Annotated in this window: 55 protein-coding genes and 1 pseudogene (1 of these 56 running past the window's edge); 22 read left to right on the forward strand and 34 right to left on the reverse strand. The window is 48.2% G+C overall.

Features of this window, described 5'->3' with window-relative positions; all coding sequences use genetic code 11:
• On the forward strand, positions 1-1537 hold the end of the coding sequence (locus NG796_RS12290) for an NACHT and WD repeat domain-containing protein (RefSeq protein ID WP_261207064.1). The gene continues 2366 nt to the left of window position 1, outside the view; the window shows 1537 of its 3903 coding nt (coding positions 2367-3903); the start codon falls outside the window, past its left edge; the stop codon is at positions 1535-1537.
• A gap of 191 nt (positions 1538-1728) precedes the next feature.
• Here the strand turns inward: NG796_RS12290 and lnt are convergent, their stop codons facing one another.
• Entirely contained in the window at positions 1729-3255 is a 1527-nt protein-coding gene (gene lnt / locus NG796_RS12295) for an apolipoprotein N-acyltransferase (protein WP_261207066.1), read from the reverse strand.
• Positions 3256-3494: 239 nt separating this feature from the next.
• Positions 3495-6218 (reverse strand): DNA gyrase subunit A, encoded by a 2724-nt coding sequence (gyrA, locus tag NG796_RS12300; RefSeq protein ID WP_261207068.1) that lies wholly within the window; start codon positions 6216-6218, stop codon positions 3495-3497.
• Positions 6219-6566: 348 nt separating this feature from the next.
• On the opposite strand from gyrA, the gene NG796_RS12305 reads away from it, so the two are divergent.
• Entirely contained in the window at positions 6567-7490 is a 924-nt protein-coding gene (locus NG796_RS12305; protein ID WP_261207150.1) for a histone deacetylase, read from the forward strand.
• Between the two features lie 57 nt (positions 7491-7547).
• Here NG796_RS12305 and NG796_RS12310 read toward each other — a convergent pair whose 3' ends face one another.
• The 3 genes from NG796_RS12310 to NG796_RS12320 form a co-directional block, all read right to left on the reverse strand.
• Positions 7548-8705, reverse strand: a complete 1158-nt coding sequence (locus NG796_RS12310; RefSeq protein WP_261207070.1) for a DUF262 domain-containing protein — start codon at positions 8703-8705, stop codon at positions 7548-7550.
• Between the two features lie 462 nt (positions 8706-9167).
• On the reverse strand, positions 9168-11243 hold the full coding sequence (locus NG796_RS12315; protein WP_261207072.1) for a cation:proton antiporter: 2076 nt from the start codon (positions 11241-11243) through the stop codon (positions 9168-9170).
• A gap of 300 nt (positions 11244-11543) precedes the next feature.
• Complete coding sequence (locus NG796_RS12320) at positions 11544-12137, reverse strand: HD domain-containing protein (protein WP_261207074.1); 594 nt, start codon at positions 12135-12137, stop codon at positions 11544-11546.
• 531 nt (positions 12138-12668) lie between these two features.
• Here NG796_RS12320 and NG796_RS12325 point away from each other — a divergent pair.
• Positions 12669-15356, forward strand: coding sequence for a hypothetical protein (locus NG796_RS12325; RefSeq protein ID WP_261207076.1), 2688 nt, complete (start codon positions 12669-12671; stop codon positions 15354-15356).
• Positions 15357-15472: 116 nt separating this feature from the next.
• On the opposite strand, the gene NG796_RS12330 is transcribed toward NG796_RS12325, so the two are convergent.
• The 5 genes from NG796_RS12330 to NG796_RS12350 all read right to left on the reverse strand — a co-directional run bounded on the left by NG796_RS12330 (position 15473) and on the right by NG796_RS12350 (position 20677).
• Positions 15473-16975, reverse strand: coding sequence for an NB-ARC domain-containing protein (locus NG796_RS12330; RefSeq protein ID WP_261207077.1), 1503 nt, complete (start codon positions 16973-16975; stop codon positions 15473-15475).
• A gap of 124 nt (positions 16976-17099) precedes the next feature.
• On the reverse strand, positions 17100-18062 hold the full coding sequence (locus NG796_RS12335; RefSeq protein ID WP_261207078.1) for a protochlorophyllide reductase: 963 nt from the start codon (positions 18060-18062) through the stop codon (positions 17100-17102).
• Positions 18063-18248: 186 nt separating this feature from the next.
• Entirely contained in the window at positions 18249-18857 is a 609-nt protein-coding gene (locus NG796_RS12340) for a Uma2 family endonuclease (RefSeq protein WP_261207080.1), read from the reverse strand.
• 22 nt (positions 18858-18879) lie between these two features.
• Positions 18880-19629: a HEPN domain-containing protein gene (locus NG796_RS12345; protein ID WP_261207082.1), complete on the reverse strand. Its 750-nt coding sequence runs from the start codon at positions 19627-19629 to the stop codon at positions 18880-18882.
• Positions 19613-20677, reverse strand: coding sequence for a ParA family protein (locus tag NG796_RS12350; protein WP_261207083.1), 1065 nt, complete (start codon positions 20675-20677; stop codon positions 19613-19615). The genes NG796_RS12345 and NG796_RS12350 overlap by 17 nt, the downstream gene beginning before the upstream one ends.
• A 345-nt stretch (positions 20678-21022) precedes the next feature.
• Here NG796_RS12350 and NG796_RS12355 point away from each other — a divergent pair, with 345 nt between their 5' ends.
• Positions 21023-23608 (forward strand): VIT domain-containing protein, encoded by a 2586-nt coding sequence (locus NG796_RS12355; RefSeq protein WP_261207084.1) that lies wholly within the window; start codon positions 21023-21025, stop codon positions 23606-23608.
• 831 nt (positions 23609-24439) lie between these two features.
• On the forward strand, positions 24440-24655 hold the full coding sequence (locus NG796_RS12360; protein ID WP_261207085.1) for a DUF2949 domain-containing protein: 216 nt from the start codon (positions 24440-24442) through the stop codon (positions 24653-24655).
• 347 nt (positions 24656-25002) lie between these two features.
• Here NG796_RS12360 and NG796_RS12365 read toward each other — a convergent pair whose 3' ends face one another.
• The gene (locus NG796_RS12365; protein ID WP_261207087.1) at positions 25003-25206 is read right to left on the reverse strand and encodes a hypothetical protein; all 204 of its coding nucleotides are present in this window, start codon (positions 25204-25206) and stop codon (positions 25003-25005) included.
• Between the two features lie 393 nt (positions 25207-25599).
• Between NG796_RS12365 and NG796_RS12370 the strand changes: the two genes are divergently transcribed.
• The 3 genes and pseudogenes from NG796_RS12370 to NG796_RS12380 all read left to right on the forward strand — a co-directional run bounded on the left by NG796_RS12370 (position 25600) and on the right by NG796_RS12380 (position 29395).
• Positions 25600-28437: an ATP-binding protein gene (locus NG796_RS12370; RefSeq protein ID WP_261207088.1), complete on the forward strand. Its 2838-nt coding sequence runs from the start codon at positions 25600-25602 to the stop codon at positions 28435-28437.
• A gap of 180 nt (positions 28438-28617) precedes the next feature.
• Positions 28618-28893: pseudogene (locus tag NG796_RS12375) on the forward strand (nucleotidyltransferase family protein).
• 343 nt (positions 28894-29236) lie between these two features.
• On the forward strand, positions 29237-29395 hold the full coding sequence (locus tag NG796_RS12380; protein WP_261207089.1) for a hypothetical protein: 159 nt from the start codon (positions 29237-29239) through the stop codon (positions 29393-29395).
• Between the two features lie 177 nt (positions 29396-29572).
• Here NG796_RS12380 and NG796_RS12385 read toward each other — a convergent pair whose 3' ends face one another.
• Entirely contained in the window at positions 29573-30118 is a 546-nt protein-coding gene (locus tag NG796_RS12385; RefSeq protein ID WP_261207090.1) for a pentapeptide repeat-containing protein, read from the reverse strand.
• A gap of 989 nt (positions 30119-31107) precedes the next feature.
• The gene (locus NG796_RS12390) at positions 31108-31593 is read right to left on the reverse strand and encodes a CRR6 family NdhI maturation factor (RefSeq protein ID WP_261207091.1); all 486 of its coding nucleotides are present in this window, start codon (positions 31591-31593) and stop codon (positions 31108-31110) included.
• 408 nt (positions 31594-32001) lie between these two features.
• Here NG796_RS12390 and NG796_RS12395 point away from each other — a divergent pair, with 408 nt between their 5' ends.
• From NG796_RS12395 to NG796_RS12405, 3 genes are all read left to right on the forward strand, one after another.
• A complete protein-coding gene (locus NG796_RS12395) occupies positions 32002-32487 on the forward strand; it encodes a Fur family transcriptional regulator (protein ID WP_261207093.1) in 486 nt (161 codons plus the stop codon).
• Between the two features lie 1011 nt (positions 32488-33498).
• Entirely contained in the window at positions 33499-35880 is a 2382-nt protein-coding gene (locus NG796_RS12400) for a hypothetical protein (RefSeq protein WP_261207095.1), read from the forward strand.
• Positions 35881-36123: 243 nt separating this feature from the next.
• Positions 36124-37944, forward strand: a complete 1821-nt coding sequence (locus tag NG796_RS12405; RefSeq protein ID WP_261207096.1) for a DUF3685 domain-containing protein — start codon at positions 36124-36126, stop codon at positions 37942-37944.
• A 71-nt stretch (positions 37945-38015) separates the two neighbouring features.
• Here the strand turns inward: NG796_RS12405 and NG796_RS12410 are convergent, their stop codons facing one another.
• Positions 38016-38147 (reverse strand): hypothetical protein, encoded by a 132-nt coding sequence (locus NG796_RS12410; protein ID WP_261207098.1) that lies wholly within the window; start codon positions 38145-38147, stop codon positions 38016-38018.
• A 252-nt stretch (positions 38148-38399) separates the two neighbouring features.
• On the opposite strand from NG796_RS12410, the gene NG796_RS12415 reads away from it, so the two are divergent.
• Positions 38400-39515, forward strand: coding sequence for a tetratricopeptide repeat protein (locus tag NG796_RS12415; RefSeq protein WP_261207100.1), 1116 nt, complete (start codon positions 38400-38402; stop codon positions 39513-39515).
• A gap of 98 nt (positions 39516-39613) precedes the next feature.
• Here NG796_RS12415 and NG796_RS12420 read toward each other — a convergent pair whose 3' ends face one another.
• The 3 genes from NG796_RS12420 to NG796_RS12430 form a co-directional block, all read right to left on the reverse strand.
• Positions 39614-40474 carry a DUF928 domain-containing protein gene (locus NG796_RS12420; RefSeq protein ID WP_261207102.1) on the reverse strand — a complete coding sequence of 287 codons (861 nt, stop codon included), beginning with the start codon at positions 40472-40474 and terminating at the stop codon, positions 39614-39616.
• Positions 40475-41276: 802 nt separating this feature from the next.
• Positions 41277-43190: an adenylate/guanylate cyclase domain-containing protein gene (locus NG796_RS12425; RefSeq protein ID WP_317619301.1), complete on the reverse strand. Its 1914-nt coding sequence runs from the start codon at positions 43188-43190 to the stop codon at positions 41277-41279.
• A gap of 482 nt (positions 43191-43672) precedes the next feature.
• Entirely contained in the window at positions 43673-44452 is a 780-nt protein-coding gene (locus tag NG796_RS12430) for a photosystem II S4 domain protein (RefSeq protein WP_261207105.1), read from the reverse strand.
• Positions 44453-44736: 284 nt separating this feature from the next.
• Between NG796_RS12430 and NG796_RS12435 the strand changes: the two genes are divergently transcribed.
• Entirely contained in the window at positions 44737-45327 is a 591-nt protein-coding gene (locus tag NG796_RS12435) for a YkgJ family cysteine cluster protein (protein ID WP_261207107.1), read from the forward strand.
• A 145-nt stretch (positions 45328-45472) separates the two neighbouring features.
• Here NG796_RS12435 and NG796_RS12440 read toward each other — a convergent pair whose 3' ends face one another.
• Positions 45473-45979, reverse strand: coding sequence for a hypothetical protein (locus tag NG796_RS12440; RefSeq protein WP_261207109.1), 507 nt, complete (start codon positions 45977-45979; stop codon positions 45473-45475).
• Between the two features lie 628 nt (positions 45980-46607).
• On the opposite strand from NG796_RS12440, the gene serA reads away from it, so the two are divergent.
• Both serA and prmA read left to right on the forward strand, forming a co-directional pair.
• Entirely contained in the window at positions 46608-48191 is a 1584-nt protein-coding gene (gene serA / locus NG796_RS12445; RefSeq protein ID WP_261207111.1) for a phosphoglycerate dehydrogenase, read from the forward strand.
• 253 nt (positions 48192-48444) lie between these two features.
• On the forward strand, positions 48445-49332 hold the full coding sequence (gene prmA, locus NG796_RS12450) for a 50S ribosomal protein L11 methyltransferase (RefSeq protein WP_261207113.1): 888 nt from the start codon (positions 48445-48447) through the stop codon (positions 49330-49332).
• Here prmA and NG796_RS12455 read toward each other — a convergent pair.
• Together NG796_RS12455 and trxA are read right to left on the reverse strand one after the other, a co-directional pair.
• Entirely contained in the window at positions 49329-49922 is a 594-nt protein-coding gene (locus NG796_RS12455) for a hypothetical protein (RefSeq protein ID WP_261207115.1), read from the reverse strand. The genes prmA and NG796_RS12455 overlap by 4 nt on opposite strands.
• A 143-nt stretch (positions 49923-50065) precedes the next feature.
• Entirely contained in the window at positions 50066-50383 is a 318-nt protein-coding gene (trxA, locus tag NG796_RS12460; RefSeq protein ID WP_261207117.1) for a thioredoxin, read from the reverse strand.
• A gap of 223 nt (positions 50384-50606) precedes the next feature.
• Here trxA and NG796_RS12465 point away from each other — a divergent pair, with 223 nt between their 5' ends.
• On the forward strand, positions 50607-51434 hold the full coding sequence (locus NG796_RS12465) for an SDR family oxidoreductase (RefSeq protein WP_261207119.1): 828 nt from the start codon (positions 50607-50609) through the stop codon (positions 51432-51434).
• A 188-nt stretch (positions 51435-51622) separates the two neighbouring features.
• On the opposite strand, the gene NG796_RS12470 is transcribed toward NG796_RS12465, so the two are convergent.
• From NG796_RS12470 to dacB, 6 genes are all read right to left on the reverse strand, one after another.
• Entirely contained in the window at positions 51623-51844 is a 222-nt protein-coding gene (locus tag NG796_RS12470; RefSeq protein ID WP_261207120.1) for a hypothetical protein, read from the reverse strand.
• A gap of 114 nt (positions 51845-51958) precedes the next feature.
• The gene (locus NG796_RS12475; RefSeq protein ID WP_261207122.1) at positions 51959-52186 is read right to left on the reverse strand and encodes a hypothetical protein; all 228 of its coding nucleotides are present in this window, start codon (positions 52184-52186) and stop codon (positions 51959-51961) included.
• Between the two features lie 999 nt (positions 52187-53185).
• Positions 53186-53437 (reverse strand): DUF1816 domain-containing protein, encoded by a 252-nt coding sequence (locus tag NG796_RS12480; protein ID WP_261207124.1) that lies wholly within the window; start codon positions 53435-53437, stop codon positions 53186-53188.
• Between the two features lie 135 nt (positions 53438-53572).
• Positions 53573-53953, reverse strand: coding sequence for a response regulator (locus NG796_RS12485; RefSeq protein WP_261207126.1), 381 nt, complete (start codon positions 53951-53953; stop codon positions 53573-53575).
• A gap of 374 nt (positions 53954-54327) precedes the next feature.
• Positions 54328-59496: a PAS domain S-box protein gene (locus tag NG796_RS12490; protein WP_261207127.1), complete on the reverse strand. Its 5169-nt coding sequence runs from the start codon at positions 59494-59496 to the stop codon at positions 54328-54330.
• Positions 59497-60263: 767 nt separating this feature from the next.
• Positions 60264-61781, reverse strand: a complete 1518-nt coding sequence (dacB, locus tag NG796_RS12495; RefSeq protein WP_261207128.1) for a D-alanyl-D-alanine carboxypeptidase/D-alanyl-D-alanine-endopeptidase — start codon at positions 61779-61781, stop codon at positions 60264-60266.
• A gap of 411 nt (positions 61782-62192) precedes the next feature.
• Here dacB and NG796_RS12500 point away from each other — a divergent pair, with 411 nt between their 5' ends.
• Together NG796_RS12500 and NG796_RS12505 are read left to right on the forward strand one after the other, a co-directional pair.
• Entirely contained in the window at positions 62193-62633 is a 441-nt protein-coding gene (locus tag NG796_RS12500; RefSeq protein ID WP_261207129.1) for an Hsp20/alpha crystallin family protein, read from the forward strand.
• Between the two features lie 507 nt (positions 62634-63140).
• Complete coding sequence (locus NG796_RS12505) at positions 63141-64355, forward strand: HhoA/HhoB/HtrA family serine endopeptidase (protein WP_261207131.1); 1215 nt, start codon at positions 63141-63143, stop codon at positions 64353-64355.
• Positions 64356-64509: 154 nt separating this feature from the next.
• Here NG796_RS12505 and NG796_RS12510 read toward each other — a convergent pair whose 3' ends face one another.
• The 5 genes from NG796_RS12510 to acnB form a co-directional block, all read right to left on the reverse strand.
• Positions 64510-64938 (reverse strand): type II toxin-antitoxin system VapC family toxin, encoded by a 429-nt coding sequence (locus tag NG796_RS12510; RefSeq protein ID WP_261207133.1) that lies wholly within the window; start codon positions 64936-64938, stop codon positions 64510-64512.
• The gene (locus NG796_RS12515; protein ID WP_261207134.1) at positions 64938-65204 is read right to left on the reverse strand and encodes a hypothetical protein; all 267 of its coding nucleotides are present in this window, start codon (positions 65202-65204) and stop codon (positions 64938-64940) included. The genes NG796_RS12510 and NG796_RS12515 overlap by 1 nt, the downstream gene beginning before the upstream one ends.
• Positions 65205-65289: 85 nt before the next feature.
• Positions 65290-65613, reverse strand: a complete 324-nt coding sequence (locus NG796_RS12520; protein WP_261207135.1) for a hypothetical protein — start codon at positions 65611-65613, stop codon at positions 65290-65292.
• A gap of 114 nt (positions 65614-65727) precedes the next feature.
• Positions 65728-66597, reverse strand: a complete 870-nt coding sequence (gene blaOXA, locus NG796_RS12525; protein ID WP_261207136.1) for a class D beta-lactamase — start codon at positions 66595-66597, stop codon at positions 65728-65730.
• Positions 66598-66779: 182 nt separating this feature from the next.
• Positions 66780-69389, reverse strand: a complete 2610-nt coding sequence (gene acnB, locus NG796_RS12530) for a bifunctional aconitate hydratase 2/2-methylisocitrate dehydratase (RefSeq protein ID WP_261207138.1) — start codon at positions 69387-69389, stop codon at positions 66780-66782.
• Positions 69390-70171: 782 nt separating this feature from the next.
• On the opposite strand from acnB, the gene NG796_RS12535 reads away from it, so the two are divergent.
• Complete coding sequence (locus NG796_RS12535; RefSeq protein ID WP_261207139.1) at positions 70172-74035, forward strand: PAS domain S-box protein; 3864 nt, start codon at positions 70172-70174, stop codon at positions 74033-74035.
• Between the two features lie 112 nt (positions 74036-74147).
• Here NG796_RS12535 and NG796_RS12540 read toward each other — a convergent pair whose 3' ends face one another.
• On the reverse strand, positions 74148-75026 hold the full coding sequence (locus NG796_RS12540) for an MBL fold metallo-hydrolase (protein ID WP_261207140.1): 879 nt from the start codon (positions 75024-75026) through the stop codon (positions 74148-74150).
• A gap of 381 nt (positions 75027-75407) precedes the next feature.
• Here NG796_RS12540 and NG796_RS12545 point away from each other — a divergent pair, with 381 nt between their 5' ends.
• The 3 genes from NG796_RS12545 (at position 75408) to NG796_RS12555 (ending at position 79309) form a co-directional block, all read left to right on the forward strand.
• Positions 75408-76442 carry a tetratricopeptide repeat protein gene (locus tag NG796_RS12545; protein WP_261207142.1) on the forward strand — a complete coding sequence of 345 codons (1035 nt, stop codon included), beginning with the start codon at positions 75408-75410 and terminating at the stop codon, positions 76440-76442.
• 453 nt (positions 76443-76895) lie between these two features.
• On the forward strand, positions 76896-78593 hold the full coding sequence (locus tag NG796_RS12550; protein WP_261207144.1) for a potassium channel family protein: 1698 nt from the start codon (positions 76896-76898) through the stop codon (positions 78591-78593).
• A gap of 164 nt (positions 78594-78757) precedes the next feature.
• Entirely contained in the window at positions 78758-79309 is a 552-nt protein-coding gene (locus NG796_RS12555) for a Uma2 family endonuclease (RefSeq protein WP_261207146.1), read from the forward strand.
• 90 nt (positions 79310-79399) lie between these two features.
• Here the strand turns inward: NG796_RS12555 and NG796_RS12560 are convergent, their stop codons facing one another.
• Both NG796_RS12560 and NG796_RS12565 read right to left on the reverse strand, forming a co-directional pair.
• Complete coding sequence (locus NG796_RS12560; protein WP_261207147.1) at positions 79400-80056, reverse strand: Uma2 family endonuclease; 657 nt, start codon at positions 80054-80056, stop codon at positions 79400-79402.
• 82 nt (positions 80057-80138) lie between these two features.
• Positions 80139-80909, reverse strand: a complete 771-nt coding sequence (locus NG796_RS12565; RefSeq protein WP_261207152.1) for a serine/threonine-protein kinase — start codon at positions 80907-80909, stop codon at positions 80139-80141.
• Positions 80910-81115 lie beyond the last annotated feature (206 nt).

Consider the following 81115-nt stretch of genomic DNA (forward strand, 5'->3'; position numbering starts at 1 on the left):
TGGGAGTATGGATAACATGATCAAACTGTGGAATGTAGAGACTGGTAAAAATTTTTATACCTTGACTGGACATCAGCATTTGATTTGGAGTCTCGCCTTCCATCCAGATGGTAAAACTCTCGCTTCTGGGAGTGGGGATAAGACTATCAAACTGTGGAATGTAGAGACCGGAAAAGAAATTTATACCTTAACTGGACATGACGAAGAGGTGAAGAGTATTGCCTTCAGTCCTGATGGCAACACTTTAGCTTCTGGGAGTGTGGATAATAGTATCAAACTCTGGAATGTAGAGACTGGGGAAGAAATTCATACCTTGACTGGACATCAAGCGAGGGTTTTGCTCCTCGCTTTCACTCCCGATGGTAAAACCCTCGCTTCTATGAGTGATGATAACAGTATCAAACTTTGGACTGTGGAGATTAGAGAAGAAATTCATACCTTGATGGGGCATCAAAGTTGGGTGAATAGCATCGCCTTCAGTCCTGATGGCAACACTTTAGCTTCTGGGAGTGTGGATAATAGTATCAAACTCTGGAATGTGGAGGCTGGGGAAGAAATTCATACCTTGACTGGACATCAGGAACAGGTTAGTAGTATTGCCTTCAGTCCCGATGGCAACACTTTAGCTTCTGGAAGTGGGGATAACAGTATCAAACTCTGGAATGTGGAGACTGGGGAAGAAATTCATACCTTGACTGGACATCAGGAATGGGTTTATAGCATTGCCTTCAGTCCCGATGGCAACACTTTAGCTTCTGGAAGTGGGGATAACAGTATCAAACTCTGGAATGTGGAGACTGGGGAAGAAATTCATACCTTGACTGGACATCAGGAATGGGTTTATAGCATTGCCTTCAGTCCTGATGGCAACACTTTAGCTTCTGGGAGTGTGGATAATAGTATCAAACTCTGGAATGTGGAGACTGGGGAAAAAATTCATACCTTGACTGGACATCAGGAACAGGTTAGTAGTATTGCCTTCAGTCCCGATGGCAACACTTTAGCTTCTGGAAGTGGGGATAACAGTATCAAACTCTGGAATGTGGAGACTGGGGAAGAAATTCATACCTTGACTGGACATCAGGAATCGGTTTATAGCATTGCCTTCAGTCCCGATGGCCACACTTTAGCTTCTGGGAGTAGGGATAAAAGTATCAAACTCTGGAATGTGGAGACTGGGGAAGAAATTCAGACTTTGAGTAGACATCAAGATAGGGTTGAAAGTATCAGCTTCAGTCCCGATGGCAAAACCCTTGCTTCTGGGAGTGGGGATAAGACTATCAAACTGTGGGATGTGGAGACGGGGAAAGAAATTCCTACCTTGAGTAGACATCAGGGTGGGGTTGATAACATCGCCTTCCGTCCCCAGGATAATACCTTAGCTTTTTCCGCTGGCAATACAATCCATATCTGGAATATCAATTTTGAGGAACTCTTAAAACGGGGTTGTAAGCAGGTTTATCACTATTTAAAAACTAGCCCGAATGTGAGTAAAAGCGATCGCAAAATGTGTAATGGTATTGTTACAAACCAATGAGCGACAACTTTAAACGAATCCAAGAGGTTTTACCTCGCTTTCAAAGCTCTGATTGTGCTGCTGCCTCTGGCAAGGGAAGCAGAAAATTTACGGCAAGGGAACCAGAAACCGGGTTTCTGCGATACATCAGGTCTTTTTCTTTTTAAGCCTGTTCTACCGGACATGATATAATTTTTCATGTTTGGTGGGGTCTAATCCAGCAGAAGACCGATCGCAGCTAGTCCCCAGAAGCCGAACAATAACCAATCGCCCCATCGCACATAAAGGGTCTGAGTTTGGCGTCGGTAAATGGTATCGGTATGAATTTGATAGGTATTCTGTTCGGAAATCCAGAGGGTTTTGCCTTGGGGATTGACGATCGCCGAATAACCTGTATTGGTGGCACGAACCGCCCAGCGATCGGTCTCGATCGCCCGCATCACGTCTTGAGCATGATGTTGTTCCATCATGGTTGCGGTATAATGAGCATCATTAGACGCACTCAGGATAAACTCCCCTCCGGCTGCTGCTTGGCGTCGAAACAGTTCAGAAAAGGCAGAATCATAACAAATCCCGGCGATCGCTCGTCCGAAGGGTGTATCAAATACTTGATCCGGTTTCCCTGCCACTAATCGCGCCTCTAATGGTGATAACCTGGAGACGATTTTACCAAAAATTTCCTCAAATGGAATATATTCTCCCAAGGGAACCAGCTTGGTTTTATCGTACCGGCTAAAGGTTTCTCCATCGGGAGTTACGGTGATTAAACTATTGGTAAAGTTGCCCTCTCGACTGCCAAAGGTTCCCACCCAAGCTGTTGCATTATAATCCAGAATGGTTTGATAAAAGGAACTGTAACGGGTATTTTCATCGGTCCATAAATAGGGAAATGCAGTTTCGGGAATCAAGATGCCATCGACTCCCGCCTCGGCTAATTCTTGATAGCCTGTGGTATATCCTTCCAAGGCGCGACGCCATCCCTGGGAATCAAACTTAATTTCATTGGGAATATTCCCTTGAATGATGCCAACGGTTAAGGCAGTTTCTGGAGATTGGGTCAGGGGGCGATTGTAGAGAGCAAATCCAATTCCATGTAAAATCAGGAATAAAATAATGGGTGAAGCTAATAATAACCCTCGGGTTCGGGTGGGAGAGTTTCGGTTAGAATTGAAGGACAGGATGGCTTCAGCAATTAATCCATTGACGATGACGATCGCCCCGGTAATTGTGGTCGGTCCCGATAGTTGTCCCAGGTGCAAAATCACTAAGTTTTGGTGACTTTGGGTATAAGCGAGGGCGGTCCACCAGAGGTTTCCTGCACTCCATAAGGCTTCTAAACTACACCAGATAGCAGTTGCGATCGCTACCCGAACCCAGGGAGAGGGAGGATGTCCAGAAACTTTTGTAAATCGCCGAGTAATTGCGGTTAGAGTGATGGCCCAAACGGTGACTAATGCCGCACCCAAGAGGGTGATAAAAGTCCAACAAAAGGAGGCGATCGCCAAACTTGCCAGCCAAGGAACCCCCAACCAAGTCATCGGATGAATTCCGGTAATCCAAAACAAGGCGATGCCGTGATATCCGATTCCCCATAATAAAGGCAATCCTAAAAATTTCCACTGCCAGATTCGCTGAGTTTCTGAGGGGTTGCCTCCAGTTTTGACCAGGAGAATCCACAGGGGAACCAAGGCAATCCAAGCCAAGGGCCAAGCGTTGAAAGGGGCGGGGGTTAATCCCATTAAAATACCCCCGAATAAAGCGGCGGATAATCTCCAGAAATTGTTAGATTTTAAAGCAATTTTGATAGTATTTACCACGGCTATTTGTTTTAAATTATGGTTTTTGGATAATACAAATTAGTTATAAAGAAAGCGAGCCAGATGCTCGCTTTTTCTATTATAAACTAATTGTAAATTGCTACAACGGACAGGGTGAAAAACCTGCCGGTTGTGGCAATTATTAACGGTTCAGAGGGGTTTTAATTTTCCTCGTCGCTTCCGTTGTCCGGGGTGAGGTCATCCTCTTCACCAGATGCGGTGACTACATCAACTCCAGCTTCGATATCCAGGTCGATCGCGCTGTCGGTAGTGAGGTCATCTTCTTCACCAGATGCGGGAACTAAGGCCACTCCGGCGATCGCATCCGAAGAATCGAGACGCTGAACTCGCACTCCTCGGGCCGATCGCGACTGGGAGGAAATCGCCTTACTCGCCTGCCGAATGATAATCCCGCGATTGGTCACAATCATCAATTCATCATCTTCATTGACGATTCGCAAGGCCGCCAAACGGTCTTTTTCATTGCGGAATTTAATTGCACAAACGCCTTTTCCGGCCCGTCGTTGGAGGCGGAATTGCGTCACCGGAACCCGTTTCCCAAACCCGCCAGTGGTAATCACCAAGGCCCAAGGTCCTGGATAGGAAGAGGTTTCGGCAATGTTCTCTTCTTCCCCTTCTATCTCCTCAGTTTGGAGTTCCATTTCTTCCTGTTCGAGTTCTGCATCGAGTTCTACATCGAGTTCCAGATTTTCATCCTCGATCGCCTCCTCCATTGCAGCAGTCACTTGGGAGGGAAGCACATCCATGCTAATAATATTATCACCCTTGCGCAGGTTCATAGATTTCACCCCGCGCGTGGCCCGACCCAGAGGACGCAGTTGCTTATGATCCGCTTTGAAATGAATCGCCATTCCTTTAGCAGAACCGATGATAATAGTATCTTCCGGTCGCGCTTTCCGGACCCAGCGCAATTCGTCCCCTTCGGATAACGAGATAGCAATTAATCCATTGGCGCGGATATTGGAAAAGGCAGAAAGGGCAGTTTTTTTAATGTAACCGCCTTTAGTAAGCATCACCAAATATTCTTCATCGGAGAATTCTTCCACCGAAACAATGGAGGTGATTTTTTCATTAAAGGGAATCGGCAACATTTGAGTAATTGCCATGCCTCGGGCGGTGCGAGACCCGGTGGGAATTTGATAGGCATTCAGGGAGTACACAACCCCGCGATCGCTGAAGAACAAAATGGCATCATGGTCGCGACAGGTTAAGAAATGGGCAATCCCATCATCCTCTTTAATCTTCGCCCCAGATTTGCCTCGGGTGGCCCGACTTTGCGCCTCGAAGGTGTTAACCGGCATCCGCTTGATATACCCTTGTTCCGTAATCATCACCAGGGCTTTTTCATTGGCGATTAAGTCGGTAACATCGATTTCACCTTCGGCGTGTTCGATGACAGTGCGACGGGGGGTAGAAAACTTGGTTTTGAGTTCTACCGCTTCGTTTTCAATAATTTCTAAAACCCGTTCCCGCCTTGCCAAAATATCCCGCAAATCGGTGATAGTTAGTTGCAAGTCCTCATGTTCTTGTTGAATTTTATCGGCTTCTAAGGCGGTTAACCGGCGCAATTGCATTTGCAAAATGGCGTCCGCTTGAACTTCCGAAAATTCATAAGTAGCGATTAATTCTTGTTTGGCAGTGGGGGTATCCGCTGCCCGTCGAATTAGCGCAATAATGCTATCTAAATTTTCTAAGGCAATTAACAATCCCTGTAAGAGGTGGTCCCGTTCTTCCGCTTTTCGCAGTTCATAGCGTGTCCGGCGTTCGATGGTTTCGATACGGAATTCTAGGAAGACAGTGAGGAATTGTCTGAGGGTGAGTAACTGCGGTTCGCTGTTGACCAGCGCCAGCATATTTGCCCCGAAATTGGCCTGTAATGGAGTTTGTTTGTACAGGTTGTTGAGGACGACGCGGGGGTAAGCATCGCGCTTGAGTTCGATGACGATTCGCATCCCGTCGCGATCGCTCTCATCCCGGATATCCGAGATGCCTTCAAGACGCTTCTCGTTGACCATTTCGGCGATGCGCTCAATCATCGATGCCTTATTGGTTTGGTAAGGCAACTCGGTAATCACGATCGCGTCTCTGTCGGGACGTCCGCGATGTTCGATGGTTTCAATGGTTGCCACACCGCGCATGGTGATCGAACCCCGTCCGGTGGTATAGGCTTCTCGAATGCTGCCAACTCCCAGAATTTGGCCCCCGGTGGGAAAATCTGGACCGGGTATATATTGCATCAACTCAATATCTGTAATCTCGGGATTGTTAATCAGTGCGACTAACCCATCGAGAAGTTCTCCCAAGTTGTGGGGAGGAATATTGGTTGCCATCCCCACGGCGATGCCAGAGGACCCGTTGAGTAAGAGTTGGGGGACGCGGGTGGGTAGAACAATCGGTTCTTGCTGCGATCCATCAAAGTTATCAATGAAATCGACGGTTTCTTGGTCGATATCCCGTAACATCGCATCCATGCTCAGGGACTGTAGACGACATTCCGTATAACGCATGGCTGCCGGAGGGTCGTTATCAATGGAGCCAAAGTTGCCGTGACCATTGATCAGGGGCGATCGCATGGAAAAATCCTGGGCCATCCGTACCAAGGCATCGTAAACAGCGGTATCCCCGTGTGGATGGTACTTCCCGAGGACTTCCCCGACCACACGAGCGCATTTACGAAAGGGGCGGTCTGGGGTCAAGCCCAACTCGTGCATAGCATAGAGAATCCGCCTGTGTACAGGCTTCAGACCATCCCTAGCATCTGGGAGCGCCCGACCCACGATCACGCTCATGGCGTATTCGAGGTAGGACTGTTGCATTTCATTCCGCAGATCCGTCGGGATTATCCGCTCCGGGGAGGTGGTCATAAGATGAAAAACTCCAAAAATGTGAGACTAAATAACAATGAGCTACAGAACCGATTTGATGCTACCTCGCATCGAAATATTGCTAAATTCTGATAAATATTTTAACATAGATTGACCTAACTCGACCCAAAGCTGACGGCTTAAAATACCCTGATTTGTGGAGTGTTATTTGAGGGGGGATAATTATCAGTGGAGGGTGGTCAGTAGAGGGGGTTCAGTGAATAGTTGGCTGGGGGGAGTGGACAGTTCTCAGTGGTCAATGGACAATGGAGAATAGATCCTGAAGAAATTGCCTCAGACCAAGGACAAATGACCAAGGACAAATGACCCATGACAAATGACCAAGGATTGTTTTCTGTAATTTACTCGGAAGAATTTTTAGAGCATGATACGGGGCGATCGCATCCGGAACGTCCTGCTCGGTTAACCGCCATTGTTGAAGCGTTAAAAGCCTTACCCTGGGCCAGTCGCCTGTCCTGGCATCTGCCGACCCCGGGACATCAACCTTCGGTGCTCTCGGCGATCCAGCGGGTTCATACGCCGCGCCACATTCACGAAATCGAAGTCTTGGCAGAATCTGGGGGGGGGCGGTTAGAGCTAGATACCCCGGTTTCTCGCTACAGTTACGAGGTGGCGCTGCTGGCGGTGAGTGCCTGGTTGGATGGCATCGATCGCGTTGTGGAGACGGGGGAACCGGCATTCATATTAGCGCGACCTCCGGGACATCATGCTGAGAGCGATCGCGGCATGGGATTTTGTTTGTTTTCCAATGCGGCGATCGCCGCGACTCATGCCTTAGACAAGCATAAACTGCGCCGGGTTGCCATCCTGGATTGGGACGTGCATCATGGCAATGGCACCCAGGAAATTGTCGAAAAAAATCCCCAAATCGCTTACTGTTCTCTCCATCAATACCCCTGCTATCCCGGGACCGGCGCAGCCCATGAAACCGGCCCTTATGATAACATCCTCAATCTCCCTGTCCCCGCAGGCAGTACCCTCGCCGAATATCAGGTCTTGTTTGAGTCCAAGGTCATACCCTTTTTGCGCCGATTTCAACCGGATTTGTTAATCGTAAGCGCTGGATATGATGCCAATGCAGCAGATCCCTTAGCCCGAATCGACTTGCAACCGGAAGATTACGGCATCCTCACGGATTATTGTTTGCAACTGACTCGCCGGATCGTCTTCGGATTGGAGGGAGGATATCACCTAGATGCCCTGAGTCAGTCCGTAATCGCCACCATTGCACCCTGTCTGAAATTATCTTAAAACTATCGTGGCTCTTGGTTGAAGAGGGTGATCCTATCTTCCCTCTTTTCCCTTGAATTAAGAATCTTTGCCGATTTTAATTTTCGGCACCTCCAACCCGATTTCTGCCATTGCCTCTCGCCATTTGTCGATCCGAGTTTGAATCCGGTCTCTATTTTTGGTAGAGGAGGTAATTGATTCACTAAACTCGGGGTCTTGACACACTTTTTTAAGTGCCGCAATAATCTGGGGTTTGTTGCTGCGAATGTCCTCAGAACTGACATAAGCAAACGACAGCATAATTACATCATAAATAGCGCGGTTGATGGATTTTTCCCATCCCGTATCGGGAGTATAGCGCCGGAAAGCTCCGTAATCAAAAACCGCGAACACATCATCAATCGCTTTTCTAAAGATTTCGCGATGATGCTCGATGGTTTCATCGTCAAAATGAATTCCCTGTTCGAGGTATTGATCCAGGAATTTCGATAACGTGCCACGATAGGCGATCGGGTCGAAAAAGAACGCAAAAAAGCGCAAAATCATTTCACAATCTTGCATCCGTTTGTCGATACTCAGAACCCGACGAGTTTTTTGGAAAACTTCATCCTCGGAAAGTTCTAAAATTAAATCATTCAACTTGCCCCGATAGACGCTGTTGCGGATTTCCTGAGCATTCAGGGGGACAAAGCCGGTATTTAATCGCTCAAAGACATCAAATTTAATATCCGGGTGAGATTCTTTGAGAATGACAATACAACGAATGGTCCGAGAGAGGAGCAATCGTTGGTAAGAAACCTCAAGGTCTTGAAATTTTTTGCGGTTAATGTCCGGTAAGATTCTTAACGCCCGTAGGGAAAATTCATCATTGAGAAACCGATAAATCGCGGTCAATCGTTGTTGACCGTCAATGACACTATAGGACCCATCATCTAATTCGGCAAAATAACAGACGGGAATGGGAACATTGAGCAGGAGAGATTCAATCAACCGACTGCATTTGGTTTGGTCCCAAACTTGACGCCGCTGAAATTTATCGGCCAAAACCAGAGTCTGGTCATCAATCTGAGCTTTGAGCGATCGGATCACAAAGTCATAAGGATGCGTGACGAGCTTTCTATCCTTCACCGGGATATTGAGTTCCTCCTCTAACTCTTCTTCGTCTTCCTCTTCAAATTGATCCTCAAGTAGTTCCTGGCTATCTTCAACTTGAGTGCCAAGACCGTCTTCTAGCATTGCCTCCCTCCTTATTCTCTGCATCGCTTGCTTTCTACTGCCCTACAAGTATCTTTACTTTGAGACTGTTTGGCTCTCCGGGGATTGAACCGGCAAGACCCACGGTTTACTGTGGCAAGCTTATTGTTACAGTGTAACAGTTAGGTGAACTCCAAGGGTTAGTTGGGTCTTGGTTTGGCCCGGATGGGGTGAATGGATGACCCATTCCCTGGGCAAGAGGGAGTACAGATATAGGGTAGGGATTGCCTACCCTACTCTACATTTAGGCTCTAGCTTGACTGGCGTCGGTAGACTTCTTCCAGAATTCCCAAAAGCCTCCCTTTTTTAAAAGCCCCCCTTTTTAAGGGGGGTTGGGGGGATAGATTCAGAATGAAAGCAACAGGGTGTAGTTTTCTCCCGGAACGCTGGGGATTGAACGGCAAAAATGGCGCTTTGGAAATCCAGTTTTTAGGGTGGGGTGGGTTAGTCCAGGTAGCTGGATCCCAACATCACGAGAGAACAAGAAAGCTCTTGGATGACACTTGTGGTGACATCATCCATCTCTAATCCGGACATGGTGCGGCGTCTGGTGGCTTGGAGAATCACCAAATCATAGCCGATCGCCTCGTTGAGAATCGCCCCCGGGATATCATCATTCGGCGCAATCACAATCTGAATTTGCGTCGGATCACTCGGGGCTAATTCCGTGATTAAGGCAGAAAGTTCACCCTGGATCCGAGCATTGACCTCTTCCGGTGTCCGGCGATCGCAAACATGGAATAAGGTCACCTGTCCCCCATTCATCTGGGCTAAATTATAGGCAAACCGCACGGAAAATACCGCCCGCGCAACCAGATTATCCACTAAGACTAGAATTCGTTTCATTTGCAGGGGGGAACCGATCAAGCGCGTCACCGCTACGGGACAATGCGCTGTCCATAAGAGGCGATCGATCACGTTCCCAAATAATCTCGCCCGCAGGGTTGTGGTTTCCCCCCATCCCATGACAATTAAACTGGCTTTTTGCTCTCGACTTGCATGAGCAATTCCTTGGGCGATATCATCATCAATGCGAACTGCGGGTTCTGCTTTGACCCCAAATTCTTGAGACAGTTGCACGGCTGCGGCGACTAAATTTTCACTCCGGATGAGGGCAGCATCCACCGCTGAGGCTTCCATTTGTGCCATCACCCGGGCGATCGACAGGGGAACGATTCGGCCTTCTTCCTGGCGCACCAGCAAGGCTGCCATTTCTACTAAATTCTTTTCGGTTTCTGGGTTATAAACCGGCACAATCACCGTAAATGGACCATTGGGCTGATTTCCTTCATCAAAAGGCGTTTTCACCGTATCCAAATTAGTCGTCGGTGGGGTCAAACTGGCTGCCGCCCGCGCTGTTAAAAATGGCCCTAATGTGGCGGTGACTAACATCATCACAATCACCGTATTCAGGACCTCTTCACTCAACAAGCGCTCTCCTAAAGGGTTCAAGCTGTTATATCCCACAATGGTGGCGGCGAGGGTTGCCGCCACTTGGGGAATGGACAGGGACCAAATTGCCAGGGTCTCGGCGCGAGTGTATCGATACAGCAGTTGAGTGATCAATGCCGCCAGCAATTTACTGACTAATAACCCTAAAATAATCGCTAGGGTCAACCAAAATGAAGTCAGGGTTGCGATAAAAGCAGGAAGGTCAATTAATAGCCCTAAATTCACCATAAAAATGGGAATAAAGAGGACACTACCCACAAACACAACCTTTTCTTTCACTGGACCGGAACCCATTGCGCCATTAACGGCCATTCCGGCTAAAAATGCACCTACAATTTTTTCAACCCCAATGATTTGAGCGCCAACGGCTGCTAAGAAAACAGCCAGTAAGACAAACAAAAATTGATTGCCTTCTTCATCTCCAGACCGCTTAAAAAATTCCCGTCCTGCCCAGTCAAACCCAAATAGCACAATGCCCGTATATAGGGTTAAGAGGACGAGCATGATTGCCAAATTTCCGAGACTAAAACTCCCGGCATGAACGCTGACGCAGACGGCTAAGACCAACAAAGCCGGAATATTGGTAAAAATGGTTCCGCCAATGGTCACCATTACCGCTTCATTGCCCATCAAACCCAATCGACTGAGAATGGGATAACCGAGGGGAGTATGAGAGGAGAGCAACGATCCAATTAACAGGGAAGCATTCCAACTAAATCCAAAGAATCGGGCGATGATGGCTCCCATAATAAATGGGAAAATAAAGGTTAAACTGCCAAATCCAATGGAGCGATTTTTTACTTTTTGAAACTCGGTCATATCCATTTCCAGACCGGCCACAAACATCAGGTAAACTACCCCAATGTCGGACAGAAGTTTCATGGTTTCAGATTGGGGCTGTAAGAGCTGCAATCCATTGGGGCCAAAGGCTACTCCAGCCGCCAATAGGCCAATTAATCCGGGCAGTTGTAGTCGTTCAAAGAAAATTGGGACGACTAAAATAACCGCCAGTAGAACGGCAAAGGCAAAGATGGGTTCGTTCTTTAAAAAGTCGAGGGCGAGTTCCATGCAGGTAGGAGGCTGAATTTTTTTTATTCTATCTCAGGGTTTCCAAATTTTACCGGAGGCGATCGCCTAAATTTAGGGATAATTTTTACGGCTTACCACGCCTCTCTACGGGTAATTTGTAGAAACAATTTAGGAAGGTTTGTAGTCGTTCTGATTTTTTTAGTGATAGTAAAGAGCCAAAAATTTGTGATATAGATAACACTTTTAGGCGACAAGAGATGCTAGGAGTTGGGGAGAAAATGCGCAAGGCGATCGCCGACTGGATGATGAAAGGGTGATCAGAGGCTTAGGTTGAAACCTTCACCCTTCATCCAATGATTGACCTAGGGAAGAGGCTAATTGCTCGATCGCCGTTACAGTCCGCTCTAATTCGGCAAATAAATCGGGATTAACCGCTGTTAAACGAAAAGCTTCCACCAAGGCGCGATAATACCAGAGTGTCCCGGTTTTACCCCCTTTAAAACGGTCCCAGACAGCCTCTCCAATTGCGCGATAATCTTGAAGAATTGACCGGGAATTGTGCAATTTATCCGAGGCACTCACCAACAGGACCGAGGGGGAAGCCGTGGGAAGATGAGACAGATAGAGTTCTTTGCGCGATCGCCAGGGGGGTTTGGGGATAGAATCGGCATCGGTGCAAGCTTCGACAATTGTCGCTACCGTATCTCCAAAGCGACGGCGAATTTCTGCCCCGGTAGCAGCCCCCCCTTGATCCTCGATCGCATCATGGAGTAACGCTGCGATCGCCTCATCTTCATTGGCCCCATATTCCAAGGCAATACTCGTGACCCCCAGTAAATGCGCCACATAAGGTACCCCCGAACCCTTGCGCTGTTGTTGCGCGTGGAGTTCCGCCGCAAAGGTTAAAGCCTGATTAAAGCGGTTTGATAGCATTGATCTGCCTTCCGAATGACCGACTTAGGATACGCTGAATTTTAACAGGTTCAGGACCAACTCACCCTCACCCCGTTTCTGAATTTTGGGGTGAGACTGCTCAAAAATCCCGGATTAGATGCCCGCAACTAGAGTTACTAAAACAATCCCCCCAAATTTTTAGGCCCCGGTTAAATTATCATGGAAAGATGTCAGGCAAAATGCTCTGGATAAATCTAGGGGGTTTTTCCCAGATCCAGGTCAAAATCAGGTTCAGTTTAAGCTAAACTCAACCCATTCCCGTTCTCACCGGACTTGCGCCGAAATCCCGGGAGGAATCATCCTTTTTCTCAAAAAAAAGGACCGGATGCTCAAGAATAGACCTCTTGCAAAATTCCGGATTGCTCCCGCCACCCCCCTTAAATTAAATCCCCCTCCCGTCCTCCTTTCCAAGGGGGAAGTCAGAGGAATAACTATTTAATTCTAGGGGTGCTTAACAGATGTAGGCAAGAGGTCTAATCAATCGCCGCTTTCGACTCAATTGCAGTGATCATGGAACAACAACAGCCCGAAGATGTAGCGGCTTACAACGAACGCTCCCTCAATACCCTATCGAGGGCGATCGCTTTGTCTGCCGAACAATTTGCCATCATTTTGGTGCGGTGCAATTATCGACATTTACAAACAGAAATGCTGCAACGACTGCGGGAACGATGTCCGGTTTCTGTGGCAGAAATCCATTTACCCCCCTTAAGTACGACCTTATTGGGTAAAATGATTGAGGAATTTGGGGAATTGCCCTCACTCCCCGGGGTCATGGTTCTGGGATTAGAATCGGCTGTGGCGATCGATGAATTATTAATTTCCATTGATTTAGTTCGGGACGAATTTCGCAAGCAGTTTCCCTTCCCTTTAGTGTTCTGGGTCACCGATGATTTGCTTCATCGTATCACCCAATTTGCTCCCAATTTCAAAAGTTGGGCGGGACCTTCCATTAAATTTGAAATTCCCACCCCTCAACTCATCCAACGCTTACGCGAAACCGCTGAAAATTTATTTAACTGTATCCTAGAAGCGGGCGCAGACCAACTACAAGTCGGCGCTGCTATGGAACTTTTAACCCACACCCATCGCCAGGAAATTGCCTGTGCTATTAAAGATATTGAACGGGCAGGGGAGAGCCTAGACCCCTACTTACAAGCTTGTTTAGATTTTGTGCGGGGTTGGAATGCCTACAGTCATGATGAATTGGCAACCGCCCGCGAATTTTACCAGCGTAGTCTCGCCTTTTGGGAAAAAGCCGTTCCCCCAGTCCCTGCTTCAGGGAATCTAACCGAAGAAGGCTCTAACCTCCATTTAGAACGCTATGGCTGCTTGCTGTTTTATCTGGGGGCCTGTTGGCATCGGGAAGCCCTGTTACATCGCGGCGTCGCCCAAGCTGCCTACGGACAAGCGCGAGACTATTTTCGGCACTGTGTCGCCATCTACCAACAAGCCCACCGCCCGGATTTGATGGCAAAATTTATCAATGCCCTGGGGGAAGTGCTGCAAAGACTCCGGGACCGCGATGGATTGGAAGAGGTGGCATTGATTGCCACCCAACTGCATCAAGAATATCCCGACCCGATCGCTGAGGCGCAGGATTGTGGCTATTGGGGGGAAGTGGCCCTGTGGAACTCCCAATGGGCGATCGCCAAGCAGTCCGCTTTAAATGCCCTCCAGATTCTGGAATCGTACCGCGCCACGACTCTCACACCGGCAAAACGCAGTTTCCTAGAATGGTCCGCCCAGTATCATCGAGGATGGTATTTATTATTATTAGGCCGATCGCTCTCGGCACTCAGTGAGAGTCAAAACGCCATTGCTACCCTAGAAAAAGCCAAATCCCACACCCAACCGGAATGTAATCCTCAATTATACAGCGAAATTCTCCAAGAATTGCGATCGCTCTACTTCAACCGGGGCGATCGCCTCACCGCTTTTGCCCTCAAACAAGAACTCTACGCCCTGGAACATCAGTATGGATTTCGCGCCTTTATCGGTGCACAACCCCTGCAACCCCAACTCCATCCTCTGAATCCTACCCAACTCCTGCATTTGGGCATGGGCGATCGGCCCTTTCCCCAGAAGCGCTATGCCGGGTCCAGTCTCACGGGACGAGAAGCGGAAATCGAATGTGCGATTACTCGGATTGGCCGTCCCGACTATAAACTCACCTTAATTCATGGTCCCGCAGGCGTCGGGAAATCCTCCCTCTTATCCGCCCAATTAGCCCCTGCCTTACATCAAAAACAAATCGGACTTCATCTGGCATTACCCCTGGTTATCCCCATTCAAGGGGATTGGTTTCCCGACGCACTTGAAGTATTTAATCGCACCTTTGGTCAGATGGGATTACCCCGGGTGGAAATATCAGGTGAGCAGAATCGTATCCCCATTCTGCACAGCCTCTGCGATCGCCTCGGAGAAAATGGCGATCGCAATATCTTAACCGCCCTACTGTTTGATGTGGATGCCGACTTATTTGATCCCGCCCATGAGTCACACCGCCACCTGTTTTATGAATTTTTGCACGATTGCTTAAACCTTCCTTTTGTCAAAGCGATCGTCTGTTTGCGGACTGAACATTTGGCTGATTTATTAGACAACGAATCCTTGCGATCGCTAGAATTTATCAACCGAGAGACGCGAGAAACCTTGTGCTATCACTTGCAAGACTTATCTCTGGACGCGGCTCACCGGGCAATCATGGCCTTAACAGAACAGGCTGAGATTCCCCTAGAACCCGAACTAGGCGAGCAATTAGTCCGAGATTTAGCCCGAGGTACTAGCGCCGAAGTGCGGGGGTTCATGTTACAGTTAGCGGGCACCCAACTGGAAGCCGAACAGATTACCACCCTAGCGGAATATCAACAATATGGCGGCAAAGCCGCCTTACTCCGACGAGGCATCCGTGAAGCGATTTCTGATTGTGGCATAGAAAACACCCAAATTGCCCGATTTGCCCTCCAATCCCTCGCCAAACCGACCCCAGACTGTGAACAGTCCCCCACCATGCCTTATCCCTGCTGCAAAACCCTAGAAGAACTCCGAACTGAAATCGGAGGCAGTCCGAAACGATTACACATAGTCCTAGAAATCTTAGTCCAGTCCGGCTTACTGTTTCGTCGATACGATACCCCAGTCCCCCGCTATCAACTGGTTGATCAGGAGATTTGCCGGATGGTATGGCAGGGGTGATACAAAATATAATTTGCATTAAAAACCGTCACCTTCGGCCTGGGTTAAGAGAAAATGAGCTTTTAAAAACCCGTTTAGTATAAAAACGGGGTAAATTTGATGAGTTGCGATCGCCCTTACAAATCTAACGGTTGCAGCAGGGCGATCGTATTACAGCCAATATAACCCACGGCCAAGGGGGATTTATCCGCCAATAAGGCTAGAACATTGTGTAAGGCTTGGGGCAGAGTCGCGCCATAGACTTGCCAGAGGTTCTCACGCAGTTGAGTGATAATCCGATCGCCTGCTATATCATCAGTTCCAGGTCTAACGAACATCAGCGATCGCCAGACTTTAAAATATCTAATATCATGACTCTGCACCACCCGTTTCATTTCCGCTGTCGCACGTTCCACTAATTCATCCCGGACTGCTTTCATCACGATGGGTTGCAACGTGAAGGCAGATGACTCTTCCCCAAACCAGGATTCTAACAGCGATCGCCGCTCTAAACTGGCAATTCCTTCTAATAACGCTGCCGGATCGACTAACACTACAAAATGGGTTTGCAGTCGGCAAAATGAAACGGGTTCTTGCCAAATTGCTAACCAGTAGAGAATTTCTTGTTCTAAATCAGACAGGCGTTCCAATTGTTGGTGCAACAGGGTTCTTAATCTATCGCCGACAATTAGGGTATTTTGATTCAAAAAGGCAGCGACATTTCCTCCAAATACGCTCTGAATCAAGGGAGTAACAATTTTGAGTGCGAACGGATTCCCCCGATACAGGTGAATTAAGGGTGATAGTCCTAATTCTTTCCCAGTCAATCCTCGGGATTTCAACAAGTCTAAAGCCGCTGTATTTCGTAATCCCAAAAGCGTTAAACCCCGGATGGTTTTGCCTTCTAGGGGGACCGTCGGGGGTTGTTCACGACTGGTAATTAGAATGCAGCTTTGATGGCGATCTCGACTTAAGGTTTGGAGGAAATGACTATATTCTTTCTCTAATTCCGGTGATTGCAAGACGGTTTCTAATCCATCTAAAATCAGCAGATAGCGGCGGTGTTTGAGATGGTGGAGTAATTGGGTTATGCCTTTGGCAAGATTGGTGACGGCGGTTCCTTCTAAGGTGGAGAGGAGACCGTCGAGAAGTGCTTCCACAGAGGGGGAATGGTGTAGCGATCGCCAGATTACTCCTTGAAATTGCAGTTGAATTGAGTCAGCAAAAGCGAGAGCAAGAGCAGTTTTTCCGATGCCACCAATGCCGGAAATCAGGATGAGTTTAGCCGTGGAAATCCACTGTTCCAGTTGCACCAATTCGCGATCGCGTCCGAAAAATGAGTCTAAATCGGGTGCTTCCTGCCAGTCTCGGATTGGGGGAGACTCGGGAATCGCGGGATCAAAATCCGCTTCACATTGTTCGGCGATCGCCTGCCAGTCGCTAATCCCTACAGCGGCACAAATGGCGATAAAAATTTCCCGTTGGATGCGATCGCCATGCCAAAATCGGCGTAATGTAGCGCGGGAAGTATGAGCATCTTGCCACCACCGCGCGGTACTTGTTTTTGTCCAACCCAAACGCTTTCTAGCGCGATCGGCGATCGCCAATCCTTCCATCGATGCCTTCAGCGACTTTGACATACTTCAGACCTATCGAGGAATAACATGAACCTGTGAACTGTGAGGGACAATTAATGATAAAATTCTACGGAGGTAAAAACCCCCGTAGAATTTAGTATTAATCGCAATTGTCTGATCCAGTTTTTTATGCCAGTCCGACTAACTTAGCACTGAGATCCCACATCCGCTTACCATTATCATTATCCCGCGCTTGAGGAGAAACCCGTTGAACGAAAGATTTTCTATCTTTTTTCTGACGATTTCCCCAACTCCAATAAGCGCCGGATTGTTTGTATTCCGGCTCGGCAACCACGTCCGCTACTCGTTCTCCCGCTAAATCCTGAGATACATATCCTTTAGTAATGTATTTTTGGAAAAGGGGAAAGATTTTTTGAAAGAGGGGATAATGGTTCCGGAATAAGGGCGTTTCCGCAACACATCCAGGATAGAGAGAAGTGAAGGTAATTCCGGTTGATTCATGATAGCGTTCATGAAGTTCCCGCATAGTTAAAACGTTGCAGACTTTGCTATCTTTATACGCTTTAACGGGTTCAAATTTCTTGCCATCAATCATCGAGTAAGGTTCTTTGAATCCTTCGGCAAACCCTTTGAAATCGCCTAAATCGGGACGCGGTGGAATTTTGCCCCCCAGTTCATCGGGGTTGTGGGTGACGGTTCCCAGGATGATCATGCGCTTATCCGGCGCAGGCGATCGCTTCATATCCTCCAACATGATATTACAAAGGAGGAAATGACCCAGGTGATTTGTCGCGACACTGAGTTCATACCCTTCAGGACTGCGCAAGGGTTCCTTGATTAACGGCATATAAATCGCCGCATTGCACACCAAAGCATCCAGGGTCCTCCCGGTAGCGCGGAAGTCATTGATAAACTGACGCACGCTTTGTAAGGAGCCTAAATCGATATGGAGTATCGTGTAGCTGTCCGGAGACATTCCCACAGACTGGGCCGCTTTTTCAGCTTTGGCTAAATCCCGACAGGCCATGATCACGTGCCATCCTCGTTTCGCCAGGGCTTTCGCGCCGTACAAACCGACCCCGGAGGATGCGCCCGTGATGACGACCGTTGACTTTCGATCTTGTTCCATCGGTAGAGAAATGAGTTGACCGTTGTTGACTAGATCTAGGATCTCATAATGCGATCGCGATGGTAAACTAAATTTTTTTGGGGTCCTGGGGTCCCGTAGCCGGGGTCCCTATTGAAAATTCCCCAAGGGGTCATGTCGGGAGATCCTGACTTGAACTGGGCGATCGCAACCCAAAAATCAACCCCCTCAACTCCAAACGCGTTGCAAATTCAACACAAACCCCGGTAACACCCTTTCCCCGGATAATTGACTCGGATTCACCACTATTTCTACCCCTTGTCCCGCCCGATAAATTTCTACTTGTCGCTGTTGCGGGTCAATTAACCATCCCAATTCTGTGCCATTGTCAATATACTCCTGTAACTTGCTTTGGAGTTTTACCAAACTGTCCGACTCCGACCGCAATTCAATCACAAAATCAGGAGATAAAGGAACAAACCCTTTCCGTTGCGCTGGGGTCAATGCTTGCCAACGTTCTATACTCACCCAAGCCGCATCGGGAGAACGATTCGCACCATTGGGGAGAGTAAATCCAGTGGAGGAATCAAACGCAATCCCATTTCCTCCTTCTTCCTCAATCCATTTGACCAAAAAATAGGAGATTCTGATATTACGATATCCCGTTTCGCCGCCAGTGCGGGGAGTCACAATCAAGTCTCCGGTTGCAGTCCGTTCTAGTTTTAAATCAGGGTTGACAGCGGCGATCGCAGCAAATTGCGCTGGGGTCACTTGAAGGTTTAGGTCCCAGGGTAATTGCAAGGTGACAGTTTCCGATTTTATAGGGGTTGCGATCATGGTTTATCATCCTTGCGTTTATTTACAGAATTTGATGAATCGTCTCGATAATCTCCTCGATAAAATCAACTGCTTCGGCGACTGAAACTGAATCAATATTGCGGCGACTGCCAATCCCATAAGTCGGATCAATGTCAGCTTCATGGGCGATTTGGTTCCGGCGATCGACTATTGCCCTGAGTTCTTGTTTAATGTCCTTTTGCAGTTTACCCATTTGATTCGCCACCTCTTCCCACAGTTTTTTATCAGAAATTAATCGAATAGCATCTGCTATTTTGTCCGGGTGTTGAAAACTCTGATATCCTAAGCGTTCACGAATTTCATCTTCTAGCCAAGCTGTATTATTTAGCTGATTTTGGATACTCGTGGCGATCGCAGGTAACAACGCTGACACAGTATAAGACTGTTGTAAAAATGCTGGTCCTTGTATTTGAGCAATGTCCTTTTCTAGCCAGGAGACAATATCTAATGCTTTCAATCGGTCCTGTCTGGCACCCCCTAATGAAACTTGAAAGCGAGAAAATGATGATTGAGCATTGTTTGGGGGAGGGGTGGGTTCCAACCGTTGACCTCGTTGAATCTCCAGCATTCCCAACGTTACAACTTCATGAATATAGTAATCCAAAGCGCTCACCCCTAATACAAGGGCCGAGCGCAACATATCCGATAAATCTAAAGCAGTCGTCGATTGAGCATTAAGCGAGTTATGAAGAGCAATCAAGTCTCTCACCCGACTGATGCTAATCCGAAATTTGTCAAGCGCTGACTGCATAAGCCGTAGAAGTTAGTCCGATAATTTTATCAGCTAAATCCGAAAATGTATTTTTAAAATACTCCTGCTTTTTCTGATTATTTGTAAGTGCCTTTCCTTGGTATCCTAATTGCTGAGGGGTTAAGTCATAAATTGGCACTTGATGTTCCTGAGATTTTGCGATCAAGCTATTAAAATTTGAAATTTTAGTTAAGCAAAAGTTGTCATTAATTTTTTGATTAAAATACTGTTGTTCTGGCAACATCATATTATGTTTTTTTAAAATTGGAACTAATTTAGAGCTAACATCATACTCTATTTTTTGGATCCAAGTTTCAAATGCTCTTGTTTCTCTCCCATTAATGATCCGGAAATTTTGCACAATAATACCTAAAAATTTAAGGTTAACATCGGGGAATGGATAGGTCGCATCTTTTAAGATTTGAAGCGAATTCGCTCTAGTAGCCCAAGCGTACCATTTCGGTAAGACTTTTGTCAAAGAGTCAATTGCCATGACTGAAAAAAAATCAGCGGTAGTTGGAACTATGAAAAAGTCGCTCGTCATCAGTATATTTTGATTGATTGCACCCAAGCTAGGACTCATATCAATTAAAATATAATCAGCTTCAAATTTTTCCGCTGTTTTATCCAGCAAATCGCTGATAGAACCGGGTAAATTTCTGAGGGCATGAATCGATCCACTGAGTTCCTGAGCAATCCCTAGAGTCGCTTCATATTCAGCAAATCCTACATGACCCGGGAGTAAAAATAACCCCTCTTGGCGCTTATTGGGAATACAGTCTACAGCTTCAATAGCTTTAGGCTGGGATTCAAAAGCCGGGGCCAACCCTTTTTTGATATTAGAATAGGTATGATAAATTCCTTCTATTCTCGCTTCATCATCTTCCGTTTCTTCCCCTAATGTCATCCCCGTCAGATTACACTGTGGATCTGCATCCACCATAATGACTCTCTTACCCTTTGAGGCCAGCATCCAACCCAGGTTAAAGGTGGTGGTTGTCTTGCTTACTCCGCCTTTGTGATTAAATAAGGCAATTTTTTGAACCATTGAATCAACCTCCAATTAATTGGTTAATTTTTTTATTGAAATGTTTGCTATCTCAAGGCAATCAGCATTTGAATTCTGTAATCTTGTTTTGATTTGAATGGTCATTATAGCATTTTCGCTCATTGCTGTATCACCCTGGCTGACAAGTTTTGGCATTTCAACTGAAATAGGGTAAAATTTAATACTTTTGAGTTTACCATACTGGTGAACCCACAGCAACTCTGGTCTCGACCCACCCTCCACCCCTAAACCAGGGACTGAGCACAAAACTGAGCACAAGACTGAGCAGATTTCTCCCGGGAACGGGATTAGAGTGAAGACAGCACAGAAATGGAGGTCAATCTTATGTCTCAGATGCTCGATCGCCAACCGGCTGGTTTATATGTTCAAACCCCTGACTTCCAGCAAATTGAGTTTCCTCTCAAACATACGGAAGTTAGCGCTCAAGTTGCCGGAAATCTCTCCCGGGTGGAAGTGACCCAAACCTTTGAAAATCCCTTTACGACGACTTTAGAAGCGGTCTATATTTTCCCGTTGCCCGATGAGGCGGCGGTGGATGAAATGTTAATTAAAATTGCCGATCGCACCATCAAAGGTCACATCAAACAACGAGAAGAAGCGCAACAGATTTACCAGCAAGCAAAACAACAGGGCCGCACTGCCGGACTCTTAGAACAAGAACGAGATAATATCTTCACTCAATCCCTGGCTAACATCCAACCCGGTGAGCAAATTGATGTGATTATTCGCTATTCGGCCAGTCTGAAATTTGACGGGGGAAATTATGAGTTTGTTTTTCCAATGGTGGTCGGTCCCCGCTATATTCCCGGTACTCCCATTGGGGAAAATGCGGTGGGTTCAGGGTCGGCACCGGGGCCGATGTCTCAAAATCAAAATACCGATTTAGTTCCCGATGCTGCTCGATTAAATGCGCCTATTTTACCGGCGGGAACTCGTTCCGGTCATGATATCAATATGACGGTAGAAATTGATGCCGGAGTGAACATCCAAGGGGTACGATCGCCCTCTCATCAATTGCATATTTCTCAGGATGGACAACGGGTACTTGTGGGTTTAGTTGGCAGTGATACGATTCCCAATAAAGACTTTATTCTCCGCTATCAAGTAGCCGGAGAAACCACCCAATCTACCGTTTTAACTCAACAGAATGACCAAGGGGGACATTTTGCTCTGTATCTCATCCCGGCCCTGGACTATGCCCCAGAAAAAATTGTCCCCAAAGATGTAGTCTTTTTAATTGATACGTCGGGTTCTCAAATGGGTCCTCCGTTGCGCCAATGTCAAGCCTTAATGTGCCGCTTTATTCAAGGGCTAAACCCCAATGATACTTTTAGTATTATCAATTTTGCTAATACAACCCAGCAACTCTCTCCGGTTCCCCTTCCGAATACCGGCCCAAATCAATCTCGGGCGATTTCCTATATTAATCAATTGAGTGCGGGCGGCGGAACGGAAATGTTGCAGGGAATTCAAGCGGTGCTAAATTTCCCGGTGACCGATCCAGGAAGGTTACGGACGATTGTCCTATTAACCGATGGATATATCGGGAATGAAAATCAAATTCTATCGGAAGTGCAGCGCCATTTAAAACCAGGAAATCGTCTGTATAGTTTTGGTGCGGGAAGTTCGGTGAATCGGTTTTTGCTGAATCGGATTGCAGAAATTGGACGGGGGATTTCTTATGTAATTCGCTATGATGAAGCACCGGATGCAACAGTAGAACGGTTCTTCCGACAGATTAATAATCCAGTTTTGGCTAATATTCAGGTGACTTGGGAAGGTGAGGGCGAGTCTCCGGTGATTTATCCAGCGATCGCACCGGATTTGTTTGCAGAACAACCCCTGGTTTTATTTGGACGCAAAGCAGATGCTGTGCCGGGAACTTTGCAGGTGTCGGGAATGACGGCTGGGGGAATCCGCTATCAGCAACAGTTTGAGATGAATTTTCAGCCCAAAGGGAATCCGGCAGTGGCTCAATTGTGGGGACGGTCCCGGATTAAAGCCTTGATGAATCAGATGGTGAGTGGAGAAACCAAGTCCGGAGTTGAAGCAGTCACCCAGACGGCGATCGCCTATCAATTACTATGCCAATATACAGCCTTTGTTGCCGTTAGCGAGGAGGTGCGCACGGATCATCCCGAGGCATTGGTTTCGGTGCAAGTGCCGGTGGAAATGCCTGAAGGAATTACCCATGAGGGGGTTTTTGGTTTCATGGGCACTGTAGGCGCAACCGATCCGGCGACAACAGTACAGAAGAGTGCGATCTCTCCTCAGCGCGCGATGGCACCGAGTCCTTCCCTAGAGATCAATTTTCTTCCAGAACGGTCAGAGTACATCCCTCCCACTGGGCGATCGGTTCAATCCCTGGCAAAGTCCAAGTCTTTCACACCCTCGATGCCACAACGCTTGGTGGAAAAGGTGCGATCGCTGTTTTCCGGAGAATCCTCCGACAGTGGGGATGCTGATGTTGCCGATATGGATATGGAGGGACAATTCCCCCTTGGTAGTCTTGGTGAGGCGGAAGATGAATCGTTATCAGTTCCCAAATTTGAGGCCCCTCCTCAATTGGCAGCCCCTTCAGAATCGGGTAAACTCACTTTTCAAGCGCCACAACCGCCAATCCCGCGATTGCGGTTAGAGATTGTGAGTGTGACAGGATTAGAAGCTGAGGCGATCGCCTTGCTGACTCAACATCTACAATCGATACCGCTTCCTCCGGGGATGAGTGGGGAACTGGTTTGGGAGTTGCGGATTACTCAAGGACAAGTTAAACAGGTGATGCTGGATGATGAGCAGTCTTCTGGGGATGATCCAGAACTGATTGAGGTGATCCGGCGATCGCTGTTTACCTGGCGATCGGGACTCTCCCTCTCCACTACCGTACTACTGCGGGTGAGGATTTCTGCTTAGAGTATTACCGCGATAACCGGAAGATTGCCACAACCGACATTGCACCCGGGACCCAAGGCGGGGGGTAACGACAAATACCATCGGCAAACGAGCCTTTAACCCCCCGCCTTGTTCTTTTTCTCTGGGCGATAGAAATCTTTACAATTAATTTAGTTTTTTCTGTCCTCAGAGGCTAGTCAAAACCAAAGCACCGTGCTATCTTTATTAAACCGCTTTTCCAAATGAAGTCAAAAGCGGTTGAACGACGATGCTATTGCCCAAGCTTCAAACCGTCCCCAGTGGAGTTAGCTGAAGTCAATCGATAGCCCGTCCTAAAGTCCGAGTGGGGAGTGAGAAAAGTTCGCCTGTGCTCAGGTTACAGCGCCGATCGCTGTTCTGAAAGCAGAGCGGTTCAGTCTTAAGGCAAACCATTGGCTACAATCTCGGGTAAACATCCAGCGCCGTTAGGGTCGGTGGAAATGGATACATCGATTGATTGATCTCAGAGACAGAAAACCCCGAGTCATCCTCAGCGTAACCCGTTGAATTGAACCTCGCCGTTAACCGCATCAACGAGTATTTACCAATCCGGTTCCCGTCCATTTGTACTGGGCTGATCAAAGCTTAAGGGGGTTTTGGATCTTGCACCGGAAGTCAGATCTCCCAACCCAGATGCCAAAACAAACGCCCCAGGCACGAGTTTAGAAACGGAAGTCTAGGGCGACGCAAAATTCGGATTTAGAAATCTACCTTAGATTCTGCTATCTTCCCTGCCTGGAGGTAGAGGTAGTTGAGTGATTTACGCCGAATAATTTTAATCAATAACAAAACAAAAGGTTGAAAAAAAAAATTGTGAAATTCTCTAACAATTACGGACATTTGGTCAAATTTTTACAAGAGGAGTTGGCGCTGTCGCCTTCTTCCATCGATATGGCCCTACGTCATGGAGAACAAAATCTCGGTCCTTTACCGATGATCCTGTGGCAGTATGGGTTAGTTTCCCTAGAACAGCTTGAGCGAATCTTCGACTGGTTGGAGAACCGAACAGTGATCGACGGAAATTTCTAAATCGGAGGATCAACCCGGATGAGACTTGATAGAACTGAGGATGCAGTCAATCGTGAGCATTAAGGTTTTACCTGGAAACAGTAAGTGGGCGATCGCATTCTTGTCTAAATTCAATAGAAAAATTTAAGATTTCCGATTCTGACCTAGAAACGGAAATCTTTTTAAGTATTGAATGAATCCGTTCGCTATCCAGGCGGGAATAGGCCATGTGATAGAGTCAGTTGATAGAGAAAGGGCGATCGCCTTGGCACCGCACCCTCCCCTACAACCATCTGATCATTCCAGCCTCAATTCTTAAAAAATACTAAAATTTTAAAAACAAATCCGTGACGAGCCTGGGATTGAAGCTAGAGAGGTTGTCGCGAAACGTGCTTTTCAAAGTAAGCTTGGGTTTGTTGTAATAACTGTTCTCGACTATCGCCAGCGGCTTGAGTCAGCGTCGGGACTAAATTCCGCGCTTGTAACGTCATGTGAAGCTGTAGGTGTGCCACATACTCACTGATATCTTCACGAACGATAGCAGAGTGGTGTTGATTCAGATTGTTAGCCAAAGTGTTCTCCTTACCTCAACTCGCGTCAAGTCCAATATCAATAAAAGTTACCATTAGTTGTACAAAACGTCTAGCTTTGCAACAAAGCTTAACGTTAGGGACTCCTTCTGTCGCGTTCTGTAACGTTTTGATTGCCACCGCTATTACAAATCGGGTCTGTGCAGGGGCCAAGTGGCTCCCTCCCCCCATTGACCGAGGGACCCCTAAAGACCAGAAAGATGTAAAAATCCCCAGAACTTGCTAAAACAAAAATAGGTGCAGCTTTCCTCAGACTCAGAAGCTTAGAAAAACTGCCCGAATTTCCAGGTGCTGAAGAATGTAGCTAACAATCAAGCTATTGCCTGTACCTCATCGCTCCTTTAACCCTATAGCCGACTTGTTGGAGCTGAACTCATGTTGTACTCCCCAGAGAATTTCGACCTGCTCAAGATATTTTTGGAACAGACCCCCCAGGCAATAGCGATGGTCGATCGCCAGATGCGATATTTGTTTGCCAGTCGCCAATGGTTGCGAGACTGCGGTTTCGACGATCGCGATGGCATCCCCCACTCCCCAGACTCTTCGCCAATGGAGACTCCGACTCTACCCGTGGAGTCGATTCTGGGTCGTTCTCATTATGAAATTCTGCCTCGGTTTAGCTCTTTCCAACCGACAACCGACAACCCCGAGGAATCAGGCGATAGAGACTCAGCGCTTTCCCTCGACTCCTGGAAAGAGGTACAAGCGGTTTGTTTGGCAGGGGGGGTACAATCCTGGGAGGAAGAGTTGGGCTTCGATGGCGATCGCCCATTTCGAGTCAAGTGGGAGGTGCATCCCTGGAAAACCGAGACGGGTGAAATCGGTGGATTGCTGCTGTTGCGAGAAACGACAGAGAGGACCCCAGGAAATGGAGACCCTTTCAATCAATTCTCTGCCAAAGCATCTAGCAATTCCCACCGGCGATCGCGATCGGATGAAAGCGATTTGCGCCGCCAAAGTCAGATTCTCGTGGAACTGGCACGAAGCAAAACCCAGAATGAGGGGAATTTAGAAGCGGCGATCGCGGAAATTACCGAAGCTGCCGCCAATACCCTAGCCATAGAACGAGTAGGAGTCTGGTTGTACGATCATCACCAGACTGAGATTACCTGTATCAATCTCTATGAACGCACCGAGCGCCTGCATTCCTCCGGCAGTCTGCTCCTCACCGCTCCCTATCCTCAATACTTCCAAGCGTTAGAAACCGAACGTGCCATCTCCATCAATCATGCCATCACCGATCCCCGAACCCGCGATTTAGCCGATACCTACCTCATCCCCCTCGGCATTACCTCCAAATTAGATGCACCCATTCGTATTGGCGGCAAAATCGTGGGGATTGTTTGCTGCGAACATCGCGGCATCCCTCGCCGGTGGAAATTAGGAGAACGGAACTTTGCGGCTTCCATTGCCGATTATACTGCCCTGGCCTTAGAAACCCACGATCGCATCAAAACTCAAACTGAACTTGAAACCGCCAACGACCAACTCCAGGCGGTTTTAGATGCCGTTCCCGGCAGTATTTCTTGGTTTAGTTCTGATTTAGTTTATCTTGGAGTCAATGGCTACTTAGCGAAAACTTTTAACGCCAATCCCGAGACTTTCCTGGGGAAAAAAATCGGCTTTTTACAAGGTTCACCGAAATTTAACCATTTGGTCCCGGAGTTTTTTGACAATCCGGCAAAAGAAGCACAGCATGAAATTGAGATGTTGGTTCGCGGGGTGAATCGGCACTTTTTGGTAGTGTCTCACAAATATCAACAGGGACAGGCAGCCGTCTTTATCGGATTTGATATTACCGCGCGCAAAGCCGCTGAAGCTGCACTTCAAAAAGCCAATGAGGAACTGGAAACCCGCGTTGCCGAACGCACTAAAGATTTAACCGAGGCGATCGACCAATTGCAATCGGAAATTCGCAATCGCAGTCTCCTGGAAGAAACCCGCGACGTTTTGGAATTTTCCATCAACAATGCAGCGGATTCCGTATTTTGGCTGACTCCCGATGGCCGCTTTTTCTACGTTAACGATGCCGCTTGCATCACGTTGAACTACTCCCGCAAAGAACTGCTTTCCCTGAGTGTTCATGACATCAACCCCGATTTACCCGCCGAAGTTTGGCCGGAATACTGGGAGGAAATCAAAGAATTTGGGTCCGTCCGTTTGGAATGTCATCACCGCACTAAAGATAATCAGAGTTTTCCCGTAGAAATTACCATTAATTATTTCCAAATTAAGGGGAAAGAATACAACTGCATTTTTGCTCGGGATATTACGGAAGCCAAACGAGTTGAAACGGAATTGCAAAGAGCAAAAGCCACGGCAGAAGCTGCAAATTTGGCAAAAAGTGCGTTTTTTGCCAATATGAGCCATGAATTGCGGACGCCTTTGACAACAATTATCAGCTATAGCGATTTATTGCAGGAAGACGCGAAAGAGTTAGGGGTCAGCAATCGGGCTTTCTTTGGAGATTTGCAACAGATTAATAAAGCGGGGAAAGATTTGTTAGTCGCGATCGATGATATTTTGGATTATTCTAAGATTGAGTTGGGTCGGATGCAACTGGAAGTCGAATGCTTTGAAGTAGGTGAGGCGATCGCCATCATTCTGGCGGAGATTGAACATAAACTGATTACCAATAATAATACCTTGACAATGGGAGGGGATGCGGAGTGGGGGACAATATGCACCGATCGCCATAAACTACAGCAGGTGTTGTGGCACTTACTCGATAATGCCACCAAGTTTACCGAAAATGGGGCGATCGCCTTAGAAATTACCCGAGAAGACACCCCAGATTTCCGGGTCTTAAGTGCCGCCTCCAAATTCAGTAAACCGGAACTAGAAGCCGCCGAAGAATGGGTTGTATTTCGAGTCCGCGACAACGGCATTGGCATCAACGCAGAACAACTGCAAGAGCTATTTGAACCCTTTAGCCAAATCCACACCACTAATACCCATCATCCTGCGGGGACCGGATTAGGATTAGCCGTCGCCCGGAGTTTATGCCAATTAATGGGAGGGGATTTATTTGTAGAAAGTTACCCCGGAGTGGGTTCTACGTTCACCGTTTACCTCCCAGCAAATCTGCCCGTGAGTTCCTTAAATGCAGAGGTAATCAAGCCAAAACTTACCGAAAAAATTTCCGAACTCCTTCCCCAGGAAGATGAAACCCAGTGGACGGAAGAAGAAGGATGGGTATTTGATGATGAGTAATCTCAAATCTAGTTAATTGCTACATCGGGTGCGTCAGATTATTAACTGAATTTCAAGGACAGAAGACTCTGACGCACCGGATTATTAACCCTTTTAAAAAACCAGATTAACCCTTAACCTGGTGACTTCCCTATTTTAAAGGTGGAAATTTAAACCCATTGTCTCAACTCTTCAACAACTATGAATTTGAAACAAAATTTACAACAAAACCGAGCAGAAATATTAGCCATTGCTAACAGATAGGGTGCATTTAATGTCCGAATATTTGAATCGGTTGGCCGAGGAGAAGAAACCGAGAATAGCGATATAGATTTTTTAAATGATTACGATTTATATAAGATTTCTCCTTGGTTTCCGGTGGGATTAATCGATGATTTAGAAAAGCTATTAAATCGGAAAGTTGATGTAGTAACAGCCCAATCATTTCATTATTTTATTAAAAAAATTTTAAATTAGGCAATAGAGCTATGAAAGAAAGCAGAATCTATTTAATATCAAGTCTGGTAGGTTAATCTAAAAAATCCTTTCTTACTCTTCTCCCCCTTCTCTCCAAAGGATGGAGGTTGGAGGGTTAGGTGAATGTAGCTGATCGAGCCAATATGATCCAATTCATATTGGAGATTGCTTAAAGCGAATAAAATCCTATACAGTTACGGAAGAGATAGCTTTTATAAAAAACAGAGAAAAGCGAAACATTCTCTCAATCTTATGTGAGATAAATAAGATAAATTCAAAAAAATTTTAAACGAACTCTGAGGGAAGTGAGCCGATCGCCTAACCAACCTGGGCAACTCTTCTCGTGACTCGTTCCGATTACACCTGGGCTGAGGAAGCGACTACCTCGGGACTCTACCCCACGGGCTGGATGCTGGTCAAGTTGGTAAATTGTATAAAATTTAACAGCGAAAAAGCTATTGTTACGATCGCTCTCCTGCTGCTGAGACTGGAGAGCAAATAGAGCAGCCCGGTGATCGAACCTGGATTGGGTCCTCCAGAAAAAAATTCTGATTGTCATCAAGCGATCGCAACGGGTCATCAGGCGATCGATACTGCTATCTCCCGATCACCTTGATTCTGATTCCCACCTCTGAGCAATCCCGTCTGATTTGAGCCAGACTCTTAGAAAGTGACCCAATTAGGGCCTCAGACCTCTCGCTCCTTCTACATCCGCACCAAATAGATTCACCTCATTAAGATTCGCACCTTGAAAATTCGCCCGCCTCAAATCCGCACCATAAAAATTGGCTTTACTCAGATCCGCCGCGTTCAGGTTGGCGTCTGAAAGTACACTCCCCAGCAGATTAGCGGTACTTAAATTGGCGGCATTGAGATTCGCTGCCGACAGATTAGCCAGTTGAAAATTAGCACCTGTCATATCCGCACCTTTCAAGTCTGCTGTACTCAAGTTTGAACCACTGAGGTTTGCACCAATCAAGTTAGCATCAGTTAACACCGCACCTTGTAAGTCGATACCACTCAAGTCAGCACCATTGAGATTACACCTGGGACAGACTTTGGTCATTCGTAACTGTTGGAGGTCGGTGGCATTTGGTTCGGCTGCTACTGGAATGGCTACAGAGAGGGAAGTTAACAGCATGACAGTCACGGCAATTACTTCTTTCATAGCACTCCCGCTATTCAGCATAGTTTGGCACTCGATCACCCGTTCATTATTTAGCATACACAACCTGGTTAGTTTGAGTTAAAAAAAGATCGATTCATAAAAACAATGGCACTCAATTATCCATGATTCTTGATAGTTCAGGTCATTATGTATCCTCTCAACTCCAATTTTAATTCGGGGTTGTTGACGGAAAAGGCTGACCATTGTTCAAGAATTCGACGGGAATCATCTAATCCTAGAAGGGACAGGGGATCGTTGTCCTCCCCTTCAGGATCACGGTTTTGAGAAGGCGATCGCCGGTGGGAGAGATACCCCTAGCTGGGCGATCGCACCGAAGTGGTATCGAATGTTGCCGGGGAATTCCTTCCGGGAGGCAGAGGGGGTGAGAGATGCTAGTCACGCACTTGAGTGATGGAGTAGACTGCCTTGAAAAGAGGGATTCCACAGGAATGGTCTCGGGATCTGAATCTCAAGAGTGTTCTCTCTAGTTACCCAACTCGCGAGAGATCCCCAACTTTCCGGAAATCATATCACCGGGACTCTTCTGCATTCCCTACATTTAGTCGTAAGTTTAATCAGATTGCCCTATGCCTTTAGACGGAAAAAATTAAAAAATTGTCCCTGAGTTTGTGTCGAGGATTTGCCAATTCCGAAGCTGGGAGAGCCAGCCTGCAACGCTCTAAACCCGGTTTATTTTTGGCTCATCCTGATTATAGTTTATAGAAGAGAGAATATCGAAAAATTTATCCCAATGGGTTGAGGAGCGAATATCACAGATGAACGGCTAATAGTTGGGGTAAATCCGTTGAGTTCTCAAGTTGGGGTCATAATTTTGGGGGTTAGATTTAGCTGCGGGTGAGCAGGATTCTAACCTTTAGCAATGGGCAACTATAGTGAATCTCAATGACTGGGACAAGTCCTCTCCTTGAAGGGAGCATTTTGCTCCCTCTGCGGAATTCTATTGTTCTCATCCTTTAGACTCACCTATCTAGTGCTGGTCTAAATTCAATTAAGGGTACAGGGAACCGATTGGAGGGATAAAACGGTCAAGCGTGAATCCCCAGCAACTCAAAAAAGCCATCATCAAGTTCGTAACCGAGCATTTGAGAAAGAGAAATTAGCTTAGACTTACTGGGTACGCCATGTTCCTGCAACAGGTTAGCGAGGGTAAAAATTTTGTTCATCAAAAAAATTTCCAACGCTTCAGGGTTGTATTGAATGCCCTCGGTGCGATGAAACTCGTGAGGGACCAACATGGCGACATAGCGGGCGAATTCGCCGGATTTGCGATCAAGGATCAACGGTAACCAGGGATAGGTTGCATCTAGGCGGATAAACCACAGACGGATCTCGGGAATTTCTGAGAGTTCGCGGGGGTCCGATGGATCCCGAGGATAATCGATTTCAAATTGCCAGGATAGATCCGGGTCAGTGAAGGGTTGATCCGGCGATAAGTTAGCGATCGCCCCTCGGACGGGGGATAGGTCCAAATTGAGCAAACACTCGGAATTGAGGGCGATGGTAATTGTCATGAAACCAGGGGCAGGAGGTAGAACTAAAAGCAGAAAATTTGAATGCAGGCGTTAAATCGGTAACCTATTCTACAGTATCAGGATAGGGTTGAGGGTTGCAGAGGGCGGATTCACCGAGGGGAGGATTTACCCGGGTCTACAACCGCAGAAAACGGCAGGGAGAGGGGGGTAGACCCCACTCATCTTCCCAGCGATCGCCCACGGACCAACGAAGCCTACGATAGAATTATCTCAATCCTGTCAATGGGATGAGTCTGCTTCCCCTTGCTAAGTGACGAAATCCTAGCCGACCTTCATCGCCCCAATCGCTAATTTCCGGGTTCGGTGAAACCCGCTATAACGATATAAAGGGGATAGGATACATCCTTAATTAATTGTGCCATTAAATGAATGCCTCAACACAAAACTATGAAAAAACAGGTAGTATCCGTTAAACCCATTCGCTCCTTAGAAGATGCCCTCAACCGTTGCCAAATTTTGGGAATGCGACTCTCGCGACAGCGCCGCTTTATTTTAGAGTTGCTCTGGACTGAGCAAGAGCATCTTTCCGCTAGAGAAATTTACGATCGCCTCAATCGGGCGGGGAAGGCGATCGGACATACATCCGTCTACCAAAACCTGGAAGCGCTTTCAAACCAAGGGATTATCGAATGCATCGAACGCTCAGATGGCCGGTTGTATGGGAATATCAGCGATGCTCACAGTCACGTTAACTGCATCGATACCAATCAACTACTCGACGTTCAGATCGAATTACCCGAGGAATTAATCCGCCAAGTCGAAGCTCAAACTGGGGTCCGGATTGTGGAATATCAAATTAATTTTTTCGGATATCGGTATCAGGAATCCCAGGCTCAAGCGCAGAGTGCGACAGACCCCGGGGCGATCGCTTAGAGCGTTTGGGTAGGTCGGCCATCAAGAGGGTCAGAAACCCGGTTTTTTGGGGCTAGGATTGAATGGGGTATCCTGTTTTAGAGGGGGGGTATAGTAGGGGAAAAACAACCGGGTTTCTTGACCGACCTGCGGAGAATTAGCCCCAAACTAAGAACAGAAACCCAGATTTTTTCCCATCTATCTAATCTCGTCCTCCCCACTCAGGGTCGTGGCTAACCCTCTCCTGGACCTGCTGTAATTTAGGGGAGGCTGAACCTCCCGTTGAATGGAGTCGCCCTGAACCGGGAAATGCTCCGTAGAGAGGTTTATTCGGGATACCGCGTACTCAGAAGGGTCAAAGTTTCCGGTAAAATGCCCCCGGGGTATGAGTTTTGGATACCCGTTCCGAAAACCGTAAGATAAACGGCTTGAGAAGTGGAACAAAATCGCTATAGACTTTAGACTTTTAGAAGCGCTTTGAAATCGGGGTTAAATCTTGAGCCGAGTTCAAGGGTCTCCATCGATAGACCTCCAGGGCGATCGCCTACCGGGTCAGCAACGAGAAAACTCTAGCCCCCTACACCGGAAAATCACCCTTGGGACGTGATGCATCAACCAACACGACAATCTATCCCCTAAATTGATCCTTTATCTTATAAATTTTCTAGGATGAGCAATCAAGGATATATCCAAAAAGAGGCTTGTCATAGAGACAAACAGATGCTCCCGGTTTCAATCGGGAACCGAAGCATCAGGCATGAGGTAAAAGCATTTGATACGGATGTATTTAAAAGACTCGGTTTTTAGCATGAATCTAAGCCATCAGGTAGAATCTAGGGTGATCCCCAAAGGAGTAACCACGGTTTATATCCTCGGGGGTGGGTATCGCTTGCAAGTGTGACCCTCAAGGGTAGACTGACTCGAAAAATAACAACACTGGAGAGACCCTATATTTTCCCGTCTCTACCCGGTAATCAAGAAGTAGCAAAGATGTGCCAATACAAGTCGGCATTGTAGGGACAGGCTGAACCAATGGTGAGAAAAGAATTTGACCAATCCAGTACACAGCCAAACCACCGCATTCGGAGACGGCGGGATGGACGCATTAAACCAACGATCGCCGCTCGGTTATGGGGTGGGCGATCGCAACGCAATCACTCAGAAACTGGCGATACCTTAACCCAAGGCACAGAATTGGCCCAACACCCCCCGAAACCCGTCAAGCGGTGGGGTTGGAAATTCCGCCTTCCCGTCCTGAAAAAAATGACAAATCAGGGTGCAAATCAGACGAGCGAGATGGTCCCCACAGAAGCTACACCTCGAACCGACAAGGGTCGAAGTCTGTTATGGGGATGGCATTTACTCTGGCTGAGTCTGCTGGTAGCTTGTACGAGCATGGGAGCCGTATCCCTGCGGTGGTTACTCACCATGCCCCCACCGATTGATTGTGACGCCCTGGGAGTCGGTTCTACCGATCGCGATCGCCTCTACTGCGCCCAAAAGGCTGCCCAAACCGGGGACCTAGACCGCCTCGTCGCCGGAATCGCGCTCGTGGAAAGCTGGCCCACAGACCATCCTCTGCGAGGTCAAGGAGATAAATTAGTCGGGGAATGGTCAGCCCTGATTCTGGACTTGGCGCGGCAGAAATTTATGGCCGGGGATTTAAACGGTGCCCATGCCATTGCGGACAAAATTCCTAAAACCAGCCCAGCTTATGCCCAAGTGGAACAAGAATTACAACTGTGGGAGGCAGATTGGGACGAAGGAAAAGCGATCTACGATAAAGCTGAAGCTGCACTGAAAGCTCGCAACTGGACCGGAGTTGAGGATCAGATGCGAGAGTTGGTCAAATTGAATAACGTCCACTGGCGTTCCACCCGCTATGGAGAATTACAGCAGCGAATTGTCGCGGAAAAGGAAGCCTGGAAACAGTTAGAAGATGCCCGCTATTTGGTCTACAACCGGACAGCAGAGGAGTTAGTCCGGGCCATTGACCTAGCTAGACAAATTAATCCTCAACGATATGTTCGAGAGCAGGCGAATCAGGAGATTAATCGTTGGAGTGCAGAATTGCTGGCGATCGCCAAAACTCGCTTCCAAAGTGGCAATTTTAATGGGGCCATCTCTGCGGCTAAATGGATTCCCTCCGATACCACCGTTTATGGGGAAAGTCAGGACTTGATTAACCTGAGTTCAGCCCGAGCCCTCGTCCAAAATGACAAACCCGCCGGACCCATTGCCGATCGCCTCTTTACCTTCCTAGAAGCGTCAGCCATCGCGGGTCAGATTCAATCGGACAGTCCCCTATACAGCCAAGCTCAAGAAAACTTGGTCCGATGGAATCAGCACAAACAGGACCTGGTTCAGGTTCAGATGGCCCAAGCCGTGGCGAGTTTCCGTCACCCCCTGCTCATGCAGTTGGCGATCGCCCAAGCGGAAATGGTGGGGAGGGATCGCCCCGGACGTCTCGATGCTCAAACCCCGATCGCCCAATGGCGGAAGGAAATTGAACAAATTGAAGACCGAGGCTATGTTGTCGCCGCCAAGGCGATCGCCGACTCCAATAATATTGTCGCTTTAAAAAATGCGATCGCCTCGGCCCAACAGGTCGCCCAAGGACGCCCCCTGCGCATTGAAGCCCAGACCCTGATTGCCCAATGGAACAAACAGGTTGAAACCCTTGAAGATCAACCCATCCTCGCCAGCGCCCAGGCACTCGCCCAAGCCGGTCAACTCCAAGAAGCCATCAACGAAGCCAAAAAAATTGCCGTAGGACGAGCCTTACATAAAGAAGCCTCCGATAATATCGGAAAATGGGTCAGCGAGATTCAAATTGCGGAAGACCAACCGATTCTGGACCAAGCGGCAACCTTGGCGGCCCAGGGGAGTCTCACCAAGGCGATCGATACCGCCTCTAAAATTCGCTCGGGTCGTGCTTTGTATTCTGAAGCCCGAACAGCGATCGCGCGTTGGAATGCCCAACTCGATGCCATCTATGCCGCCCGGGAAGCGGAAGCAGCCCGCTCTTCCTATCAAGCCCCCGCTCCGGCTCCGGTCTATCAAGCCCCAGCTCCGGTTTATCAAGAACCCGCTCCGGTTTATCAAGAACCCGCTCCGGTTTATCAAGAACCCGCTCCGGTTTATCAAGAACCCGCTCAGGTCTATCAAGAGCCGGAACCCTACTATGAGCCGGAACCCTATCAAGAGCCAGCGCCCGCCTATGAGCCGGAGCCCTACTATGAGCCGGAACCCGCCTATGAGCCACCGGCTCAAGCCTATCAAGAGCCAGAACCCTACTATGAAGAACAACCCAGTTCTTATTACGAGGAGCCAGAACCCTACTATGAAGACCCAGTTCCAGCCTCCAACTCTGAAGACTCCTATGCTCCCTTACCCATTGATGGGATTGAATAAAATCGCCTTCCTGGGGTCACCTGCGATGGAAATTGAGGGTTTGTGCGTCACAATGGAATCTGGACACCAACCACCGCACTCGGGGGGTCGGCAAAACGGCTGAGCCTTTCCCGGCTTTTCCCGACTTGCGCTATTCTGGCTCCCCTGTCTTACGCCCTTTAACTCATTTTTGCCGTGAGTCACCCCCCTTTTCAACTGCTATTGATTGATCAGGACCCAATTTTCTTATTGGGTCTGTCTAGCTTGTGTCAGCAATCAACGGATCTGCAAGTGGTGGGTCAAACCACTGACGGGATTTGTGCTTTAGAGATACTCTTGACTCTGGCTACTCCCACAGAGCCGACACAGAGCGACTCCCCTCCTGCCGATCGCCCGGTGGATGTGGTGCTGTTGGACTGGGACTTAGGCGACAGGGAACCCGCCGGGGTCACGAGTGCCACGGTCATGGCAGAACTTTGGGAACGATACCCTCGGGTGTCTCTGTTGTTGTTGGGCCGATCGCCCGACCCTAACCCCGGAGGGATGGAGTATCTTGGGAATGTCCAGGGATACTGCCCGAAAGGGATAGCGGGCTCGGAACTGCTTCAGGCAATCCGGACTGTGGCATCGGGGGAAACTTATTGGGGTAGCGGGGGAAATCTTGGGGTCTCAACGGGGCCAAGTCCGAGTCTTTCGAGGCGGGGTGGACTCATTAGCTTTCTGGTCGAAGACCTACGGCTCTCGGGTTTGCGTCAAATTGATACCGAAATTCGCCAGGTTGATCAGTATCTGCAAGGCGATCGCTTATCGGATTTTGACCGCTTGTTTTGGCAGGGCCGCCGCCGGGAACTCCTCACCGCTCGTTGGATGGTGAATAAGTTGTTGGCTCCCCCTGTGAATCAACCGCCACCCCCTCAGTCTGCGAACCCTGGCGATCGCCGTCCTCCTGTCAATTCTCCCCGGTCCCCTCAGCGCATTTCTGCACCTCCAGAACGCCCCAATCGCCCCCGACCATCAAGCGATCGCTCTAGCCTCGTCAGAGCGGCTGGGGCTGAATTATTACCTCCCACGGGTTCAGAACTGAGCCCGATTCCCCTGCCTCGCCCATTACTGGAGGCAGTCGCCGAGAAAATAGAGACGCCCTTGGCAAACCTCACCGATAGCGTTATAGAACTTGATATCTTGCACCTTGACAAAAAGCAAGAATTGCTCTCTACAGTTCTGCACCAATTTGAGGAAATTTTGGCGCAACTTCAGTATGCTCAAGTTCAGGCGATGGAACTCCCCTCAAAACGCGATCGCATCATCCGCGACTTATGGGAAATGTCCGTGACTGCCTATTTTGGGAAATACTATTCCATCACCTTCGGATTAGGGCATTCCTTCCCCTCCGCCCTCGGTGAATTTGACCTCGTACCCTTTTTACTGGAAGAAATCGAGACCGTCGAAGGGGCTCTATTAAATAAAATCCCCCTGGTTCTGGATTTATTAGCCTATCTCCTCTACCAAATTCCCTTGGCGATCGAAAATGTTACCTACCCCCCAGAAGACCCAAAAGCCATCGATCGCGCCACTGCCTTACTGGAAAACCTCATTATTCAGGTTGCTAATGCCGTTATCCAACCCCTCTTAAATCGCGTCGCTGATGTAGAAGAAATTAAACTCAACTTTTTAGATAAGCACTGGCTATCCACCCGAGAAATTGAGCGATTTAGAAATGATTTGTCCTGGAAATATCGGCGGCAAAATCTCTGGGTAGAACCGAAAGCTATCTTTGAAAGCCGACATTGGCTCTATATCTTGGACGATGGCGGGATTAAACAAATTCAAATTTATTCCCCACGACGGCAAGAATTAGTCGCACTCAAAGGACTGCGCCTCTGGGTGACCTTGCTGCTAGAAACCCGCGATGCCATCTCCCCTCGGATTAAAGCGGTTTTGCTCTCCCTGGGGAATAGTGCGCGATATTTGCTCATTCAATTGGGGAAAGGGATTGGGTTAATTGGGCGGGGGATTCTGCAAGGGATTGGCAGTTCGTTCCAAGAAAGCCGATTTTCCCGAAATCGCGAAGAGCAAAATCGTTAAGGGCGATCGCCTGGGGTGTCAGAGTTGCAGTAGTCCCCCTGCCTGCCATTGCGCCCGAGGATTAGACCCGGTTAAGGGAGTTTTGTGGCTTCGGCGATCGGCCCTTGTGCCATTGCAGAACAACGGTTTTCAGGCCCTGCTGATGCTTCCGACAATCCCAGTTTGAATCCGTTTCCAAAAATTTCTGAGTTGATTGCGATCATCTCCGGCTTATGCCGTTAAAATCCCTAGAATAGGATTCTACAACCCCATCTTAAAAATGAGATCCAGTGTTGCTAGAATCAGAATCCCGAGAGTAACCCTTGCTCCTGGCTCCTCCAATCGCTCTGGAAAAAGGGAACGAGTCTGTTCCCCCAGGGGTGGCAAGGGGGTTCCGATAGATTTCTCTGTTCCCGGTAACAGAGAAGCCTTCTTGTAATCTCTAGCAATTATCGTAAACCAAGAGAAGTTAGGCCGTGCAAAAACTGAACCCTGTATTCGTGAGTCTCCTGTTGTTAGGAGGAATCAGCATGATCACCCCATCGGTTACCCTAGGGGCAACCGAACCTCTATTGTTAGCACAGGCGGCCCAAAATAATGAGAATCTGAACCGCGAGGTTAATGAACTGTTACGACAAGGGCGAGAATTTGTGGATGCGGGGGATTATGCCAACGCTATCCAAGTTTATTTACAAGCTGCCAACTTAGATGGTCAAAACGCCCGGATTTTTTCGGGTATCGGTTTTTTGCAAGCTACGCAGCAAAATTTTGAAGCCGCCGTCAATGCCTTTCAGCAGGCGACTTCTCTGGAACCGGACAATGCAGATTTCCAATATGCCCTCGGTTATGCCTTGGCAAATTTGGGTAATAATGAGGCGGCATCGGTGGCCTACCGACGATCGGCCCAACTGGATCCGGAGAACCTGAATGCTCAAATCGGGTTAGGGGTGGTTTTGTTGCGCCAAGAAGACTATGACGGAGCATTACTGGCTTTTCAACAGGTGACCAGTCGCGATACAAGATACTGGCAAGCCTACGAGTCAATAGGGGCCGCGTTATTGCAGCAGGGACGGATTGAGGAGGCTGTCACCGCACTCCAACAAGCGGCAGCGTTGGCCCCCCAACAAGGCAGTATTCAAATGATTTTAGGGGTGGCGTTTCTGACTGAAGGCAAGACTAAGGAAGCGTTGGAAACGTTTAAACAAGCAGCCCAACTTGAACCGCGAAATGCCCAACTTCAGTTGGCGATCGGCAAACTGCTCCAGGATCAGGGTCAGTTGATTGAAGCTCTTGTCACGTATCAAAGAGCAGCGAGTTTAGCGCCGGATTTAATAGAGCCCCATGCTGCGATCGCTGCCATTCATCTCCAGCAAGAAGACTATTTACAGGCGATCGTCGGCTACCGTCGATTAACGGAACTGGCTCCCGATAATGGGGATGCTTATTATAATTTGGCCCTGGCTTTAAGAGGACGTAATCGCATTTCAGAGGCGATCGAGCAATTGCAAAAAGCCCAGGAGCTTTATAAGCAGCAGGGTGAAAATGAAAAATTGAAAAAAGTCGAGGCACTTCTAAGCGAGCTTGAGCGTTAATTATCAGCACTCCCGAAAGGGGGAAGCGGGGAAAGATGGGGGAGGTGTAAAAAATTCATCCTTCATCCTTCAAGAGTCCCCCTTGAGAATTACCGCTTTCATGGATTGGTTTCAGACTGGGGTTCGGTGGATCGGCTTTGTTGATCCTCCGGGACTTCTACGGTGATCTCTTGAACGAGGGGGACCTCCGCTACATTTTGGAGATTAATGGAAGTGATGAGTTCTTGCCACTCACTTCTGATATCGGCATTATTGGGATTACTCCGGCGCAGTTTAGCCAGCATCGCGATCGCCTCATGCCAAATGCCATTGCGCGCATAAACTTGCGCCCGTTCTAGGTCCGAGGTGGTAGCGGCTAACTGTTCCGTTAAACTGGCGCTGGCTTCGATTCGGCGCACCCAGCCTTGCACATAAACATCAGCAGCCCGATCTTCTGGGTTACAAATAATTGAAAAGTACCAGCGATAGCTGTCATTAATTTCTAAGGGGGGTAAACTCGCATTTTCCGGCAGGTTCAAGCTAACAATTCCGGCTTCACCTTTGGTGCGAAATGTCGTTTCATAAATGACTTTTTCACCCTTTTCATCCATCAGCACGAATTCTACACCCGTGGCGGAAGTCGGTGGCAAATACCAAAAGAATGTAGGATAGGCTTCTACGGTTAATCCCATTGTTGTTTCCGGGACTAAAGCGGTTAAGGCATGATCCGTCGGACCATCGCCGGTGACGCTGCAGCCACGACTACCCCCCCCAATCCGTCGTCCGGGAGCGCCTGGATCTACGATGTCAAAAGGACTTCCCCCTCGGGTCCCTCCGCCAACCCGTCCTCGCGGTGCACCTACATTATCTGGGGGGACAAATTCGGCGGCAGACATGGGTAGGGTTCCCCCTGTTAAAAATTGCAGGGTTACTGCAATACTAGCCAGTATTGATGGAGTCCAATATTTTGTATTTATCATATTCGGGTCTCCCTTCAGGTACAGATCGATTAATTGGATTGAGTGAATGACTAAATTAATTGTAGTAGTTCTTCGTAATCAGACTGTGACTTCTGTCATAAGCTCTGCCTTCACAATCCTTCAAAAGAGCTTTCTATAAACATCTTTTGGGCAATCAAGACATCAAAAAATTACTCTTTCTATTCAGTCCGGATTCTCAGGGGCGATCGCAACAACTCAGTTTGTCCCAATTCTTGGGTTCAACCTCCCCTATCCTTCTCATCATTTCACAGTTTTGTCCTGGTTGAGTCGGTTCCCTTCAGACTTCCCTTCACGAGTGCAGGTATTGTCTGCCTCATCCAGAGTCAACCGGGTTCAACTCAATTTCTAAGTCCAGACCCTATGAAAGGGGGATGGGGGAGATAGGGAGGATAGGGGGGATGGGGGAGATAGGGAGGATAGGGGAGATAGGGGAGATAGGGAAGATAGGGAAGATGTTCAACTCAATTCCTAAGTCCCGACCCTATGGAAGGGGACTCTCCTAATGGGATTCTAAAATAGGAGCATTGGTTTGAAACTATTAAAAAGTCTGCAAAACAAAGACGGATGATTTGGAAAAATGTTCCTCACCGATACAACATTAAGGATGGAAATTGTCCAATCTCCCGGAATTGAGTTGATTGGATTAGGAGGGATAGGTCTGGACGGTTGATTTGAAGAGCCAAAGGAGCAAAAACCGGGTTTCTGCCTCAGAAAACGTGAGGGGGAGGCCAAAATTTTGTCCAGAATCCCGGTTTCTCTTTCCCCTCGTTTACTGACGCCTCTAGGAAGTGGGGGTACGACGATTAACTACCCGATAGACATCAACGGTTTGCTGCTTGCCTTTGAGGGCCAGGGGTCCCCAGTGTTCCACATTATACTCATCTTGAATATGAATGAGGGTTTCGTAGGCGATTAGGACGCGACAAATACTGGCTTGTCGGTCTTTCTCACAGCTTTCTAAGCGAGAGGCAATGTTAACGCTATCGCCGATAATGCCGTATTCCTGACGTTCCTTTCCCCCTAGACTACCGGCAACCACAGCCCCGGTAAAAATTCCGACCCGCATCTGAATCACGGGGAGGCCGCGTTTTTGCCAGTTGCGGTTGAGTTCTTGGAGGCGATCGCCCATTGCCAGACCCGAGGCGACGGCATTGCGGGCATCCCGCGCGATATCTGCACTCGAATGACGAGGCAGGGGAACCCCAAACGCTGCCATAATCCCATCCCCGGTAAACTTATTAATAATGCCTTGATGTTCTTGGATCACTTGGCTCAGAACATCTAAATATTCGTTTAACCACTCTAGGAGGGCTTCGGGGGGCATTTGTTCTGAGATTGTGCTGAAGTCCTTGAGGTCGGTAAATAACATCGTAGCAGTCAGTTTTTGGCCGGGAAGTTTACCATCTTTGAGCAGGCGATCGCGGTTTTCCCAGAGTGCATCGGCAATTTCTGGGGCGGCATTTTGTCCTAAGAGTTTCATGACGATCTGCTGTTGCTGTCCAGATTGGTAGGCACGAAATGCCACCACCCCAGCGAGGGCGATCGCCAACCCAACCAGAGGGGTTACTACGGGGACCCAACCCGCTTGAGTAAACAAGATCCCACTGACAACACATAAACTCGCGGCGCTCACGCCTCCGACCAAGGGTAAAATTAACGGATGCCGAATCAGCCAAGCGATGGTCCCTCCCACGGTGATCCAGCTCATCACCCAGAGGACTTCGGCCCACTCCGGCCATACCCAAAACAAAGGCCGCCCGTCTAAGACGGAGCTCAACAACTGACTGAGCATTTGGGTATGAATCAACACCCCGGGCATCAAGGGATTGTCCTGTCGTGAACTATAGGGGGTATAGTGCACATCTTTGATGCTCGCAGCGGTGGTCCCGATGACAATAATTTTATCCCGGATCCATTCGGGTTCCAGGCGATCGGCTAGGACCTCAGATAAGGGAATGGACGGGGCTACCTCCTTTCGAGATCGATAATTGAGTAGAATCTGGAAGCCTTGAGCATCCAGATGGGTATAACCCCCGGAGTTAGGCTGCAAAGGCGCTAATACCGCTTTTCCCCAGACGATGTGACCGGGTTGGGTTTCACTGGGTTGAGGAAACAACCCCTGGTCTCCTAAATACAGCATCGCCAGTTTCAGGGAAAAAGAAAAGTTAGTGTTCCCATTGGATACGAAGCTGATTAAATTGCGGCGAATCGGTCCATCGGGATCCATTACCAAGTCATTAAAGCCGATGCGGTCTGCTGGGACAGTCGGGGGTGGGTTGACCCCGGGGGAAGCGTTTCTAATGGCAATGATATTTGGGGCTTCTAATTCTTTTAGCAGTTCGGGATGTCCCGGGGGTTGGGGGAGATCCCGATATAGGTCCAGGCCGATCGCCACGGGTTCATATCGTTGCAAATTCTCCAATACCTGGGCCAGGATGCGATCGGATAGGGGCCATTTCTCGGCCTGGATGTCTTCTTCAGAAATCTCTACGATCGCAATCCGAGGGTCTGGGGGTTCATCGGAACGCCACTGCATCAGCCGATCAAAAACCATCAGTTCCCCATGTTGGAACGCGCCGAGTTGACGGACTCCCAGGACAACACCGGAGGTACAAAGGGTCGCCATCCCCACCACCGCTACCCCCGTCAAATCGGGCAGTTTTTTTTGAATCTGGCGCAAGAACTTAGCAAACACAGATCTCCTACTGTGATTTAATCTTTTAGATTCGTGGGTTTTATCAAAAAACTCTTGATTTTGGCGTACCATAACACCGCTCATTCCCGAATGCTCAACCCAGGATACCCCTGTTTTTTTGACAGTATGACATGATTTTAACCCGGAGTGAGGGGTCAGACCCTTCAATTTTATTCAAGGAGCGATCGTCAAGGTTTTAGGTGTTGTGGAAGAAGTTCTGAAATACTTTACCCTGCATTTGCCCGATATAAATATAAATATTTTTCACTTCAACAAAACTCAAAAGGAATCAGAGCTTAAATAATAGGGAATAGATTAAAGAGAAGGTACCGGAAAATTCCTTGCATCTCTAAATTATCAAACTTGTTAAGGCGTGATCAACCGCAAGAAAGGGAGTGATACTTTTAGGGGATCCACGAGGAGGGAGAGGAGACTGTTTCGTTATTAATTACCCGACAGTCAACTCCCCTATTGTCCCTTGCCTACAAATATCGGGTGAGCTGAATCCGATAGCGTTCTTTTTTCGTGACTTGAACTTCTCCCACTTCTAGGCGTCCTTTCCCCCGAATGGCGATTAAATCGTTGGGTTTAACTTGGTAACTGGTTTGAGAGATGTCTTTCCAGTTAACGCGGACATCCCCACTATTAATTAAATCGGCCATTTTGCTGCGAGACATCCCAAATCCAGCGGAGGCGATCGCATCTAAGCGCATGGATGCTTCTACGGTGGTTAACTCTTTCTTTTTGGGTTCTCGAATTTTCAATTCCGCCAACTCAATGCGCTGGGTTTTCACCGGGACCGATCGCACCTGAGTTAAACTCATCTCGAAAAATTCCACCAAATCTGGGGAGACAATCGCCTGTGCACCGCGTTCCCCCAGTACAATAATATCTCCGACTTTTTCGCGGACGATGCCAGTACCCAAGATAGAGCCTAAAAAGTCCCGGTGACTAGCTGAATCAAACAAAAAGTTACCGGCAATTTCTAACGCCGCTAAGGGGACGCTGGTAGCATCTAAAGGTAAATCTATGCGGGCGATCGCCACCCGTTGTCGTTCCGCCTGGGGATATCCCCCAAAGGCGACCAAATGAACCTCCGTCAGGCGATTAAACGCCTTCTGGGTTTCCATCAGTTCGATCGGCGAAAGAAAATCCGTAACCGCCACTTCCCAGGTTTTGATTGCGCGATCGGCCAGATCGAGGATACGAGCCATTTGCTCGCGATTTTCAACCCCTTTTAATAGTTCTTCCCTTGGCAGCATTCTGGCAGTAATTCTTTCTTAACACTAGGGTTTATTTTATCCTTTGAACTGGAAGGTTGACAGGAAAGGGGCCACTATTGCGATCGGGCATCCGGGGTGAGGGGTTTCCGATAGTCCTCTCCTCCACTTGGGGTCATGCACCTCAACTTTGAACCCGTGGGGTGGAAAAAAATTCTCCCTCCAGTTGTCCCAATCTTGTCCCACCTAAGCTAAATATTAGAGATGGCTCTTTTTTTTCCCCTTAACTGGGATTAGTATTTTTAAACGGTATGAATAGTGAAGTCATGGCCCAGATCGTGGCGCTATACGATCGCATTGATACGGAAACGGCAGCATTTCAAGCAGCAACGGGATTGAACTGTCCCCCGGGATGCGGCAAATGCTGTGAAAATCCGGAAGTAGAGGCAACGGTCCTAGAAATGATGCCCCTGGCCCTAGAGTTATGGCGAACTGGAGAAGCAGCAGGGTATTTAGAACGCCTTTCTAGCCTAAATTCGCCTGCATCTTGTCTCTGTTATCGCTCAGATCCGGTGGTTCCAGGGAATGGGCGCTGTAGTGTGTATCCCTGGCGACCCACCCTCTGCCGATTGTTCGCCTTTGCGACGGTGAAGAATAAGCTGGGGAATCCGGAATTAGCTGCCTGTATTCGGCAAAAGCAGACGATTCCGGACCAAGTAGAAGGGGCAAAAATGGCGATCGCCTCCGGGATGAGTGCACCCAACTTCGGAGAAATTGCCGACGCCGTGGCAAATATTGATCCTTCTCTCGGCAGCGATCGGTTTCCCATTAATCATGCCTTAAAACAAGCGTTACAACGGGTTGGACTCCTGGCTCATTTGACCCTTGGAGAACAGAATGGTGACTGTGTAGCCTAAAACAAGGGAGTGTCCCTAAGTTGCTCAAAAATGACTGAATTCGTAATATCAAACCTGAAGAAACCACTCAATTTTTAGCTTCCCGTTTGTCATAACGATTTCAGTCGTTTTCAGATTGGCAAATCCCCCAGAATCATCACTACTTTTACTCTTCTAAGTAACTTTTTAAGCCTTCCAAATCGAGCTTTCTTAAAATTAGACTGGCTTGATTGATTGCCCGGGGGGAACCATTCACCACAATCAAGTATTTGCCGCGATTGAGGCGATTGCGATAGGGTAAGGCATCGCCACTGCCGAAGGCAACTCCGGCACCGCCTCCGACAAAAAAGCTCCCCATTGCCCCGGCAACGGCACCGCAGAGGCCGCCGACGACATGATTACCAATTTCACCGGCCCAACTAAAGGTTTGTAAACCGGAAATGACACTAAAAATGATTCCCGCTACAAACCCAAAGGGAATGAGCCAAGTTGCCATCAATTTACTTTGTTTAATTGCTTGTTCGTTGGGGTCGATTAAGCCATATTCATCAGCACTTTTATAACCCCTACCCAAAATAGAAACTTGGTTGAGGGGAAAGCCTTCTGCTTCGAGGACAGAGTAAGCGGTTTCTGCTTGAATTCGGTCTGATACAACAGCAACGAGATAGTTCATGGAGCAAATCTATGAGGTTAATATACGGGCCTAAGAACGAGTTGAGGGGTTTCCCGATCGCCTGAATGCTTCGGAACCCAGTCTCAGTTCTCTGTAGTTAGGATACCACTAATGAAAAAACCCGCCTCAGTTTTCTAAGATTTAGGGCGATGTTTTTCAGGGAAGTTAAATAAATTCAGCTTGGAGAGTTTTAAAATAAAAGTAGCCGAATTCAGAAGAGAAACCTCAGCCAACCTCGGATATTAGAAGGGTAGTCGAGTCGCTTCTTGTTAACAATTCAGGGCCTAATCCCGATGGGCAAAAGGCCGGGGAGGGGAAACCACAGGGGCTGAGTTCACGGAGGGCTGAGGAAGCAAAGCGGTTGGGGTCCGGATCCGGAAAACCAAAATTCCACTTACCGAAACCTTAAAAATTTTAAGTCATTGAGCTATAGCAGACCCTTTCCAGTTAAAATGACCTACTGCAACAAGTCTGGCCGGTAGACCGAGGAGAGAGAGATTGCACTGCGATCGCAAAGCGTCTCGGAACGAGAATCGCCACCTCCCTCGGACCCGACGAGACCTGTTGCCCCCGGAAACTCCCCGGTAAGAGGAGACTGCTGTTGTTTGTTGCCACCTAAACGCTGACCATGCCCAAGGTTCTTGTCTCCGATCCCATAGACCAAGCTGGACTGGATATCCTCTCCCAAGTTGCCCAAGTTGACGTCAAAACAGGGCTATCCAACGAAGAATTAGTTCAGATTATCCCCGAATACGACGCGCTGATGATTCGTTCGGGGACCCGCGTCACCCCAGAAATTATCGAAGCCGGTAACCAACTTAAAATTATTGGTCGTGCCGGAGTCGGTGTGGATAATGTTGATGTTCCCTCCGCTACCCGTAAAGGGATCGTCGTGGTGAACTCCCCGGAAGGAAACACGATCGCTGCGGCGGAACACGCCCTGGCAATGATGCTTTCCCTTTCTCGCTACATTCCTGATGCCAACCAGTCGGTTAAAAATGGCAAATGGGACCGCAAAAGCTATGTTGGTGCAGAGGTCTACAAAAAGACCCTCGGCATTGTGGGATTAGGGAAAATTGGCTCCCATGTGGCGGCAGCGGCGAAAGCGATGGGGATGAAGTTACTCGCTTATGATCCCTTTATTTCCATTGAACGGGCGGATCATCTCGGATGCCGGTTAGTCGATATGGATTTACTGTTTCGGGAATCGGACTACATCACCCTACATATTCCGAAAACCCCAGAAACGGCTAATCTGATTAATGCTGAAGCCCTCGCCAAGATGAAACCCACGGTGCGGATTATCAACTGCGCCAGAGGAGGCATTATTGATGAGGCGGCTTTAGCTGAGGCATTGAAAGCGGGACGAATTGGGGGGGCCGCCCTGGATGTTTATGACAATGAACCCTTAGAAGCGGATTCTCCTTTGCGCAGTCTAGGGAAAGAAGCGATTCTGACGCCCCACTTGGGGGCCTCTACGGCAGAAGCTCAAATCAATGTGGCAATCGATGTTGCCGAACAAATTAGAGACGTTCTTCTCGGGTTACCGGCGCGATCGGCGGTGAATATCCCCGGTTTGTACCCCGATGCTTTGGAAAAACTCCGCCCTTACTTGCAACTGGCAGAAAACCTGGGGAATTTGGTGGGTCAGTTGGCTGGGGGTCGCGTCGAGTTGCTGAATGTTCGTCTCCAAGGGGAATTGGCGGATAATAACAGTCAACCGATTGTGGTGGCAGCCCTCAAAGGCTTACTCTCCCAAGCGCTACGGGAACGGGTCAACTATGTGAATGCCAGCATTGAAGCGAAAGAACGAGGCATTCGCATTATTGAAACTCGGGATGCTTCCATTCGTGACTATACGGGTTCTCTGCACCTAGAAGCCAAGGGTGCCCTTGGGGACCACTCGGTGACAGGTGCGCTGTTGGGAGATGGGGAAATTCGGATTACGGATATCGATGAGTTTCCCATTAATGTCCCCCCAACTCACCATATGCTGTTTACTCGCCACCGGGATATGCCGGGAATTATTGGCAAAATTGGCTCTCTGTTGGGCAGTTTTAATGTCAATATTGCCAGTATGCAGGTGGGTCGCAAAATCGTGCGCGGGGATGCGGTGATGGTATTGAGCCTGGATGACCCCCTTCCGGAAGGGATTTTAGCAGAAATTATGAAGGTTCCAGGTATTCGGGATGCCTATACGGTAATGTTATAGGAGGAAAAGTTTCCTGAAGGCAGAAGACGGGTTGTAGGTCCCCGGTGTCAGGGTCGGCTCGATCGCAGAGCGGATCAAAGGTGTCTTTTGAATCCCAATCCGTGACATGGAACGGTGATTTGGTGAGGGATAGAACCCAAGAACCATTGATGTCTGAAAGCGTTTGACTCTGACCCGGTGCGATCGCCCGCCCATCTGCTCTGATCCAAGGACAAGACAGCAACTGCAAATCAGGACTCTGAACTCACGGGCTATGGCTAACAACTGGTGGGAAATACAAGTGCTCTGCGATCCCGCGTTAGAAGATTTGGTCTTCTTACGGGTGGAAACTTTTGGCTGTCGCGGTACTGCCAGTGAAATGAAAGGCCATTCCTGTTTGATTTCAGCCTATCTCCCCCAGGAACGGGCGCATTTATTGGATTTGGCAGCCCTGTCTCTGCTCTTTCGTCAAGATGCCCTCTGCGTCAATTTGCCGATTCCCGCAGTTCAGTGGAATCTAATTGAGGAGGAGGATTGGTCCAGTAGTTGGAAGCAACACTGGCATCCGGAAGAAATTGGCGATCGCTTTGTCGTTAACCCTGCATGGCTGCCCATTCCTGAAACCGATCGCCTAGTCTTACAATTAGATCCCGGTGTGGCTTTCGGGACGGGCGCTCATCCCACGACCCAACTCTGTCTCGAAGCCCTGGAAATGCGCCTGGGATATGAAGAAACTCACGCCACAATCGCAGATATTGGCTGTGGTTCGGGGATTTTATCCATTGGAGCAATTTTACTCGGGGCCAAGCAGGTTTATGCGGTGGATACGGACCCTCTAGCGGTGAAATCGACTCTACGCAATCGAGAATTAAATCAGATTGATGAGTCGCTTTTACAGACTCAATTGGGCAGTATTGAGATGATTAAACAACTCAGTGAGGAACCCGTTGATGGGATTGTGTGTAATATCCTCGCTGAAGTCATTATTGATTTAATTCCCCAAATGGATGCCATTTCTAAACCCAGCACTTGGGGCATTATTAGTGGAGTTTTATTAGACCAAGCCAAACCTGTAGCAGATACTCTGGAACAATATGGGTGGGTGGTGGCAACCCTTTGGCGACGCAAAGATTGGTGTTGTTTCACCATTCGCCGTAACTAATCTTTCCGGTAATTCTGGACTAGGGGACGAGCGTACCTATAGAAATAGGCGATCGCAGAGAATCCGGCGATCGTCACCAGCAGTCCTTTCCCGATTCCCGAAGCAACCCCGGGAAAACTCACCGCCGTTGCGATCCATACCGCCAGCACTTCTAACCCCGCAACAATTCTGCCATAATGCTGCGGATCCCAATAAGAAATCGGACTAATCAGGCGATAATCACTCAAGGGAAAAAAGTGCCGATGGGCGTCATCATGATGCACCGGCAAATCTCCTAATGAATGAATCACCATACTCATAAAGATATATTTTCCAGTTTCCCAACCGCCATAATTAGCCAAAATTGCTGCAAAAATGGCGACAGGAATCGAATGAAATAATGCTACCCAATTTTGCAACCCCGGTTGCCAATACCCCTCATTCCAAATTTGACGTTCGGGCAGTTTTTTGATGAATTTAGCCCAACCATAAAACAAAAAGATGGGGAGGTCCGGCAGAATTGCACCCAGGGCGATCGCCAGATTCGCTTCGGGTCGGGAAAACTGACTGAACACAGCGAGATTGACGATCGCATGACTGGATGTATTCATCAGGTACGGCTTCAGTAAATCGTTACTCCCCGTTAAGATATCCCATCACGGCCTCAATTTACTACCCCCTCCCTCAATCAGGGTTACAAACCGGAAGTTCAACCCAGGAAGAGTCGCCCAAACTTCCAGGGATCTCCATTCCCTCACAGCAGGGATTCCAGTTTGGGAATCAGGTGTTCTGCACTGAGAAATCCCTCAAATCGCTGGACAGGTTTTCCATTTTTAAATAGAACTAAAGTCGGCAAGGCATAAATACGATGCTCTGTTGCCAAATCCTGGTATTTCTCCGTATCAATTTTAACAACCTGAATCCGATTTTTTAAGCGAGTATTCACTTCTTCCAATACGGGACCCATCATTTGACAGGGACCGCACCAAGCGGCATAAAAATCCACCAGCACAGGTAATTCAGAACCCGTGAGCATTTCTTCAAAACTGGCAAACTGTTTTTTAACGGTCATAGACTTAAACGGCTCTTTTGAACCGAGAATTACAATATCTCTATGATAGCTAGAGCATGAATATCCGGTGGGGGGGGATAAAAACCCGCTGGATTGCAATCGGGTAACCCCACAAGGGATGAAGTATTTATACTGGGAATCAACGATTAAAGAGTTGATGGGAACCCGTTAAAGAATCGCAAAATTAGGGAGAATATTGAGGCAAGATTGAGGATGCATAACGATGGGATTAAATATTGGAATTATTGGCTGTGGTTATGTGGGTACGGCGGTGGCACGTCGATGGCGGGAGTTTGGACATAGTATAACCGCTACAACAACGCGGAGCGATCGCATTCCCGAACTGCAACAGGTGGCGCAACAGGTGGTAGTGCTTAAGGGAAATGACTCAGAGGCCCTAGCATCAATGGTCCAAAACCAAGATGTCATCCTGTTAAGCATGGCCCCTTCCCGGGGAGGGGATTATCAAGAAACCTATCTGGAGACGGCGAAGACCCTAGTGCCGGTGTTGCAGCAATCCCCCCGAGTCCAACAGGTCATTTATACCAGTAGTGCTTCGGTATATGGGGACCACCAGGGGGCATGGGTGGACGAAACTACCCCCCTGATACCGGGGAATGCGAATGGGAGGGTGTTAGCGCAGACAGAGGAGGTTTTATTAACCGCACAAAGCGATCGCCTGAATGTCTGTATTCTGCGGTTGGTGGGAATTTACGGACCCGATCGCCAACTGGTGAAATTTTTTACTCGCTTTGCGGGTACGACTCGTCCGGGGAGTGGGGATTACTGGAGTAATTGGGTTCATCGCGAGGACATTGTAGAAGCGATCGCCTTTGTCTGTCTTCACCGTTGCGCCGGAATTTACAATCTGGTGAATGATCTGCCGTTGCCTATGCACCAACTAATGGATCGCCTCTGCGAGATCCACAATTTGGCTCCCATTTCCTGGGACCCCTCGGTTCCCTCCGATCGCTCTTATAATGCCCGGGTCTCAAATCAGAAACTCAAAAATGCAGGGTTTCAAATCCAGTATCCCGAAACCCTCCTGTAAGGCGATCGCCACAGATTAGGGAGTGGGTACGGGATTCCATACATCGGACAACCATCCGGTTTCTGTTCCCAACCCCTTAGAATCTATACAGAAAGCATGAGACACGCTCGCAATATCTAAAACGGCGTGTCTCTCAAGGACATAAATTTTTTCTAACCCAGGTAAATCATTATAGTCTATCTGCTGGCTTAAGCAATGCTACGAGCTTCCACGGAGGATGTGCGGGAGGTCCGGGAGGAAATCGTGGAAAGATCGATTAAACGTTCTAGCTGCTGTACTCGCTGACGAGGTTGTACCACCATTGCCGCTAGATCCGGCATTTCTTGCCAGCAATGGGGACAGAACCAATAAACACCACTATGACGAGCGTGGCGGAGTAAAGCACTAGAGCAGCAAGGGCAATTGTTCATGATTTTTAAACCTGTTTGAGAATAGAAGAAAAGTCAGTAGAAACTTGTAAAGAGAAATGTGCAGTGCTGGAAATGTACGTGATTTTACGGAAGAAATTCGGGGGCTGCGTCGGGTTAATTTCCACCCAGACGGCCTGCTTTAGAGAAGTAAAATTTATCTAAACTAAGGACGAGTCCGATAATCAATAACTGAACTAGCCAAGGTGCCAACGCAAACCCCCAAATAAAGCAAACCACCGCTGTTAAAGCTGCTAGTACAAACGGAACATCACTAGAAGCTCGTAAGTAAATCCAGACTGATCCAAAAGAGATGGTTAAGAGGGCAAGGTAGGCGGAGGGCATGGCTAGGGACTCCTGGGTACTTAATCGTTAGTACAGTTCGAGCTGAATTAAGCTCTATGATTGAAGTTAAAGCAAGAATGTGAAGATAGCGTGAAGAGAACGGGAAAAATAGAGATTTTTTTATTTTTTTTTTGAGCAAACCATTTTCCGCGAGAGTTCAGGTCTTTTTTCCCTTTTTTGGCCGCTAGAAATCAGAGAAATGGTGGAGCTATCCAAGAGGGATCGCAGAGGAGCAGCTAAGAATGAAGGGTAACGGTTTGTATTCGGGATCCCCACCCTGTCTTTTATACTCATCCAGTGTCCCCGATTGGGATGTCTAAATATTGATAAATACCGGCTTTTTTTAATCTATCTAAAGGAGGATTTAACCGCCCTAGAATCAAGGGGAAAAAATTGAGGAAGGGTTGAAGTGGGGGTCAAACATTGCTTCGGGGATCACTGGACTCGGAGTCCTGGGGTTGCTAAAGGTGCGCTTGCTTTTGCACTCAGGTTAATCTGGGGATTCCCTCTTCTTCTGCTGTATGGAAAAAGGCCGGGGAGGTCTTTTATCCCCATGAATGAGGGGAATGGGATAAAGGGGAAAAAGAGGAGGGCTACAAAGAGATTCTCGGGGCAATGGTGGAACTCCTGGGGGAGAGACAATCCGATCGCCGGAGTGATGGAGGGAGGCGTGCAAAGAAAGACTTTCCCCATCCTGGACTATAGAGGGATCGGAGCAATCGCTACCGCAGTCCCGAGGTTCTCCAGGGATAAATACCTCCTCATTTGTGCAGGGTTTAGGAAAATTTGGGCGTTAAACTGGGGGCTAATTAGATTAGAAAACCCCTGACGATAGTAGGGATGAGTGATGGTTCAAGGGAGAGAGGAACAGAGGAAAGAATGAATGAGTACCGCATAAAAGGAAGGGGGAAAAAAATTCCCCCTTCCCTGATTGGTCCGCTGGAGTCGGGAGTAAACACTGTCCGACTCGAAGGTCATTAAAACTGTAAATGAATCAAATCACAGGTCATTTGCGATCGTAAGTTCAGTCGGTTGACAGCGGTGAATATAAACAGCAAACCCTTGAGCACCTTCACTTTCGAGATCCTCAAGGTAGCCCCCTTTATAGCACTCCGCTTCTTTGGCACTCATAAAGGGTCCAAAGTAGTAAGTACAAGTTGGTTCTGCGGTAACGATTTCAATCCACCAAGCGATTCCCAGCTTTTCCAAATAAGAAGTGAAAGCTTGTTCAATCGTTTCTGCTATTTTCATCAAGGCGCTCCGCGATATATGAATCTATACTTATGAGGGTGATTGTACGCAAAAAAGAGTTTGCGAACCGCTAATCGGGACACATTTTAAAAAATAATCATAAAGAAGTTGTGAATCAATGAAAGAGCGGGGAGATTAGGGTTCCCAACCGAGGGCCGAGGCTACTTGAGCGGCTAGATTCATGGGTTCAAAGGGCTTGGCAATCACCGAGTTGACACCCAGTTCTGAAAAGCGGCGTTGATCGGCATAAAGCACTTTTGCGGTGAGCAGAATTACCGGAATTTGTTGGGTGGAGGGATTAGCCTGGAGCTTTTTAAACGTAGCAGGGCCATCCATATCCGGCATCATCACATCCAGGAGAATTGCATCCGGCTGTTTGGCTTCAGCCACCAGGAGTCCCTCATTCCCTGAACTGGCGGTGAGCACTTCCCATCCTCCAACCATTTCCAGGCTGAGTTGAGCCACTTCCCGGATATCATCTTCATCATCAATCACTAAAATACGTTTAAAACTCACGCAGACCTCCTGAAAAAAATGGATGCCCTGACTCGGACGAAGCGGGGCGAGAAATTAAAAATTACACAGGGGAGAAACCCGGGACAATGCGCGGACACCATGTCAGGATTGATCCGATCGCCCGAAGATTTAAGGGAAAATGTACCCGATTGTGCCAGGACCACAGCAAAAGATGATCTATCCTTCTCCTAGAATTCCTGTTGGAATCCCGGCATTGGCGATCGCTTGTTTGCTTGAATGCTGGAAACAGCTTCTTTATTTTAACGGGCAAGAGGGCACCCACCGGGCAACTTCCCGATCTTTAGGGGTCCGTCCAGTCCTCCAATCTGTCCCGAATCAGGCCGGGATAGAGGGAGTTGAAGGATTGAAGGGAATCACGATCGCGGTTTCAAGCGCGCAATCACCTCAACAATCGGCGACGGAGTAGCCGAATTAACCCGGGGGTCTGGGTGGGCGGGTCCCGGGTGATCCGGAGTCAATCGTTCTTCCCGGCGATCGCCTGATTCTACCGCAATCCCTGGGCCTGGGGTTGCGGTCCCCGTCCAATCGGCATTTTCCCCTTCTGAGTCCGGATTTTGTCGTTCCACCGGCAGGGTGAAATAGAACGAACTGCCCTCACCCACGATACTTTCTACCCAAATCTGCCCGCCGTGATGTTCGACAATACTCCGACAAATCGCTAATCCCAAACCTGTCCCGCCCTTATTGCGAGAATCCGAAGCATCAACTTGTTGGAAGCGTTCAAAAATTGTCTCTAGTTTATCCCGAGGAATACCCCGGCCCTGATCTTTAATCTGAAACAGCACTTCGGGAGTCTGGGAATCCAGGAAATCCAGAGACTCCGCAGAAGTGAGAGAGGCGGACAACCAAACCTGACCCCCTTCCGGGGAGAACTTGAGGGCATTACTCAGCAAATTGGTTAAAACCTGAAAAATGCGATCGGGATCCGCCCACAGTTGCACCGGAATCGGGTTCACGCAGATGGTGACCCCGGCCTTATCCGCCATTGTCCGCATGGCATCCGCTGCTAAGATCGTCAAATCCGCAGCATTGCAATACTGTTCCACCATCGTCACTTTACCGGACTGGATGCGCTCTAAATCCAGAATGTCATTAATTAAGCGCACCAAGCGATCGGTATTAGAGACCGCAATTTGTAACATTCGCCCTGCCTTTTCCGGATAGGACTCCAGCAGTCCATTCGCCAGGAGACCCAAAGACCCGCGAATCGAAGTCAACGGCGTTCGGAGTTCATGACTCACCACGGAAATGAATTCATCCTTCATCCGTTCCACCCCCTGACGTTCCGTAATATCCTTGAAGGTGAGGACCGCCCCTTTGATTTCATTTTGTTCTTGAATCGGGGTCGTGATATATTCCACGGGAAAGCTCGTCCCATCCTTGCGCCAAAACACGGCGGTGCCGTGATGAACGGACCCATCGGAAATCGCCGCATACAGCGGGGGCGCTAAACAGTCTCCACCGCCATCCCGAGGATCACCCAGGTCCTGGGGTAGAAAGTTTGACCCCAAAATCAGGGTCAGTGGTGCGCCCAACAATTCCCCCATTGAATAGCCCAACATCTTCGTAGCAGCGGGATTGATAAAAGTGGTATTGCCGCGAATATCCATGCCGCAGATGCCTTCCCCGGCGGAATTTAAAATCAACTCATTTTGATGGCGCAGACGTTCCAGGGAATCCTCGACCCGCTTGAGGTCCGTCACATCCCGGGCGATCGTGGAAACCCCGGTAATCCGCCCTGCCGCATCTTTAATCGGAGAAATCGTCAGGGAGACATAGATGGGCGAACCTTCTTTCTTCAAATGCACCGTTTCATAATGATCAATGCTTGACCCTTGGCGAATCCCCTCCAACAGACGCAACTCGCTCTCTTGGCGATCGGGCAAAATCAAAATTGAAATCGATCGCCCCTTCACTTCCTCGGCAGTATAGCCATAAATTCTCTGAGCCCCGGCATTCCAGCTTAAAATCATCCCCTCTAAGGTCTTGCCGATAATTGCATCATCGGAAGACTCCACAATAGATGCCAGACGCAGACGTTCCTCCTCCACCTGTTTGCGTTCCGTCACATCCCGCCCAATCACGACCAATCCTTTGCGACTGCCATCGCTGTGAAACAGGGGCACTTTCAGGGTATCTAAAATCACCTCAGCGCCATCAGAACAGGGAATCACTTCTTCCTGATGGGAGAGAATTCCATGTTTCCAGGCTTCCTCATCGGACTGGGCACATTCCAAAAACGCATCGCGATAAAACGAGTTTAACTCCCCTATTTCGGTATCTTTTTTCCCCTGATAATCCAAATCTTCCATGTCAAAGACTTTGAGCATCGCTTGGTTAGCTTCTAACCAAGCCCCGCGACCATCTTTAAAACAGATCGCATCAGGCATGGCATTAATTAAGGTTCGCAATTGATCTTCACTTTCTCGCAAGGCGGCCTCAGTCTGTTTCCGGTCGGTAATATCAGTTAATACACAGATCGACCCGACTCGTTGATTGTTTTCATCGGTGACTGCATCCGCCCGCAACCAGATTGAAATGGTATTGACTGGACTGGGATCGCCCCCTAGGGGTAAGACAAAAGACCGATGAGTTCGTCCGTGCATCAGCACTTCTGCACTCCAACTATTGCCCTGGTGAATCAGATTAAAAACGTCTTGACCCAAGGTGGAATCGACAAATAAAGAGGGCAGTCCACCGGCTTGGTTGAGTTCTTCGACGGTGGATTCAAATAACTCTAAAAAGGCGCGGTTATGATAGATAGCCTGCCCGGTAATATCGAGGGTGAGGACCGCATCACTGGTACTTTCCACCGCTTGGGTGACGCGGATTAAGGCTTGCTGGGCTTGTTCTCGGCGGGAAATTTCGGTTCTTAACCGTTCATTGATCCGCTGGAGTTCGGCAGTGCGATCGGCGACCAGTTCTTCGAGGTGGTTGCGGTAGAGTCGGAGTTCTTCTTCGGCTTGTTTGCGTTCAGTGATATCTTCGACTAAGCCGATCGCAAATTGCCAAGCGTTTTGAGTATCTCGCATGGAAGAGACACTTAGCCGGACCCAGACGCAGTGTCCTTGAGCATGGATGTAGCGTTTTTCCAGTTGGTAGCGATCGCGCTCACCGGCGAGGAGTTCCTGAAACAGTTGTCCGCTAATGGGTTGGTCCTCGGGATAAGTAATCGAGTCAAAGCTAAACTCCCGTAACTGAGCCTGACTATACCCCAGCATCCCTTGGAGGGCCGGATTGGTTTGCAGAAATCGTCCCTCTAAATCTGTGATTTTCATGCCGATCGCCGCCCCCTCGAAGATGGTGCGGAATCGATGTTCACTCTCCCGCAGGGCCTCTTCTGCTTGTTTGCGTTCGGTGATATCCCGGCAGGTATAAAGCAGGGTTCCGCCTTCAATCTCCACAGGTTTGACGCTCACGAGTAAGGTCTTGGGGTTACCTTGTTTATCGAGGATGGTCCGTTCCAGGTTGTGAATTTCTCCGAGGCGCTGTAGTTCTTCCTCATCAAATAGGTCATCCCCGAGGAGGTCGCTAATATGGCCCCATTGTTGAGCTTCTTGTACGGAATAGTCACAGATGAAGCGGACTGCCGGACTAATATAGGTCAGCGCCCCATTGCGATCGGTGATAAACACCGCTTCGGAGATATTGCTCAGGGTGATCCGGTGGAGTTCCTCACTGGCGCGTAAAGCGGCCTCCATCCGCTTGCGATCGCTCAAATCCCGGGCCACCGTCAGCAGGTTTAAGATACCGTTGTTTTCCCCAATCGGGGTGGCCGCTAATTCCACGGGTACGATGGTCCCATCGAGGCGCAAAAACTGTTGTTCGATAAAGGGAACCGCTTGATGTTCGCTTAAAATCTGCTCAATTCCTTCCTCCACCAGGGCGCGTTTTTCAGGATGGATGAAATCCAGGACGGGTAACCCCACCAAGGCGGACGGGGTGGCGGCCCCAAGGAGTTTGGCTCCGGCGGTGTTAATAAAGTCGATTTTGCCGCCACTGTGGACAATAATGGCTTCTGGGGAGAGTTCGACTAACCGCCGGTAACGCTCCTCACTTTTAGCCAGGGCAGATTCGGCCCTTTGGCGTTCAGCGCGATCGCGCAGGGCGACAATGCCGTATGCAAGGTCATTGGCGAGTTCTTCTAAGAGCTCAACTTCGGCAATATCAAAAGCATTGGCGGTTCCTGAATAAATCCGCAGGGAACCAAAGGTTTTGTCTTTACCAATCAGGGGCAGCGCAATGGTGGAGTGTAACCCTTGCTGAAGGGCCAATTCTCGCCAAGGGGCAAAACTCGGTTCGGTTTGGATATTTTGTACCAAGCAACATTTACCCGTCTGAATGCAGGTGCGGGTCATGCCTGCAAATTCTTGGTTCAGTTTCCAGAATGTCTGGATTTGGTGTAAATACTCCTGGGCATCTCCGGCATAGGCGGCAGGTTGCAAGGGTCGTTGTTGCCCCGATTGCGCTGGTTCTTCCGCTTCAGACAAGGCAACCCAAGCCAGTCGATAGCCCCCCGTTTCAACGATGATCCGGCAGATCTCGTGGAGGAGTTCGGATTCTTCCTGGGCACGAACCATGACTTGATTGCATTCCCAGATGGTGGTGAGGGCACGGTTGAGGGAACAGAGTTCCATTTCTACGGCTTTGCGATCGCTCAGATCATGAGCAATCACAGAAAATCCCACTAATTGTCCTTGCGGGTCTTGCAATGCCGAGAGAGTGATATTGGCCCAAAACTGCGTTCCATTCCGTCGCCTGCGCCATCCTTCATCTTCACATTGTCCGGCGGTGGCAACCAGTTGTAGTTCTTGCTGGGGTTTACCTGTAGCAATATCTTCCGGGGGATAAAAACAGGAAAAGTGATGACCGATAATCTCTGGGGAGGAATAACCCAGCAGTCTTTGTGCCCCTCGATTCCAACTGGCAATCCGTCCGGTGGAATCCAGGAGAAAAATCGCGTAGTCACGAATTTCTTCCACAAAGGCGCGGAAGAGTTGATCGTTTTGTTGTTGGTGGCGTTGTAAATAGGGGCTGCGGGCGATCGCGGATTCCCGGTGTTCGGGGGGATGATCCGCCCCAATGGAGGGGGACTCGGGATGGCTAACCCGGACTCTGGTGCTTAAGAGTTTTTCAACTCGCCACAAGAGTTCTTCGGGCTGGATCGGGGCGGCGATCGCATCGTCATATCTCCTACCTCCAAGGGGTTGAGCCTGGGTTGCGCCTTCTTCCGCTTCTGGGGGGGATTGCAAAATGCCCCACTCTCCGGGATGAATCACCAGCAACAGGGGAACATCCCCCCCGAGGCAGGGATGTCCCCCTTCCCCAGACCCCCGGTTAGCCGCCAACCCGAGGCGATCGCCAATGCACAAGTCTAGGCGATTCCAGCCCAGGCGGACTTCACCCGCCTCCCTCTCCACCGGGTTTGATTCTACCGTTACTACTTCGTAATGTTGCCCTAACTGCTGGATCAGCAGATAACGGGTGTGTTGTTCCTCGATTAGGAGCAAAATGCGGTTCATAATTCACCCTAGTGGTTGCAGCTCCGTCTATCCTGATTGTGAATCACAGTGTCGGAGGATGGAACGTTTTTCAGCCGATGGCTTCCTTTCGCTTCCTCTCTACCTCGGTTGGTCTTTGCTCTATAGAAGTTCTTTCACCCCTGGATCCGGCACGATTTCCCTGGTGCTGTTTCATAGCCCAAATTGCTCGGCGTAGACCCCCTGGGCGATCGCGCTTTTGGGTCCTGGGGTTTGGGTTAACCCCTGATCTCGATATTCCGAATCGTTCCCCAAATAAATATCGCTATATTTTTAGTTTAAATCATTCCTGTAGGGGTTAAAACTAAATTCGCCCTACATTTTCTAAGAAAGAGGGTGGCGCAAAATTGTCCAATTGAGTGAGACCCGGGAGAACTTCAGATCCTTCTTCAAACTCCCGACTCTTGCTGCTTTGTCTTTCTGTGTTTTTTACGGTTGGGGGGATTTAGCCTGTTAAGTTTTGAGGAGTTCGAGGAGTATGGAGAAAATTTGATCTCAGTTACTCTGTTTACAGTAATTTTCCCTCCCTGCTTTGTCAAGTCCGAGTTTAGAGAATCGCGATCGGTTGATCACTTAACCCTAGCTCGAAACTCGCGGAAATTGCCACTCCCCATCCCGACTTTATTGTTAATTTTTATTAAAAATAGGGGATGTTTTTTTTCCTTTCAACTGGCCTAGTTAGAGGGTTGGACCCCCTACGACTAGGGGGGTAGGGGGCAATTTCGGGAGCGCATGAACGCCCTAGAAAATTAGCAGCGTTCCAATCGCGTCAACAACACTACAATTTCATCGATCGCCGTTCTCAATATGGCCGAGGATTGGTCCGATTGATTAATGAGAATACTAAACAATAAAGTATTATACTTTGAGTTGGAAACATACCCTGATAAACTAGATACCCCCGTTAACGTACCCGTTTTGGCCCGGACCATTTGTGCTGCGGGGGTATCCCGAAATCGCGTGCGCAATGTGCCACTCACACCCGCTAAGGGTAATGCCTCCCGGTAAATGTCAAAATAGGGAGAACCCGCCATTCCTCGCAGGGTTTGTACCAGGGCTTCAGGACTCACCAAATTCCGGCGAGAGAGTCCGGAAGCATCCACTAAATCGTAACTGGTCGGATCGACTCCCAATTCAGTTAAAGCGGCTTTGAGCACTTGTAAACCCGCCTCCCGAGTCTCTTCGGGCAAAGGATTATTCCCTTTGCCTTGGGGATTTGCCCCAAGCGATCGCAACAAGACTTCTGTATAAAGATTGTTGCTTTTTTGCAAAACTTCGACGGTCATTTCAGACAAGGGAGGTGAGACGATCGCCGTTAATTCTTGCTGATTCGGCATATCTTTAAACTGGTCACTCACTATCTCCCGTCCCGTGGTAATTCCCACCCCATTCAACGCTTGGCGGAAATATCCTAAAAAGTTTTCCGCCGGTTCCGCGACAGAAATGGAAACCTCTTCTGCGGGTGCGCCGACTTGCAACTGACCCGAAACTCGCACAAGTGGTCTGCTAAACTCTCTCCCTACTGCCAAAAATTCCGGCGAATCCGTTGAAACCGTCCGGGACCGATTCTCCACCTGCCATCGGGTTTGTTCCGTGGGATTCGCCCAAGTGACTGACAACGGTTGTCCTAATCCCTGGGGAGTTAAGGTAAAATCCACGCTATTTTGATTAAAAATTAGACTGTTGACAGGTGCACCATATCCCGCCTGGACATCTTCCCATTCCCAGTTAGGATGGACGGGAGACCCGATGAAATAACTATCTTCCCCAATCAGTTCGCCAATTTGCCGGATGCCTTGTTGCTGCAATTGTTGGGCGATCGCCTCTAACTGAGTTTTCCCAATCGTCGGGTCACCCCGTCCCACAATCCGCAGAGAGTCGATGCGGTCCCCAGTTGGATTAGAACCATAAACCGAAGTGCGAATCTGAAAGTCCGGACCGAGATGATGTAATGCTGCCGCACTTGTGAGCAATTTGGCATTAGAGGCGGGAATGAAAAACTGTTCAGAATCGCGACGGTAAAGGGTGCGATCGCCTCCCCCATCTAACGTTTCTACTAAAATCCCCCACCTCGCGCGCCGCAATTCAGGACGATTGATAATCCCGGCGATCGTCGGTTCCAACTGGGACTGACAAAAGCGCGGAGGTGCAGGGGGTGAGGTTTGTCCCTTCACCGGAGACGGTAAACTGACCAATGTCAGCGTTAACAACAGCAGATTCAGCGATTTCAGGGATTTGTAAAAGCGATCGCGACTCAATCTCAACATAAGCACAAACCACAGTCCAAATAAACAACAGTGAATCCTCGGAAAAGCGCTCACTCCCAGGAAAAAGCGCCCCTTCCCTTAAAATTCAAACGCCGGGGTATTCACCCGGTTTAAACCGCAATCCGGGAGACCCCCCATAAACGCAAGCCCCAATCCCCACCTAATCACCAACCTCGGTTAAAACCCAACCCAACTTCGCTACCCCCCAAGCATTTTACCAGTTCCTCTTCGTTCGGAGTAACCCCTTCCCTCGTTAACCTCATTACCCCTCCCTACAGGTGCGGGAATTTACACTCACCCCATACACAAAACCGAACTTAACCCTCCCCTTAACTTAGATATATTTATTTCAGAAAGAGGTAAGCGATTCATACCTCAACCTAACATCAATTCTTGAGGAGGCAACCTATTATGGCACTCATTCGTTACTCCCCTTTTCGGGAAATTGACACCCTGCAACGGGAAATGAACCGCTTATTTGATACCATTTCTTCTTCCCCGGAAACTGAAAATAGCGGACTAACCTTCGTTCCTCCTGCCGAAATTTCCGAAACCAGCGATGCCATTCAATTAAAACTAGAAATTCCCGGCATGGAACCCGAGAACTTTGATGTGCAAGTCACTGCTGAATCTGTGGCAATTAGTGGAGAACGCCGGTCCCAAACCATCACCGAACAACAAGGCATGACCCGCAGTGAATTTCGCTATGGTCAATTCCGCCGCGTCATTCCCCTCCCCGCCCGGGTGAAAAATACCGAAGTGCAGGCGGAATACAAAAATGGCATTCTTCAGCTCAATTTGCCTAAAGCAGAAGAAGAGAAAAATAAAGTCGTGAAAGTGAACATTGGCTAAAGTGAGTCGAGGGGTTTGACCTTAATCAGTTCTAACCCCCTAAGCCTCCAGTAAGGTCACGGTAATTAACCCATTGGATTGACCCGATCTCTGCTAATTAGCAATCCAGTCATCATAGAAATCCAGTTTCTGGCCTTCAGGATTTTCTCAGATAACAATTCATTGGGTTTGAAGGGAACGCTTTTGAAACAAATCTCTGATCATCCGAACAATCTAATAGGGTGGATACAGGAAAGATTAGAAACCGGGTTTCTGTACCCGAACTCTGGATAAAAGCCAAAAATAAGGGCCGAAAACCCCGTTTCTTGTCCTCTGTCTGCAATAGGTAAGCAACTTTCTGGCAGGGTTTAGGTTAACCCCAAAACGTTCCGGAATTGAGTAATCTATCTTCAGAGGATTGTGAGTGCAGCCGAGTTCGATATACTGTGGAATCAGGGGAGTGTGATGGGGTAACCCGTCGCCTCCTCGATTTTCGCTAAACTCTACGGACGGATATAAATAATAACGATGTCTTTTTCTAAACTTTGTGCGAATGGGCGAACCCTTATCACTTATTTATTAATGGGGATTTGGAGTGCGATCGCCTGGTTGAACCCCCTGGGGTCTGTCTCTGCGGCAGCAACCCCCCTCTCTGCGGTGGATTCCCTCCCCGCTAACCCGGTAACGGTGGCCCTCCAACCTAAGCAAAACCTGGGAAGCGTCGGCAACTTTGTCACCGCAGCGGTTGATCTCGTCGGACCTTCCGTGGTCCGCCTAGATACTGAACGGACAATCACCCGTCGGGATGACCCCTTTTTTAATGATTCCTTGTTCCGAGAGTTTTTCGGACCAGATGTGCCAGTTCCCCAGCAAGAAGAACTGTTGCGGGGTCAGGGTTCGGGTTTCATTATCGACGGTGACGGGTTAATTCTCACTAATGCTCATGTCGTCAGTGATGCCGATCGCGTCACGGTCACCTTAAAAGATGGTCGCACATTTGAGGGGGAAGTGCGCGGAACGGATGCCGTTACCGATTTAGCAGTGGTCAAGATTGATGACCCCGGAGAACAATTACCCGTAGCACCTTTGGGAGATTCCTCACAAGTGCGAGTAGGAGATTGGGCGATCGCTGTCGGTAATCCATTTGGGTTAGATAATACGGTCACATTAGGGATTATTAGCACTTTAGAGCGATCGTCCTCCCAAGTCGGTATCCCCGATAAACGCGTAGACTTCTTACAAACCGACGCCGCCATCAATCCCGGCAACTCTGGCGGTCCTCTATTGAACGATCGCGGTCAAGTCATTGGTATAAACACCGCCATTCGTCCCAACGCCAGAGGGATTGGGTTTGCTATTCCCATCAACAAAGCTAAAGCCCTCACCGATATATTAGCCAAAGGTGAGACGGTTGCTCATCCCTTTATTGGGATTCAGATGGTCACCTTAACCCCGGATCTAGCGCGCCAAAACAATCAGGACCGTAATTCTAACTTAATCGTCCCAGAAATCAATGGCGTGTTAGTGATGCGAGTCTTGCGAGATTCCCCCGCAGAAGCCGCTAGATTGCGCCTTGGGGATGCGATCGTTGCCGTAGATGGCACCCCCATCACCAGCGCAGATCAATTGCAGCGCATCGTCGAAAATAGCGGCGTCAATCGCGACCTCCGTCTCACCGTTCAACGGGGCCCCCAAACCCTAGAACTCACCGTAAGAACCGCTCAATTGAGCAATACTCAGTGAGAATGGGGTCTGGGGTGAGGCAATTTCCCTGAAGTCCCTGGATTGCATCCATTACCCCCCCGAGTTCCTTTCTGATTCTGTTGGCGAATTACGCCCTAGCGTTGCGCCAACAGAATCTTTACGTTAGGCATCCTGAAAACCCATAAAAACAGCTTCAGTTTTTAGGTATAAATGCCCGTTCAAAAAATTGCTTTCGATAACGTCTATAAACATCAAAATCACTATCCAAAGTAGCAATAGCCGGAATATTCAGCCGTTCTGAAATAGCAATTAGAGACAAATCCGCAAAATCTCCCGGCAAATCTGCATACTGCTGATTCAGTTGAGCAATCCGCGAAAAATCTTCAGGAATCAATTGGATGCATTCATAAAGTTCTGTAGCCAGATCCTGAAGAAACTCATTTTGGGTACGCCAATCTTGACTAAGTAGCCACATAACCTCAGTAGCACAACTCACTGTAGTGACTAGATGACTTGTACATCTTTCAAAGAAGACTCTGACCTGCTGATGATAGAAATCTGTGGAACTGTAGTAAGCCACTAAAATTCCACTATCTACAATAATTAGGGGATGATAAGTCATTATGAATGATGTTGGGAATGCTGGTTCTCCAAATAATTAGCAATTGCTTTTTTTCGATTAGCCCGTTCTGATAAACCAGGCGGCGCATTCTCTAACAGATGTTCAGGATGTCCCCCCCGTCTTTGGACAATAGTTTGGCGGGGTTGTAAACTCAACCAGCGTTCTTTAACCAAGCGTTTAATCAATTCATCGCTGGTAATTTTTTCCGTTGCCAAAATTTCCACTAAACAGGCTTCCGTTTCTTGATCGAGTTCTATATTCAGCATGAATCCCTCTGATTTATGATTAATCTCTAATTATACCTGATTTACGCAAACTCCTACCCCCGATTAGAAAGTCTTCCATCTAAAATCAATAAACTGTTTTCTGTTCGTTTCCCCATCCCTCTTGAGGGGTGACCGTTCCCTCAAGCTCAGGAACTCGTTTTACTCGAAAAACAATCCGCTCTTTCATCCTCCCGACTCCTTCAGTATCAAAACAGTAAAAGCCGATAATAATCCCCCCAAAAAATGCCGGTTCTTTTTGACCCCGGTGGAGATAAAACTCACAGTCTATGAGTTCAAATGCTTTTTGACGTCTAACCGACCAATATCCGGTTTCCCACTCATCTCGCTCTGGGCAAACAGGGGTTAAGTTGTTGACGTGTTCTCGCTCAAGCAAATGAATTACTTTCATGATTGACTACCTTCAGTTTAGTTAAATTATTGGGGAAATCCCCTGAAAATATTATAGCATATTTTAGACTAAATTTAGCTAAAAATAGGAAAGTTGGCAGGGGCTGGACTGGCACTACAGCACTCCGATATCTTGCAAACAGCGCCGAGTTATCTCAAGTCTAGCCGGTCCATCTTCGGGCTGGTTAATATCAATATTAGTTGCAAAAAAATAAACATTATCTTGGGTTTCTACATAGCCCACAAACCAGCCAATATTTTGGAGTGATTCATTGCCAAATCCAAACCAACCCGTTTTAGCTCGAATGGTGTAGTCGGGAGTTTGTTCATAAATCATAATCTCTTTGACAACGGTAAGGGTCTGCTCAGAAAAGGGTAAATCATTTTCGTAGAGACGGCGCAGAAATTGCACTTGCTGTTGGGGGGTGATTTGGAGGTTTCCCTGTAGCCAAAATTGGTCTATTTCCTCCGGTGTGCCAATGTTTTGATTGCCGTAACCGACTTGGGTTATCCATTGCTGCATTCGGTCATATCCGATGCGGCGCGCTAACACTTGATAAAACCAGACGGCAGAGAGTTTAAATGCTTCTCTCAGATTCAAGTCTCGATTCCAGGTGGGAATTGCTCTAGGAATTCCATCCCAGGTTAACACTGCTAGTTCATTAGAAATAACGCCGGTTTCTAGGGCAATGAGAGAATTGAGGATTTTAAAGGTAGAGGCGGTTGGGAAGGCGGTTTGATTGCGTTGGGGGTTATGTTGCCAGAGGCGATCGCCATTTAATTCCGCAATGATTATTGAACCTTCAACCCCTAACTCTTGGAAATGTTGCCCACAGTTCAAGTTCTGGGCAATCTCTTCAGAGACTGGAGTCTCACCCCCGGAATTGGAACGGCTTGATGCAAGTTTGATGGGTGGTAATAAGGAAAAAAATAGACAACCCAACGAAACAATAATGATTGTCTTAAAATGAAATATGCGCTTCATGATTTGAGGGAATTTAATGAAATTATCGAGATGAAGGTATATTGGAGTGCATAAAGCCTACGGTATAGCTTCGCTTAACGCGTAACGTGCCGTAGGCTTCAGATCGGGTTCGATATCCTTTATGTGAGACTGACTTAAAGCGCTATATAGCACTTTAAGTCAGTCAAGTATAGATTTACGAGTTATTTCCCTGCGGCGACAGGCATTCCCAAAATATCCTCAATTCTGGGCAACTCTTCCAACGGGATAACTCGACCTTCATCCTCAAATCCTTGGATTTGGTCAAAGTTCAAATACCGATACAAATCATCTGCAAAAGGATTAATTTTCTCGGTGACAATTGCTTGGTATTCTTCCACTGTGGGAATCCGTCCGAGTAAGGCACAAACTGCGGCTAATTCTGCTGAACCGAGATACACTCGCGCATCTTTACCCATGCGATTATTGAAGTTGCGCGTTGAGGTGGAAAACACGGTTGCTCCATCCTCAACTCGGGCTTGGTTACCCATGCAAAGGCTACAACCGGGCATTTCCGTCCGGGCATTGGCGGCTTCAAAAATGTCGTAAATGCCCTCGGCTTTTAACTGTTCTTCGTCCATGCGGGTGGGAGGACAAATCCATAAGCGAACTTTGACTAATCCTGCCCCTTCTAAGACTTTGGCAGCAGCGCGATAATGACCGATATTGGTCATGCAGGAACCGATGAAGACTTCATCAATTTTATCTCCGGCACATTCGGACATTAATTTAATGTTGTCGGGGTCATTGGGTGCGGCGACAATGGGTTCTTTAATCTCGTTCAAGTCGATTTCTAGGGTTTCCACATACTCGGCATCGGCATCCGCAGACATGAGTTTTGGATTCTCTAACCATTGCTCCATTTTAGCGACCCGGCGTAGGATGGTGCGCGGATCTTGATAGCCTCGGGCGGCCATATTTTTTAACAGCGTCACGTTCGATCGCAGGTATTCGGCGACGGTTTCCTCACTCAGTTTAATGGTAGAACCGGCACAGGACCGTTCTGCGGTGGCGTCGGTGAGTTCAAAGGCTTGTTCTACTTTCAAATTTGGTAAGCCTTCCATTTCCATAATCCGCCCAGAGAACACATTCTTTTTGTTCTGTTTCTCGACGGTGAGCAATCCTTTTTGGATGGCAACATAAGGAATGGCATTGACGATATCCCGCAGGGTAACACCGGGTTGCAATTCCCCTTTAAACCGCACTAATACCGATTCCGGCATATCTAAAGGCATGACACCTAAAGCCGCAGCAAAGGCGACTAAGCCGGAACCAGCGGGGAAGGAGATTCCTAGGGGGAAACGGGTGTGAGAGTCGCCTCCAGTGCCGACGGTATCGGGGAGTAGCATCCGGTTTAGCCAGGAGTGGATGATGCCATCTCCGGGACGTAATGCCACGCCGCCTCGGGTGGAAAAGAAGTCCGGGAGTTCTTTTTGGGTGGTGATATCCACGGGTTTGGGATAGGCGGCGGTATGACAAAAACTCTGCATGACTAAATCGGCGGAGAAGCCGAGACAGGCAAGTTCTTTGAGTTCGTCGCGAGTCATGGGTCCGGTGGTATCCTGGGAACCGACGGTGGTCATGAGGGGCTCGCAGGCGGTTCCCGGACGGACGCCAGGGATGCCGCAGGCTTCTCCGACCATTTTTTGGGCGAGGGTGAAGCCTTTGCCGGTGTCGGTGGGGATTTCGGGACGGGTGAAGATGGGGCTGATGTCGAGTCCGATCGCCTTGCGGGTTTTGTCCGTCAGCGATCGCCCGACAATTAGGGGAATCCGTCCCCCGGCGCGCACTTCATCTAGGATGGTGTTCGGTTTCAGGGTGAAGTTGGAAATCACCTCTCCGGCTTCGTTGGTGATTTGTCCTTTGTAGGGATGGATGGTAATCACCATGCCGGTTTCCAGGTTGGTGACGTCGCACTCGATGGGGAGAGCACCGGAGTCTTCGGCAGTATTGAAGAAAATCGGGGCGATCGCACTGCCAAGGATATAGCCGCCAGCCCGTTTATTGGGAACGCAAGGGATATCATTGCCGATATGCCACAGCACAGAGTTAATGGCAGATTTCCGAGAGGACCCGGTTCCCACCACATCCCCCACATAGGCGACGGGATGCCTTTTGCCCTTGATTTCCGCTAGGGTTTCTAGGGCCCCGGTCATGCGGGATTCTAACATCGCTAGGGCGTGCAGGGGAATATCTGGGCGAGTGGTGGCATGAGAGGCGGGGGACAAGTCGTCGGTGTTGGTTTCCCCGGGGACTTTAAAAACGGTGACGGTGATGGTTTCCGGGACTGGAGGGCGAGAAGTAAACCATTCGGCATTCGCCCAAGAGTCGATCGCCTGACGCGCATAAGGGTTGGTTTCGGACAACTCCAGAACATCATGCATGGCGTCAAACACCAGCAGGGTTTTCTTGAGGGCATCCGCAGCAGCTTGGGCAATATCGGGTTCGCTGGATTGCAGCAAATCGATTAAGGATTGGACATTGTAGCCGCCTAACATGGTGCCGAGGAGTTCGATCGCCTCTAAGGGAGAAACCAGGGGAGAGGTGACTTCACCTTTGGCAATGGCAGTGAGGAAGCCAGCTTTGACGTAGGCAGCCTGATCCACTCCCGGGGGAATGCGATCGCGCAGCAGGTGCAGCAGGGTTTCTTCTTCTCCTGTGGGGGGATTTTTCAGCAGTTCACAGAGTTCTGAGGTTTGCTGGGCATCTAAGGGCAGGGGCGGAATGCCTTGACTGGCCCTAGATGCGGCCTGTTGACGGTAGGATTCTAGCATTGCAGGTGTCTCCTCTAACGGTATCGCTAATTTTAATGTAGGAATGGGTTGGATTTAGTAGGCACTTTGACAGGATGGGTGATTGTTGCGGGGGAGGTGAGGGTTTCTTGCCCCTTCTGTCAGCTTTCCCCGGCTGAGTCAGGTTTCGGAGGGAGGGGCGATCGCATTCAGCCGGTTCAGGAGTGACCCCTCCCCTTAACTGGAGAGCGTAACGACATTTTATGTCCGGTCCCTAGCGATCGGGTTACCGCTCAAAAGCTTATGGGTAAGTGGTTCTGGCTGTAAAGATTTATGTAGAATCCTTAACTTTGTTCGATAACTCTTACAATAATTGGAACAAGTTAAACCTCCACCCCCATCTACTGACCTCAACGGGAGGGTGAGGAGGGTTAGCCCGCTTAGGCGGTTGACATTTCATCCCGTTAGGACCGGATTTCTTGCACACTCTGATGATTTCAGGGTGACTGAGCGCGATGTTTAATTGGCAAGAAAGAGGCAAAGGGGTGTTCAGTTCTATCAGGGTGAGCTAGGTACAGCGGCTTAAAAGGTAACAAGGGTTTTCATGAACTAAAAACCCGGTGAACTATCTTTTGGCCCGAGGAACGGGCTTTTTGGTTGAAAATTGCCACAAGTTCTCTCATTCAAGCCGATGGGCTTGAATGAATTTTAATTAAAACGTTTTACAAAAGGTCCACAGAATATTAAGATTAATTAAAAAATGTTCATACAATTTATAAGATGAGATGGGCACAGAGTTTCCCAACGAGCGGGAAGGAGTGAGGATGAGCTTAGTGGAACAGAACGAAGAGATAGAATGGATAAATGAAGCGCAGAAAAAGCAGAAATTAGAACGCCCACGGGTCAAGGAGGAAGCTACCCTGAGTTATATCAACCCGGATGGGTCTATGTCGAGTGATTTACCTGTCTCACTAGAGATTTGCGGGACGAACTGTCTGTTTGAGGCGATCGCCGAACGGATTTCTGTGCCGATCGCCTTGGTCAATTCTACTGAAGGCAAGATCGTCTATGTTAATGATTGCTTTCGCGAACTTTTCGGCTTTAAAGGCACTGAGCCGATTAATCGCAACCAAGAGTGTTTTTATTATAACTTAACCGAAAGAAAAAAATTACTCGATACCCTCCAGCTTCAAGGGGTCATCAAGAACTATGAACTGGTGGCGAAGAAAGCGGATGGGCGGCCCTTATGGGTGAGTGTCTCCATTGAGGCATTGACCGTGGGAAAAGAACTCCTCTACTTTACAACTTTCAAAGACATTAGCGAGTTTAAGGAAGTCGAGAATATCCTAGAATCTCTCGACAATGGAAAAGCCCCGGTGACGGGGGAGCAGTTTTTTCCCGCTTTGGCTTCTTATCTGGGGTCATTGTTGGGGATGCGCTACGTCTTTATTGGAGAGGTGGTGGGGACCAAAGCTTCTGTGGTGAAAGTTCGGGCATTCTGGGAGGGAGGCGAACTGACGGGTCCCGGATGGAATGAGCAATTGTGCGAACTCGAATATCCCCTCGCCGGGACCCCTTGGGCCAAAGTCCTGCAATGTGGAAGCAACTGGATTGCTGATAATTTTAAGTCGCATCTGTCTCCGGGCAACCCCTTGGGCAAGCTGGAAGCTTGTAGCTATTTGGGAGTCCGATTGGTGGATATGAATGGCAAGCCGATCGGGTTAATGTGTGGATTCGATGATCATCCCTTAATCGACGTTCATCGCGCACAATTGGTCTTGAGTATCTTTGCGGGACAGGCAGCGGCAGAACTCGATCGCCAGCGCACACAACGGGCATTGCAACAGAGTGAAGGGAGATTGCTGGCTGCTTTTAAAGCGGCCAAAATGGGGGTTTGGGAGTGGGATTTACAATCAGGAAATGTTACCTGGTCGGATGAAGTTCACGCCATTTTAGGAGTTGAAAAGGGCAGCTATAACCCCACCCTGGCTACTTATATTAAGGCAATTCAACCGGAAGACCGTTCCCTTGTCCAAAGCAGAATTGTCCAGGCGATCGCGGCTAAAACCAACTACGAAAGTGAATACCGCATCCTGCATGGTCACACCACCTCTATCCGCTGGATTGTCAGTAAAGGAGAAGTCCTCTGCGACAGTACCGGAAAAGTTGTGCGGTTGATTGAAACCCTGACCGATGTCACGGAACGTAAGCAAACTCAGACGGCTTTAATTGAATCGGAAGCCAATTTAAGAGCCATTTTCAATTCATCGGCTCAATCCATCGTTTTAATTGACCGTCATTATAGAATTAGAGATGTTAATAAAACCGCCCGAGAAACGGTTAAAATATTATGGAATAAAACCATTCAACCCGGAGATTTTGCCTATGAATATGTGTCTAATAATGGGTTAAAACTCTTTAATCAAAGTTTTCATCAATGCCTTCAAGGAATGCCTATTCAACTTCAACAGAAAATTTTTGGAAATACAGGAACTGAATACTGGTTTGAAATTAATGGGCAACCTATCTTTGATGAAACCAATCAGATTATTGGTCTTTGTCTGAGTGCCTTTAATATTACAGAACAAAAAAATGCCGTAGAGGCTCTGGCTAAAAGTGAAAAACGCTTTCGGTCTTTAGTCCAGAATTCATCGGATATTATTACCATTTTAGAAGCGGATGGAACGATTCGATACCAAAGTCCATCGGTGGAAAGAATTCTGGGCTATAAACCCCAAGATTTAATTGGGGACAATGGGTTTAATTACATTCACCCAGAAGATAAAGCCGGGATTTATACTCTTTTTAATGAAGTCTTGGAAGAACGAGGGGGGGTAGTTGAGAGTGAGTTTCGCTTTCTTCATGCCAGCGGCAAATGGGTCACCCTAGAGTCAGTAGGTAGCAACCTCCTTGAAGAACCGGGAATCGCCGGATTTGTGATCAATTCCCGGGATGTCACTGAACGCAAAGAACAAGAAGAACGCCTGCGACTCTTTGAACGCGCGATCGCCGCTAGTAGCAATGGTATCGTTATCTCTGAGTATAATAAAGATAATGCCGTGGTGTATGTCAATCCCAGTTTTGAAAAAATGACGGGGTATTCCTACGCCGAAGCCACGGGACGCAACTGCCGATTCCTGCAAGGACGCGATCGCCATCAACCGGCATTACAAGAATTGCGAAATGCCATTAACACCGGACAAGATTGCAAAGTTACTTTACGCAATTATCGCAAAGATGGAACCTTATTTTGGAATGAACTGAGTTTATCTCCCGTAGAAAATGAACGGGGGGCAATTACCCATTATATTGGCGTTCAAACCGACATCAGCGATCGCAAGCGGGCGGAAGAAGAACTCATTCATCAAGCCTATTATGACCCGTTAACCGGACTGCCGAACCGGGCCTTTTTAATGGAACGACTCCGAGAAGCCAGCGCCCGCAAAAATCAGCAAAGCGATCGGCAATTAGGGGTTTTATTTATCGATATTGACCGATTTAAACGAGTCAATGATAGCTTAGGTCATGCAGTGGGCGATATGCTGTTAATTGCGATCGCCTTCCGCTTAGAACGCTGTCTACATTCTCAAAATACCATTGCTCGTCTTGGGGGCGATCATTATGTCATTCTATTAGAAGATGTCCAAGACATTGAGCAGGTTAGCGAAGTCGCCGAAAAAATTCACCAACAGCTTAAAGCACCCTTTACCTTTGAAGGACACGCTGTCTTTATTACGGTTACTATTGGCATCGCCCTCAGTTCTATTGAACATGAAGTGAGTGCCGATTTACTCCGGAACGCCGATATCGCCATGTATCGTGCCAAACGCAGTGGCAAAGCTCGAACTGCTATCTTTGATAAGGCGATGCATGACCATGCCGTGCAGCTATTACAGTTAGAAAATGATTTGCGGCGAGAACTCCATGAAGCCGAAACTCTCAATCAAACCTCCCTCCGACTTGCCTATCAACCCATCGTATCTTTATTCGATGGGAAAATAGTCGGATTTGAAGCCTTGTTGCGTTGGCATCACCCTCAACGAGGCTTCATTCCCCCCAGCGAATTCATTCCCCTAGCAGAAGAAACGGGCTCAATTGTCCCATTAGGTCTTTTAGTCCTGCGGGAAGCTTGCCGACAACTCGTGGAATGGCAAACCCGATTTACCCCCCTCCGTCAAAGCGGCAGCTTAAAAATGAGCGTCAATTTATCCGGCAAACAATTCCTACAACCGGATTTAGTGGAACACGTTGATCGCGTCCTCCAAGAAACAGGTCTCGACCCGGCTTTCTTAAAGCTAGAAATTACCGAAAGTGTCTTAATTGAAGATACCCAAACGGCGAATCAAACCCTGTGGAAACTTAAAGAACGAAAAATTCATTTATCTTTGGATGACTTTGGTACTGGCTATTCTTCCCTTTCTCATTTAGCTGAATTTCCGATTGATACCTTAAAGATTGATAAATCCTTTGTGCAACGAATTGGCACGGAAGGTAAAAATTTAGAAATCATCCAGGCGATCGTTACTTTAGCCCACGGTTTGGGAATGGATGTCACCGCAGAAGGGGTGGAAACTGCTGAACAACTGGCAGAACTCAAATCTCTGGGTTCTGAAGATGGGCAAGGTTATTTTTTCTCTAAACCCTTATCCGCTGAAAATGCCACCCTGTTACTCAGACAGTCTCTCTAATAAATCTGTTGCAGGAGTCTAAAAATGGCGGCTTTTTAGACTCCTGCAATAAGCCCTTCCGGGTGGTATAAACTTGGGTTGTTGGCATCACTTAACGGCTAAAATCGTCCGGTTATCGTTGGGTTTCCATCCAAGTTAGACAGTGTTGAAGTTCTTCCTGCATTTGCTTGGCATTGTCTGCATGATAGCGCCGACCATGCCCGGGCAGGACCCACTCAAAAGAGTAGTCTTTTAACTTGTGTAGGGATTTAATTAATTCCGGCCAAGAATACCAACAAGCATCACGAAAAGCAATCAATTGATTCAGTCGATTGGACCAAGCTAAACAATCGCCGGTAAATAGAAATTGGTTTTGATAGAGCAACACTGTATGGCCTTTGGTATGTCCGGGAACGGGAATAATTAACATATCGGATTCGAGTTCAATGGGTTCATAGCCGGTAAGCTGAATTTCCACATCCCGAGTTCGGGGATTGATTTCATCTTGATGTAGGATGCGATCGCAGCCAAAATGTTCAGCAAATTTCTGATGATCGGCCACATCATCCTGATGGGTTAAATACAAATACCGAATCCCTCCCAGTGATTCTAACTTCTGAACTAAAGGGGGAGAAAACCGGGGTGAATCCACCAAAATATTTCCCTCGGGTCTGTAAATTAAATAACTCGCCGCCCCAAAAGAACTCTCCGCATGATACCCACAATGATAAATATTGCGGTCAACTAACAAGGGAAAACTCTCTTGGGCTTGTTTGATATCTTTGGGCTTATCTACGGTCCCAATTGAAGCCGTGGGACAGGCTAAAAGGGCTTGTAAAGCTGCCAAGCGTTGAGCGTCAGTTTGCGGTTGGTGATAAACTGCCGATTGCTCATGGTCACGGTGAAAGATATCTGGAGCCATCCAGCGGCAAGTATCGCAATCAATGCAGGTGGTATCTACATAGAAATCACCACTAACATTTTCAGTCCGTCGTAATTGTTGATTTGCCATGATTTTACTCTAATTTATTCTAAAGTTGAGAGGGGAGATTTGATTCTGTAGAACCGTTTTAAATCCAATCGTTACGGCCAGGGAATCTTCGGGGGGAGGTGCAACTCATACCCAGGTTTAAGCCCGGTACAAGCGCTTAAATCCTCCATCCGGTGCATCAGTCCTGAACTCAAATGAGGGAGGGAAGCCCCAAACAAAGGGGAACAAATTCATGTGCTGATTCCCGCTATCCTGTCCCACTGCTCAGGTCTGATTCTTTTAAGTGTAGCTTGTGTGGGCGGGAGTTAACCTCTAGGAAACTGTAGGGGGAGTGGTGGCGATCGCGCGGTTTTCCATTCCTGCTAATATAAATTATATTGAATGAACCCCAGGAGACCTATCATGACTGAGCAAAAACCGAGAAAACCCAAAAAAACAACGGAAAAAATCACTCCGAGTAATGCCAAAACCACTAAAAGTACCAAAACCACTAAAAGTACCAAAACTACTAAAAGCAAAGAAGATATCCCAAGTCAGGGATTGAAAGGATTCAAAGCTGGTAGTCTCCAGGAGATGGAAAAAATGATGCGGCAGATTCAGAAATTCTTGCAGGAGAATGAGTTTGAGTCCAGCGAAGCAGCGAGCGCTTTTCTGCAGGAAGCCCTCACTTCCGGACAACCCCTCACACTGAACCAGGAGGAAACCCCCCTGGATCAGGCACAAGATATCATGTATGAGGCTTGGTCGGCTCCAGGCAAGAAGCGGGTACAATTAGCAAAGCGGGCATTAAAGATTAGTGAAGATTGTGTCGATGCTTATGTACTATTAGCCCAAGAATCTGCTAAAACCCTGAAGGAAGCCAAAGGGTTTTATGAACAAGGGGTACAGGCGGGTGAACGAGCTTTAGGTCCAGAATTCTTTGAAGAACAGGCTGGATATTTTTGGGGGATGACCGAGACTCGTCCCTATATGCGGGCACGCCAGGGTCTGGCGGAATGTTGTTTGCAGTTGGGGGAAACCCAAGAGGCGATCGCCCATTACCAAGAGATGTTGCGCCTCAACCCCAATGATAATCAAGGCATCCGTTATATGTTGCTCACTTGCCTATTGGAGGCAGGTGAATCAGAGGCAGTCGCCCATCTCTTTCAACAATATGAAGATGAAGCTTCGGCTTCCTGGAACTATTCCCGCGCCTTATGGTTGTTTCAAAAGGAGGGCGCAACGGAGCAGACCAATCAGGAGTTACAACAAGCTTTAAAGAGTAATAAATTCGTTCCCGATTATCTGTTAGAAAAGAAAAAAATGCCGAAACAACTGCCAAATTTAATCGGGTGGGGGGATGAAAGTGAGGCTGTTTCTTATGCAGCTACGGCGATATTGGCATGGCACAAAACCCTCGGCGCGGTGGAATGGTTATCGGCAACCGTGGCGAAGTAGTTGCCTAGGAACAAGGCCACTCACCAAGGCGATCGCCGCCCATTGGGATGAACGGCAGGCGATCGCTTATATTCCATAATAGGCTTTATATCCCAGGTTATCGCTAATTTCAGGCGGATAAATTCTCCAAATTATTGTTCCTTTAACCGCTTTCAGGAACAAGATTTAATAATAAGTTTCCCTAAATTTTAAACAAAATCTATTTAATTTTAGCCGTTTGCTGTCGGGGTTAAACCCACAGCCTCCAGATATCCTAAGTGGAATTGCTCAGGTTTTTCCAGGGGCGATCGCCGCCAATATCCATCCGTGGGATAGTTTTTTGCAGCAGAAAGCAGAGGCGGTGTTCTTCGCTACATTTTTTAGATCCCGAGGGACTGAAAATATTACTGTGCGTGATATTGATGGTAATTTGACTGTATTCTTTCTGGATCCTGATCGTAGGCTGGGGTTATCATGAAACCGCGAATCATCGTTTGCTGTCTGGGGAGTACGGGGTATCAAATTTTTGGCTTGTTGAGACAACAAGGGGCATCGGTTGTCGGGGTGGGAGAACGCCCGATTCCGGGAGAAGAGGCGGGGATCATTGTGGGAGATCCGCGATCGGCGGCAACGTTACTCGCCGCTGGAATTCGTGATGCGGATGCGATCGCCATCGCCTCTGATGATGATGCGGTAAATTTAGCCATTCTGATGCAAGCTCGATTGCTCAATCCCCAGATTCGGATTATTACCCGGCTGTTTAATGGCAGTTTAGGCGATCGCTTGGATCGCACGTTACCCCAGCATACCAGTATGAGTGTCTCCACCTTGGCTGCCCCGATTTTTGCCTTTGCAGCAATGGGAAGTCGGGCGATCGGGCAACTCACTTTGTTTAATGAAACTTGGCCGATTCATGAAGAATACATCGATGAGCGCCATCCCTGGAACGGGCGCAAGTTAGCTGAATTATGGGAAGATAAGCGACGGATGTTGATTTATTATTTACCCCAACATCCTCATATCGACCTCGTTTCAGCGGTCCTAGCGGGAAAGACATTGGAAGAGGGCGATCGCTTGATTGTTGCCACCCAACTGAGTAAGCGCCACAACCGGCGTTCCTGGGGGCGAAAAATCCAAGAATCTCTCGGCAATTGGCGACGATTTCAACAGCAAAATCAAGCCACCGCCCTCGCCCTCTTAGCTCTATTACTAACCATTTTAACCGCAACTTTTACTTATACGTTTGTTAATACAGATACCTCCTTTGTTGATTCTCTGTATTTTTCCGTCGGCATGATTACCGGCGCTGGCGGCAATGAAGCTGTAGCGGAACAGTCTCCTATTCCCCTGAAACTGTTTACTGCCCTGATGATGCTCGTCGGGGCTGGTGCCGTGGGGATTTGCTATGCTCTGCTTAATGATTTTATCCTAGGTAGCCGATTTAGACAACTGTGGGATACTCCGCAAATCCCCCAGCGCCATCATTATATCGTGTGCGGACTCGGAGATATCGGAATCAAGGCGATCGAGCAACTGCACACCAATGGATATGATGTCGTCGTCATCGATCGCGACCCCAACTGCCGCTTTTTGAGCACCGCACAAGGGTTTAAAATTCCCGTCATTCAAGCCGATGCCACCCTCCCCGCTAGTTTAAAAGCCGCTAATATTGAAAAAGCAGAAGCGGTATTAGCCGTCACCAGCAATGACATGACTAACTTAGAAATTGCCTTAACCGCAAAAGGCGTCGTCCCGCAACTACCCGTAGTGGTGCGAAGTGAGGACCCGCGCTTTGCCTTGATGGTACAACAAGTGTTCGACTTTGAGCGCGTGCTCAATCCCACTGAAATGGCAGCACCTGCCTTTGCTGCCGCTGCGATCGGGGGACGAATTTTAGGCAATGGCATGACTGCCGGGAGTCTCTGGGTGGCGATCGCCACTTTAATCACTCCCGCCCATCCATTCTATCATCAAACCGTCAAAGAATCAGCCATGAAAGCTGATTTTGTCCCGCTATATATTCAAACTCAAGAAAGAACCATTCATGGCTGGGAGTTATTAGAAACCTCTCTGGATGTAGGGGATGTCTTATATCTAACCATCCCCGCCAACAAACTAGAATTACTCTGGCGTACGACCCCATCCAAATTGATATCTAGCAGTTCCAGTTAACCTTTATTCAGAAACTCGATTTCTTTCGTAAATCTCAAGAATGAAGCAAAAATTATCGCAGAAACCTAGTTTATAACCCTCGGAAATAACGCCCGAAAGCGGTTAATCCAGCAAATTACCAGCCTTCATGATAAACTAGAGCAAAGGTTGATAGAGGTGTCAAAATGGTACTGTCAACAATCAAATGGAGCATAGAAGACTACCACCAAATCATTCAAACTGGGTTACTCGATGATCGCGCGGTGGAATTGTTAGCTGGAGAAATTGTCGAAATGCCCCGAGAAGATCCACCTCACGCCTATTTTAGTTCCGAAGCGGGTGAATATCTCACTCATTTATTAGGCGATCGCGCCCTAGTGAGTCAAGCTAAACCAATTACCCTCCCCAACCAATCAGAACCAGAACCGGATCTCGCGATTGTGCAACCCCTGGGGCGTGAATATCTCTCCCACCATCCCTATCCGGAGAACATCTTTTGGGTGATTGAATATGCTAACACCAGCTTAGAGAAAGATTCCACAATAAAATATCACATTTATGCCGAAGCAGGAATCCCTGAATATTGGCTAGTCAATCTCCAAACAGCGGAATTAATTGTCTACCGTCAACCCAGGGGGCAGGATTATGGGTCTAAAATGACATTAAAAGACGGAGAAATTTCCCCTCTAGCCTTTCCTGATCTAACCATTCCCATTCAAGCCATAATTTCAGCATAATTTTGGGGTTTATTACCCTCAGCAACCCGGTTAATTTATTAAGTCTGGGTGCTGAAATTCAATAGATTTCAGCACCGTAACGGGCATCATTTACAAAGTTTCAGGGTCAATCCCCAGTTCCCGAAGTTTAGCAAAGGCGCGATCGCGTTCTTGTTGTGCCTTATTTCGTTCCTCATACAACTCCCCCGGTTCCTTGAATAATTCCCCATCAGGATGATACACCGCTAAACCATCCGCAGACATTTCAAAACGAATACTCAACAAAGGAGAAATCCAAGGTAAATCCTGGGATTCGATAAAGTTTAAGCTATCTTGCACCGTACCCCGATGCAACCCCCAAAAATTATGAGATTGGGGGTCATAAAAAAACATTTCTAGCACACCATACTGTGCATAAAAATTTTGTTTCGCAGCCATTTCAATCATGGTATTACTAGGAGAGAGAATTTCAAACACCACCTGGGGGGCCATGTTATCTTCTTCCCACTGTTTATAACTCCCTCGGTCCCCATCCGGACGACCGAACGCTACCATTGCATCAGGGGCTTGACAAGGGGCGGGAGGACGTTCTACCCGAACCGGATACCAGAGTAAATCCCCCGCAACAAACGCAACTTGGTCCTTGAGAAGTTGCTTGAGATTCGTGACTAACCGCACAATCCAGCGATACTGTAGGGTATTTTCTGCGATCGGCTTACCATCAGAGTCCGGGTAAAGAATATGAGAGGGAATAGGAGTTTGAACCATAGTCCCGGTAATTCTTAATTAGGATTAACCCATCATACCAAAAATCCCCAGCAATTATCAATTATCAATTATCAATTATCAATTATTTCAAGAGGGCTATGATCGTCGCAGTTGCCCCGAGAAGAGTTCCTATCATAATGCCCACCTGTACCCAAATATTGACATCCCAATCTGGAAAGGGGACATACCACTGTCCCACTCCCAATTGTCGTAACAACTGAGGAACTGATGGGGTCCGATCGTCCGGCATCAGGGCTAAACCTTGGACGATCGCCTGATTCACTCGCTTGCTAATCTGGGGAACATGATATCGAGGGGGGGTTAAGTCCACCTCTATATCTTCATCATGGCGGGCTAGGGCATCCTCTGGGGGTTTTCCAGTGAGTAATTCGTAGAGTGTGGCGGCTAAACCATAGACATCAGTCCAAGGGCCGCGCTTCAATTGATTAGAGTATAGCTCAATCGGTGCAAACCCACTACTGGTAATTTTTTGGGTGAGGGGATGCTCAAAGGCACGAGCTAAACCAAAATCAATCAGTATTGCCTCACTTTTGCCCCGATGCGATCGCAAGATAATATTCCCCGGTTTCACATCCCGATGAAGTATCTTTTGTGCATGAACAGCAATCAAAGCCGAGCCAATTTGTCGTCCATAGCGTAATACCTCAGCGATCGGGAGACGGGGCGATCGCCGATGGTCTACATCAAAGCCGTCGATATAGTCCATGACAATGCAAGCATAGCGGACTTGGCTGAACCAAGCGTGCATCGACTCCTCAAACACCTCCCGCACTGGCACAATATGGGGATGTTTACATTTTTCTAGTTTAAGCGCTTCATCTTCTCTATGAATTCCTAGAGATTGGTAATAATAATCCGCTCTCCCAGCATCATTTTATGATCTTGGGGTAATGGGTTGAGAAGGGGAATATACCATTAGATTAAATCATAGGTTTTCTGAATAATCGGCAGTTCGTCCATTTATTAGGGGTCGATGGGGAAATCACTTTCCCCACCTCCCATTCAGAACCCAGCGTGCCACTTTCACGGCACTAGGCT

The sequence above is a fragment of the Laspinema sp. D2d genome (genome assembly GCF_025370755.1).
Classification (GTDB): Bacteria; Cyanobacteriota; Cyanobacteriia; order Cyanobacteriales; family Laspinemataceae; genus Laspinema.

Excerpts from the sequence above, each read along its gene's own strand:
- NG796_RS12490 (WP_261207127.1), bottom strand. The coding sequence starts at position 59,496 with ATGAACCGCATTTTGCTCCTAATCGAGGAACAACACACCCGTTATCTG.
- NG796_RS12435 (WP_261207107.1), top strand. The coding sequence starts at position 44,737 with ATGGCCCAGATCGTGGCGCTATACGATCGCATTGATACGGAAACGGCA.
- NG796_RS12345 (WP_261207082.1), bottom strand. The coding sequence starts at position 19,629 with ATGCAGTCAGCGCTTGACAAATTTCGGATTAGCATCAGTCGGGTGAGA.
- serA (WP_261207111.1), top strand. The coding sequence starts at position 46,608 with ATGCCCAAGGTTCTTGTCTCCGATCCCATAGACCAAGCTGGACTGGAT.
- NG796_RS12400 (WP_261207095.1), top strand. The coding sequence starts at position 33,499 with ATGGTGAGAAAAGAATTTGACCAATCCAGTACACAGCCAAACCACCGC.
- NG796_RS12395 (WP_261207093.1), top strand. The coding sequence starts at position 32,002 with ATGAAAAAACAGGTAGTATCCGTTAAACCCATTCGCTCCTTAGAAGAT.
- NG796_RS12500 (WP_261207129.1), top strand. The coding sequence starts at position 62,193 with ATGGCACTCATTCGTTACTCCCCTTTTCGGGAAATTGACACCCTGCAA.
- NG796_RS12560 (WP_261207147.1), bottom strand. The coding sequence starts at position 80,056 with ATGGTTCAAACTCCTATTCCCTCTCATATTCTTTACCCGGACTCTGAT.
- NG796_RS12520 (WP_261207135.1), bottom strand. The coding sequence starts at position 65,613 with ATGAAAGTAATTCATTTGCTTGAGCGAGAACACGTCAACAACTTAACC.
- NG796_RS12535 (WP_261207139.1), top strand. The coding sequence starts at position 70,172 with ATGAGCTTAGTGGAACAGAACGAAGAGATAGAATGGATAAATGAAGCG.
- NG796_RS12540 (WP_261207140.1), bottom strand. The coding sequence starts at position 75,026 with ATGGCAAATCAACAATTACGACGGACTGAAAATGTTAGTGGTGATTTC.
- NG796_RS12430 (WP_261207105.1), bottom strand. The coding sequence starts at position 44,452 with ATGCTGCCAAGGGAAGAACTATTAAAAGGGGTTGAAAATCGCGAGCAA.
- dacB (WP_261207128.1), bottom strand. The coding sequence starts at position 61,781 with ATGTTGAGATTGAGTCGCGATCGCTTTTACAAATCCCTGAAATCGCTG.
- NG796_RS12335 (WP_261207078.1), bottom strand. The coding sequence starts at position 18,062 with ATGGAACAAGATCGAAAGTCAACGGTCGTCATCACGGGCGCATCCTCC.
- prmA (WP_261207113.1), top strand. The coding sequence starts at position 48,445 with ATGGCTAACAACTGGTGGGAAATACAAGTGCTCTGCGATCCCGCGTTA.
- NG796_RS12420 (WP_261207102.1), bottom strand. The coding sequence starts at position 40,474 with ATGATAAATACAAAATATTGGACTCCATCAATACTGGCTAGTATTGCA.
- NG796_RS12480 (WP_261207124.1), bottom strand. The coding sequence starts at position 53,437 with ATGAAAATAGCAGAAACGATTGAACAAGCTTTCACTTCTTATTTGGAA.
- NG796_RS12545 (WP_261207142.1), top strand. The coding sequence starts at position 75,408 with ATGACTGAGCAAAAACCGAGAAAACCCAAAAAAACAACGGAAAAAATC.
- NG796_RS12320 (WP_261207074.1), bottom strand. The coding sequence starts at position 12,137 with ATGCTATCAAACCGCTTTAATCAGGCTTTAACCTTTGCGGCGGAACTC.
- NG796_RS12315 (WP_261207072.1), bottom strand. The coding sequence starts at position 11,243 with ATGGAACTCGCCCTCGACTTTTTAAAGAACGAACCCATCTTTGCCTTT.
- trxA (WP_261207117.1), bottom strand. The coding sequence starts at position 50,383 with ATGACCGTTAAAAAACAGTTTGCCAGTTTTGAAGAAATGCTCACGGGT.
- NG796_RS12470 (WP_261207120.1), bottom strand. The coding sequence starts at position 51,844 with ATGAACAATTGCCCTTGCTGCTCTAGTGCTTTACTCCGCCACGCTCGT.
- NG796_RS12385 (WP_261207090.1), bottom strand. The coding sequence starts at position 30,118 with ATGCTAAATAATGAACGGGTGATCGAGTGCCAAACTATGCTGAATAGC.
- lnt (WP_261207066.1), bottom strand. The coding sequence starts at position 3,255 with ATGGGATTAACCCCCGCCCCTTTCAACGCTTGGCCCTTGGCTTGGATT.
- blaOXA (WP_261207136.1), bottom strand. The coding sequence starts at position 66,597 with ATGAAGCGCATATTTCATTTTAAGACAATCATTATTGTTTCGTTGGGT.
- NG796_RS12390 (WP_261207091.1), bottom strand. The coding sequence starts at position 31,593 with ATGACAATTACCATCGCCCTCAATTCCGAGTGTTTGCTCAATTTGGAC.
- NG796_RS12475 (WP_261207122.1), bottom strand. The coding sequence starts at position 52,186 with ATGCCCTCCGCCTACCTTGCCCTCTTAACCATCTCTTTTGGATCAGTC.
- NG796_RS12465 (WP_261207119.1), top strand. The coding sequence starts at position 50,607 with ATGGGATTAAATATTGGAATTATTGGCTGTGGTTATGTGGGTACGGCG.
- NG796_RS12325 (WP_261207076.1), top strand. The coding sequence starts at position 12,669 with ATGGAACAACAACAGCCCGAAGATGTAGCGGCTTACAACGAACGCTCC.
- NG796_RS12505 (WP_261207131.1), top strand. The coding sequence starts at position 63,141 with ATGTCTTTTTCTAAACTTTGTGCGAATGGGCGAACCCTTATCACTTAT.
- NG796_RS12330 (WP_261207077.1), bottom strand. The coding sequence starts at position 16,975 with ATGTCAAAGTCGCTGAAGGCATCGATGGAAGGATTGGCGATCGCCGAT.
- NG796_RS12340 (WP_261207080.1), bottom strand. The coding sequence starts at position 18,857 with ATGATCGCAACCCCTATAAAATCGGAAACTGTCACCTTGCAATTACCC.
- NG796_RS12455 (WP_261207115.1), bottom strand. The coding sequence starts at position 49,922 with ATGAATACATCCAGTCATGCGATCGTCAATCTCGCTGTGTTCAGTCAG.
- NG796_RS12550 (WP_261207144.1), top strand. The coding sequence starts at position 76,896 with ATGAAACCGCGAATCATCGTTTGCTGTCTGGGGAGTACGGGGTATCAA.
- gyrA (WP_261207068.1), bottom strand. The coding sequence starts at position 6,218 with ATGACCACCTCCCCGGAGCGGATAATCCCGACGGATCTGCGGAATGAA.
- NG796_RS12515 (WP_261207134.1), bottom strand. The coding sequence starts at position 65,204 with ATGCTGAATATAGAACTCGATCAAGAAACGGAAGCCTGTTTAGTGGAA.
- NG796_RS12370 (WP_261207088.1), top strand. The coding sequence starts at position 25,600 with ATGTTGTACTCCCCAGAGAATTTCGACCTGCTCAAGATATTTTTGGAA.
- NG796_RS12355 (WP_261207084.1), top strand. The coding sequence starts at position 21,023 with ATGTCTCAGATGCTCGATCGCCAACCGGCTGGTTTATATGTTCAAACC.
- acnB (WP_261207138.1), bottom strand. The coding sequence starts at position 69,389 with ATGCTAGAATCCTACCGTCAACAGGCCGCATCTAGGGCCAGTCAAGGC.
- NG796_RS12555 (WP_261207146.1), top strand. The coding sequence starts at position 78,758 with ATGGTACTGTCAACAATCAAATGGAGCATAGAAGACTACCACCAAATC.
- NG796_RS12440 (WP_261207109.1), bottom strand. The coding sequence starts at position 45,979 with ATGAACTATCTCGTTGCTGTTGTATCAGACCGAATTCAAGCAGAAACC.
- NG796_RS12410 (WP_261207098.1), bottom strand. The coding sequence starts at position 38,147 with ATGATCGCAATCAACTCAGAAATTTTTGGAAACGGATTCAAACTGGGA.
- NG796_RS12310 (WP_261207070.1), bottom strand. The coding sequence starts at position 8,705 with ATGCTAGAAGACGGTCTTGGCACTCAAGTTGAAGATAGCCAGGAACTA.
- NG796_RS12350 (WP_261207083.1), bottom strand. The coding sequence starts at position 20,677 with ATGGTTCAAAAAATTGCCTTATTTAATCACAAAGGCGGAGTAAGCAAG.
- NG796_RS12510 (WP_261207133.1), bottom strand. The coding sequence starts at position 64,938 with ATGACTTATCATCCCCTAATTATTGTAGATAGTGGAATTTTAGTGGCT.